This is a genomic window from Brevundimonas pishanensis (assembly GCF_022750635.1).
Lineage (GTDB): Bacteria > Pseudomonadota > Alphaproteobacteria > Caulobacterales > Caulobacteraceae > Brevundimonas > Brevundimonas pishanensis.
Window position 1 is genome coordinate 56,650 of sequence record NZ_JAJKBG010000005.1, and the last position, 110,767, is coordinate 167,416.

At 62.2% G+C, this 110,767-nt stretch carries 112 protein-coding genes (2 of these 112 running past the window's edge); 45 read left to right on the top strand and 67 right to left on the bottom strand.

Annotated features, from left to right (window positions below; all coding sequences use genetic code 11):
- From LOX95_RS10570 to LOX95_RS10620, 11 genes are all read right to left on the bottom strand, one after another.
- Positions 1-515, bottom strand: the start of a protein-coding gene (locus LOX95_RS10570) for a TonB-dependent receptor (protein WP_242914448.1). It extends 1,531 nt beyond the left edge of the window; 515 of the gene's 2,046 nt are visible here — the first part of the coding sequence; it begins with the start codon at positions 513-515; its stop codon lies beyond the left edge, outside the window.
- Positions 516-653: 138 nt separating this feature from the next.
- Positions 654-941, bottom strand: coding sequence for a hypothetical protein (locus LOX95_RS10575; RefSeq protein WP_242914449.1), 288 nt, complete (start codon positions 939-941; stop codon positions 654-656).
- A gap of 169 nt (positions 942-1,110) precedes the next feature.
- Positions 1,111-1,995: a peptidase gene (locus LOX95_RS10580; RefSeq protein WP_242914450.1), complete on the bottom strand. Its 885-nt coding sequence runs from the start codon at positions 1,993-1,995 to the stop codon at positions 1,111-1,113.
- A gap of 118 nt (positions 1,996-2,113) precedes the next feature.
- Positions 2,114-2,740, bottom strand: coding sequence for a bifunctional phosphoribosyl-AMP cyclohydrolase/phosphoribosyl-ATP diphosphatase HisIE (gene hisIE, locus LOX95_RS10585; protein ID WP_242914451.1), 627 nt, complete (start codon positions 2,738-2,740; stop codon positions 2,114-2,116).
- Positions 2,737-3,504, bottom strand: a complete 768-nt coding sequence (gene hisF, locus LOX95_RS10590; protein ID WP_242914452.1) for an imidazole glycerol phosphate synthase subunit HisF — start codon at positions 3,502-3,504, stop codon at positions 2,737-2,739. The genes hisIE and hisF overlap by 4 nt, the downstream gene beginning before the upstream one ends.
- On the bottom strand, positions 3,504-4,235 hold the full coding sequence (hisA, locus tag LOX95_RS10595) for a 1-(5-phosphoribosyl)-5-[(5-phosphoribosylamino)methylideneamino]imidazole-4-carboxamide isomerase (RefSeq protein ID WP_242914453.1): 732 nt from the start codon (positions 4,233-4,235) through the stop codon (positions 3,504-3,506). The genes hisF and hisA overlap by 1 nt, the downstream gene beginning before the upstream one ends.
- Entirely contained in the window at positions 4,232-4,834 is a 603-nt protein-coding gene (gene hisH, locus LOX95_RS10600) for an imidazole glycerol phosphate synthase subunit HisH (RefSeq protein ID WP_242914454.1), read from the bottom strand. The genes hisA and hisH overlap by 4 nt, the downstream gene beginning before the upstream one ends.
- Positions 4,831-6,255: an imidazoleglycerol-phosphate dehydratase HisB gene (hisB, locus tag LOX95_RS10605; RefSeq protein ID WP_242914455.1), complete on the bottom strand. Its 1,425-nt coding sequence runs from the start codon at positions 6,253-6,255 to the stop codon at positions 4,831-4,833. Before hisB ends, hisH begins: the two co-directional genes overlap by 4 nt.
- On the bottom strand, positions 6,252-7,559 hold the full coding sequence (gene hisD, locus LOX95_RS10610; RefSeq protein WP_242914456.1) for a histidinol dehydrogenase: 1,308 nt from the start codon (positions 7,557-7,559) through the stop codon (positions 6,252-6,254). Before hisD ends, hisB begins: the two co-directional genes overlap by 4 nt.
- Positions 7,559-8,437 (bottom strand): ATP phosphoribosyltransferase, encoded by an 879-nt coding sequence (gene hisG / locus LOX95_RS10615; protein ID WP_242914457.1) that lies wholly within the window; start codon positions 8,435-8,437, stop codon positions 7,559-7,561. The genes hisD and hisG overlap by 1 nt, the downstream gene beginning before the upstream one ends.
- 24 nt (positions 8,438-8,461) lie before the next feature.
- On the bottom strand, positions 8,462-8,773 hold the full coding sequence (locus tag LOX95_RS10620) for a YerC/YecD family TrpR-related protein (RefSeq protein ID WP_242914458.1): 312 nt from the start codon (positions 8,771-8,773) through the stop codon (positions 8,462-8,464).
- A gap of 168 nt (positions 8,774-8,941) precedes the next feature.
- Here LOX95_RS10620 and LOX95_RS10625 point away from each other — a divergent pair, with 168 nt between their 5' ends.
- A complete protein-coding gene (locus tag LOX95_RS10625; RefSeq protein WP_242914459.1) occupies positions 8,942-11,209 on the top strand; it encodes a TonB-dependent receptor in 2,268 nt (755 codons plus the stop codon).
- 78 nt (positions 11,210-11,287) lie between these two features.
- A complete protein-coding gene (locus LOX95_RS10630) occupies positions 11,288-11,965 on the top strand; it encodes a Fe2+-dependent dioxygenase (protein ID WP_242914460.1) in 678 nt (225 codons plus the stop codon).
- Here the strand turns inward: LOX95_RS10630 and LOX95_RS10635 are convergent.
- The 6 genes from LOX95_RS10635 to LOX95_RS10660 all read right to left on the bottom strand — a co-directional run bounded on the left by LOX95_RS10635 (position 11,962) and on the right by LOX95_RS10660 (position 17,898).
- Entirely contained in the window at positions 11,962-13,320 is a 1,359-nt protein-coding gene (locus tag LOX95_RS10635; protein ID WP_242914461.1) for a flavodoxin domain-containing protein, read from the bottom strand. The genes LOX95_RS10630 and LOX95_RS10635 overlap by 4 nt on opposite strands.
- A gap of 18 nt (positions 13,321-13,338) precedes the next feature.
- Positions 13,339-14,412, bottom strand: a complete 1,074-nt coding sequence (locus LOX95_RS10640; protein WP_242914462.1) for an FAD:protein FMN transferase — start codon at positions 14,410-14,412, stop codon at positions 13,339-13,341.
- A 2-nt stretch (positions 14,413-14,414) separates the two neighbouring features.
- Positions 14,415-15,215, bottom strand: coding sequence for a DUF4198 domain-containing protein (locus LOX95_RS10645; protein ID WP_242914463.1), 801 nt, complete (start codon positions 15,213-15,215; stop codon positions 14,415-14,417).
- A 10-nt stretch (positions 15,216-15,225) separates the two neighbouring features.
- Positions 15,226-15,738 (bottom strand): DUF2271 domain-containing protein, encoded by a 513-nt coding sequence (locus LOX95_RS10650; protein WP_242914464.1) that lies wholly within the window; start codon positions 15,736-15,738, stop codon positions 15,226-15,228.
- Positions 15,739-15,750: 12 nt separating this feature from the next.
- Positions 15,751-16,398, bottom strand: coding sequence for a PepSY-associated TM helix domain-containing protein (locus LOX95_RS10655; RefSeq protein WP_242914850.1), 648 nt, complete (start codon positions 16,396-16,398; stop codon positions 15,751-15,753).
- 102 nt (positions 16,399-16,500) lie between these two features.
- Positions 16,501-17,898, bottom strand: a complete 1,398-nt coding sequence (locus LOX95_RS10660; RefSeq protein ID WP_242914465.1) for a UDP-N-acetylmuramate--L-alanine ligase — start codon at positions 17,896-17,898, stop codon at positions 16,501-16,503.
- 81 nt (positions 17,899-17,979) lie between these two features.
- Here LOX95_RS10660 and LOX95_RS10665 point away from each other — a divergent pair, with 81 nt between their 5' ends.
- On the top strand, positions 17,980-18,816 hold the full coding sequence (locus tag LOX95_RS10665; protein WP_242914466.1) for an LD-carboxypeptidase: 837 nt from the start codon (positions 17,980-17,982) through the stop codon (positions 18,814-18,816).
- Here LOX95_RS10665 and LOX95_RS10670 read toward each other — a convergent pair whose 3' ends face one another.
- Together LOX95_RS10670 and LOX95_RS10675 are read right to left on the bottom strand one after the other, a co-directional pair.
- Positions 18,817-19,338, bottom strand: a complete 522-nt coding sequence (locus LOX95_RS10670; protein ID WP_242914467.1) for a retropepsin-like aspartic protease family protein — start codon at positions 19,336-19,338, stop codon at positions 18,817-18,819.
- Between the two features lie 79 nt (positions 19,339-19,417).
- Positions 19,418-19,639, bottom strand: coding sequence for a DUF1289 domain-containing protein (locus tag LOX95_RS10675; protein ID WP_242914468.1), 222 nt, complete (start codon positions 19,637-19,639; stop codon positions 19,418-19,420).
- A gap of 178 nt (positions 19,640-19,817) precedes the next feature.
- Here LOX95_RS10675 and LOX95_RS10680 point away from each other — a divergent pair, with 178 nt between their 5' ends.
- Positions 19,818-19,976: a hypothetical protein gene (locus tag LOX95_RS10680; protein WP_242914469.1), complete on the top strand. Its 159-nt coding sequence runs from the start codon at positions 19,818-19,820 to the stop codon at positions 19,974-19,976.
- Between the two features lie 138 nt (positions 19,977-20,114).
- Entirely contained in the window at positions 20,115-20,912 is a 798-nt protein-coding gene (locus tag LOX95_RS10685) for a crotonase/enoyl-CoA hydratase family protein (RefSeq protein ID WP_242914470.1), read from the top strand.
- Positions 20,913-20,966: 54 nt separating this feature from the next.
- Here LOX95_RS10685 and LOX95_RS10690 read toward each other — a convergent pair whose 3' ends face one another.
- From LOX95_RS10690 to LOX95_RS10700, 3 genes are read right to left on the bottom strand one after another with little or no spacing between them, the layout of a single operon-like run.
- Entirely contained in the window at positions 20,967-21,977 is a 1,011-nt protein-coding gene (locus tag LOX95_RS10690; RefSeq protein WP_242914471.1) for an HlyD family secretion protein, read from the bottom strand.
- A gap of 23 nt (positions 21,978-22,000) precedes the next feature.
- A complete protein-coding gene (locus LOX95_RS10695) occupies positions 22,001-22,750 on the bottom strand; it encodes an ABC transporter ATP-binding protein (protein ID WP_242914472.1) in 750 nt (249 codons plus the stop codon).
- Positions 22,747-23,919 (bottom strand): ABC transporter permease, encoded by a 1,173-nt coding sequence (locus LOX95_RS10700; RefSeq protein ID WP_242914473.1) that lies wholly within the window; start codon positions 23,917-23,919, stop codon positions 22,747-22,749. The genes LOX95_RS10695 and LOX95_RS10700 overlap by 4 nt, the downstream gene beginning before the upstream one ends.
- A gap of 210 nt (positions 23,920-24,129) precedes the next feature.
- Between LOX95_RS10700 and LOX95_RS10705 the strand changes: the two genes are divergently transcribed.
- The 3 genes from LOX95_RS10705 (at position 24,130) to LOX95_RS10715 (ending at position 28,939) form a co-directional block, all read left to right on the top strand.
- On the top strand, positions 24,130-26,226 hold the full coding sequence (locus LOX95_RS10705; protein ID WP_242914474.1) for a S46 family peptidase: 2,097 nt from the start codon (positions 24,130-24,132) through the stop codon (positions 26,224-26,226).
- 89 nt (positions 26,227-26,315) lie between these two features.
- Positions 26,316-28,406, top strand: a complete 2,091-nt coding sequence (locus LOX95_RS10710) for a S46 family peptidase (protein ID WP_242914475.1) — start codon at positions 26,316-26,318, stop codon at positions 28,404-28,406.
- A 2-nt stretch (positions 28,407-28,408) separates the two neighbouring features.
- Positions 28,409-28,939 (top strand): GNAT family N-acetyltransferase, encoded by a 531-nt coding sequence (locus LOX95_RS10715; RefSeq protein ID WP_242914476.1) that lies wholly within the window; start codon positions 28,409-28,411, stop codon positions 28,937-28,939.
- Between the two features lie 39 nt (positions 28,940-28,978).
- Here the strand turns inward: LOX95_RS10715 and pgsA are convergent, their stop codons facing one another.
- From pgsA to LOX95_RS10740, 5 genes are all read right to left on the bottom strand, one after another.
- Entirely contained in the window at positions 28,979-29,611 is a 633-nt protein-coding gene (pgsA, locus tag LOX95_RS10720) for a CDP-diacylglycerol--glycerol-3-phosphate 3-phosphatidyltransferase (RefSeq protein WP_242914477.1), read from the bottom strand.
- Positions 29,612-29,707: 96 nt separating this feature from the next.
- On the bottom strand, positions 29,708-30,322 hold the full coding sequence (locus LOX95_RS10725; RefSeq protein ID WP_242914478.1) for a carbonic anhydrase: 615 nt from the start codon (positions 30,320-30,322) through the stop codon (positions 29,708-29,710).
- A gap of 55 nt (positions 30,323-30,377) precedes the next feature.
- On the bottom strand, positions 30,378-32,243 hold the full coding sequence (gene uvrC, locus LOX95_RS10730) for an excinuclease ABC subunit UvrC (protein ID WP_242914479.1): 1,866 nt from the start codon (positions 32,241-32,243) through the stop codon (positions 30,378-30,380).
- 16 nt (positions 32,244-32,259) lie between these two features.
- Positions 32,260-32,706, bottom strand: a complete 447-nt coding sequence (locus LOX95_RS10735) for a DMT family transporter (protein WP_242914480.1) — start codon at positions 32,704-32,706, stop codon at positions 32,260-32,262.
- 9 nt (positions 32,707-32,715) lie between these two features.
- The gene (locus LOX95_RS10740) at positions 32,716-33,189 is read right to left on the bottom strand and encodes an NUDIX domain-containing protein (RefSeq protein WP_242914481.1); all 474 of its coding nucleotides are present in this window, start codon (positions 33,187-33,189) and stop codon (positions 32,716-32,718) included.
- A 36-nt stretch (positions 33,190-33,225) separates the two neighbouring features.
- Here LOX95_RS10740 and LOX95_RS14225 point away from each other — a divergent pair, with 36 nt between their 5' ends.
- The 7 genes from LOX95_RS14225 to LOX95_RS10770 all read left to right on the top strand — a co-directional run bounded on the left by LOX95_RS14225 (position 33,226) and on the right by LOX95_RS10770 (position 36,318).
- The gene (locus tag LOX95_RS14225) at positions 33,226-33,351 is read left to right on the top strand and encodes a hypothetical protein (protein WP_282452743.1); all 126 of its coding nucleotides are present in this window, start codon (positions 33,226-33,228) and stop codon (positions 33,349-33,351) included.
- On the top strand, positions 33,344-33,748 hold the full coding sequence (locus tag LOX95_RS10745; RefSeq protein WP_242914482.1) for a dihydroneopterin aldolase: 405 nt from the start codon (positions 33,344-33,346) through the stop codon (positions 33,746-33,748). Before LOX95_RS14225 ends, LOX95_RS10745 begins: the two co-directional genes overlap by 8 nt.
- Entirely contained in the window at positions 33,745-34,515 is a 771-nt protein-coding gene (locus tag LOX95_RS10750) for an SDR family oxidoreductase (protein WP_242914483.1), read from the top strand. The genes LOX95_RS10745 and LOX95_RS10750 overlap by 4 nt, the downstream gene beginning before the upstream one ends.
- A 96-nt stretch (positions 34,516-34,611) precedes the next feature.
- On the top strand, positions 34,612-35,148 hold the full coding sequence (locus LOX95_RS10755; RefSeq protein WP_242914484.1) for a 6-pyruvoyl trahydropterin synthase family protein: 537 nt from the start codon (positions 34,612-34,614) through the stop codon (positions 35,146-35,148).
- Entirely contained in the window at positions 35,145-35,534 is a 390-nt protein-coding gene (gene folB, locus LOX95_RS10760; protein WP_242914485.1) for a dihydroneopterin aldolase, read from the top strand. Before LOX95_RS10755 ends, folB begins: the two co-directional genes overlap by 4 nt.
- Before the next feature lie 57 nt (positions 35,535-35,591).
- Positions 35,592-35,963 (top strand): serine/threonine protein kinase, encoded by a 372-nt coding sequence (locus LOX95_RS10765; protein ID WP_242914486.1) that lies wholly within the window; start codon positions 35,592-35,594, stop codon positions 35,961-35,963.
- Between the two features lie 67 nt (positions 35,964-36,030).
- Positions 36,031-36,318 carry a GNAT family N-acetyltransferase gene (locus LOX95_RS10770; protein WP_242914487.1) on the top strand — a complete coding sequence of 96 codons (288 nt, stop codon included), beginning with the start codon at positions 36,031-36,033 and terminating at the stop codon, positions 36,316-36,318.
- A gap of 15 nt (positions 36,319-36,333) precedes the next feature.
- On the opposite strand, the gene LOX95_RS10775 is transcribed toward LOX95_RS10770, so the two are convergent.
- The 5 genes from LOX95_RS10775 to uvrB all read right to left on the bottom strand — a co-directional run bounded on the left by LOX95_RS10775 (position 36,334) and on the right by uvrB (position 42,139).
- Complete coding sequence (locus LOX95_RS10775; protein ID WP_242914488.1) at positions 36,334-36,657, bottom strand: hypothetical protein; 324 nt, start codon at positions 36,655-36,657, stop codon at positions 36,334-36,336.
- A gap of 155 nt (positions 36,658-36,812) precedes the next feature.
- On the bottom strand, positions 36,813-36,989 hold the full coding sequence (locus LOX95_RS10780; protein ID WP_242914489.1) for a hypothetical protein: 177 nt from the start codon (positions 36,987-36,989) through the stop codon (positions 36,813-36,815).
- A gap of 793 nt (positions 36,990-37,782) precedes the next feature.
- Complete coding sequence (locus LOX95_RS10785; protein ID WP_242914490.1) at positions 37,783-38,352, bottom strand: DUF4276 family protein; 570 nt, start codon at positions 38,350-38,352, stop codon at positions 37,783-37,785.
- Positions 38,339-39,676: an AAA family ATPase gene (locus LOX95_RS10790; RefSeq protein ID WP_345791448.1), complete on the bottom strand. Its 1,338-nt coding sequence runs from the start codon at positions 39,674-39,676 to the stop codon at positions 38,339-38,341. Before LOX95_RS10790 ends, LOX95_RS10785 begins: the two co-directional genes overlap by 14 nt.
- Before the next feature lie 57 nt (positions 39,677-39,733).
- Complete coding sequence (uvrB, locus tag LOX95_RS10795; protein WP_427846586.1) at positions 39,734-42,139, bottom strand: excinuclease ABC subunit UvrB; 2,406 nt, start codon at positions 42,137-42,139, stop codon at positions 39,734-39,736.
- 385 nt (positions 42,140-42,524) lie between these two features.
- Between uvrB and LOX95_RS10800 the strand changes: the two genes are divergently transcribed.
- From LOX95_RS10800 to LOX95_RS10810, 3 genes are all read left to right on the top strand, one after another.
- The gene (locus LOX95_RS10800) at positions 42,525-45,473 is read left to right on the top strand and encodes a TonB-dependent receptor plug domain-containing protein (RefSeq protein ID WP_242914493.1); all 2,949 of its coding nucleotides are present in this window, start codon (positions 42,525-42,527) and stop codon (positions 45,471-45,473) included.
- A gap of 144 nt (positions 45,474-45,617) precedes the next feature.
- Entirely contained in the window at positions 45,618-46,190 is a 573-nt protein-coding gene (locus LOX95_RS10805) for a hypothetical protein (RefSeq protein ID WP_242914494.1), read from the top strand.
- Complete coding sequence (locus LOX95_RS10810; RefSeq protein WP_242914495.1) at positions 46,187-47,476, top strand: dicarboxylate/amino acid:cation symporter; 1,290 nt, start codon at positions 46,187-46,189, stop codon at positions 47,474-47,476. The genes LOX95_RS10805 and LOX95_RS10810 overlap by 4 nt, the downstream gene beginning before the upstream one ends.
- Positions 47,477-47,542: 66 nt before the next feature.
- On the opposite strand, the gene LOX95_RS10815 is transcribed toward LOX95_RS10810, so the two are convergent.
- On the bottom strand, positions 47,543-47,737 hold the full coding sequence (locus tag LOX95_RS10815; RefSeq protein ID WP_242914496.1) for a hypothetical protein: 195 nt from the start codon (positions 47,735-47,737) through the stop codon (positions 47,543-47,545).
- A gap of 165 nt (positions 47,738-47,902) precedes the next feature.
- Here LOX95_RS10815 and LOX95_RS10820 point away from each other — a divergent pair, with 165 nt between their 5' ends.
- Together LOX95_RS10820 and LOX95_RS10825 are read left to right on the top strand one after the other, a co-directional pair.
- Positions 47,903-48,226, top strand: coding sequence for a PadR family transcriptional regulator (locus tag LOX95_RS10820; protein ID WP_242914497.1), 324 nt, complete (start codon positions 47,903-47,905; stop codon positions 48,224-48,226).
- Positions 48,187-49,359, top strand: coding sequence for a hypothetical protein (locus tag LOX95_RS10825; RefSeq protein WP_242914498.1), 1,173 nt, complete (start codon positions 48,187-48,189; stop codon positions 49,357-49,359). The genes LOX95_RS10820 and LOX95_RS10825 overlap by 40 nt, the downstream gene beginning before the upstream one ends.
- A 69-nt stretch (positions 49,360-49,428) precedes the next feature.
- Here LOX95_RS10825 and LOX95_RS10830 read toward each other — a convergent pair whose 3' ends face one another.
- Positions 49,429-49,668 carry a DUF2798 domain-containing protein gene (locus tag LOX95_RS10830; protein ID WP_242914499.1) on the bottom strand — a complete coding sequence of 80 codons (240 nt, stop codon included), beginning with the start codon at positions 49,666-49,668 and terminating at the stop codon, positions 49,429-49,431.
- Between the two features lie 293 nt (positions 49,669-49,961).
- Between LOX95_RS10830 and LOX95_RS10835 the strand changes: the two genes are divergently transcribed.
- Positions 49,962-50,363, top strand: coding sequence for a host attachment family protein (locus LOX95_RS10835; RefSeq protein WP_242914500.1), 402 nt, complete (start codon positions 49,962-49,964; stop codon positions 50,361-50,363).
- Between the two features lie 299 nt (positions 50,364-50,662).
- Here LOX95_RS10835 and ilvA read toward each other — a convergent pair whose 3' ends face one another.
- Both ilvA and LOX95_RS10845 read right to left on the bottom strand, forming a co-directional pair.
- Positions 50,663-52,168, bottom strand: a complete 1,506-nt coding sequence (gene ilvA, locus LOX95_RS10840) for a threonine ammonia-lyase, biosynthetic (protein ID WP_242914501.1) — start codon at positions 52,166-52,168, stop codon at positions 50,663-50,665.
- 103 nt (positions 52,169-52,271) lie between these two features.
- On the bottom strand, positions 52,272-52,949 hold the full coding sequence (locus LOX95_RS10845) for a hypothetical protein (protein ID WP_242914502.1): 678 nt from the start codon (positions 52,947-52,949) through the stop codon (positions 52,272-52,274).
- 145 nt (positions 52,950-53,094) lie between these two features.
- Here LOX95_RS10845 and nadA point away from each other — a divergent pair, with 145 nt between their 5' ends.
- From nadA to nadC, 4 genes are read left to right on the top strand one after another with little or no spacing between them, the layout of a single operon-like run.
- Entirely contained in the window at positions 53,095-54,171 is a 1,077-nt protein-coding gene (gene nadA, locus LOX95_RS10850) for a quinolinate synthase NadA (protein WP_242914503.1), read from the top strand.
- A complete protein-coding gene (locus LOX95_RS10855) occupies positions 54,172-55,026 on the top strand; it encodes a metalloprotease (RefSeq protein WP_242914504.1) in 855 nt (284 codons plus the stop codon).
- Positions 55,026-56,546, top strand: coding sequence for an L-aspartate oxidase (locus LOX95_RS10860; protein WP_242914505.1), 1,521 nt, complete (start codon positions 55,026-55,028; stop codon positions 56,544-56,546). Before LOX95_RS10855 ends, LOX95_RS10860 begins: the two co-directional genes overlap by 1 nt.
- Before the next feature lie 20 nt (positions 56,547-56,566).
- A complete protein-coding gene (gene nadC, locus LOX95_RS10865; protein ID WP_242914852.1) occupies positions 56,567-57,421 on the top strand; it encodes a carboxylating nicotinate-nucleotide diphosphorylase in 855 nt (284 codons plus the stop codon).
- A gap of 84 nt (positions 57,422-57,505) precedes the next feature.
- On the opposite strand, the gene LOX95_RS10870 is transcribed toward nadC, so the two are convergent.
- On the bottom strand, positions 57,506-58,528 hold the full coding sequence (locus tag LOX95_RS10870; RefSeq protein ID WP_242914506.1) for a cell wall hydrolase: 1,023 nt from the start codon (positions 58,526-58,528) through the stop codon (positions 57,506-57,508).
- Between the two features lie 430 nt (positions 58,529-58,958).
- On the opposite strand from LOX95_RS10870, the gene LOX95_RS10875 reads away from it, so the two are divergent.
- Positions 58,959-59,159 (top strand): hypothetical protein, encoded by a 201-nt coding sequence (locus tag LOX95_RS10875; protein ID WP_242914507.1) that lies wholly within the window; start codon positions 58,959-58,961, stop codon positions 59,157-59,159.
- Positions 59,160-59,268: 109 nt separating this feature from the next.
- Here LOX95_RS10875 and LOX95_RS10880 read toward each other — a convergent pair whose 3' ends face one another.
- A complete protein-coding gene (locus LOX95_RS10880; protein WP_242914508.1) occupies positions 59,269-62,133 on the bottom strand; it encodes a PAS domain S-box protein in 2,865 nt (954 codons plus the stop codon).
- A gap of 214 nt (positions 62,134-62,347) precedes the next feature.
- Between LOX95_RS10880 and LOX95_RS10885 the strand changes: the two genes are divergently transcribed.
- Both LOX95_RS10885 and LOX95_RS10890 read left to right on the top strand, forming a co-directional pair.
- Positions 62,348-62,824 (top strand): Dps family protein, encoded by a 477-nt coding sequence (locus LOX95_RS10885; RefSeq protein WP_242914509.1) that lies wholly within the window; start codon positions 62,348-62,350, stop codon positions 62,822-62,824.
- A 127-nt stretch (positions 62,825-62,951) separates the two neighbouring features.
- On the top strand, positions 62,952-64,124 hold the full coding sequence (locus tag LOX95_RS10890; protein WP_242914510.1) for a cell wall hydrolase: 1,173 nt from the start codon (positions 62,952-62,954) through the stop codon (positions 64,122-64,124).
- Here the strand turns inward: LOX95_RS10890 and LOX95_RS10895 are convergent.
- From LOX95_RS10895 to LOX95_RS10945, 11 genes are all read right to left on the bottom strand, one after another.
- Positions 64,121-64,417, bottom strand: coding sequence for a hypothetical protein (locus tag LOX95_RS10895; protein WP_242914511.1), 297 nt, complete (start codon positions 64,415-64,417; stop codon positions 64,121-64,123). The two genes, LOX95_RS10890 and LOX95_RS10895, sit on opposite strands and share 4 nt — an antisense overlap.
- 51 nt (positions 64,418-64,468) lie before the next feature.
- Positions 64,469-65,443 carry a thioredoxin-disulfide reductase gene (gene trxB / locus LOX95_RS10900; protein ID WP_242914512.1) on the bottom strand — a complete coding sequence of 325 codons (975 nt, stop codon included), beginning with the start codon at positions 65,441-65,443 and terminating at the stop codon, positions 64,469-64,471.
- 48 nt (positions 65,444-65,491) lie between these two features.
- Positions 65,492-66,736: a DUF2254 domain-containing protein gene (locus LOX95_RS10905; protein ID WP_242914513.1), complete on the bottom strand. Its 1,245-nt coding sequence runs from the start codon at positions 66,734-66,736 to the stop codon at positions 65,492-65,494.
- Between the two features lie 78 nt (positions 66,737-66,814).
- Positions 66,815-67,864 carry a hypothetical protein gene (locus LOX95_RS10910; RefSeq protein WP_242914514.1) on the bottom strand — a complete coding sequence of 350 codons (1,050 nt, stop codon included), beginning with the start codon at positions 67,862-67,864 and terminating at the stop codon, positions 66,815-66,817.
- A 106-nt stretch (positions 67,865-67,970) separates the two neighbouring features.
- Positions 67,971-68,987, bottom strand: coding sequence for a mitochondrial fission ELM1 family protein (locus tag LOX95_RS10915; RefSeq protein WP_242914515.1), 1,017 nt, complete (start codon positions 68,985-68,987; stop codon positions 67,971-67,973).
- A complete protein-coding gene (gene greA, locus LOX95_RS10920) occupies positions 68,978-69,451 on the bottom strand; it encodes a transcription elongation factor GreA (protein WP_242914516.1) in 474 nt (157 codons plus the stop codon). The genes LOX95_RS10915 and greA overlap by 10 nt, the downstream gene beginning before the upstream one ends.
- 156 nt (positions 69,452-69,607) lie before the next feature.
- Complete coding sequence (locus LOX95_RS10925; RefSeq protein WP_242914518.1) at positions 69,608-69,853, bottom strand: hypothetical protein; 246 nt, start codon at positions 69,851-69,853, stop codon at positions 69,608-69,610.
- A 118-nt stretch (positions 69,854-69,971) separates the two neighbouring features.
- On the bottom strand, positions 69,972-70,640 hold the full coding sequence (locus LOX95_RS10930; protein WP_242914520.1) for a glutathione S-transferase: 669 nt from the start codon (positions 70,638-70,640) through the stop codon (positions 69,972-69,974).
- A gap of 17 nt (positions 70,641-70,657) precedes the next feature.
- The gene (locus tag LOX95_RS10935) at positions 70,658-70,873 is read right to left on the bottom strand and encodes a cysteine protease (protein WP_242914522.1); all 216 of its coding nucleotides are present in this window, start codon (positions 70,871-70,873) and stop codon (positions 70,658-70,660) included.
- A gap of 83 nt (positions 70,874-70,956) precedes the next feature.
- Positions 70,957-72,297 (bottom strand): M20 metallopeptidase family protein, encoded by a 1,341-nt coding sequence (locus LOX95_RS10940; protein WP_242914524.1) that lies wholly within the window; start codon positions 72,295-72,297, stop codon positions 70,957-70,959.
- Between the two features lie 69 nt (positions 72,298-72,366).
- A complete protein-coding gene (locus tag LOX95_RS10945; RefSeq protein ID WP_242914526.1) occupies positions 72,367-72,639 on the bottom strand; it encodes a DUF1294 domain-containing protein in 273 nt (90 codons plus the stop codon).
- Between the two features lie 136 nt (positions 72,640-72,775).
- Here LOX95_RS10945 and LOX95_RS10950 point away from each other — a divergent pair, with 136 nt between their 5' ends.
- The 4 genes from LOX95_RS10950 (at position 72,776) to LOX95_RS10965 (ending at position 74,589) form a co-directional block, all read left to right on the top strand.
- The gene (locus LOX95_RS10950; RefSeq protein ID WP_242914528.1) at positions 72,776-73,018 is read left to right on the top strand and encodes a hypothetical protein; all 243 of its coding nucleotides are present in this window, start codon (positions 72,776-72,778) and stop codon (positions 73,016-73,018) included.
- A 141-nt stretch (positions 73,019-73,159) separates the two neighbouring features.
- Positions 73,160-73,591, top strand: a complete 432-nt coding sequence (locus LOX95_RS10955) for a hypothetical protein (protein WP_242914530.1) — start codon at positions 73,160-73,162, stop codon at positions 73,589-73,591.
- 98 nt (positions 73,592-73,689) lie between these two features.
- Positions 73,690-74,130, top strand: coding sequence for a MarR family winged helix-turn-helix transcriptional regulator (locus LOX95_RS10960; protein WP_242914531.1), 441 nt, complete (start codon positions 73,690-73,692; stop codon positions 74,128-74,130).
- A gap of 9 nt (positions 74,131-74,139) precedes the next feature.
- Complete coding sequence (locus LOX95_RS10965; RefSeq protein ID WP_242914533.1) at positions 74,140-74,589, top strand: hypothetical protein; 450 nt, start codon at positions 74,140-74,142, stop codon at positions 74,587-74,589.
- A gap of 209 nt (positions 74,590-74,798) precedes the next feature.
- On the opposite strand, the gene carB is transcribed toward LOX95_RS10965, so the two are convergent.
- From carB to LOX95_RS10985, 4 genes are all read right to left on the bottom strand, one after another.
- Entirely contained in the window at positions 74,799-78,098 is a 3,300-nt protein-coding gene (gene carB, locus LOX95_RS10970) for a carbamoyl-phosphate synthase large subunit (protein ID WP_242914535.1), read from the bottom strand.
- 11 nt (positions 78,099-78,109) lie between these two features.
- Entirely contained in the window at positions 78,110-78,454 is a 345-nt protein-coding gene (locus LOX95_RS10975) for a hypothetical protein (protein ID WP_242914537.1), read from the bottom strand.
- Between the two features lie 224 nt (positions 78,455-78,678).
- Positions 78,679-81,975, bottom strand: a complete 3,297-nt coding sequence (locus LOX95_RS10980; protein WP_242914539.1) for a TonB-dependent receptor domain-containing protein — start codon at positions 81,973-81,975, stop codon at positions 78,679-78,681.
- Between the two features lie 249 nt (positions 81,976-82,224).
- Positions 82,225-82,920, bottom strand: coding sequence for an HAD family hydrolase (locus LOX95_RS10985; protein ID WP_242914541.1), 696 nt, complete (start codon positions 82,918-82,920; stop codon positions 82,225-82,227).
- Between the two features lie 77 nt (positions 82,921-82,997).
- Between LOX95_RS10985 and LOX95_RS10990 the strand changes: the two genes are divergently transcribed.
- The 3 genes from LOX95_RS10990 (at position 82,998) to LOX95_RS11000 (ending at position 86,536) form a co-directional block, all read left to right on the top strand.
- Positions 82,998-84,317, top strand: coding sequence for an amino acid permease (locus tag LOX95_RS10990; protein WP_242914543.1), 1,320 nt, complete (start codon positions 82,998-83,000; stop codon positions 84,315-84,317).
- A gap of 86 nt (positions 84,318-84,403) precedes the next feature.
- Positions 84,404-85,564 carry a glutamine-hydrolyzing carbamoyl-phosphate synthase small subunit gene (gene carA, locus LOX95_RS10995; protein WP_242914545.1) on the top strand — a complete coding sequence of 387 codons (1,161 nt, stop codon included), beginning with the start codon at positions 84,404-84,406 and terminating at the stop codon, positions 85,562-85,564.
- Entirely contained in the window at positions 85,565-86,536 is a 972-nt protein-coding gene (locus LOX95_RS11000) for a hypothetical protein (RefSeq protein ID WP_242914547.1), read from the top strand. It abuts the gene before it with no gap.
- A 63-nt stretch (positions 86,537-86,599) separates the two neighbouring features.
- On the opposite strand, the gene LOX95_RS11005 is transcribed toward LOX95_RS11000, so the two are convergent.
- Positions 86,600-86,860: a hypothetical protein gene (locus tag LOX95_RS11005; protein WP_242914549.1), complete on the bottom strand. Its 261-nt coding sequence runs from the start codon at positions 86,858-86,860 to the stop codon at positions 86,600-86,602.
- Between the two features lie 205 nt (positions 86,861-87,065).
- On the opposite strand from LOX95_RS11005, the gene dnaG reads away from it, so the two are divergent.
- From dnaG to LOX95_RS11020, 3 genes are all read left to right on the top strand, one after another.
- Positions 87,066-88,943, top strand: coding sequence for a DNA primase (dnaG, locus tag LOX95_RS11010; protein WP_242914550.1), 1,878 nt, complete (start codon positions 87,066-87,068; stop codon positions 88,941-88,943).
- Positions 88,944-89,020: 77 nt separating this feature from the next.
- The gene (rpoD, locus tag LOX95_RS11015) at positions 89,021-90,943 is read left to right on the top strand and encodes an RNA polymerase sigma factor RpoD (RefSeq protein ID WP_242914552.1); all 1,923 of its coding nucleotides are present in this window, start codon (positions 89,021-89,023) and stop codon (positions 90,941-90,943) included.
- 67 nt (positions 90,944-91,010) lie between these two features.
- Positions 91,011-91,643, top strand: a complete 633-nt coding sequence (locus tag LOX95_RS11020; RefSeq protein ID WP_242914554.1) for an HAD-IA family hydrolase — start codon at positions 91,011-91,013, stop codon at positions 91,641-91,643.
- 36 nt (positions 91,644-91,679) lie between these two features.
- On the opposite strand, the gene LOX95_RS11025 is transcribed toward LOX95_RS11020, so the two are convergent.
- From LOX95_RS11025 to LOX95_RS11045, 5 genes are all read right to left on the bottom strand, one after another.
- Entirely contained in the window at positions 91,680-92,042 is a 363-nt protein-coding gene (locus LOX95_RS11025; RefSeq protein ID WP_242914556.1) for a DUF1428 domain-containing protein, read from the bottom strand.
- Positions 92,039-92,527: a VOC family protein gene (locus LOX95_RS11030; protein ID WP_242914558.1), complete on the bottom strand. Its 489-nt coding sequence runs from the start codon at positions 92,525-92,527 to the stop codon at positions 92,039-92,041. Before LOX95_RS11030 ends, LOX95_RS11025 begins: the two co-directional genes overlap by 4 nt.
- Positions 92,528-92,532: 5 nt before the next feature.
- A complete protein-coding gene (locus tag LOX95_RS11035) occupies positions 92,533-92,994 on the bottom strand; it encodes an SRPBCC domain-containing protein (RefSeq protein ID WP_242914559.1) in 462 nt (153 codons plus the stop codon).
- A 9-nt stretch (positions 92,995-93,003) separates the two neighbouring features.
- Positions 93,004-93,417, bottom strand: coding sequence for a VOC family protein (locus LOX95_RS11040; protein ID WP_242914854.1), 414 nt, complete (start codon positions 93,415-93,417; stop codon positions 93,004-93,006).
- A gap of 124 nt (positions 93,418-93,541) precedes the next feature.
- Positions 93,542-93,754 carry a flagellar hook protein FlgE gene (locus tag LOX95_RS11045; protein WP_242914561.1) on the bottom strand — a complete coding sequence of 71 codons (213 nt, stop codon included), beginning with the start codon at positions 93,752-93,754 and terminating at the stop codon, positions 93,542-93,544.
- Between the two features lie 218 nt (positions 93,755-93,972).
- On the opposite strand from LOX95_RS11045, the gene LOX95_RS11050 reads away from it, so the two are divergent.
- On the top strand, positions 93,973-95,913 hold the full coding sequence (locus LOX95_RS11050; RefSeq protein WP_242914563.1) for a DEAD/DEAH box helicase: 1,941 nt from the start codon (positions 93,973-93,975) through the stop codon (positions 95,911-95,913).
- A gap of 61 nt (positions 95,914-95,974) precedes the next feature.
- Positions 95,975-96,295: an Mpo1-like protein gene (locus LOX95_RS11055; RefSeq protein WP_242914565.1), complete on the top strand. Its 321-nt coding sequence runs from the start codon at positions 95,975-95,977 to the stop codon at positions 96,293-96,295.
- Here LOX95_RS11055 and LOX95_RS11060 read toward each other — a convergent pair.
- A complete protein-coding gene (locus LOX95_RS11060) occupies positions 96,292-97,395 on the bottom strand; it encodes a GNAT family N-acetyltransferase (protein ID WP_242914567.1) in 1,104 nt (367 codons plus the stop codon). The two genes, LOX95_RS11055 and LOX95_RS11060, sit on opposite strands and share 4 nt — an antisense overlap.
- 252 nt (positions 97,396-97,647) lie before the next feature.
- Between LOX95_RS11060 and LOX95_RS11065 the strand changes: the two genes are divergently transcribed.
- The gene (locus tag LOX95_RS11065; protein ID WP_242914569.1) at positions 97,648-99,417 is read left to right on the top strand and encodes a peptide MFS transporter; all 1,770 of its coding nucleotides are present in this window, start codon (positions 97,648-97,650) and stop codon (positions 99,415-99,417) included.
- Positions 99,418-99,511: 94 nt separating this feature from the next.
- Here LOX95_RS11065 and LOX95_RS11070 read toward each other — a convergent pair whose 3' ends face one another.
- Positions 99,512-101,563 (bottom strand): TonB-dependent receptor plug domain-containing protein, encoded by a 2,052-nt coding sequence (locus tag LOX95_RS11070; protein WP_242914571.1) that lies wholly within the window; start codon positions 101,561-101,563, stop codon positions 99,512-99,514.
- A gap of 266 nt (positions 101,564-101,829) precedes the next feature.
- Here LOX95_RS11070 and LOX95_RS11075 point away from each other — a divergent pair, with 266 nt between their 5' ends.
- Complete coding sequence (locus tag LOX95_RS11075) at positions 101,830-102,690, top strand: TraB/GumN family protein (protein WP_242914573.1); 861 nt, start codon at positions 101,830-101,832, stop codon at positions 102,688-102,690.
- A gap of 18 nt (positions 102,691-102,708) precedes the next feature.
- Positions 102,709-103,017, top strand: a complete 309-nt coding sequence (locus tag LOX95_RS11080; RefSeq protein ID WP_242914575.1) for a YdeI/OmpD-associated family protein — start codon at positions 102,709-102,711, stop codon at positions 103,015-103,017.
- On the opposite strand, the gene LOX95_RS11085 is transcribed toward LOX95_RS11080, so the two are convergent.
- From LOX95_RS11085 to LOX95_RS11110, 6 genes are all read right to left on the bottom strand, one after another.
- Positions 103,014-103,388: a hypothetical protein gene (locus LOX95_RS11085; protein ID WP_242914576.1), complete on the bottom strand. Its 375-nt coding sequence runs from the start codon at positions 103,386-103,388 to the stop codon at positions 103,014-103,016. The genes LOX95_RS11080 and LOX95_RS11085 overlap by 4 nt on opposite strands.
- 1,035 nt (positions 103,389-104,423) lie before the next feature.
- Positions 104,424-105,122, bottom strand: coding sequence for an acyl carrier protein (locus LOX95_RS11090; protein WP_242914578.1), 699 nt, complete (start codon positions 105,120-105,122; stop codon positions 104,424-104,426).
- A 74-nt stretch (positions 105,123-105,196) separates the two neighbouring features.
- Positions 105,197-106,636, bottom strand: a complete 1,440-nt coding sequence (gene tldD / locus LOX95_RS11095) for a metalloprotease TldD (RefSeq protein WP_242914580.1) — start codon at positions 106,634-106,636, stop codon at positions 105,197-105,199.
- 123 nt (positions 106,637-106,759) lie between these two features.
- Positions 106,760-107,539 carry a GIN domain-containing protein gene (locus LOX95_RS11100; RefSeq protein ID WP_242914582.1) on the bottom strand — a complete coding sequence of 260 codons (780 nt, stop codon included), beginning with the start codon at positions 107,537-107,539 and terminating at the stop codon, positions 106,760-106,762.
- 31 nt (positions 107,540-107,570) lie between these two features.
- Positions 107,571-108,140, bottom strand: a complete 570-nt coding sequence (locus tag LOX95_RS11105) for a DUF1700 domain-containing protein (protein ID WP_242914584.1) — start codon at positions 108,138-108,140, stop codon at positions 107,571-107,573.
- Entirely contained in the window at positions 108,140-108,544 is a 405-nt protein-coding gene (locus tag LOX95_RS11110; RefSeq protein WP_242914586.1) for a PadR family transcriptional regulator, read from the bottom strand. Before LOX95_RS11110 ends, LOX95_RS11105 begins: the two co-directional genes overlap by 1 nt.
- Positions 108,545-108,778: 234 nt before the next feature.
- Between LOX95_RS11110 and coxB the strand changes: the two genes are divergently transcribed.
- Positions 108,779-109,741, top strand: coding sequence for a cytochrome c oxidase subunit II (gene coxB, locus LOX95_RS11115; protein ID WP_242914588.1), 963 nt, complete (start codon positions 108,779-108,781; stop codon positions 109,739-109,741).
- 23 nt (positions 109,742-109,764) lie between these two features.
- On the top strand, positions 109,765-110,767 hold the 5' portion of the coding sequence (gene ctaD / locus LOX95_RS11120) for a cytochrome c oxidase subunit I (protein ID WP_242914590.1). Its footprint extends 641 nt past the window's final position; only the first 1,003 of its 1,644 coding nucleotides appear in the window; its start codon is at positions 109,765-109,767; the stop codon falls past the right edge of the window.

Here is a 110,767-nt window from a genome sequence, read left to right on the forward strand (position 1 = left end):
CCCAGCGCGGCGGCCCTCAAAGCGCCACGGCTTCCCGCAGAAAAATCGAGCAGCCCGCCTTCCTGATCACTCTCTTCAAGGCGGACCGTTCCGGTCAGCGCCCCTGCGCCATAGGGGCCGGAGCCCGCGCCTCGCACAAGGTCCAGTCGCCCTATGCCCTCGGGAATGATCTGGCCCCAGATGACCCAGCCGCCAAACGGATCATTGATCGGCACGCCATCCAGCGTCACCAGTGCGCGTCCCGCCCCTGTGGGAGCAATAGCGCGCAGCGACAGCCCCTGCGTGGTCGGATTTGCAGCCAGGCTGTCGGCGCGACGGAACAGAGTGGCGGCGGGTACGCTGCCCAAGGCCTGATCAATGCGCTGGCTGCGTCGGACCTTCTCCGCGTCGATCTGCACTTCGGCAAAGGCGGCTTCAGCCGACAAGGGCGGTATGCGTGCGGCCCTGACTATGATTTCCGCCACGCGTGTCGGCTCTTGAGGTTGAAGGGCCGGTTCGAGCGGTAGATCGATCATGAAACAAATCTCTGTCGTGTTACGCGAAGCCACCTTGGCAGTATGTGCACGCCTACACAAACCAAGGGCTGGTCAGGGCAAAGAAAAACCCCGCCGACAATGCCGACGGGGCTCTCTATTTCTAAGGTCGCTGACCGATTAGTTGGTCGCAGCCGGAGCAGCCGGAGCGGCAGCAGCGCCGTCACGGATGGCGTCCGCCTTCTGGTCGGCATTATCTTCGACAGCGTCAGCCTGGGCGTTCAGAGCGTCCTTGGCAGCGTCGGTCGCAGCAGCGTCAGCTTGATTTTCAAGCTGGGTCACGGCGACGTCGGCGTTGGCTTCAACAGCATCAGCCTTGGCATCTGCTTCTTTTTCAGCGGCGTTCTGGCAGGCAGCCAGGCCAGTCATAGCAGCGACGGTCAGGGCGGCGAGTACGATCTTGCGCATGGGTGCTCCTTGCGGATGGAAGTGCAAAAAACATAAACGCCGTTATGTGCCGAAGGGTTCACAGCCGCGTGATAAGTTTTTTACCACGCGACCCAAACTTGGCGCCAACGGGCCCAAATACTGCCACGTAGCCTAACTGCGGTACGCGACAAAACGGCGTTTATGTTGGTTATTGGACTTCGCTGATCGACAGCTTGCCGGGGATGGGGTCATCGCCGAAGGTGCCGACCCAGATGTCATAGACACCGTCCATAGCATCGCGGAACACAACACGCGGGTTGTTGCCGCCGCCACTGTCATCATCGCAGTACCACGAACCATCCGGCGCATTGATGACCAGAGTGGTGTCGCCCTTCGCACGGAAGGTGAAGGTCAGCGGGAAGTTGCCGCCGTCGCGATAGGTGACCTCATAGTCGGGGGCGGAGGCGATTACGCCAGCGCACGAGGAATCGAGGTTGGAAGCGCGGATGGTGCCGCCTGCGGTAATGTCCACGACAGCCGGATCGGGGGTGAAGCCCGAACGCAGGATGACTTCGCCGAACGTCGCCTCGGCGCTGGTATCGACGCCATCGCTAGAGCCCGCGCTCTCGCCGCTGATCTCGGAAATCTCGAGCCTTGCCGAGACAGTGTTCTCGCCAACGGCACCAACCCAGATGGCGTAGCTGCCAGAGCGCGGCGAGCCGTAGGACACTTCCGGGTCAAAGCTATTGGTATCGTCGTTGCACTGCCAGTTGCCGCGCGGATCACGCACCACCAGAGATACATCGGAATCCGACGAGGCGCGGATATACAGCGGCATGTCGTCAGCGGAGTAGTTCACGACATAGTCGGGGTTGCCACCGATATTGCCGACACAGTCGCTGGCATTGACGCGCGAAGCGTCAATCGGGCCGCCCGCCGTCAAATCGACGGTGTGGGGATCAGGCGTGAAGCCTGCGGACAGACGGGCAGTGCCGTAGACGGGCGTCCCGCGCCAATCCTGAGCCTGAGCCGAAGTTGCCAGTGCTGCCATAACCAGACAGGCACCCAGCACAGGACGGATCATTCGCGACATATTCAATCTCCGAGACGAACACTGTGTTCGATTTTGGACAGCTGTAATCTTATAGAGCCCAACCCACAAAACACTCCCATGTTATCGGGGTTCATTTCGGAAAGGTGACTTCGTCACTTTACTTTTCGCGGGCGTGCAACACGTCCAGTACGTCCTGCAGCTTCATGCCGCGTGCGTAGAGCAGGACCAGCAGGTGGTAGATGAGATCGGCCGCCTCGTTAGCGACTTCCTCATCAGGACCTGCGGTGGCGGCAAGCGCGGTCTCGACGCCTTCTTCGCCGACTTTTTGTGAAATGCGTTTGACGCCCTTTTCGACCAGTCGCGCGGTCCAACTCTCGGAGGGATCAGCCTTGGCTCGAACGGCAATGGTGCGTTCCAGCTTGGCCAACTGGCCTACGCCCGGTGCTGCCTCGTCACCAAAGCAGGACGGGCGGCCAAGATGGCAGGCGTTTGCGTTGACCGGACGTACCTTCACCACAACAGCATCGGCATCACAGTCCGGCGTCACCGAGACGACATTCAGGAAGTCGCCCGAGGTCTCGCCCTTGCGCCAGCGCCCGCCACGCGAGCGCGAGAAGAAAGTGGCCTGCCCACTTTCCAAAGTTTCCTTCAGGGCTGCCTCGTCCATATAGGCGAGGGTCAGCACCTGAAGGGTATCCGCATCCTGCACCACGGCGGGGATCAGACCGTTACCCTTGGCGAAGTCGATGGCGGACACGTCCACGGAATTTTTCAGATCGCTCATATGCGTACCTCCACCCCGTTCTGGTCGAGGTAGGTTTTGAGATCGGGGATGGCGATAGCGCCGGAGTGGAAGACGCTGGCCGCCAGTGCGCCGGAGACATCGGCGTCTTTGAAAGCCGACAGGAAATGCTCCATCGCGCCAGCGCCGCCAGAGGCGACCAGCGGGATAGTTAGGCGCTCGCGCACCGCTGAGAGTTGGGCAATATCATAGCCTTTGCGCACGCCGTCCTGATCGATGCAGTTCAGCACGATTTCGCCTGCACCAAGCTTCTGGGCTTCGAGAATCCAGTCGAGCGTCAGCTTGCCAGCGCCTTGGCGGGCGTTGGGATCGCCGGTGTATTTGTGGACCTTCCACTCACCATCCTGAAACGCGCTGTCGACACCGACCACGACACACTGGCGACCCAGAACCTGCGCCATCTCGGCAATGAGTTCGGGGCGCTCCAGAGCGGGCGAGTTGATGGACACCTTGTCCGCGCCGTGGTCGAGGCAGCGTGCGGCCTGTTCGACCGTGCGGATACCGCCCGCGACGCAGAACGGAATGTCCAGCAACCGCGCGATGTCCTGTACCCACGAATAGTCGAGGGTGCGGCCTTCGGGGCTGGCGGTGATGTCATAAAAGACCAGCTCGTCCGCCCCTTCGTCGCGATAGCGGGCGGCCAGTTCGGCGGCATCGCCCATATCGACGTGGCCTTCGAAGCGCACGCCTTTGACGACGCGACCGTCCTTCACGTCAAGACAGGGGATAATGCGGCGAGCCGTCATTATGAAACAGCCTTGATCGCTTCGGCGACGGTGAACTTACCCTCGTAGATGGCGCGACCGGTGATGGCACCGTCACAACCGATATCGCGGGCGGCCTTCAGGTCCTTGACGGTCGCAACGCCACCAGAAGCTTGCAGCTTCAGATCGGGGCGACGGCGCAGGGCCTCGCTGAGCAGGTCAAGGTTCACGCCCGTCAGGGCACCATCGCGGCTGACGTCGGTCATCAGGACGTGACGCAGCAGCTCCGGCGGATAGCGGTCCAGCACGGTCCAAAGGTCCACACCTGCAGACTGGGTCCAACCCTTCAGTGCAGGCACAGGAAGGCCGTCTTCGTATTTCACGTCCAGGGCCAAGGTGATGGCTTCGGGGCCGAACTGGTCGAGCCAAGCCAGAACCTGATCGGACTGGGTCACGGCCAGCGAGCCGACCACGACGCGGGCGACGCCGTTGCCGAGCAGGCGTTTGATATCGTCCTCGGAGCGAACACCGCCGCCGCACTGGATTTTGACGTCCACGGCTTTTGCCATGTCCCCGACCAGTTCGTACTGACGGGCACCGCCGGCCTTGGCACCGTCGAGGTCAACGATGTGCACCCATTCGGCTCCTTCGGCGGCAAAGGCGGCGAGGCGGCTGGCGGGGTTGTCGTCGTAACGGGTGACCTTGTCGAAGTCGCCGTGCATCAGACGCACCGCAACACCGTCTTTCAGGTCAATGGCGGGATAGATGATCATGCGGGCAACTCGAGGAAGTTTTTAAGGATACGCGCGCCGGTCTTGGCCGAGCGCTCGGGGTGGAACTGGCAGCCCCAGCGGTTCTTGTGATTCACCACTGCGGGCACGGGCAGGCCGTAGTCGGCTGCGGCAATGGTCGCCTCGCCATCGGGGCAGACAAAGCCGTGGACGAAATAGGCCCACTCGCCATCGTTGACGCCTTCCAGCAACGGATCGTCACGACGCTTGGTCAGGCGGCTCCAGCCCATGTGGGGGGACGGCATGGAGGGTTTGGGCTCGATAGCAGTAACGCGACCGGGGATGAGGCCCAGCATCGGCACATCGCCGTCCTCGTCAGACGCTTCGAACAAAAGCTGCTGCCCCAGACATACGCCCATCAGCGGGCGTTCGAAGGCCCGCAAGGCCTCGACCAATCCGAGGGCCTCCAGACGCTTCATGGCGTAGCCCGCCGCGCCGACGCCTGGCAGGATGACACGCTCGGCATCCAGTACATCGACCGGATCTGCCGTCACGCGAACGCGTGCGCCCAAGCGCTCCAGAGCAAATCGCACAGAGGCGATATTACCGGAGCCGTAACCGATCAGGGTGACGTTGCTCATAGAACACCCTTGGTAGAAGGGATGGCGTCGCCCTCGACCTTGATGGCCTGACGCAGCGCACGGCCAAAGCCCTTGTAGCAGGCCTCAGTCTTGTGGTGATCGTCGGTTCCGGTGACCTTGATATGCACCGCCGCACCCAGGTGCTCGGCCAGCGAGCGGAAGACGTGGGCGGTCATGTCGGTGCGATAGTCGCCGAGGAAGGGCGTATCGAACGTGCCTTCGAACACAGGGAAGGGACGGCCTGACAGGTCGATAGAAACAACCGCATTGGCCTCGTCCATCGGCAGGACAAAGCCGTAGCGCTGGATACCCTTACGCTCGCCTAGAGCCTGTTTCAGCGCTTGGCCCAGAGCGATGGCGCTGTCTTCGATGGTGTGGTGCGGATCGGTGTGCAGGTCACCCTCGCACTTCAGGCGCAGTGAAAAGCCGCCGTGTGCCGCGATCTGTTCCAGCATGTGGTCAAAGAAGCCGACGCCGGTTTCGATTTTGACCGGACAGGTTTCATCAAGGTTCACCGCGCAGACGATGCGCGTCTCCTTGGTGTCGCGGACGGACTGGCCGATGCGCGGAGCGCGGGCCTTGGCGATGTTCAGACCAAAGGCCGCCAGCAGGCGGTCGTTGACCTCGGCCTTTAGCGAAATCGGCAGGCGCAGACGGTCGCCGTCAATGTCGGCCGCAATACCAAAAGCTTTAAGCTGACCCAGCGAACCGTTCAGGTCCTCGGGGCGGGCGATCAGCACCGGACCCACACCCTTATCGACGGGGACAACGCGTGCCAGTTCGCGCTCTACGCGCTCGCGTTCGCGACGGACGGTGGCAATCCGCTCCTTGCTTTCCAGCAGGCGCGACGGGTCAAGAACCTGCATAGCCAGCTTCACCAGGGGGGCGGGCAGGGCATAGGGCTCCAGCACCGAAGCCAGACGCGCCAGCGTGTCGGCCTGACCGATGGCAGCGCCCACGCGTGCTCCGGCCAGACCATAGGCCAGCGACAGGCTGCGCAGGACGACAAGGTTTGGATTGTCGCCAATGACCGTGGTGGCCGAGGTGGCATCCGAAAACTCGATCACGCCTTCGTCCACGACCAGCAGGCCGGGGGCGACGCGGGCAGCCATTTCGGCAATGGCCTCGACCGATCCAATGGCGCGGGCGATGACTGCCAGCGGCTCGCCACGGTCCGGATAGATAGCCGACAGAGTGGTGTAGGGCTCGGCCTTGGGGGCTTCGACTGATCCACCGTCACGAGCGGCCAGACGGTAGACCAGTTCCAGCGCGTGGGTCAGGCCGCGAACGGGCAGGACCTGCTCGGCCTCCACGCCATAGATTTCGGCCATGCGCGCGGCCAGTGCCGACGGGTTGGACGGATAGCTGTCCAGACCTTCGGCACCGGAGACCAGTGGGGCATACGGGGCGGGAAGGCTCATGCCTCGCTCCTGTAGTCTGCGGCGCGGGCATGGCCTTCGAGGCCTTCCAGTCGCGCAAGGCGGGCGGCAATCGGGCCAAGGGCGCGGGCACCCTCTTCGTTGACGTATTGCACCGACATCGAGGTCATGAAGCTGGCGGTGGTCAGGCCACCCAGCGTGCGCGCTCCGCCATCGGTCGGCAGGACGTGGCTGGGGCCAGCGGCATAGTCGCCCAGCGTCTCGGCGGCCCAGCCCCCGACGAAGATGGCACCGGCGGCTTCGATGCGGTCGACCAGATCACCGGCGTCCTCGGTCTGCAGCGCGAGGTGTTCGGGGCCATACATATTGATGACCTCGATCACGTCATTCGGATCGCGGGCGAGGATGGCGCGGGCCTCGGAAAGCGAGGCGCGGGCGATCTCTTCGCGCGGCAGGGTGGAGACCTGTTCCTCGACCTCTTCCAGAATGGCGGTGAGCGCCGTTTTGGTCGTGGCGACGAGGATGACCTGTGCGTCCTTGTCGTGCTCGGCTTGGCTCAGCAGGTCGGCAGCGGCGATGACGGGATCGGCGGCGCTGTCGGCCACGACCATCACTTCGGACGGACCGGCAGGCATGTCGACGGCAGGACCGGCGGGCAGGGCGTTGGCCTGTTTCTTGGCCTCGGCCACATAGGCATTGCCCGGACCAAACAGCTTGTCACAGCGCGGAATGATGCCGTCTTCCAACTCGACGCCAAAGGTCAGGGCGGCGATGGCTTGAGCACCGCCGATGGCCCAGATGGCATCAAGGCCAGCCTCGGCGGCGGCGATAATCATCGCAGGGTGGACTGAGCCATCCTTGGACGGCGGGGTGACGACGACGCGGGTTTTAACGCCTGCGACCTGCGCCGGAATAGCCTGCATCAATAGCGACGAAAACAGAGGTGCCGTGCCGCCGGGCACATAGATGCCCGCAGCGCCAATGGCGCGCCATGCCAGCTTGGAGCGCACACCTGCCGTTGTCTCGATCAGGGCGCTGTCCTCGGGCTTGGTGGCCTGATGGAAGACGCGGATATTTTCGGCGGCCATGCGTATGGCGCGGGTGTCGGCAGGGGCCAGTTGATCGCGAGCCGCGTTCAGCGTCTCGTTATTGATCGCGAAACGGCGCGGCGGGGCACCGTCCAGCTTGATGCACCAGTCATTGACCGCAGCACCGCCACGCAGCGCCACGTCCTGCATGATCTCGCGCACCACGCCGGTGACGTCTGCCGCCGCGCGGTGGGCGGGACGGGCCAGAGCCTCGCGCTTTTGGGCTTCGTCCAGTTGGGACCAGTCGAACGTCTTCATCACATCATCTTCTCGATGGGCAGGACGAGGATGGCCGAGGCACCAACGGCCTTCAGCTTCTCGAGCGTCTCCCAGAATACAGCTTCCTGACACACGGCGTGCACAGCAACCGCATCATCACGACCGGCCAGCGGCATGATGGTCGGCGAACCGGCACCCGGCAGGATGGCGATGATCTCGTCCAGCGCCGCGCGCGGGGCGTTCATCATCACATATTTCGCACCTGACGAGGCGATCACGCCCGACATGCGCTCCATCACGCTGTCCAACAGGTCGGCCAGTTCCGGCTCCGGAGCCTTGGGCGATTTGATCAGGACGGCCTGGGATTCAAACACCGTGTCGCGGGCGACAAGGCCGTTGGCCTCCAGTGTTGCGCCGGTGGAAACCAGATCGCAGATGGCGGCGGCCAGCTTCATGCGCGGGGCCACTTCCACTGCGCCGCGCATCAGCACGACCTCGGCCTTGACGCCTTCGGCTTCCAGATAACGTTTCAGGATGTTGGGATAGGAGGTGGCGACGCGCTGACCTTCCAGATCCTTGGCGCCATTCCAGTCACCCGGCAGGGTGGCCAGCTTCAGCGTGCAACGGCCAAAGCCCAGCGGCATGACGATCTCGGCGTTCGGGCCACCGTTGCGGCCTTCCTCCAGAACGTTCTCGCCGACGATGCCGAGATCGCAAACGCCATCGGCCACGAAGGTGGGGATGTCGTCGTCGCGCACGCGGATCAGATCGATGGGATAGTTTTCGACGCGATACAGCAGTTCGTTATGACCCTTCACCCATTTCAGGCCGGCGTCGCGGATCAGGTCCAGCGAGCGGTCGGCCAGACGGCCGGATTTCTGAATGGCGATACGGAGCCGACCTTGTGCGGTGCTCATGGGATTACTTTCTCGGGTCAGAATTCAGTCAGCGGAGGCGATGCGGTCCAGGGCGATGCGATAGCCCTGATGCGGCATGTCCTTCAGATAGCGGGCGACGCGGACCACGGTGGTGGGGCTGGCCCCCGCCTCTGCAGCGATCTCGCGATATGACTTGCCCCCCGCATCCAACAGACGCGCGACCTGCAGGCGCTCGGTAAAGGCGCGAAGTTCCGCAGGGGTGCAAAGGTCGGCCAGCAAGGCGGCCATCTCCTCGCGCGACTGCATGGACAAAAGCGCGTCCAGCAGCGCCTCGCGGGCGGCGTCTTTCGGAGGATTGGCAAGGGTGTCTGTCATGTCGCGCGCTTCACTATGCTGTAACAGTGGAACAGTCAACCCCGCCTTTGTCGGGCGGTACTAAAGAAAAAATGGATGCGCTAATGAGAACTGTTATCAATTTACTTGCGGCAGAATGTCGCTGTGCTATTGCGAGCGCCTCTCATTGTTACTCAAAGGCGACCCCCGATGACCGACTCCCGCGCTCTCGCAATCAAGGCTTTGTTTATGGCCGGAGGCGCAGCCGGTATTCTGGGTTCGACCCCCGTACTGGCCGAAGCCAACGAGGGCGTTGTCGTTGCCGAGGTCAGTCAGGATGCTACCAATCTCGGCACCATCGACGTGCATGGTCGTAAGGTCCGCCGCGAGCCCACCGGTCCGGAGTTTGTCGCGCCGCTGGTGGATACCCCGCGCGCTGTGACCGTGATCCCGCAGCAGGTCATCGAGCAGACCGGAGCCATGTCGCTTCAGGATGTCCTTGCCAACTCGCCGGGCATTACGCTGGGCGCAGGCGAGGGCGGCCAGCCTCTGGCCGATCGCCCGATCATCCGCGGTCAGGCGTCGGGCAACAATATCTTCGTCGACGGCCTGCGCGACAGTGGGGGTCAGCAGCGCGAAGTCTTCAATCTGGAACAGGTCGAAGTCGTTAAGGGGCCGGACGCTGTTTACTCGGGTCGTGGCTCTGGCGGTGGCAGCATCAATCTGGCCACCAAACAGCCCCGTCTAAACAACTTCACCCACGTTTCGCTGGGAGCCGGAACCGACGCCTATCTGCGCGGCACCATCGACACCAACTATAGGATCAGCGACAACGCCGCCCTTCGCCTGAACATTATGGGCGCACAGGGCGATGTCGCCGGACGTGACAGCGTCGATTACGACAAGTGGGGCCTCTCGGCCGCTTTTGCTGCGGGTTTGGGGACCGACACCACCTTCACCGTCGGCTATTATCATCTGACCTCGAACCAGATGCCGGATTACGGCCTGCCGCTGTTCACCAAGACGGGCGTGCGCGATGACGAGAGCGGCGTGCTGAATGTCCCGCGCGATGCCTTCTACGGGGTCAAGGACCGCGACTATCTGGAAAACAAGGTCGATACCTTCACCGCCATCTTCCAGCATGATTTCAGTGACAACCTGCGCATCCGCAATGTCACCCGCTATTCGGAAACGCTGAACGACTACGTCGTCACCAATCCGGGCGATGGCGGCAATGTCACCAATGGCGGCGTGGCCAATGTCGGTGGCGTGTGGTGGATGAAGCGCGGTAACAAGTCGCGCTGGAACCCGACCCGCACCGTCGCCAACGTCACCGACCTGACGGGCTCGTACGAGCACGGCAATATCACGCACAACTTCAATGCAGGGGTGGAGCTGTCGCGAGAGAAGAACCGCAACGCCTCCTACGCGATCACCACCACCGGCGGCTCGGCCTGCCCGGCACCGTTGACGGGTTACGACTGCACGCCGCTCTATGCACCGAACACGTCGGATAGCTGGCAAGGCACGATCCAGCGCAGCCTCGTCTCGCGCAATTCGACCGATACGCTGGCGGTCTATGCGTTCGACTCCATCAACATCGGCGAAAAGCTGATCCTGAACCTTGGCGTCCGCTATGACGATTATTCGGTCGACGGGGTGGACGCGTCGGGCACCCTGACAGCTCCGGTTTATACCGTGAACGGTGGCGACTGGTCCTTCACTAACTATCAGGTCGGCGTCGTCTATAAGCCGACGCAGAACTCCAGCGTCTATGCGTCGTGGGCCACGTCTTCGACCCCGCCGACCATCTCTGCCGGTGACCAGAACACCACGGGCGTCGGCTCGGGCAATCTGGCCGGCACGCTGTTGGAGCCGGAAGATACTGAGAGCTTCGAGATCGGTGCCAAAGCCACCCTGTTCGACGACCGGCTTGCGCTCGGTGTCGCGGCCTTCCAACTGACGCGCGAGAACGCGCAAATCCTCGTCGCTCCGAACATCTACGAGCAAGCCGGCGAGGTCGAGGTCAAGGGCGTCGAGCTATCGGCGTCGGGCAACATCACCGACAAGTGGCAGGTCTTCGGCGGCTACACCTGGCAGGATTCCGAACTGGTGAAGGGGGCCTACAACAGCACTGTCATCGGCGAGCAACTGGCCAACACGCCGGAACATTCGGTCAGCCTGTTCACCACCTACCGCCTGCTGCCCAAGCTGACGGTTGGCGGCGGCGTCTACTATGTGTCGAAGTCGTGGGGCGGTAACCAGAACGGTGCGGGCGGCGGGACCAATCGCGTCTATGCGCCGGAATATACCCGCGTCGATCTGATGGGCACTTACGACATCAACGACACGGCCTCGCTGACCCTGAATGTGAAGAATGTCGGCGACGAGCGCTACATCATGCGCACGAACGGTGTGCACCATGCCGACGTGGCACCGGGCCGCTCGGCCATGCTGACGCTGAACCTGCGCTACTGATATCCACCAATGACCTGAACAGTGGCCCTGTCATCCAATGGATGGCAGGGTCATTGCCTTGAGGAAGTGAGTTTCGCCATGCTGCTGCATATCCCTGCCGTCTTTTCCAAAGACGAGGTGAAGGCCCTTCGCGCTGTGCTGGATCGCGGTCCGTGGGCGGACGGCAATATGACCTCGGGTCACCAGTCTGCCACAGCCAAGCAGAACCATCAGCTTCCCGAAGACAGCGCCGAGGCGCGCGAGGTACAGGGCATTATCACCCAAGCCCTCTATGCCAACCCGATGTTTATGTCGGCGGCGCTTCCGCACACGGTCTTTCCGCCCCTGTTCAACCGCTATGAGGGCGGCGGAAACTTTGGCACCCACGTCGACAACGCCATCCGCCAGCGCGGCAATGTGCGCATCCGCAGCGACCTTTCGGCGACCCTCTTCCTGTCCGAGCCTGAAGACTATGACGGTGGCGAACTAATTATCGAGGAGATGTACGGCGAACAGAGCGTCAAACTGCCGGCGGGCGATATGGTGCTCTATCCGTCCAAGAGCCTGCACCGAGTTACGCCTGTGACGCGCGGGGCACGGGTCTCCAGCTTTTTCTGGCTACAGAGCCTGATCCGCGACGATGCAGACCGCGAAAGCCTGTTCCGGATGGACGTGGCCATTCAGCGCTTGAACATTGAACGCGGGCCGAAAGATCAGGCCGTCATCGAACTGACCGGCGTCTATCACAACCTGTTGCGGCGCTGGTCCGAGGTTTAATAGACGTCGCGGCGATAGCGTCCGGCGTCGGTTAGGCCCTGCAGTCGCTCCTCGCCCAGCACGGTTTCCAGCGCGGCGTGAACGCCCTTGGACATGCCCTCCAGGCTGCCGCAGACAAAGATATAGGCCCCGCGATCAATCCAGCGCTCGATGTCGCGGGCGTTCTCTGAGATCAGGTGCTGGACATAGCGGCCATCGCCTTCGTCGCGTGACCATGCCTGATCCATGCGGGCCAGTATGCCTGCGGCCTGCATGGCCTTCAGTTCCTCGCCGAAGAAGTCGTCATGGGCACGGGTGCGCTCGCCGAACAGCAACCAAGCCTGACCTTTGCGTTCGACTTTCAGGTGGGCGCGCAGGCCCGCGATGCCGGTGCCGTTACCAATCAGGATAATCGGGGCTGCGGACGGAGCAGGCCGGAAGCTGCGGTTCGGGCGAATGCGCATGTCGACGACATCGCCTTGAGCAAGGTCGCGGATCAGCCAGCCTGACCCCAGACCATAGCTTCCATCCGGCGCGGTCATCAGGCGCACACAGAACTCGGCCCCGTTATCGGCAGGGACCGAGGCGAGGGAATATTCGCGCGTCACGCGCTCGCCTACAGCATCTGAAGGCAGGGCGAACTCGGCGATGTCACCGGCTTCCCATTTGGGCGAGTGGCCGACGGGCTGGAAAACCAGATGCCACGCCTCGCCGCCGGGACTGCCGGGGTTCAGGTGCACCTTGCGAACCAACTGCCACCGATCATAGGCGGCGGGTACCCATGCGTAGAGGTTCTCGGTCCCTGCCATTTCCGCCAGTTGCTGCTGCCAAAGGGTCAGTGCGGCAGGGTCGTTGTTATCAACCTCGATGCGGGGGAAGAGGGGTTTGGCACCGCTATCGCTCGCCCATGCGTCGATCTGGCGGCCAAAGGCACAATAGCGATCATAGGATTTGTCGCCCAGCGCCAGCACAGCAAAGCGCAGGTTTGGCAGGGCGGCGCTGTGCGTCATCTGGCGACGCAGGAAGCCTGAGCCATTGTCAGGGGCATCACCTTCACCGGTCGTGGATGCGATGAACAAGACCTTCCGGGCGGACTTTAGTGCAACGTCATCCAGTTCTGACAGGGGAACCGGCCGTGCCGCGGTGCCGGCATCGGAGAGGGCCTGCGCGCTCTGCCATGCCAGTTCCTCGGCCGTGCCGGTCTGGCTGGCGTAGGCGATCAGAACGGTGTCGGTTGCCGTTTGACCCAAGGCTGCCGCACGAGCCGTTACAGCGGCCAGTTCGCGCCTGACCTTCACAATGGTCCAGCCAACGAGAGCCAGCCAGAGGCCGACACAGATAGCGGCACAGATCCAGTGCAGGGGGCTATGGGTCACGGACGATATCGAAGGGCTTTAAGCCTCTTCCTCCATCATGGCGGCATAGGCGGGCGTGTAGTGCTCGACCAGTCCGCGCTCGGTACGCTCTACAAGGTGGGCCGCCAGACCCATTGCTTGGGCAAAGCCCAATCCATCGACCGGACCCAGGACAGTCAGTGCCGTGGCAAAGGCGTCAGCACGCATGGCCAGCGCGTCAAAGACCGTCACCTGCGCAAGCTGATTGGAAACGGGGCGGCCCGTCGAGCCGTCGACGGTATGGCTATAGGCCGTTCCGTTGTGACTGAAGGTGCGGCGCCAGTCGCCCGAGGTCGCAACAGCCAGATTATAGAGGGCCGCCACGGTGCGCGGTGCTGGAGAGCCTTCGACCGCTTCAATCTCGACCCACCAAGGCTGGGCATCGGGTTTTACGCCCACGCCTTTCAACTCGCCGCCGATCTCGACCAGATGCGAGGTTGCACCCAGCGCAGTCAGACGATCCGATACGCGGTCTACGGCATGGCCTTTGGCGATGCCGGAGAAGTCGAGTTTCATTCCGCCGATTTGCAGCGCCGCCTGTTGTTCGCGGTTGAGACGCAGCCTGTTCCAGCCGCAGACCGAGCGTGCTGCCTCGATGTCGTTTTGCGACGGGATTGGCAGTAGGGCTGGGCGCGGGCCGGGCGGGCCAAAGCCCCACAAATCCACCAGCGCCCCGAGCGTCGGATCAACAGCGCCGTTCACGTCGTCCGCCAACTCCAGAGACGCGATCAGCAGTTCCCAGAAGTCGTCGGAAAGCGGCACAAAGCCTTCTGCGGCGCGGTTGAAGCGGGAGATTTCGCTGTCGGCGACCCACGGACTGAACAGGGCAATGATCTGCGCCAATTCGTCCTCGATGGCCGTGCGGAAGGTCTGCAGGTCACCACCCGGCGGCGGTACAAACCGCACCTGCCAGGTGGTTCCCATGCTGGTGCCGTCCAGCGACCAGACCAGATCACTGGGCGGGCGCTCCGGTCCCCCTGCCACGGCCGGGATCAGCACGCGGTTTTCACCAAAGTCGTTGGCGACCGGATCGCCGATGACAATCGGGGCAGGGGAGGAACTGGAGCGCTTCATGCTTACGGTAGGACTTCGATCGTGCCGTTGTACGAGGCGTTGGTGCCCGGTTGGCCGTTTGCACCGTCCGTGCGGACCGAGGCACCAATCCAGTGCAGACCCGAAGCGGCCCACGTCACCGAGAAGGTGCCGTCAGCGGCGGTCTTGGTGGCGACTTCTTCGGTTGCCGTGCGGTAACGCTGACCTTCACGGGCGATGGTTACGTCGACATTGGCAGCAGGCTGACCGTTCAGCAGCAGTTTGAAGGTCGAGGCTTCGCCTTCGGCCGCGTCGTTCGGGTGCGATACGGGGACCAGTTCCAGACCTTGGCCGGTCGGGGCCAGAGCGGTCTCGTTCGGGTTGCCCAGCGTCACGAAGGTTTCGGTGCGGGTAAAGGTGCGCGAAGCCTGAACATTGGTGGCATCGGCCGGAATGGCGGTTGCGAAGTCCGCTTCGCTGCCGCGGAAGCGCTTACGCTCGCCGCCTTGCTCGTACATGGCCATGAAGCCCTGCGCGACGTTGGCGACGCGATAAGTGCCTTCCTGCTTCAGCTCGATGTCGAACATCGAACGGTAGCGGCCCGTCGCAGAGTTCTTGGCTTCCAGCTTGGAGCCATCCGGCGCGATGATCTGCAGGTCCGAGAAACGCATGGCTGCGTGGTCCGGCTGGAACACGACGTTGGACATGCCGGCGTCGAAGCCGACCCATGCGTCATTGCCCGACAGAACCGTCGAAGTCGGGGCGATCCATGCGCGGTGCGCCTGAGCCGCCATCGGGGCGGCGAGTGCGGCGGTCAGGGCCAGCAGTGCGAGGGTCTTTTTCATCATCAGATCCTTAGCGGGTCACGGCGACGCGAACGGCGCCCAGTTCGGAAGAGCCGGAAGCATTGGCCGTGGTCGGGCCGCCCCAGCGGAAAGGAACGCGTACAACTTCGCGGCCACCCAGTTCGCGGGCGGCTTCGACGACGATGGTGTAGTTGCCGGCAGGCAGATTACGCAGACGCGAGGCCGAAACACTGACAGTGTGACGGCCCGGAGCCTTGGTCGGGCCCGATACGCCGTCCGCGGGCAGGCTGATGGCGCGGCCACCCTTGCGCCACCAGGTGCGCATGTCCTTCAGCCAGTCCTTACCGTCACCCTCGGCGTTGCGGGTCTGCTGGTACCAGACGGCGAGCGAGCGGTTCATCGTCTGGTCGGGATTCTCGATCCAAACCGCGACGTAAGGGCGGTGATAGGAGGCGCTGGCGATGCGCGGCAGTTCGACCGAGACAGTCAGATTATTGGCCATGGCCGGTGCCGCGGCGGCAGTCATTGCAGCGGTGGTCAGGACGAGGGGAAGCTTGCGCATGGGGAATACTCGTCAGTGAATGAACAACAGGGCGATGATGACGGGGATCAGCAGGCCAAGGCCCACCAATGGCCACGAGGACGGTCGGCTTCGGGCATGCAGCCAGACCAACGCCAGACCGGTGAGCGTAAAGATCACGCAGGCCACGGCGAAAATGTCGATGAACCAGTACCAGACGACGCCGCTGTTACGGCCTTTGTGGAGATCGTTCAGATAGGCGACAGCACCGCGCGTCGTCTTTTCATAGACGGCTTCGCCGGTGGTCCGGTCCAGCGTCATCCATGCGTCGCCACCCGGCATGGGCAGGGCCACATAGATTTCCTCGGCGGTGGTTTCTGTCGGCTTGCCCGCGATGTTGACGTCAAAGGCGTCCTTGGCCCAGCGGACCATCACATCGGGAGCAGGGTCAGTGGTTTCGTCGGGAAAGGCGGCGAGGCGTTCGACCAGCGGGGCCGGCATCTCTGCCGTCGTCTCCTTGACCACGGGCTTCGCAGGGATTTGCGCCGCGTGGTTGAGCGTGATGCCGGTGATCGCGAACAGCAGCATACCGACCATGCTGACCGCAGCCGAAATCCAGTGCCAGCTGTGCAGTTGCTTGAGCCAGAAGGCACGACGCGCATTGGGAGCCGCCGTCGGGCGGGCCTTTGCGGGCTCTACGATATCAGCATTCTCGTTCACCCCTTGGCCTTGCCACAAGCTGCGAACGATTTGCAATAGTAAATTCTCCAGCGTGGGAAATGCTCCACGAAGGAATCGCCGAAACTACAGGCGGGACAGGATTTCCGCGGCGTAGTGCGACAAGGTGTCGTCACGGGCACCCATCACTAAAATACGGTCACCAGCCTTGGCCTCGCGTACGATTAAATCTGCGCACTGGTCCCGGTCGGGCAGGGCTTCGGCACGGCGACCCGCGCTGCGGATACCCTCGGCGATGTGCTGGGAGCTCACCGAGCGGTCGGTCGTGCCGCCGTAATAGACCGGCTCGGGCATAATCAGGATATCGTCGGGCTTCAGAAGCGTCGCGAAGGTGTCGATGAACTCCTGCTTCATCAGCTTCAGCGGGCCAAAGCCGTGCGGCTGGAACATCACCAACAGGCGGCCGTCAAAGGCGTGCAGGGTTTTGAGGGTGGCGGAAATCTTGTCGGGGTTGTGGGCGAAATCGTCGATGACTGTAATGCCCGAAGCCGATGTGCCGACCGTTTCCAAACGGCGGCGAATACCTTCAAAGCTTTCCAGCGCGGTGGCCGCATCCGCCACCGAAACGCCCAGAGCCGTAACCGCGCCGATGGCTGCGATAGCGTTGGCCACATTGTGCGCGCCGGGAACCTTCAGGCGCACGGTGCGGGTATTTTCCGGCGTGATCAGTTCAAACTGGATACCGTCCGCCAGGGGCAGGATGGCGCGCGCGGCGATGTCGGCGTCTCCCTCGCCCAGTGCAAAGGTGATGACGCGCGAGGTGCCGTTGGCCTGAAGTTGTTGGGCCAGCGCCGCAGTCTCGGTGTTGTCGAGGTTCAACACGGCGGTCTGCGCACGGCCTACGAAGCCACCGAACAGTTCGCGTAACTCTTCCATGGATTTGTGGTCCAGCGAGATGTTGGACACCACCGCCACCGTCGGGTTGTAGCGGGCGATCGATCCGTCGGACTCGTCCACTTCTGCGACAAAGTTGTCCGCACCGCCAACCAGTGCCGAAGCGAAGGGCTGGTCGTCGGTGACAAAGTTCTTCATCACCGCGCCGTTGACCACAGTGGGCTTGCGGCCTGCCTGATGCAGTATCCATGCGACCATGCCGGTAATCGTCGATTTGCCGCTGGTGCCCGCAACGCCGATCGAAACGGGGCTGGCGTTGAACAGCTGGCTGAGGAACTGGGGGCGGGTCAGGATGCTCGCGCCTACGCGTTTGGCGGCTGCGATATCGGGTACAGTGTCCTCGATAGCACCGGATGCAATCACGGTCTGGTCCGGCGAAGTAACGCCCGAGCCGTCCTGCGCAAACAGGCCCACGCCGTGCGCCCGCAGCCAGTCGAACTTCTCGGGCGTACGACCCTGATCGAGTGCGCGGTCAGAGCCGCTGATGCGGTTGTCCTGAGACTGAATGATGAGAGCCAGCGGCATCATGCCCGAGCCGCCGATGCCACAGAAATAATAGTCTTTGTTCATCGGCTTGATTTTGATGCACGAATACGAGGAATGTCTTCCTGCCTGACTAGCACTTCAGTCGCCTGAGACCAGCCCTGACCTATGCATAGCGAAACTTTCCGTATCGGGGTGGTCAACACCAGCTCCCGTCTCGCGCCCGAGCGGGGGCAGGCGATCACCGAATGGGCACAGCGTATGTGGCCGGATGGCGAGGTCGAACTGGTGATGCATCCGTCATTGTATGAGATGCACGGGCATTTCGGTGGCGATGACGCGACGCGGGCGCAGGCGCTGATAGAATATGCCAATGACCCGGCGCTGGATGCGATCTGGTTTGCGCGCGGCGGCTATGGCTCGTGCCGTATCGCAGAGGCGGTGATCCCGCATCTGAACGAGCACGCCCGCAAGAAACGTTACCTTGGCTATTCCGACGTCGGCACCTTGCTGGCTGCGCTCTACAAGGCAGGCATAGGCACGGTTGCGCATGGTCCGATGGCGGCGGACGGCTCGCGCAATGACCTCACCGGTCTGCGTGCGGTGAACTGGCTGCGTAACGGCGACGCGGCCTCGCTGGAGCCCAGTTTGCTCGAAGACCGCCGTCCCGCTGTGGCTTTTAATCTGACCATTCTGGATCAGCTGGTGGGCACGGATGTCGAGCCGGATTTGAGCGGCCATGTCATCATGCTGGAAGAAGTTTCCGAGGCCATGTACCGCGTCGACCGCATGATGTTCCACCTGACGGGGCAGGCCTCGATCCGCAAATGTGCCGGTATCCGCATGGGCCGCGTTTCGGACGTGACCGAGAATGATCCTGACTTCGGTATGACCGCCGAAGAGATTGCCCGCCACTGGTGCGCACGGGCAGGGATCGAGTATCTGGGAAGCGCCGACATCGGTCACGACCGCGAAAACAAGGTCGTCCCGTTCGGTCCTCGCTGATCAGCCTTTCAGGACAATCCCGTCGGGCCGCGCCTCGAAGGCGGACAGGCGGCCAAGGAAGCTCATGCCCAGCAGCGGGGCAGGGAGATCGCGGTCGATAACCACTGCATCGACGTCCTTCATCTGCACGCCCGCAATCGAGATACGGCGCAGCACGATGGGGGCGGCCCGCACCGGACCTGCGGCAGTCGTCAGGGTTTGCGAGAACTCGCTTTCGTGCGGAATGACGCCGAGACGTCGGGCATCGCGACGGCTGAGGGTCACGAGACTGGCACCGGTATCCACCAACATGCGCATCTGACGCCCCTCGATCGAGGCGTCGGCCCAGTAGTGACCGTCCTCGGCCCGCAGGATCGCCGGCGCAGCCATAGGCGTAGCCGAACTCTGCGACAGCGGAACGATGAGGACAGGGCTGTTTTCCTGCTCGGCACTATAGGCCATGCGCAGGGCACCGACACACCCCAGCGAGGTGATGGCGGCGGCCAGAAATACAACCAGTGAACGCGAGTCGAAGCGGATCATGTTGGTGATCCTGACAGTTGGGGGTTCCCATGTTGTGAACCGACGTGGCGAACAAAAGGTTGATGCCGGACCGCCGTTCTCAGCGCAACGCCGGATCGATCCTTTCGGCCCGGGAAGGCAGTTCGGCCATCAGTCGCACCCGCTCCTCTTCCGGCAGGCGGCTCCATTCGGCGATTTCCTTGAGGGTTCGGTAACACCCCAGGCAAAGGCCGGAAGCGCCGTCAACAGCGCACACCATCACACAAGGCGTCGAGACGGCGCGTGGGGGAGCCGAGCGCGATGGTGTCGAATCCTCGGTCATTTTGAACCGCTTTTGTGACAGTGTGGCGACATATGTTCCGAGTCCAGACTAATTTGTGTTGACTTTCACAACCGTGGGTATATATAGGCTGCATTGACACGAACTGACTTCACAGGGTGAGAGTCCCAAAAAGCAAGCGTGTCTTTCTTTCTCGTTCAACGAAAGGAAGGCGCTCAAAATGAACGATAAAAACCGTAAACTCCAACACGCCATGATGTCTTTTGCATTGTTTGGCGGCATGTTTGTAAACACCAAGCACGTCAACGGTGCCGGTGATCGCGTGATCAGCCACCCGTCGAATTTTGTGCCCATCAGGATCAATAAGGCGCGCGCGTAGTCGCGAGACCGTTGATCCAACGTTTGAACCCCGGTCGTCAGGCCGGGGTTTTGTCATTTCAGAGCTGTGTCGCACTTGCTCTGGGCCGCGTCCTGACACAAACCCGCGTTTCGGATGTTTTTGCAGGAGAGTTGTGGCGTGGCCCTTATCGAGGAAAAGCGTGAAGGCGGGATCGTTATCTGGACCTTCGTCCGCCCCGAGCGACTGAACGCCCTTCCGGACCTGACTGATGGAGACGAAGTCGCCAACCTGTGTGAGAGGGTTAATGCGGACCCTTCTGTGCGCTGTGTCGTGCTTACCGGCGAAGGGCGCGCGTTCTCGGCGGGCGGCGATCTCAAGGCTATGAAGGAGCGCCGCGACCTGTTTGCAGGAAGCGGTGCCGAAATCCGCGAGCGCTATCGCCGCGTGGTCCACCGCATTGTCCGCTCGTTGTATGGGCTGGAAGTGCCGTTGATCACGGCTGTGAACGGTCCGGCCATGGGGCTGGGCTGCGACATCGCCGGTCTGGGCGATATCCGTATCGCTTCGGACAGGGCCAGTTTCGGCATTCCATTCATGAAGTTGGGCATCATCCCGGGCGATGGCGGCTCGTGGCTGTTGCCGCGCAATGTCGGCTACAACCGCGCCGCCGAACTGTTGTTCACTGCGCGCAGCATCGACGCGGCCACGGCTGATCAATGGGGGCTGGTCAACCGCGTGGTGACGCACGACACCCTGATGGATGAGGCGATGACCACAGCCCGCCAGATTGCGGCCCAACCGCCGCAGGCTCTGCGCATGGGCAAGACCCTGCTGCGTCAGGGGCGCGATGCCAATTTCGATCAGGTACTGGAAATGAGCGCCGCCATGCAGGCGCTGGCCCATCTGACCGATGACCACATCGAGGGCGTCACGGCCGTTCTGGAGAAACGACCTGGCGAGTTTTCGGGTCAGTGAGACCATAAAAAAGGCCCGCCGGACTGGCGGGCCTTTTGCTTTTCACACCGTAGCCTAGCGGCGGGTTGCGGGCTGCATCGACCGGGTGGCCGGTACGCCTGTTGCCGCTTCGCGCTTGGCACCGGCGGTTTCGCCGGGCTTCATGAATTTGACCAGTACGCGCTGGCCGATCAGCAGCGGTGCGTCGCCGACATCGACGACCACCTCGACCACGCGCTCGTCGGTACGTTGCGACGGGTCATCGGACGCCAATTTGCGGGCACCGAATACAGCCGCACGACGAAGCACCTTGCCGACATAGACCTTGGACGGGTCGGTTTCCGGGGTCACTTCGACCTGTTGATCTGTGGTGACGTTCGGAATGTCCGCCTCGACGATTTCGGCGCGGGCGATGCGCGGGGCTTCGGGTTCCAGATCGAACATGTTCGATACGTTCAGGGTCGAGGCACCGGCACCCGGGTTGGCATAGCGGCGCACGATGCGGCCATTGGCAGGCGAACGGATGACCGTCAGCTCGACGTTATAGGCGGCTTGATCGCGGCGGGCGCGGGTGGTTTCCACCACCGCCTGTTGGGAGGCGTAGCGGGCACGGGCGGTGGCAACCGTATCGCGCGCCTGATCCAGACGCTGGGCGGCCACAAAGTTGGTTGCAGCCAGTTGTTCCATGCGGGCGAACTCGCGCTCGGCTGCATTGATGTCGACCTGAAGCTGGCGAAGCTGGCTCTGGGCGCTGACCAGATCGGCGTTGGCGGTTTGCAGCGACAGACGCGGCTCGTCGTCTTCCTGACGGGCCAGAATCTGGCCGGTCGTGACCATGTCGCCTTCCTGCACATAGACTTCGCGAACCACGCCGCCACGACGGGCAGCGATCTGGATGATGCCGCCTTCCACGTCGATCTTGCCGTTGGCGATTGCGGCGTAGGGGCTTTCGACCTTCACGGCGGCCTGTTTGGCCTGTTCAGCCTTCTTGGCCTTCTGGCCGCTGACGACCACGAAGCCGAGCACGACGATGACAAGAAGGATCAGGCCGATCCAGAGCCATTTATTCTTCAAAAAAGCGGGCATTATGGTTCGTTCCAGAAAGAAGGTCAGTGCGAAGCCAGGGCGGCGTCGGGATTGGGTGTGCGACGCTGGTCGTCGATGATGACCCCGTCTTCGATGTGAATGACGCGGTCAGCCCACGCTTCCAGACGCGGGTCGTGCGTCACGCAGATAACGGCGGCCCCGTGCTCGGTCGCGGCGCGGCGCAGCAGGCGGATAACGATCTGGCCGTTCTCGCCGTCCAGCGCCGAGGTTGGCTCGTCCGCGAACAGGATTTGCGGGTCTTTGGCGAGGGCGCGGGCAATTGCCACGCGCTGTTTCTCGCCGCCCGACAGGGCTGCGGGACGCAGGTTCAGGCGATGGCCCAGACCCACTTCTTCCAGCGCGAGCTTGGCGCGGGCCTTGGCGGCATCGGGCGACAGGCCTTGGTACTTCAGAACCGTCGTCACCTGCTGCAGCGCCGTCAGCGACGGGAACAGGTTGAAGCCCTGGAAGATGAAGCCGCAGTGGTCGAGGCGGAATTTGTCGATCTGGCCGCCCGACAGCTTCCACAGGTTCGGGCGATCCAGCGCCGCGACCGAACCTTCGTCGGGACGCAACAGACCCGAAAGAGCCGCGATCAGCGTCGACTTGCCCGAGCCGGACGGGCCCATGATCATGGTCAGGTCGCCATGCTTGGCGTCGATGTCGACGTGCTTGAGCACTTCGATCATCCCGCGACCGGACTTGTAGCGCTTGACGATGCCCTTGGCTTCGATGGCGGCGTCGCCGTGTTTTCCGTGAGAGTTCGTAATCATCGCAACAGGTCCGCCGGTTGGCTCTTCTTGAGAATGCCCATCGACAGAATGCCGGAGAGCATGGCGATACCGATCAGGAAGGCACCGACGATAATCAGCAAAACGGGGTGCAGAACGATCAGGACCGCTCCCATACGCGCCAGAACCGAGAGCCCCCACGTCAGGAAGATGGCCGCGCCCACGCCGACAATGCCGACCCAGAAGCTCAGCTCGATCACGATCCGGCGCAGACTGCCCATGCCGACGCCAAGGGCGCGCAGCGAGGCGAACTCCTTGATGTTGGCCATGATGGCCCCGCGCAGGGTCTGCCAAGTGATGGCAACACCGATGATGAGTCCCAGCACCGCGCAGCCGGCCACGATGATGACGAGGATGCCTTCCTCGAACAGGGCGGTGGCATTGGCGTCAGCCAGTTGCTGGCGCGTCCACACCTTCCACTGGCCCTTGCCCATTTCATTCAGTTGGGCGGCGACGATGGATGCGCGGGTGGGGTCTTTCAGCTTGACCATGAGTGGACCGACGTTGGGGCCGGTATCGGCCTGACCCATCATGCGCAGGGTGTCGCGGCTCATGACGATGGTCGGCTGCATCATGCTGGGATAGCCGCGCAGTACGCCGACAACCGTCACGGTCTTGCCGTTATAAAGCGCCTTGTCCCCCAGTTTCACGCCCAGCTTGGGCATGGTGGTCTCGTCCATCGCCACCGTAAAGGGCTGACGCAGGGCGTCGATCAGTTCTTGCGAATAGTCGATCGGAATGGTGACCGCATCGGGGGTGGTGTCGATGATCTGGGTCGAGACCCAGTTCATTTTCGGAGCCCCCTGACGCGCGCGATCGGCCTGCGACATGGTTGGGTCCACGTCCTTGACCGACTGGAAGCTGCCGCCCGCCATATCGAAGGGTTGGACCTCCTCGATCTCCGGATGGTTGTACACTTGCGGGATGAAGCGGCGCGGAACGCCCGACGGGCCGCCGAAAAGGCTCTTGGCCCCCGGTTGCATGACAATCAGATCGGCGCTCGAGCGTTCGATCTGCGCGGTAAAGCCCTTGCCGATGCCCAGAAAGACGCCGGTCATGGCCAAAACCAGCAGCCCTGAAAGGGCCAGTGCCATGACGGCAGCCATGTATCTGCGCCACTCGAATAGCAGCGTCGACAGAGCAAGGGACATACGGTGACAGACCTCGGTAATATGAATTCTGTCTGACCGCATGAGGGGTTTAGGCCAAGTTAAATCGAGGTAAGGGGGCGCTTTCGTGTGACATTCCTCGGGATTAGGGGCTTGGAGCCGCCTACAAGGTGTGGTTGATCACCACCCTAGAGTGAAATCGACACGCGACCCGACGTTGGGTCCGGCCGCTGTCGCCAGAGGGAGCCCCCTATGTCTCTTCGCCGTAATGTTACGTTCTCGGCCTCGCTGGCCGTTATCGGCATGGCTATGGCCATGGCCAGTGTTCCGGCCGGTACCGCGCGCGCCGAAGAAGGTATGTGGACCTTCGACAACTTCCCGACCCAGACCGTAAACCAGACCTACGGCACCCGTATCGACCAGGCATGGCTGGATCGCGTACGTGAGTCGGCTGTGCGCCTGCAGGGCTGCTCGGCCTCGTTCGTCTCGGGCGAAGGCCTGATCCTGACCAACCACCACTGCGTGGTGTCGTGCGTACAGGATCTGTCGACCGCCCAGAACGACTACGTCAAAAACGGCTGGATGACCGCCACACGCGAAGAAGAGCGCAAATGCCCGGGCCAGACCGCAGAGGTTCTGACCGAGATCGTTGACGTCACCGATCGTGTGCTGGGTGCCGGTGAAGGCCTGACCGGCGGCGAGTTCGTCCGCGCCCGCTCGGCTGAAATCGAAAAGATCCAGAAGGAGGCCTGCGGCGACGACACCAAACGCACCTGTCAGGTGATCAGCTTCTATCGCGGCGGCCAGTACAAGCTCTACAAGTTCAAGAAGTACGACGACGTGCGTCTGGTGTTCGCACCGGAGTTCCAGGCCGCCTTCTTCGGCGGTGATCCGGACAACTTCAACTTCCCGCGCTATGCCCTCGATGCCGCCTTCCTGCGCGCCTACGAGGACGGCAAGCCGGTCGCCTCGCCGGTTCACCTGAAGTGGAATGCCGACGCTCCGAAGGAAGGCGAGGCCGTCTTCGTTGCGGGCAATCCGGGCACGACCCAGCGTCTGCTGACCGTTTCCCAGCTGTCGCAACTGCGCGATCAACAACTGCCGATCACCCTGATCCAGTCCTCGGAACTGCGCGGTCGTCTGACCGAGTATTCGACCACGTCCGAAGAAGCCCGCCGCGTCACCGTGGACCCGATCTTCGGCCTCGAGAACAGTTTCAAGGTGTTCTACGGCCAGGTCGGCGCTCTGACCGATCCGTCGTTCTTCGGTAAGAAGGTCGCCGAGGAAACCGAACTGCGTGAACGCGTCGCCGCCGATCCGGCACTGGCCGAGCGCATCGGTAACCCGTGGGCCGATATGGACGCCGTCGTCGCCACCCAGCGCCGCCTGTACCTGCCGTACCGCCAACTGGAAGCCGCAGCGGGCCAACGCTCGTCGCTGTATTCCTATGCCCGCTCGATCGTTCGTGCCTCGAAGGAACGTGCCAAGGCTGCTGACCAGCGCCGCGCCGGTTATTCGGATGCCGACATCGCTGCCATGGGCCGTCGTCTGTCGACCGAGGTGCCGATCTCGAACGACGTCGAACGTATCGCCCTCAGCTTCTGGCTGACCAAGACCCGCGAATATCTGACGGCAGACAACGCTCAGGTGAAGGCTCTGATCGGTGCCGAGAACCCTGAGGCGCTGGCGACCCGTCTGGTCGAAGGCACCCGTCTGGCCGATCCGGCCTTCCGCGCCGAAGCCCTGAACATGACGCCGGAGCAGATTGCCGCTTCGGACGATGCCCTGCTGAAGTTCGTTCTGGACAACGATGACGCTGCCCAAGCCATCCGCGCCCAGTACGAAGCTGAAGTCTCGGCCCCGTCGGCCCGTGCGGCCGAAAAGATCGCACAGGCCCGCTTCGCCGTTTACGGAACCAACCTGTATCCGGACGCGACCTTCTCGCTTCGTCTGTCGTACGGTTCGGTGAAGGGCTGGACTGAAGGTGACAAGACCATCACCCCGTTCACCCACATCGGCGGCCTGTATGAACGCCAGACCGGCGCAGAGCCTTACAACGCCTCGGAACGCTTCATGGCGGCCCGCGACCGTGTGAACAAGAATGTCGTCTATGACTTCGTGTCGACCAACGACATCATCGGCGGCAACTCCGGTTCTCCGGTCATCAATGCCAAGGGTGAAGTGATCGGTGCGGCCTTCGACGGCAACATCCACTCGCTGGGTGGCTCGTTCGGTTACGACGGTGAACTGAACCGCACGGTCACGGTTTCGACCGCTGCGATCACCGAGTCCCTCCGTAATGTCTACAACCAGCCGCACCTGCTGCGCGAACTGGGCGTACGCCGTTAATCACGGGACTTAGCGTCACGATTGCGGGAGGGGGTTGCCATTGGCAGCCCCCTTCTGTCTTTTCAGCGCAATTCACGAGGGACCCTCTTATGCGCCATCTCGCATTTTTTGCTTCTGCTGCTGTTCTCGCATTCGCCGCTTCTGCCGCTCCGGCTGCGGCTGAAGAGGGCATGTGGACCTATGACAACTTCCCCATCGCCAAGGCGAACCAGCAACTGGGCACCAACATCGATCAGGGCTTTATCGACACCCTGCGTCTGTCGTCGGTGAAGTTCGGGGGCTGCTCGGCCGGTCTGATCTCGGGCGAAGGCCTGATCATGACCAACAACCACTGCGTCGCGACCTGCGTGGCCAACCTGTCGACCCCGCAGAAACAATATGCCGAAACCGGCTTCCTGCCGCAAAGCCGCGAAGAAGAGCTGAAATGCCCGGGGGCCACCGCTGAAATCCTGACGGACATCTCGGACGTCACCGAGCGCGTGAACAAGGCTGCTCAAGGTCTGGATGGCCAAGCCTTCACCCGCGCCAAGGAAGCCGAAGCGGCCCGCATCGAAAGCGAAGCCTGCGGCGATGACGCCAAAATCCGTTGTCAGGTCGTCAGCCTGTATCGCGGCGGCCAGTTCAAACTCTACAAGTTCCGCAAATACGACGACGTGCGTCTGGCCTGGGCTCCAGAAGACCGCGCGGCGACCTTTGGCGGTGATCTCGACAACTTCTCCTTCCCGCGCTTCGCTATCGATGCAGCCTTCATCCGCGCCTATGAAGACGGCAAGCCTGCGGCCACGCCTACCCACTTCAAGTGGAATGCCGACAAGCCGGTCGAAGGCGAGCCGATCTTCCTGTCGGGCAATCCGGGCTCGACCCAGCGCCTGCTGACGCAAGCGCAACTGATGACCATCCGCGACGTGGTTCTGCCGATGGACCAGCTGATCGCGTCCGAACTGCGCGGTCGTCTAATCCGCTATTCGGAAGAGGGCGACGAGCAGGCCTTCATCGCCATGGACCCGATCGTCGGTGTCGAGAACACCTATAAGCGCGGTCGTGGCCGTATGGCGGCTCTGATCGACCCGTCCTTCATGGCGGTCAAAGCTGATGCCGAGGCTGACTTCCGTCGCCGTTGGCAATCGAACCGCAGCCTGTCGCGCGGTCAGGCCAATCCGTGGGAAGCCATGGAAGCCATCCAACCGGTCGCCCGCGAGCTCTATGCCCCGATGGCGCTGCTGGAAGGCGGCACCGGCATGGGCACCACCTCGGTGGCCGGTGGCTCCAACCTGTTCAGCTATGCCCGCACCCTCGTGCGCGCGGCTCAGGAACGCGCCAAGCCGTCGGGCGAGCGTCTGGCCGAATACTCGGACAGCCGTCTGTCGGGCGTGCAGTCGCGCCTGTTCGCAGAGCGTCCGACCTATCCGGAACTGGAGCAGATCCGTCTGGAGTGGTGGCTGTCCAAGACGCGCGAATGGCTGACGGTCGATAGCCCCTACATGGCCGCCCTGTTGGGCAAGGAAAGCCCCGAAGTTCTGTCGGCCCGCTTGGTCGAAGGCTCGAAACTGGCCGATCCGGCGGTGCGCCGCGCCCTGTGGGAAGGTGGTCTTGCGGCCATCGAAGCTTCGGATGATCCGATGATCCAGTACGCCCTGCGTGTGGACGCCGACGCCCGCGCCATCCGCAGCGACTGGGAAAACCGCGTGCAGGCCCCGACGGACAAGGCGTCGGAGCAACTGGCTGCGGCACGCTTCGCTGTCTATGGCGATGCCGTCTATCCGGACGCCACGGGCACGCTTCGCCTGACCTACGGCAAGATCGAAGGCTCGGACGTTCCGGGCCAGCGTTTCGGTGCCTTCACTACTTTTCAGGGTCTGTGGGACCGCGCCACGGGTGCAGAGCCGTTCGTCCTGACGCCGGGCCTGCAAGCCGCCAAGGATCGTATCGACCCGAACGCGGTCATGAACATGACCGTCTCGACCGACACCATCGGTGGTTCGTCGGGCTCGCCGGTACTTAACGCCAAGGGCGAGATCATCGGCGCTAACTTCGACTCCACCGTCCTCAGCCAGCGCAACGCCTATGGCTATGACCGCAACACCAACCGCAGCGTGATCGTAACGACCCAAGCGGTCACGGTTGCCCTGAGGGACGTGTACGGTCTGAACCATCTGCTGGCAGAACTGGGCGTTCAATAAACATGTCGCAGTTGCGTTTCCGTCCGGCCACCAAGGCCGACATCGCAACCCTTCACGGTCTGGTCGAGAGTGCCTATCGCGGCACCTCGGCCAAGGCCGGCTGGACCCACGAGGCCGACCTGCTGGACGGTCAGCGCACCGACGCTGAAGAGCTAACCGACATTGTCGCCGACCCGCGCCGCCAGATTCTGCTGGGGCTGGATGGTGATGATCTGGCTGGATGTGTCTGTGTAGAGAGCAAGGACGGCGGGCGGGCCTATCTGGGAATGCTGACCGTCGACCCGCAGCGGCAGGCGGGCGGCCTTGGTCGTCAGCTTATCGCCGCCGCCGAAAATCTGGCCCGCTCGCAGTTCGGGGCAGAGGTGATGGAGATGACCGTCATCGCCCAGCGTGCCGAACTGATCGCCTACTACGAGCGACGGGGCTACGCGCTGACGAGCGAGGCACGGCCGTTCCCGCTGCACGATCCTCGCTTTGGCGAGGCCAAGCGGGACGATCTCTACTTTGTAGTCATGGAAAAGGCGCTGGTTTGAAACCAGCGCCTTAATCATTTCAGCGATGAGGTTCGAGCCTTAGAGGTCCTGCATCTGCTTCTTGGCTGCCGCGAAATACTGGTAGCCGGTCCAGATGGTGGCGATTGCGGCCAACCAGATCAGCACGTCCGAGAACAGCTGGAAGTGCGGCAGATAGTCGAATGGCAGGCCAAAGCCGTCCCAGTTGCGCGCGAACAGTTGGCAACCCAGAGCGACCATTTGCAGGGTCGTCTTCCATTTGGCCGCCAGCGTCACCGGCAGGGTAATGCGGCCCGCCATCGTCTCGCGCAGGGCCGAGACAGCGAACTCGCGGAACAGGATCAGACCGCAAGGGATGATGATCTGCTGCACCGAACCCGAGGTCAGCACGCCCAGAATAGCGCCCGTGACCAGAATCTTGTCGGCGATCGGGTCGAGGATGGCACCCCAGCGGGTTTCAGCGTGCCATTTGCGGGCCAGATAACCGTCGATCCAGTCGGTCGATGCCGCGATCACGAAAATCCAGAAGCCGATGCGATACATGGCGAACTGGTCGTCGGGGCTGAGCATGGTCGAGATGAACGGCCAACCGCTGGTCGCACCAGCCAGCAGCAGGAACATCACCACGCCAGCAGCCAGACGGATGCCGGTCAGGATGTTGGGGATCGGGTTGGGCTTGTGGGCAGTCGCCATGGAATATTCCGTCTATGAGCCGCTTGGTGTGCCACGCTTTGCGGGCAGAAGCGAGGCCGGGCCGTTTTCACAGCCCGGCTCTGCGACTACGCGTCCTTAGGCCAGCGGCTCGAAACGCTCGCCGTCGCCCGCCTGGGTCAGTACACCGTCTGCAATACCGAAATGCAGACCGACCAGTTTCAGTTCGCCCGCAGCCTCGCGTTCGGCGATCCACGGGAAGGTGCGCAGGTTGTCCAGCGACAGCTTGACCACAGCCTCTTCGGCCACGCGCTCGACCTGATCGGCAGGATAGGACTCGCACACGCGCTTGACGGTCGGTGCACCTTGCTCGACCCACGGCAGGACGAAGTCACGGCAGCTGTCGGGCGTGCCGTGGATCATGGCGTTCACGCCACCGCAGCCTGCGTGGCCCATGACCACGATCTGTTTGACGCCCAGAACCTTGACGCCGAACTCGAGCGCGGCCGAGACGCCGTGCATCTTACCGTCTGGCTCGTATGGCGGGACGAGGTTCGCCACGTTGCGCACGACGAACAGTTCGCCGGGGGCGGTGTCGAAGATCAGGGCAGGATCGGCGCGGCTGTCGGAACAGGCAACGATCAGGGTGTGCGGCTTCTGGCCTTTCTCGGCCAGAGCTTCGTACTCAGCTTTCTTCGAGGGCCAACGGTCCTCACGGAAGCGACGGTAACCTTGGGTGAGCTTGGTAATCATGGACGGTTCCTTGCAGCAGCTAAGCCATCACATCAACCCGCCAATAGTCGTTTTGTTACCGGTGAAAGAATCCGTGAATACGCTCGGCCAAGGCCTGGTTGACGCCATCCACTTTGATGAGATCGGTAACGGAGGCTCGCGAGACACCCTTGGCCGAACCAAAGGCATGCAGCAGCGCCTTCTTGCGACCCGGCCCCACGCCCTCGATCTCATCGAGCGGGTTCTTCTTGATGTCCATGCTGCGGCGCTTGGCGTGGGCCCCGTTGGCAAAGCGGTGGGCCTCGTCGCGCAAACGCTGGATGTAATAGAGGGCAGGGGATTTCAGCGGCAGCATGAAGGGCGGCTTGCCCCGCATGAAGAAATGCTCCTTGCCCGCGTCGCGTTCCGGCCCCTTGGCCACACCGACGGCGGTGATGTCGGACAGGCCATATTCGTCGAGCATAGCCAAAACCTCGGCCAGTTGGCCCGCGCCACCGTCGATCAGCAGCAGGTCGGGACGTTCGGTCTCTTCGCCGGCTTCCTCTTCCTTCACCAGACGGCCAAAGCGGCGGCGCATGACCTCGCGCATCATGCCGTAGTCATCGCCGGGGGTGAGGTCTTCGCCGCGGATGTTGAACTTGCGGTACTGGTTTTTGCGGAAGCCGTCCGGCCCCGCCACCACCATGCCGCCGACAGCATTGGTGCCCTGAATGTGGGCGTTGTCGTAGATTTCAATCCGCTCGGGGCGGCTTTCCAGACCGAAGGCCTCGCACACCTCGTCGAGGATTTTTGACTGGGCCGAGTTTTCGGCCAGCTTGCGACCCAGCGCCTCGCGGGCATTGGTCAGGGCATGATCAATCAGGCTCTTTTTATTGCCTCGACGGGGCTGGCTAATCTCCACCTTATGCCCGGCCTTCATGGCGAAGGCTTCTTCCAGCAGTTCCAGCTCTAGCGGGCGGATATTGGACAGGATCACGCGCGGAACCGGCTTGTCCTCGTAGAACTGGGCAAGGAAGGCCGACAGGACGGTGCCCTCATCATCGCTGCGGTCCACGCGCGGGAAATAGGCGCGCCCGCCCCAGTTCTGGCTGGCGCGATAGAAGAAGACCTGCACACAGGCCTGTCCGCCATCCAGATGGACGGCAAAGACGTCGGCCTCGGCCACGCCGTCGGCGTTGACCGAGGTTTCCATGGCGATGGTGGAAAGTGCGCGAATGCGGTCGCGCACGCGGGCGGCCTGCTCGAACTCCATAGCATCGGAGGCGGCCTGCATCTCCTGCGACAGGCGGCTGATCACGGCCCGCGACTTGCCGCGCAGGAAGGCTTCGGCCTCGTCGACCAGAGAGCCATAGTCCTCCAGGCTGATCTCGCCCGTGCATGGGGCCGAGCAACGCTTGATCTGATAGAGCATGCAGGGGCGGGTACGGCTCTCGTACACACTGTCCGTGCAGTTTCTCAGCAGGAAGGCTTTTTGCAGCGTGTTGAGCGTGTTGTTCACCGCCCAGGTCGAGGCGAACGGCCCGAAATAGTCGCCCGGAATCGTGTGGGCTCCGCGGTGTTTGCGCACTTGCGGCGCGCGGTGGTCGCGGCGGATCATCAACTCGGCAAACGATTTGTCATCGCGCAGCAGCACGTTGAAGCGCGGCTTCAGCTTTTTGATATAGCTGGCTTCCAGCAGCAGGGCCTCGGTCTCGGAAGCCGTGACCACCAACTGCATCGATCGGGTCAGGCTGACCATCAGACCAATACGCTGGGTGTGGAAGCGGCCCTGCGCATACTGGACGACGCGCTTCTTCAGCGACTTGGCCTTGCCGACATACAGGCACGATCCGTCCTCGCCATACATGCGATAGACGCCCGGCTTATCGGGCGCACGGCTCGCCTCATCGGCGATCAGGGCGGCGGCCTGCAGGGGGATGGGGGTGTCGGTCGGCTCGGTCATCCCTTCCGATATAGGCTCAGCCGCGGCGTACCAAAAGCACACCGCCAACAATCAGCAAGATTCCGCCGATGCGGGCCAAACTGGTGGGCTGGGGTGTGGTGCCGAATGCGCCGTAATGATCCAGAACCACGCTGATGGCCATCTGGGCGGCGACGACGAGGGTCATTGTGGTGGCGACGCCGAGTCTGGGGACTGCCCAGGCAATGCTGGTGACAAACAGGCATCCATAAAGGCCACCCAGCCATCCCCACCACGGGATGGAGCGAACCTCCTGACCCTCGGGTTTCACCTGCAGCGCAGCAGCGAGTATGCCCAGTGCCAGAGCGCCGATGACGAAAGAAACGAAGGCTCCGTTTACGACCGATCCCAGTCCGTTCGAGAGCCTCGCATTGCTGGGTCCCTGAATAGCGGTTAGGGCACCGGCAACAACCAGTAAGGCAATCGCAAAGAAGGGACCATTCATCGGGCGTCCTTACCAGTCGGGGGATACAGGAGCACGACCGGTGAACTCGGCCAATCGCGCGCGGGTAGCCTTTGTCGTGTCGTCCGGCAGATCATCCGGTGAAAACCAGCCGATCTCGGCAATTTCGCCATGGCTGGTCCGCTCGCCAATTTCAAACCGGTCTATGTGAAAGACCGCCACATGGTCACCGGGGAAGAATCGCTCGTTAGAATGGAGCGACAAGAGACGTGGCTCGCCTTTGGCCGTCACACCGGCCTCTTCCCGCAATTCGCGCACGACCGCTGCGTGGGTTGTTTCGCCCTTGTCCACACCGCCGCCGGGCAGCCACCAACCGTGCAAATAGGTGTGTTTCACCAGCAGGATGCGCCCCTGATCATCGGTCGCTATCGCCCGCACGCCCAGCGTCATGCCACGGCTCAAGCGTGACCAGATGAAGAACAGGGGACGGGTAAACGGCTCGATGCGGGTGCGCCAAGTGGTCATACAATGACGATAGGCACGTCAGGGGTGGCTTGAACAGTGGTCTATGTGCCTCTATTCGGGGAAGAAACAGGGAGAACTCCAATGGTCGCCATCGCCACCATCTTTGCCTTCATCGCCGTCATCGCCGCTGTGAACTACTACGAGTTCGGCAGCATTGACTGATATCGGCTCGGGGGCAGGCGTCGCTGACTGGCGCACTGCCCCGGATCAGGTGCGGGTATTCCTCAAGGATGTGGTTGTTGACCTGAGTGTCGGCCTGCATCCGTGGGAGCGTCATCCGGAGCGCCCGACGCGCCTTGTGATCAATGTAGAGATGTTTGCCGACTGGCCTTTGCCGGACGGTGGCTTCATCAACTATGACCACGTGCGCACCCGCATCCTCGGCTGGGCCGGACGGCCCCATGTCGAGCTTCTGGAAACTCTGGCCGAGGAAGTGATCTCGGCCTGTTTCGAACTGCCGCAGGTTCAGGCCTGTCGCGTTCAAGTCGCCAAGCCGCAGGTCTTTAACGAGGCTTCGGGCGCGGGCGTCGAACTCTTCTGCCGCAGGCCGCAAGTATGACTGGCAAGGTCGTCCTGATCACCGGGGCGGCCCGCCGCGTGGGCGCTGCGCTGGCGCGCGGTCTGGCGGCCGAGGGCTGGACGGCTGCGATCCACCATCGCAGCGGTGCTGATGAAGCCCGCGCGGTCGTAGATGACATCGCGGCTGCGGGGGGACGCGCTGACAGCTTCTTTGCCGATCTCTCGGACGAGAGGAGCCGCGGCGGCCTCATCATGGCGGTGGTGGAGCGGTTCGGGCGCATCGATGCCCTGATCAACAATGCATCCATGTTTGCCTATGACACACTGGATGACTTGGAGCCGTCCTTGTGGGACGCGCATCTGGCGGCCAACCTGACAGCCCCCGTGTTCCTGATCCGCGATTTTGCGCGCGCTGTCGCCAAACAGGGGGGCGAGGGGGCGGTGGTCAATGTGCTGGACCACAAGCTTGTCGCGGCCAATCCCGACTTCCTGTCCTATACGGCGGGTAAGGCCGGTCTGGGCGCGCTGACAGCCTCGCTGGCGCTGGGGCTGGCACCGGCCATCCGATTGAATGCGGTGTCGCCCGGACTGATCCTGCGCAGTGGCGACCAGTCCGACGAGGAGTATCAGAAGGCGTGGTCCGATACTCCACTCGGGCGCGGCACCAGTCTTGAGGACATGCTGTCGACGGTTCGCTTCCTTCTGGGGACACGCGGCATCACCGGCCAGGTCATTACCGTGGACGGCGGCGAGTATCTGAAGCCTCGCGGTCGCGACGTGGCCTTTGACCCCAAGCTGAAGGCCTGAAAGTCGGGCTTTACTTACGTTTTCGCACAGTGTTGATGCGCAACCCCGCGCAAGCGCCTATATGGCGGCTGTTGTATCTCCTGATTGAAGTCTTCCATGCCTGCTGTCCGTTTCACCCGCCGCTTTTCGATGGCGCACCGGCTGATCGCCGATGCGGCGTCCAAGTGCGCCGTGCCGCACGGGCATAACGAGTTCGTCTCGGTGGTTTTAGAGCCGCTCAAGGAAATCGATTTCGGCGGTTCCAACTATGGGGCCAGCTTTGAGCGTTTGAAGACGCGCTGGCACGGCTTTGTGGACCGCAGTCTGGACCACGCCTTTCAGCTCAACAGCACCGATCCTCTACTGACCTATTTCAAGGAACACGAGCCGCAGCGCCTGAAACAGGTGCTGGTGGTGGATGGTGATCCGACGACCGAGGCTCTGGTCATTGCCCTTTGGCGCAAGCTGGAAGCGATCATTGCGGCCGAAGCGCTGCCGTTCCGTCTGTCGGAACTGGCGATTGAAGAGACCCCGACCAATACGGTGCTGGCGCGCGGTCTGACCGATGCCGAGCGCGCGTGGCCGCTGGCTGGCTGGTGCGACCGGGCGGACTACAGCATCAACGACATTCTGCCGCCGGAGACGTGGGCATGACGGTTACGCCTCTGCCGGTAGCGGCGACACATCCGCGCCGCTTGGGCATGACTGTCCATGTGCGCGGCCTAGAGGTTCAAGCCGGTATTGGCGTTTATGATCACGAGAAGGGGCGGTTGCAGACGCTTGTGATCGACGTTGAGCTGGATTTGGGGCCTGCACCGGTGCGCGAACTGGCCGATACGCTGGATTATGACGGGGTTGCCCGTATCGTCCGAACCTTGGCCGGTGGCGAGCACATCGAACTGGTGGAAACCTTTGCGGAGCGGGTCGCGCTGGAGTGTCTTGAGGACACGCGCGTGCAGGCTGTGCGTGTGAAGGTCGATAAGCCCGATGCGATTGCGGGTACGGCGATTGCCGGCTGCGAGGTTTCGTACGCACGGTGATTGCCTGCGGGCACTGTGACGGGCATGCTTGCGGGAAGCGGGCCAAGGAGTTTGTGCATGTCGATCCGACGCGAGATTAACGAGTTCAGCCGTCGTGGTCCCATCGTGGACCGGATTGGTCTGTCGGCGACGTATGCGCTGATCCTGCTGGCGGTGCCGACCTTTGGTATCGGGGCCGTGGTGGGTCTGGCGAGCGTTCTTTGGGGCGAGGCTCCGCAGGACGATTTGGCGAGGAGCCACCGCGAGTATCAAAAGCGAACCTTGCTGGTGGCCCTGGCGGCTATCGCAGGTGGGGCGCTGTTGATCATCGTCAATGTCGGCGTGTTTGTGCTGTTTGCCGGCCTGATTTGGACGCTGGTTCGCGGGATGCGGGGGCTAAGGGCGCTGCAGCATGGTCGCATGATCGAGAATCCCCGCGGCTGGTTGTGAATAGTCGGGAACGCCGGATGGTTTCGGGAGCTTAACTACTTCTCAGGGAAGTGGAATCGAGAGGCCGATGGATCTGCGCGACGTTGCCGAAAACCAGAGATACGAGCAGGGCTTTTATGACCCCGAGGGTCAACTGCGCGTCGTGTTTGCCGACTATGCTGTGAAGGGCAAGACGCGGGTCTTGCTGCACGTAGAGGCCGATCCGGCGCTGCGGGGCACGGGGGCGGCGGGGCAGTTCATGCAGGCGCTGGCCGAGCTGGCTCGAAACGAGGGGCTGAAGCTGTCGCCCCATTGCGGATATGCGCGGGCGTGGCTGTCACGTCATCCGCAGTATCGGGATGTTGTCGAATATTGAGCGGCTAGCCGCTCCTCAGGTGGAGGAGCGGTGCACGATGTGTTTGATGGTCTCGGCCTTGGCGGGCAGGTCATCGACCAGACGACTGGCGATTTCGCGCGCGCCGACGGGGTAGGCGTCGCCGCCCTCTGCGATTTCGCGGGCCATTTCGGCAGCCTTGAGCAGCGCGATTTCGAGTGCTTCAACCTGTTCGAGCGCCAGTGCGCGGGCTTCGGCCTGCAGGCGTTTGACGCGCTCTGCGGTGGATTCCGGCTTGCGCATGAGGTCATACACCTCGGACTCGGGCGAGGAGACGAGGCGCAGCTTGGCCCGGTCGGTCTCTTTGCTCGGCTCTGACATAACAGGTTCCCTTCCAACTCCGGTCGCACGCACTGTGGGGGAGCTAAGGCGTTAACTGCTGTTAAGAGGCGTAGTTCCTCACGGTTACGCTTTGATACTGCTCTGCCGCAAATTTGGCGAGACGGTGTTGTATTCTGGCCTCTGTCAGGTACCGGTCAGACGTTTTGCCCGTCTTTGGGGCCGTAGCCTTTGAGGTCAGCGATCTCGAAGAGGCGCTCGACGCGGCGCATGAGCTCGCGGCGCAGGCGGCGTTCTTCTCGCGGGCTGATGTAGTCGGGCGAGGCGGGGTCTGCGTGGGGCGGTGTGATGCGCTTGGGTTTAGGCCGCGTCATGAAGCTCGCTTTCGGAAATTGGGTTTAGCCACATCGCCGTGGGCGTGTGGTTGGAGGGCAGGCGGGGCGCGCGGGCTTTGCCCGGCGTAGGTTTGGTTTCCGTTTCGGCAAAGGCACGCGCCCCGCGCAGACGGTTATTCACCAGCCTCTGGCCGCGTCGGGTCGAAAAGGCGGAGCCTTTTGACCGCGGCCAAACCAAACTGAGGCAGGCACCGCTGTTGGCGGTTACTCCCAGTGCCGGTGGCGGGCAGCGGACACCTGCGGCGTCCTGCTGGTACGGTCCGAGTTTCCACCTCGACCCTTGCCGGAGTTCTATTCCCCAACCTTGATGCCATCCCCCACCGTTGAAGGTGAGTGATTTGCCGCCGTCAGGCGGCTCAGCCCGCGTCGGGTCGAAAAGGCGGAGCCTTTTGACCGCGGGCCACTAAGAATGTTGTCGGGATACACACGCGATAGCGCGGCTACATCCAACACACCCCATTGGCCGTTTGGTCGAAGGCCCTTTGTTCTCTCGCCGTGCGGATCAAGACTAAGGCTTTATCGCAAACTCCATCGGCTCCGTTCCTTCCGGCGGGGGTTGGTCCCCTTGTGGGGCCAAGCCTCGGCCGGAGGGGCGGACCCCGCTCCATCCACTCCCGTCACCGCAGGTCCGCAGGCCTTACGAGCCCTCCATGCGACGGAACGCAGGAAGGATGGCACGGGTGGAAGGTAGGGCGAGTTCAATGATGTGGAATGGCGGGTAAGGCCCACGCGGTCGCGATTTCAGTGCGAGCCTTTTTATTGTAGAAATATTTTAGGTAGCTAGCCATCCACAGTCGGGGAACGATTTCTCAATGTTAGATATCCTTGCTGATGGAGAGTTGCTGCAGATTTTGGACCATCTAACTTTTGAAAACAAAGTAACTCCATCTGTAGTTTTGTCGTAATCAGCTTTGGGCATGTATTCTTTTAGAGATTTGCAGCCATTTCGACCTTCAAATTTAGCTTTTTTAGACATCTTCTGACCAAAATATTTCTCAGTTATCTCTGTGTCAGAAAAAAGCCAAGATTCAATATCGAAATCTGGGATGGCAACGTTAACAGTTAAATTTGGAAACTCTTTAATTAATTTAGCCTCAAGTTCATGTTTCAATTCTTTCGAAGTTTCGGTACGGGACTCTCTATCAAACATCACGAATACATGAGTGTACTCGTTTAGCTGGATGGCAGCCTTTAGCTTTTTGAAGATATGATCAACAGTACTGGTGTGGCCATAAATACCGATTTTCCTTGCCTTGATTCCAAATGCCTTTTTGAGTCCGAGGACTTCAGTTTCGCCCTCAACAAAGAAGGCATACTTCTTTTTCGATTCACAGTTGGTCATTGGAATAAAGGTGTCCTAGCCCAAAACCTGTTGAATTGATGCTTTCTTTGACTCGATCCGGATTCCGAATTTCGAATATGTTGGTTCCGTCCTCGGTAAACTCACAAATCCGAAGTTCCGAAGGATCTGCTTCATTGACAATAGTTTCGCTATGGGTGCTCACAACATAAAAGCTATTATCATTCTTTGACGTCTCAGATCTTAGAATCTTGATAATCAATCGTTGTGCTGCAGGGTGCATAAAATTCTCAGGCTCCTCTAGGCAGAAGCTTGGGAAAGATGAGGATCGGATAATTGCTAGAGTAGCGAGCCACTTTGCGGTCCCGTCACTGGCGTATTCAAAAGGAACTTTGGTTCCGTTTGTGTATAAAATGGTAGTATTTATCTTGCCTGTTCGTAAGTCAGGAACGATAATAATATCCTTTACTTGGTCATTTATCTGGGTGAAATTTGTTACAATTCTGTTGTATTTAGAATTTGGCTTAGCTTTTTTTGTGCGTTTTCCGGAGTTTTGCGGTTGTATGCGATTCAAATAGGAGACGGTCCCGCCTCCGTCGCTAGATATTTCCTTGTCTAGGTAAAGTTCTTCTGGCTCCCTGACTTTGTCAGGAATGATGTTAAATGATCTTTCAAAGGAAAGTGCGATCTTAATATCGTCTGCGCGATCCATCAATGAAAGACTTGGATGTATAAGTATGGATGCACCATTTCTGGTCGAGAGCTGCAGCGTTTTTAAGCTGTCGATCTGATTATCTTTGCTGGTTATTCGTTCTAACATGTGTGATGAAAGAACGCTTCTAACACTAGCGTATATATCGAGCTCTATATTTGATTGGCATTCAGCGTGGTGTCCGGATTTGATGTTTACGTCTAGATCTGGCCGACCTTCTACGCTTATAGAAATTTCCTCATTGTCAATAAAGACATCAAAGCTTGGTCTAGAAACTGATATTTCTAAAATATACTTAAAATCAGCATATAGCTCGGCGTGTTCTTTTCCGGATCTATTCTTAAGGATGTTTCCGTTATCGCTTGTTTTTATTCGGCCCTCAATTTCAAATGAAATTTTTGGCCTCGACCTTCTGCTGTTCAATTGGTCTATACTGAATACGCGCGATATACCGCCTAGTTCAGATATAGCTGATCGAACTCCTTTTTTTATATAAGTGGAAAGAAATACTAGAGAGGTTATTATATTTGTCTTGCCGCTTCCGTTTGGCCCGACGAAAACGTTTACTCCTTTATCAAGAGTGAACTTAGAATTGTTCAATGAGCGAAAGCCGCTCACCGTATAACTTAAGTAGCTATGTTTTGATTGCATCATATGAGTCTGAGAACATTGATATGGTTCATTGTGAGCTTCTAGTCTGCATAGTCAAGCTTAACGCCCCCGCCTAAACGCCTCCGCCTTCTCAGCCGCAGCCTCCTTCCGCCACCGCTTCGGCGCTGACTTGTCCACCTCTTCGCCAGCACCCGTCAGCGCCTCATTGGCGAACTCGAGATCGAGCAGCTTCATGCGCTTGATCTCGTCGCGGAGGCGCGCCGCTTCCTCGAACTCGAGGTTGGCGGCGGCGTCGCGCATGCGGGTTTCCAGATCCTTGAGGGCGGTCTGGAAGTTGGAGCCGGTGAAGGGCTTGGTTTCTTCCTTCATGCCCGGATTGGTGAAGCGGTCGATCTCGCGGGACTCGTAAGGAGACTCCATGATCTCCTTGATGTCGCGCTTGACCGTGGCGGGGGTGATGCCGTGGGCCTCGTTATAGGCCTGTTGCTTTTCGCGGCGGCGGTTGGTCTCGGTGATGGCGCGTTCCATCGAGCCGGTCATGCGGTCGGCATAGAGGATGACGCGGCCATCGACGTTACGCGCGGCGCGGCCGATGGTCTGGATGAGGGAGGTTTCCGAGCGCAGGAAGCCTTCCTTGTCGGCATCGAGGATGGCGACGAGGCCGCACTCGGGGATGTCCAGACCTTCGCGCAGCAGGTTGATGCCGATGAGGCAGTCGAAGCTGCCCAGACGCAGGTCGCGAAGGATTTCGATGCGCTCCAAGGTATCAATGTCGGAGTGCATGTAGCGGACGCGGACGCCCTGTTCGTGCATGTACTCGGTCAGGTCCTCGGCCATTTTCTTTGTGAGGGTGGTGACGAGGGAGCGGTAGCCGTTGGCGGCGGTGGCCTTTACCTCGTCGATGACGTCGTCGATCTGGTTGCGGGTGGTGCCGGAGACGGGGCGGATCTCTACCGGCGGGTCGATCAGGCCGGTGGGGCGGATGACTTGCTCGGTGAAGACGCCGCCGGTCTTTTCCATCTCCCAGCTGCCCGGGGTGGCGGAGACGAAGACGGTCTGGGGGCGCATGGCGTCCCATTCCTCGAACTTGAGCGGGCGGTTGTCGATGGCGGAGGGGAGGCGGAAGCCGTACTCGGCCAGAGTGGACTTGCGGCGGTAGTCGCCTCGGAACATGGCGCCGATCTGGCCGACGGTGACGTGGCTTTCGTCCACGAACAGCAGGGCGTTGTCGGGGATGTATTCGAAGAAGGTGGGCGGGGGCTCGCCCGGTGCGCGGCCGGTGAGCCAGCGGCTGTAGTTCTCGATGCCCGCGCAGGAGCCGGTGGCCTCCATCATTTCCAGATCGAAGCGGGTGCGTTGTTCAAGGCGCTGGGCTTCCAGCAGCTTGCCGTTCTCGACCATCCAGTCGAGGGTTTCCTTCAGCTCGGCCTTGATGCCGGTGATGGCCTGGTTGAGCGTCGGGCGGGGCGTGACGTAGTGGCTGGCGGCATAGACGGTGACTTGGTCCAGGCTGGCGGTCTTCTTGCCGGTGAGGGGGTCGAACTCGTCGATGGCCTCGATCTCGTCGCCGAAGAGGGAGATGCGCCACGCGCGGTCTTCCAAGTGGACGGGGAAGATTTCGATCGTGTCGCCGCGCTTGCGGAACATGCCGCGCTCGAAGTGGAGGTCGTTGCGCTTGTATTGCAGGGCGATGAGGTCGGCGCGGAGTTTGGCTTCGTCGATGGTGTCGCCGACCTGTAGGCCGAAGGTCATGGCGGTGTAGGTCTCGACCGAGCCGATACCGTAGATGCAGCTGACCGAGGCCACGACGATGACGTCGTCGCGCTCGAGGATCGCGCGGGTGGCGGCGTGGCGCATCCGGTCGATCTGCTCGTTAATGGAGCTGTCCTTCTCGATGTAGGTGTCGGTGCGCGGGACGTAGGCCTCGGGCTGGTAGTAGTCGTAGTAGGAGACGAAATACTCGACCGCGTTGTCGGGGAAGAAGGCCTTGAACTCGGAATAGAGCTGGGCGGCGAGGGTCTTGTTGTGGGCGAGGATCAGGGCGGGGCGCTGGGTTTCCTCGATGACCTTGGCCATGGTGAAGGTCTTGCCCGAACCGGTGACGCCGAGGAGGACCTGTTCGCGCTCTCCGGCTTCGGCCTGCTGGACCAGTTCGGCGATGGCGGTGGGTTGGTCGCCTGCGGGCTTGTACTTGGTTTCCAGACGGAAGGGCTTGCTGAGCTTGCTACCGCCGCGGGTGGGGCGGTGGGGCTGCCAGCCTTCGGGCGTGCCGGGGGCTTCTTCGGGTGTGATGCGCGGGCCGACGCCGAACATGGGCAGGTTGCGCGGGGGCGTGGCGCTGTCGTGGATGAAGGGGGTGGGGGCCTCGGCGACGCCCTTTTTTATAGCCTTGGCCTGTTCCAGAGCTTGCTGGTTCTCGGCCGCGCGGGCGGGGTCCGAGACGTGGACCGGTTTGGACGTCGCGCTTGCGGGCTTTTTCGGAGGTGTCGAGGGGGAACGGGCCATGAACATACAGGTAATGCACAGGGGCGCGGGGCGCTAGGGGGCGAGCAGAAGTGTGTGATTTTGGCCGACTGCGACAGTATAGCGACGCTATGCGGGTTTGGGTGGGGGCGCGCAACCTTGGGATATTATTGTGCAGATCGGGTTGATTTCCGAGGTGGCAGTTCAATCTGCGGTTATTAGATGCAATATTTCGCCATAACAACGTGACGTATCGATTATTGTTATGCGTATAACACCGATTTGGTGAAATAATATTGTTGCGAATGTGTTGGTAGCTGAATAGCCGGTGTCAGCAGGAGCGTGCAGTAGTTGGGCGCGCCGCGTCGCACGACGTTCGTTGATCGCCGTGCAGTTGTTTGTAAGTTGAATAGGTTACAGAGTGTCTATGCGTACTCGTAAAGACTATCTGCTTGGCTCGACGATGGCAGTTGGTGCTGCTGCAATGTCGATGGCCATGCTGGTCCCGGCAGCTGCGGTTGCCCAAGATGCTGGTGAAGACGCCACGCAGGTCGAAGAAATCGTTGTCGTTGGCTCGCGTATTCGTCGCGACAACTATAACGCCCCGTCGCCGACGCAGGTCGTGACCCGCGAAGAAGCCACGCTGCAAGGTTTTGCTTCGACCACTGAAGCCCTGCAATCGAACGCCATCACCGGCGGTACGTCGCAAATCACCAACGCCTTCGGTGGCTATGTCACCAACGGAGGTCCGGGTGCCAACACCATCGGTCTGCGCGGCATGGGTCCGAGCCGTACGCTGGTCCTGCTGAACGGCCGTCGCGTTTCGCCAGCCGGCTCGCGCGGTTCGGTCGGTGCGGCCGACCTGAACGTTCTGCCGACCGCCATGATCGACCGCGTTGAAGTTCTGCGCGACGGTGCATCCTCGGTTTACGGTTCGGACGCTGTGGCCGGTGTGGTCAACATCCAGACCCGCAAGAATGTCGACCACCTGACGGTCGAAGCCCAGTTCAACGCCCCGATGGACGCCGACGGCAACGGTGGCTCGCAGCGTTATTCGGTTACCGGCGGCATGCGCGGCGACCGCTGGCGTATGGCCGGTTCGGCCGAACGCTACACCCGTGACGGTCTGAGCCTGCGCGACCGCAGCTTCACCCAGTGCAACACCGACGGCTTCCGTGACGGTTCGGACTTCATCGATCCGGCCACCGGCAAGTCGAAATGCTATCCGATCACCGACACCGGCTCGAACGGCGTCACCATCAACACCATCGGCACCAATATGATGCCGGGTGTTGCCGCCGCCGGTACCACGGCCACCAGCTTCAACCGCTGGCGTCCGAATGCCGCCGTGACCGAAGGTCTGGTCGGCTATGAAGGCGTGGGTGGCACCGGTTCGGACATCAACGTCCGCGACACCTTCGAAGACCGCATGCTGAACGAGTCGCTGATCTCGCCGGTTGAAATCACCACCCTGTACGGTGAAGTCGGCTATCAGCTGAACGCTCTGGGCAATGCCGAGCTGTACGGCGAAATGCTGTACAACAACCGTCGCTCGCAACAGACCGGCTACCGCCAGCTGGTGCTGGACTACGCCACGGGCTCGCCGCTGATCCCGTCGGCTCTTTCGATGTCGACCGCGATGGCTGCGGACCAGGGCCTGAGCAAGGGTCTGCCGGTTGGCGTGCGCGCCTTCATCGGTTTCGGCAACGATGTGTCGAAGCAGGAAGTCGACTTCAACCGCTATGTCGCCGGTATCAAGGGTGACTTCCTGATCCCTGACTGGCGCTATGACGCTTACGTCAGCTTCTCGAAGTCCAAGTCGACCTACAAAGCCAACCAGTTCCTGACGGACCTGATGGCCGAGTCGCTGGACGTTGTCGAAACGGCTCCGGGTCAGTTTGCCTGCGCCGAGCTGGCTGCTCTTCCGGGTTGCGTGGCCGCTCCGGCTCTGACCGCTGAAGTGGTCGGCGGTGTGCTGCCGCAAGACTGGCTGGACTTTGTCTATCGTCCGGTGATCGGTACGACCGAGTACAAGGAAACCGTGGCCGCTATCGGTCTGGACGGTCCGCTGTTCTCGCTGCCGGCCGGTCAGGTCATGGGCTTCTTCGGTGCCGAAATCCGTAAGTCGGAAATCGACGACACCCCGGGCCTGGATTCGCAAACGGGCAACACCTACAACATGTCGTCCTCGGGCATCACCCGCGGTTCGGACCAAGTGTGGGAAGTCTTCGGCGAAGTCGAAGTGCCGGTCCTGATGGACAAGCCGTTCGCCCGCGAACTGACCTTCAACGGTTCGTTCCGCTACACCGACTATGACTCGTATGGCGATGACACCACCTACAAGGTGGGTCTGGTTTACAAGCCGGTTGACGGTGTGACCCTGCGCGGCACCTACGGTACCTCGTACCGTGCTCCGGCCCTGTTCGAGCAGTACGTCGGCGCGACCACGGGCTTCCTGAGCAGCACCGGTGACCGTTGCAACGAGTACGGCATCAAGGACGTCAACCCGAACCGCGTCGCAAACTGCGCCGCTGAAGGTCTGGCTGCCGACTTCGAGAACAAGTCGTCGATCCAGGTTGTGACCTCGGGTGGTGCGGACGCCGGTCTGGCCGCCGAGACCTCGACCAACATGACCATCGGTCTGGTTCTGCAGCCGACCCTGCCGAATGGCTGGGGCGATCTGGCATTCGCTGTCGATTACTACGAGATCGAGGTTTCGAACGGTGTCTCGCGCACCGGCGCAAGCCAGATCCTGACCCGCTGCTATGACTCCAATCCGGAAGACTTCGCAGCCAACGTCGGCTTCTGCCGTCTGGTCGAACGTGACGCGGCAGACAACAGCCTGACCGTCTATGACAGCTACATCAACCTGGCGACCGACAACGTTAAGGGTCTGGATTACACCGTCCGTTACCGTAACGACTTCGGTCCGGGCTCGCTGCTGGTGAACCTGGGTCTGACCCAGTACACCGAAGTGTCCTCGAAGCTGTTCGCTGACGATCCGCTGGAAGATTACGTCGGCATGGTCGAGAATCCGGAGTTCACCGGTTCGTTCGACGTGTCGTACGCCTGGGATCAATGGCGCGTGCGCTATGGCATCGAATACGTCGATGCGATGGACAGCTACGACTACTACGAAGAAGACCGTGCTACCTCGGCCTACGATCTGGCGACCGGTTCGTACCAGAACCACAACGTCTCGGTTCAGTATCACAACGATAGCTGGACGGTGACGGCGGGTATCCGCAACCTGTGGAACGAAGATCCGCAGACCGTTTCTGCCGGCTTCACCAGCCGCGTGGGTAACGCTCCGCTGTACTCGGCTTACGACTACGTCGGCCGTACGGCATTCCTGAACCTGACCAAGACCTTCTGATCAGGCGCGTGATCCCGAAAGGGTGATCGTAAAAAGGCTTAAGGGCGGTGGATCGAGAGGTCCGCCGCCCTTTTCCTTTGTCCGCAAGGGTGGCAGGGTCGCGGGCTGGCTAATGGCTGTCGCGATGAATTTTCGGGGACTGGGATGCATTTGAACTCGGGCTGGATGTGGGCTGGACGTGTGGCCAAGGTATTGGCGCTGCTGTTCTTCTTTCTGCCGTGGCTGGTGGTGAGCTGTAACGGCCAGAACCTGATCGAAGCTTCGGGCTATCAACTGGCGACCGGCACGATTGAACTGCCCGACGTGGCACTGGCCCCCGAGGGGCAGAACGGGGCCTGGTGGGCGATTGGTGCCATGGTGGTGATCGTGCTGGGCCTGATCGGCAGCTTTGTGATCGCGAAGATCAAGATGGCCGGACGCGTGGTGGCGGCAACAAGCGCGGTGGCACTGGTGCTGCTGGCGGGTGGTATGGCCCAGACGGTCGGCAAGATGCAGTCCGAGATGAGCGAGCAGGTCAACAAGAGCGGCAAGGGCGACAGCGACATGGACAAGCTGGAGCGCCAGTTTGCCCAGATGATGGGGCAGGCCATCCAGGTGGATATCCAGTCCGGCTATTGGCTGACGCTGTTGGCGCTGGCGGGCGGGATCGCGGGGGGCGTGATGGCCCAGTGGCCGCGCCGCGGCGTGGTGCAGTCTGATAACGCTGCGGGCGTATGACGGGTATGGGCAAGGCGCGACGATTTCTGGCTTCGCTGAGCGTTCAGGTGCTTCTGGCGCTGACGCTGGGGCTGGCTGTGGGTATGGCCGCACAGAAGTGGGGTTTGCCGGGTGGAAGTGCGACGGCGGACCTGATCCAGTCGCTTGGCCAGCTTTGGCTGAATGCGCTCCGGATGACGATTATACCGCTGGTGTTCAGTCTGTTGGTGACCGGCGTGGCGTCGATTGCCGATGCGGCGCGGGCGGGACGGATGGCACTGAAGGCCGTCGGGTGGTTTGCGGCGATGATCCTGGTCGCGGTCGTTTATTCGGTGCTCGTGTCCTATGGCCTGCTGTCGATCTGGCCGGTGGATACCGAGGGGGCGAAGCTGTTGCTGGCGGCGGCACCCACTGCGGGTGATGTCGGCGGGGCGGCACCGTTTGGCGAGTTCATCAAAACCATTGCGCCGTCGAACCCGATCCGTGCGGCGGCCGAGGATGCCATTCTGGGCATTGTTGTATTTGCCGTCTTCTTTGGCTTTGCCGCATCGCGCTTGCCAGACCGGTTGAGGTTGCCGCTGACGACCTTCTTCGAGGCGGTGGGCGAGACGATGATTATCATCGTGCGCTGGGTGCTGGTGGCGGCGCCGCTGGGTGTGTTTGCGCTGTCGCTGGGCGTGGGCCTGACGGCGGGGGCGAGCGCGGCGGGTGTGCTGTTGCACTATGTGGTGGTGATCTCGCTGGCCTGTATCGGGATCGGTTTGTTGTTCTATCCGCTGGCGATGGTGTTCGGGCGGGTGAGTCTGAGCCGCTTTGCGCGGGCAGTGGCTCCGGCGCAGGTGGTGGCGTTCTCGACGCAATCGTCGCTGGCCAGTCTTCCGGTCATGGTCGAGCGGGCGGTCGACGTGCTGGGCGTTCGCAAGTCGACGGCGGGTCTGGTGTTGCCGCTGGCGGTGGCGGTGTTCCGCATTACCTCGCCGGTGGCGAACCTCGGGGTGGCGCTTTATTGTGCGCACCTGTTCGGCATCCATCCGAGCATGGGGCAGTTGATTGCCGCCATGCTGACAGCGGCGCTGATCTCGGTGGGGACAGTGGGGCTGCCTGGTCAGGTCAGCTTCTTTGCATCCATCGCGCCGATCTGTATCGCCATGGGCGTGCCGCTGGAGATGCTGCCGCTGTTGCTGGCGGTGGAGGTTATTCCCGACATCTTCCGTACCGTGGGCAATGTGACGGCGGACCTTGCGGTCACCCGTATTGTTCAAGGCGGTGATGTGGAGCCGGACGGCGATATGGCTGCCGGGATCTAGGTCCTGTTGCAGCAGACATGAAAACGGCGCGGTTCCGAAAGGGGCCGCGCCGGTTTTGTATGGACGCTAGTCTTCGAGCATCTCGAACATTTTTTCGGCTTCGTCGAAGTCCTCGAAATCCAGTCGTGATGGATCGTGGATGATAACGAAGCGGGTCGTGCCCGTGCGGCCCTGCAAGGGGCGGTCCCATTGCCAAAGGGCGCGGTCGGACCGCTCTTGTAGCAGCGTCCACAGGCCTGGATCGGTCGGCGGCGTTGGCAAATATGACCTCAACATCATCGAAATAGTCCCCCCGGCGCAAAAGAAACCACGCAAGTTCGGGTTGAGTCAAAAAACCATGTGATGCGAGGCGTTGACATTCTCGTGTGGGAGGTGGCATACACTGTGTGCCACACACTATGTGGCGCAATAGTAAGAATGGACGCGATGGCGGACGATCTGTTTGAGAGTTTGCGGCTGGAGCTGCGGCGCGGGTCGCTGATCCTCGCCGTTCTGGCCCAGCTTCGTAGCGAGCAATACGGCTATTCGCTGCGGATGGCGCTGTCGGGGGCGGGTGTGGAGATGGAGGAAAGCACCCTCTATCCGCTGCTGCGCCGGCTGGAGAGCCAGGGGCTGCTGGTCAGCGAGTGGCGCGAGGAAGAGAAGCGCAAGAAGCGGTTTTACCGGCTGTCGCCGGAGGGTGAGGCCATGCTGGAGCGACTGGCCGTGGAATGGCGGGCGCTGTCGGCGTCGGTGGAGGCAATGCTGTGAGCAAGGGTGAGGGAATGGAAAAGATGCTGGAGGCCTATCTGGCCGCTGTGGCGGCGCAACTGCCCAAGGACCGGCGCGAGGACATCGTGACCGAGCTGAAGGATGAAATCCTGTCGCGTGCAGAGGTACGCGAAGAGGCTTTGGGACGTGGGCTGTCGGACGACGAGTTCGAGCAGCTGTTGCGCGAGGTGGGGCATCCGCTGGTGGTCGCGGGACGCTATGCCGAAGGGCCGCAAGGGATTGTCGGGCCGGAGCTGTATCCGTGGTGGTGGTTCGGTGTGCGTATGGCGATTGCAGCGGTCGTTCTGGTTTCCGTCATGGGCGTGGCGGTGCAGGTGCTGGCCGGGACAATCGATCCGGCGCAGGCAATCGGACGCGCGATCCAGCAGGCCATTACCAGCGGTCTGATGGCGATTGGCTGCGTGACGCTGGCGGGGTGGTTGATCGAGCGTCAGCCCGCGCGCCCCAAATTCCTCTGCGACTGGAAGGTCAAAGACCTTGGCATGTTCGAATGGTCGGGCTCGTTGAACCGCGAAGCCGTTTCGAAGATGTTTGCGACGGGTTCGACCGGCGCGGCGGGTACGACTGGCGGGATCAAGGCCAAGGGATCGGGCAAATGTTCGCACGGGTTTTCGCCGGTCGCGGGTGCGGCAGCCAGTGCCGTCTTCACCGCGGTTGTGCTGGCGTGGTGGCTGGGTCTGCTGTCGCAGATGCAGTTGGGGAGCGTAACGGGGGCCGATGGCCTCGATTACGGGCCGCTGCTGCGTCAGGTGCATCAGCTTCTGTACTGGCCGGTGGCGGGGATTTTCGCGGGGCGCATCCTGTTTGACGTGATGCGGGTGCTAACGGGCAGTCCCGTCCGTCTGACCGCCGCCGGAGACATGGTGTTCAGCGTGGCCAATATTGCCGTGCTGGTCTGGTTCTGGGTGGCGTCGCCACTGGCGTCGATCATTCAGGTGCCGGACATGGGGGGCTTGGTCGAAAGGCTGGCGCGCGATAGCTGGCACACCCAGCCAATCGCGGCCTTGCTGACGGCCATTGTGGTCTTCGGGCTGGTGACGGAGGTCTTCCGCTTTATCGGGGCGGCGCTGCGGTTGGCCACGGGCAAGGACCGTCGGCAGTCGGAGGACTGATTGGGTCGAATAACGAGTCAGAAACAGAGACCGGGACAGCGCAGGCTGGCCCGGTCTCTTTGCTTTGGATCAGACCTCCTGCGGTCGGCGCAGGGTGAAGGCCAGTTTGAAGCCGAGGCGGCTGAAGACCTGCGTCAGCACGAAGGCGATGGGCCATGCGACGATAAACTCGCGCGGCCAAACGCGCAGCCATTCGGCACCCACACCCATGTGGATCGCACTCATGATGCCGGACATGGACAGGGCCATGAAAAAGGTGATGAAGACCTGAGCGAGCAGGAGGGTCTTGGGATCGGGCTTGCCGTGCATGGACGTCTTTCGATGACGGACGGCGGGCCGAAAGAGAACCTTCGGCGACGCCATCCTTGAAGAGGAAATGGCGTCGCGGGTTCCGGGCCGTTGCGGGCCTAGACTGGATCTTGCGGGGCTGCCGCAAGGGCCGGAATAACCACACCGGCCTCACAATCTTTTCGACTGGCGTGGGGTAGGCGCAGTCGGCAACACGGTCAAGGTCGTGGCGATGAGCAGAAACCGACGTCGGGGCAACGAATAGGGCGCGGGGTCGTTAGGTTCGGGTCGGGGGTGTTTCCGAGGAGAGTTTTATGATCCTGCCCAGCAATGCTCTGGTTGCCGTGGTTGACGGCGAGAAACTGGCCCTGTTCCGCAATGGCGGCAGTGCTACCGAGATCCAGCTCAAGGCGATTGAATCCCCGCAGCTGGAAGATCGGGTTGTCGGTTCGGCGGGGCGTAATTCCAGCGATGCCAATCCGGACAACGACACCCAAGCCGAGGACGGCTTTGCCATGAGCGTGGCGCAGGCGCTGAACAACTGGGCGCTGAAGAACAAGTTCGACAAGCTGGTGGTGATCGCCGCGCCCAAGACCATGGGCGAACTGCGCAAGCACTGGCACAAGGAAGTGCAGGGCGCGATTGTCGGCGAGATTACCAAGACGCTGACCAATGCCTCGACGGACGACATCATCAGGTCGATCGAAGCGGCGTAAATCCAACGCCTTCAGCTTCTGTGATTAAGGGTCCGGTGCAGAAATGCGCCGGACCTTTTTCAACGTGGATAGGGATGGTGGGCGCTCGGGGATCACCTTTGGGGATCGAACCGTCGATACGGGGCGTTGATTGGACATTATGGTACGAGCCTGTCTGCGATCATCTTGTTCCCGCTCATCCAGATCGGGAGAGGGATAATGAGCCTTAAGCCCGCCAAGCTCGGGCCGTTGCAGACGGCTTTGATGGCTCTGGGGGCGGCCTTGTATCTGATGATCCGAACGCTTGTGGCGTTCCTGATCTAGGCCAAGAACAGGCGTGCGGCGGGGTTCATCGTCTCTTCGATGTAGGGGTAGCCGAGGGTGTCCAGCGCGGTGGTGACGGCGGTCTGGTCGGCTTGCGGAGCGTGGATGCCGGCCAGCACGCGGCCGACGTCGTCGCCGTGGTTGCGGTAGTGGAACAGGGTGAGGTTCCACGCGGGCTGGAGGCTGTTCATGAAGCGCAGGAAGGCTCCCGGGCGTTCGGGGAATTCGAAGCGGAATAGGCGCTCGCCTTTCAGTTCGGGGGCGCGGCCGCCGACCATGTAGCGGACGTGGAGTTTGGCGATTTCGTTGTCGCTCATGTCTTCGACGGCGTATCCGGCCTCGCGCAAGCTGGCGCAGAGGGCATGGCGTTCGTCTTGGCCGTCTTTGAGGGCGATGCCGACGAAGATCTGGGCCGTGTCGCCGCTCCAGCGATAGTTGAACTCGGTGATCGAGCGGCCTTGCAGGCTGTTGAGGAAGCGGTGGTAGGCCTCGCGGTCGTCGGGCATGGAGACGGCCAGAAGCGCCTCGGTGCCGAGGCCGATCTGGGCGCGTTCGGCCACGTGGCGCAGGCGGTCGAAATTGACGTTGGCACCCGAGTTGATGGCGGCCAATGCGCCTGAGCCCGGATTGCGGGCAGCCCAGACTTTCAGGCCTGCGAGGGCGACGGCGCCCGAGGGTTCGGCGATCGCGCGGACGTCGTCGAAGATGTCTTTGACGGCGGCGCAGATGGCATCGGTGTCGACCAGCACAATGTCGTCTAGCAGGTCTTTGCAGAGGCGGAAGGTCTCGTCGCCGACCCGGCGCACGGCCACGCCGTCAGCGAACAGGCCGACTTGGTCGAGCGTATAGACTTCACCCTCGGTGATGGCGGCCTTCATGGAGCAGGCCTCGACCGGCTCGACGCCGATGATCTTCGTCTCGGGACGCAAGAAGCGGATGATGGCGGCGACGCCAGCGGCCAAGCCGCCGCCGCCGATGGGGATGAAGACGGCGTCCAGCGGGCCGGAGTGCTGGCGCAGGATTTCCAAGCCGATGGTGCCTTGGCCCGCGATGACGAAGGGGTCGTCGAAGGGGTGGACGAAGGTGGCTCCGGTTTCCGCCTCTAGCTGGCGGGCGTGGGCGCTGGCGTCGTCGAAGCTATCGCCGTGCAGGACGACGTGGCCGCCGAGGGCGCGGACGGCGCTGATTTTGATGGCGGGGGTGGTCGTCGGCATGACGATGGTGGCCTTGGCCCCGCGCTTGGCGGCGGAGAGGGCGACGCCTTGGGCGTGATTGCCCGCGGAGGCGCAGATGACACCCTTGGAGAGCTCCTCATCGCTGAGTTGGGCGATGCGGTTATAGGCCCCGCGCAGTTTGAAACTGAACACCGGCTGCAGGTCCTCGCGCTTGAGCAGGACCGGACGCTCCACGCGGGCCGACAGGCGCGGCATGGGGTCGAGCGGGGTTTCCTCGGCCACGTCATAAACGCGGGCGGTCAGGATGCGGCGGACAGTTTCTTGCACGATTTATTCTTTAGGTCGGCAGTTCGGGGAAGGGTCTATCGATTACGAACTCCCAATGTCTAAGTCGAGGGATAAAACTTCCTCGCCCGCGCATTTGAGCGTGTCAGGGCTGGGCGAATTTGAGGTTTACGAAGATGTCGGCGGCTTGTGCGGGGGGCAGGGTGCCGAGGGTTTCGTATAGGTGGACGCCGTATTGGCATTGCTCGTCGGCGGTGAGGGGGCGAGCGGCATCGGGGTCCATCAGGCGGGACGGGACGCCTTGGTCGCGCATGGCAAACTGGAGACGGTCGATGGCGGCGGGCTGGTTGACGGTGCGGGGCTTGGGGGCGTCGATCCCCTGACGGGCCCCGATGACGGTTTGAGCGGCGGCGCGATCCAGCAGGACTTGCGCCGGCTGGCTGTAGCGGTGGGTGTCTGTGGGGCCGGCGAGAATATAGTTGGCGCAGGCAGCCGGATCGTCGTGCTGGAGCTGTTTGGCCAATGCGGTCTCGGCGGCGATGATGGCGAGGATAGCGCTGTCGGGGGCACGGGCTACATCTGCGACTTTGTCGTTCATGAAGGCGGCACCAATGGCGGCATCGTTGCCGCTGGCCTGTTGGCGCTGTTGCTGCATGGCCTTCCAGTCGTCGGGGAAATGGGTCTGGAGGGCGGCGACCATTTCCGAGGGGGCGTCGGTGCTGTTGCGGGCGTTGCCGTTCGAGAGCAGCAGGCGACCGATCACGGCAAGGCCGAGGCATGCCACGGCGATCAGGCCGATAGTGATGAGTTTGCGGTTGGACACAGTGCGCTCCCCTTCAGGTGACCGAGGGGCAACGAGGGTGCGGGGGGAATGTTCCGCTTGCGATTGACCTTGCGTCAGCGAACGGAGTGCTTATTGTATGCCTAGCTTATGCTAAAAGTGAGCATAAGGGTGTAGGGAGGCCGTCATGGGCGCTGCGTTCGGACTGACGAAGGAACTGGAAGCGGAAACCGCCGCGGTTTGGGAGAAGGTCAAGGACCACACCACGCCGATGGAATGGCCGCGCCAGGCGGAGTTGATAGCCGAGATCAACCGTCTGAAGAAAGAGCGCAATGCCGTCATTCTGGCGCACAACTATATGACGCCGGATATCTTCCACGGGGTTGGCGATTTCGTGGGCGACAGTCTGGCGTTGGCCAAGGAAGCGGCCAAGGTCGATGCGCAGGTGATTGTGCAGGCCGGTGTGCATTTCATGGCCGAGACGTCGAAGATCTTGAGCCCTGACAAGACGGTTCTGATCCCTGATTTGCGGGCGGGTTGTTCGCTGGCGTCGTCGATTACCGGCGCGGATGTGCGGCTGATCAAGCAGCGCTATCCGGGGCTTCCGGTGGTCACCTATGTGAACACGACCGCCGATGTGAAGGCCGAGACGGACATCTGCTGCACCAGCGCCAATGCTGTGCAGGTGGTGGAGTGGGCGGCCAAGGAATGGGGCGTCGACAAGGTCATCCTGATCCCTGACGAATATTTAGCGCGCAATGTCGCGGCGCAGACGAGCGTCGGGATCATTGCCTGGGCTGGTCATTGCGAGGTGCACAAGCGGTTCACGGCGCAGGACATTGCCGACATGCGCGAGGCGTGGCCGGGTGCCGAGGTTCTGGCCCACCCCGAATGCCCTGAAGAGATTTTGCACGCGGCGGACTTTGCAGGATCGACGGCGGCGATGATTTCGTACGTCGAGAACAAGCGTCCGGCGAAGGTGGTGCTGATCACCGAGTGCTCGATGGCGTCGAACATTAAGGGCGATGTGCCGGAGGTAGACTTCGTCGGGCCGTGCAACATGTGCCCGCATATGAAGCGCATCACTCTGGAGAATATCCGCGACTGTCTGTTGCACATGCAGTTCGAGGTAACGGTGCCTGAAGAGATTCAGGAACGGGCGCGGGCGGCTGTGCAGAAGATGGTGGACCTGCCGCCGCCGTCAAAACCTGCGCGCTATGATCTGGTGCGGGCCAAGCATGCTGTGGCTGTGGAGTTGATCTGAGTGACCGATCAGGGACCATGGGGCCGCCGTGACGGAGTCGAGCCGGATAATGTCGTAAGGTACGAGCCACGACCGGAAGGCAAGGGTGCGCCTAAGCCGCCGAGCCAGCCGAAGAAGGCGGGCAACGGGCGGGTGACGCTGATTGTCTCCACCCTGCTGATGATCGGGTTTCTGTGGTTCCTGACTGGTAGCTGGATCATTGCCGGATCGCTGATGTTTGCGCTGTTCGTGCACGAGTACGGACATGTGCTGGCGATGAACCGTCTGGGCATGGGCCCGGCGACCATTCACGTCATTCCCTTCCTTGGCGGTCTGGCCAAGGGCAAGCGCGAGCCGGCGAGCGAGTGGATCGGTGTGCTGGTGTCGTTGGCGGGTCCGGCGTTCGGGTTGTTGGCCATGTTACCGCTGGTCGGTGTGTGGCTGGTGACGGGCAATGTGCAATGGATCGCTGCGGCGTTCTTCGTGGCCATGTTGAACCTGATCAATCTGGTGCCTGCGCCGCCGCTGGACGGGTCCAAGGCGCTGGGTCCGGTGCTGGCGCGGGTGCACCCGATGCTGGAGCGCGGGGTGCTGTTGGCGATCGGAGTGGTCGTGGTGGCGTGGGGCGTGATGACGGGTCGCTGGATCTTGGCTGTGTTTCTGGGTCTGGCCGTGCTGGGCCATCTGCGCAGCGGGCCTTTGCGGGGATATGGCCAGCCGTTGAGCTGGGGCGAGGCGGGCAAGTCGCTGGGGCTGACGCTGTTGACGGCCGCGGCCTGTGGCGGCGCGGCGGTGGCGGCTCTGTTCGGCATCACCGGTGGGGACGTGCCCGGCGCGGTTGATCTGGTCGGGCGATATCTGGGGGTACGGTTCTGATGCGCCGCGTCGTCGTCCATGAGGGGCCGTTGATCGTCGGAGGCGGTCTGGCCGGACTGTCGGCGGCGCTGGAGGCGGTGCCTGTCGCGGGCGTGTCTAAAGGGGCGCTGGTGGTGACGCCTGCGCCGTTGTTGGATGCCTGTTCGTCGGCGTGGGCGCAGGGCGGGATGGCGGCGGCTCTCGGTAAGGATGACAGTGCTGAACTGCATGCCAAGGATACAGAGGTGGCAGGTGCGGGGCTGGTGGTGCCGGAAGTGGCCGAGGCTCTGACCGAGCATGGGCGCGAGACGGTGGAGTGGCTGGCGTCGCTCGGCGCGCCGTTTGATCGCGATGCGGACGGCGGGTTTGCCGTCTCGCTGGAGGCGGCGCATTCGATGCCGCGTGTGGCGCGTGTGGGCGGGGATGGTGCGGGACGCGCTATTCTATCGGCCGTGGTCGAGGCGGCGCGGGCGGCGAGTCATATCGAGATTTGGGAAGACGGGCGGCTGCGCGGTCTGTTGCAGGATGCGTCGGGCCGTGTGCGCGGGGCGGTGATCGAGCGCGCGGGCGTGCTGGTAGATGTGCATGCTCATGCGGTGGTGCTGGCGACGGGCGGGATTGGCGGTCTGTTTGAAGTGACGACCAATCCGGCGGCCTTGCGTGGGGAAGGGATGGCGCTGGCCTATCTGGCGGGGGCGGAGATTCTGGACCCCGAATTTGTGCAGTTTCATCCGACGGCGATTGATGTGGGGCTGGACCCTGCGCCGCTGGCGACCGAGGCGCTTAGGGGCGAGGGCGCGCGGTTGGTGGATCGGGACGGGAAGTTCTTGATCGGGCCGGAGCCGGATGCGGATTTGGCGGCGCGCGATATCGTGGCGCGGGCCGTGCATGAGGCGCGGGCCTCGGCGCGCGGGGCGTTTCTGGATGCGCGGGCGGCGGTGGGTGACCACTTCCCGCACGAGTTTCCGGCGGTGTTTGCGGCCTGTCAGGGCGCGGGGATTGATCCGCGCGTGCAGCCCATTCCGGTCGCGGCGGCGGTTCACTATCACATGGGCGGGATTGCTGCGGGCGAGGACGGGCGCACGAGCGTCGCGGGGCTTTATGCCATTGGCGAATGTGCGGCGACGGGCGTGCATGGTGCCAATCGGTTGGCGTCGAATAGTTTGTTAGAGGCGGCGACATTCGGGCGTCAGGCCGGACGGGCGGCGGCGCGTGAGGGCGCGGTGGCTGTGGGGGAAGTGTCGGCGGTGATGGTGGGGGGTGACCTGCCGGAGCCGGAGATGATGGCGCTGAGGGCAGCTATGACGCGATACTGCGGTGTGGTGCGTGGCGGTGAGGGGCTGGAGGCTCTGTGCCGGATGCTGGACGAGATGGCGGTGAGCCATCCTGTGGCGCTGTCGGTTGTGGCGGCGCAGTTGGTGGCTGAAGGGGCGCTGGAGCGGCGCGAGAGCCGTGGCGGGCATTTCCGCAGTGATTATCCGCAGACGGACAAGGTGGCCCTGCACACGCGCATGACGGCACGGGTGGCGGTGGCTGTGTGATGGATTTGAAGGACGTGAAGATGGTGCGCGAACTGCCTGATCTGGTGATCGAGCCTGTTGTGCGGATGGCGCTGGCCGAGGATCTGGGGCGCTGTGGTGATGTGACGGCGCAGGCCTGTATTCCGGCGGATGCGAGGATGAAGGCCCAGTTCCGTGCGCGTCAGGATGGCGTGATGGCGGGCGGCGCGGCTGTGCGGATCGCCTGTCTGATGATGGACCCCAAGGCGCGGGTGGAGATCCTCGTGGCCGATGGCAGCGCGATTGCCAAGGGCGATGTGCTGGTCGGGGTCGAGGGATCGGCGCGGGGGCTGTTGGCGGCAGAGCGGACGGCGCTGAACATCCTTGGCCGTATGTGCGGGATCGCGACGCAGACGCGGACCTATGTGCAGGCGGTGGCGGGGACAAAGGCGAGGATTGCCGATACCCGCAAGACGACGCCGGGGCTGAGGGCGCTGGAGAAGCACGCGGTGGCGTGCGGGGGCGGGATCAATCACCGCTTTGGCTTGGATGACGCCATCCTGATCAAGGACAATCACGTCGCGGTCTGTGGCGGCGTGGGCAAGGCTGTACGGGCAGCCAAAGCCTTTGCGCCGCACCTGATGAAGGTGGAGGTCGAGGTGGACGGTCTGGATCAGCTGGACGAGGCGCTGGCTGAAGGCCCCGACGTCGTCATGCTGGACAACTTTACGCTGACCGACATGAGCGAGGCTGTGCGGCGCGTGAAGACCAGCGGCGTTCAGGTTGTTTTGGAAGCGTCGGGTGGGGTGAATCTCGACACGGTGGCGGGGATTGCCGCGACGGGGGTCGATGTCATCTCCGTGGGGGCGCTGACCCACTCGGTGATCCAGCTGGATATCGGGCTGGATGCGGTCTGACGACCGGTAGATTTTACGGTTATTTGAGGAACGGGACGCCGGAGCAGGGGTTAATTACCCACGCTCTGGCGTCCTGTTTTCCTGTCAGGTCGCTGCTGCCAGCGGCGCGGTCTGGACAGAGGCCGCGTTCGTGCTCACCGGAACCACCTGAACGGTGGCGGCAGGTTGAGCCACAGGCTTGGTTTCTGCGGGAGCGGTTTCGGCCTTCGGAGCCGAGTACGGGCGAGGGCCCTGAGGCTCGGCCGTGATCGAGGCCTGCATCACGCGCGGAACAGCGGCAGAGGCCTGAATCTCGCTCGAGAGATTGGATGCCGAGCCGTTGCGACCGCCGAAGCGATAGAACATGTGGCTGCCGACCTGATTGACCCGCACCAGTTGGTTGCGCCACGAGGGCGAAACGGCCGTGGTGTGGAAGTGGGTCGCCGCGCCAACGGCATTGTAGGTCTCGCCAGCCAGAGCCGCCGACGCGATATCACGCGCGCGGTTCCATGCGGCGCGGTTCACCGCAGCACGCATCGCACCATTACAGGTGAAGCTGAACTGGCAGCCGGTCGAGCGGTTGGAGCCCTGGAAGACGACGCCGCAAACGGTCTTGGGGAAGGCCGGATGGCGGGCGCGGTTCAGAACCACCTGCGCCACGGCCTTCATGCCGTTGTGGCCTTCGCCGCGGGCTTCGTAATAGACGGCCTGGGTCAGGCATTCGAGATCGCGCGATTGGTCGCGGGCACCCGAAACACGGAAGCTGCCGACTTTCTCGGGAGTGGCGAGTGACTGAAGGCGGGCAGTAAGAACTTCGGACTGATGGTCGCGCAGGGCAGCGCCGTCGATCGCATAGGGGTCATGGCGATTGGCAATCGCCAGTGCGCTGGCATCGAGGCCGCCAGCTGCGAGGGCCATGGCTTCCTGGCTGTACCCGTTCATACCGGCGGTCGAAATCCGCTCGGCCTGGGTACGCACCGTCGAAGCCTGGGCGGATACACCGCCCATATAGGCTCCTCCGACCGCGAGCGTGATCAGGCCGCCAACAGCAGCGGTCACCGCGACAGGGCGCGGGTCCAGCTTGCGCATGGCGTGTTTGATCTCACGCAGGGGCGAAGAGAGTGACAAATGATCATTCCTGTGTGGCAGGGCGAGAAACGCCGCCCCTTAACTCCGGTAGTCACAGTCGGACGATGGGTCCGTACGCAATCACCAGAACCGCGATCACCGGACAGAGCGATCAGCGGAAGCCGGGCCTTAAGCCATCTACTTGTGGCGGAAATGTGATTGATTCGATGTTTGTTGTGAAGATGTGGACAAAAGTCTCGGGTATTTGAGTAGGGGTTGAGTGCCCCGTTTGGTGCCCTGTGTCGAGCTATAAGCTTATCTTGCGAATACTGTATTGGTAAGTTGATGCAATTGTGCAGTGAAGAGCTTGACCGTACCGGAAACCGTTTTCGTTAATGCACGAATACTTGAAAATGCATTAGCTTGACCGTGGGGAACCTTGGCCGGATCACCGCGTTTTAATTACAATCGATTCAAGGAGTTCGGTCCGATGAAGAACTATCGTTCACAAATCATTACTACCCTGGCCCTCGCGGGCCTGTCGGCGGCCATGCTGGCGGGCTGTGGACACACCATCGAGCAGAAGGCGGCGACCGGTGCGGTGGCCGGCGCTGTGGTTGGTGGTCCGGTCGGTGCGGCTGTAGGTGGTGCAGCAGGTGCGGCTGTCGGTCATGCCGAAAAGCCGAAATAGGACGCTTCTCTCGGCGTAAAGCTTCTCGCGAAGGCACCCCGTATCGGGGCTGGCGGAGCGAAGAAGACGGCACCTTGAGCCAGACCTTCTATCGGGGTCTGGCTCTTTTTTATGCGCGTCGGGGTTTAAGCACGGCGCGAAGCTGGCTGGGAGTATAGGGCTTGGGCAGGAAGGCCCAGGAGGTATTGCGCAGGGCTTCGGCCTCGCCCGGGAAACCGGAGGACAGGACCACGCGCATGTTGGGCCAGACTTCCGAGACACGGTTGGCCAGTTCGATGCCGCTCATCCCGCCGGGCATCAAAATGTCGCTGAGCAGAATGTCGAAGGTCTCGTTATCCAGCCGCTTCAGTGCCTCGGCGGCATTGGGGACACGTTCGACCTGGAGGCCCTCGCCGCTCAGCACGGCAGCGGCCAGTGCGGCGACGTCATGGTCGTCCTCGACGAGCAGGAGACGCTCGTTTTTCGGGGGCTCCGCGGAGGCGTCCTGATCCGGTTGGGGGTGGACGATGACTTCGTCGGACAGGTCTGCGTCGGGCGTAGGGGCTAGGCGCGGGTCGAGCCAAGGTAGGAACAGATTGATGCGCGTGCCCTTGTCCGGCTCGGACTGGATGGAGATGGAGCCACCGCTTTGGCGGGTGAAACCATAGACCTGTGACAAGCCCAGACCCGTGCCGTGTCCGACGCCCTTGGTGGTGAAGAAGGGCTCGAACACGCGGCGCTGGACGTCCTCGGTCATGCCCGAGCCTTTGTCGGCGACGGTGACGCGGATATAGCGACCGGGCAGGAGGTCCGACGGGTGGATGGCAGGCTTGGTCGACTTGGGCGCAGGCGCAGGCGTGCCGAGCGGCAGTTCGGGATCGGCCAGCGCAGGTACGCTATAGTCTGCCGTCTCCACGCTGATGCGGCCATCGGCTGGCGAGGCGTCGCGGGCGTTGACCAGAAGATTGATTAGCGCGGCCTCGAACTTCGCTGAGTCAACGAGAACGGGTGCTGGGCCGCTCTTGAGCTTGAAGGTCAGGGTCATGCCGTCGCCGACCGCCTGATGCAGCAGGGGCTCGCCTTCTTTGATGAGGGCGTTGATATCGGTCGAGGACGGGCGAAGCGTCTGGCGACGCGAGAAGGCCAGCAACTGGCCCGTGAGACGCTCGCCACGGCGTGCGGCGGCGAGGGCCGCTTCGACCATCTTCTGGCGGCGGGCGGGATCTTCGGTTTTGCGGATGATCTCCAGACCCCCCATGATGACGGTCAGCAGATTGTTGAAATCGTGGGCGACCCCGCCGGTCAGACGACCGACCGCTTCGAGGCGATGGGAGCGGACGAGATCGGCCTCGGCCTTGGCCTTTTCAGCCAGAGCGGCGCTGACGCGTTCTTCGAGCAGTTCGTTGATGCGTTTCAGGTCACGCTCGGCGCGCTGGCTCTCGGTGGCATCGACGCTGACGCCGGTGAAGCCGACCAGAGTGCCGCTGATATCGTAACGTGGGGCGGCCTCGGTGCGGATCCAGCGCTCGCCATAGGTCGGGTGGCAGATGCGGCCGAGGAAGGAGAAGCGGCGCTCTTCGCGGGTGGCATCGGCGAGGGTCTGGTCGAAGCTCGGCAAATCCTCGGGGTGCGTCATCGAGCGCAGCGTCGAGAGCAGGCGATGGGGCGGCATGCCGCCGAAGACGCGGCGGAAGCGGTGGTTGCCAAACTCGGTATTGCCCTGTGCATCGACCATCCAGATGACGGCAGGGGCGCTGTCGGCAATGGTGCGGAAGCGGGCTTCGGACTCTTGGATGCGGGCGGCGGCTTCGTGGGTCTCGGTGATGTCGAAGGCGGTGCCGATCAGGCCGATGCGGTTGCCATCGCGGTCATAGCGAGGCTGGTGCATCGAACGCAGCCAGCGCCACTGGCCGTCGTGGCGACGATAGCGGGCCAGCATGGTGAAGGGCTCGCCGCTGGCCATTCCGGCCATAAAGATACTGCGGGTCCGGTCGAAGTCCTCCGGATGGAGGTAGGATTGCCAGTCATCAGGTGTGACTTCGTCCAGTGAGGTGCCGGTGAACTCCAGATAGGCCCGGTTCACAAACCGTCCGTTGTGGGAGCTGTCGGTCAGCCACAGCATGACGGGCACGGAATCGGCGATGGTGCGGAAGCTGTGGCGGGTCTCGGACAGGGCGTCTTCGGCCTCGCGGGTGGCGGTGATGTCGAGGATGATCGCCAAGACAGCGTAGGACTGGCCGTCGTTGTCCTGAAGGGCGCGAACATCGACAAGGGCGCGGACGATGCCACCGTCGGGGCGGATGTAGCGCTGTTCAAGCTGCCAGCTGGTGCGCTCCATCCGTGCAGCAGTGTTGATGTCGTAGCGCAGGCCGTCGAGGTCGCCCGGATGGGTGAACTCGATGACGTTGTGGCCGACGATCTGGTCGAGGGGACGGCCGACCATTTCGGCGAAGCGGGCGTTGGCTTCGAGAACCACGCCGGCCAGATCGGCGCGGACAATGCCGGCGGAGGCCTGGTCGATGATGGCGCGCAGTTCGCGTGCGACCGTGCGGTGCTCGGTCATCACTGCATAGAGCTGGCCGTGGGCCAGATGCAGGCGTCTTAGCGAATGACGCAGCGAGGCACCGACCGCGCCGCAGACTGTGCCGATGAGGGCGAAGCTGAGGGCTGAGGGCGGGAAGGGATTGTTCGGAATGCCCAGTGCAGCGCCGTGTCCCATCAGGAAGGACATGCCGAAAATACAGAGTGCAATGGTCAAAAGACTGGCTGCGAAGCCGCCTGCGAGGCCGCTCAGCAGAACCGCGGGGATAAGGAGAGAGAAGCCGACGACATGACCGAGGAAGGGACCAAAGGCGATCCGAAGACCAAAGAAGGCGAGGGTCAGCGCAATGGCAATCGCGATGCGATAAGGCCACGACGGCAAGGGGCCGCCTGCGAGCTGTCCGATGTTGCGGTCTAAAAAGGAGGTGCCTTGATCAAGGCGGGCTTCGGGCATGCGGTACGGTCAGACGTCGACGGGAGGATTTTGGCGGGCGCGGTCGTGTTGAATAATGGCTGACTGTGCAACGCCAAAGGTTGGAGGACGTTCCGTTTGCGGTAGCCGAGTGATGGATGCTGCGATGGCGAATTTGCCGATGCATGTTCCATTTTCAACGTGCGAACCTACATACAGAGCCTAGCTTTCACCGAAGTCATCATAGAGGGGTCAAATGAGCGAACACATCGATACCGGATTTAGCGACAGCCAGCGCGAGGCCATTGCGCAGGAACTGTCGAAGATGCTGGCCGACAGCTATGCCGTTTATCAAAAGACGCATGGTTATCACTGGAATGTGCGCGGGCCGGAGTTCTTCAGCCTGCATGGACTGTTCCAGCAGCAGTACACCGAGATTTGGACCGCGCTGGATGATATCGCCGAGCGTATCCGGGCTCTGGGCGTTCTGGCTCCGCAATCGGGTTCGGCCTTTGGCAATCTGACGTCGATTTCGGAAGGCAATCCGGACAAGTCGGCGCAGGATATGTTGAGCGAGCTGGTGCGTGACCATGGCACCGTTATCAAAACGGCCCGCGCGGCGCTGAAGGTGGCCGAAGAGGCCGGCGACGAGGCGACGGTGGACCTGATGACCCAGCGTCTGGCCGCGCACGAGAAGGCGGCGTGGATGTTGCGCTCCAGCATCGGGCGCTGAGACGCCTCATCAAACCTTAATGTAGACGTCCGAAAACTGCCGGATTGGGCCTGTTTAACAGGCTGTCCGGCAGGGTTCGGGCGTTTTGTCTTTGTTGAAGGTCCCCCGCCTTTTGCTGATGTCGTTGTTGCCACAACCCAAGGAGCGTGACGCGGAAGGTTCGCGTCTGCGTCGGGTGCTGCCTGTCGCGCTGGCGGCGGGTGCGGCGCTGGTGGTGGCCATGGCCAGCGGCATGTCGGCGTGGTCGGAGCCCAAGCTGGACATGGTGCGTACCGCAGAGGCCGTGGCCGAGGCTGCGGGCGGTAGCTATGGCGTCGATGGTCTGGCGGGCGTGATGTCGCGGCTGGACGGGGCGCAACTGGCGCTGGCGCTGCGGCATGATCCGGCGATGGGTATTGCGGCTATTCCCGGCCTGACACCGGGGTGGGAGAGCCTGAGATTGGCGGGTAAGCCGGATCCGTTTGCGACCATCAGCGGTTTGGAGGCTTTGCGGCTCAATGCGGCGACGCAGGGCGATGCGGTGGTCGCCGCTGCGCCGCCCTTTGCTTTCAGGCCGCAGAGCAACGCGGATCGGCAGCGGGCGCTGCGGTGCCTTACACAGGCGGTCTATTACGAGGCGGCGCTGGAGCCCGACGAGGGGCAGGCCGGTGTGGCGCAGGTGATCCTGAACCGCGTGCGCGACCCTAACTATCCCAGCAGTATCTGCGGCGTGGTCTATCAAGGGGCCGAGCGCAATACGGGCTGTCAGTTCACCTTTACCTGCGACGGCAATCTGGCGCGGACGCCTGTGCCGTGGGCCTGGGAGCGCGCCAAGCGGGTGGCCGAGCGGGCGCTTGCCGGAGCGGTCGCTGCCAAGGTTGGATCGGCCACACACTATCATGCCGACTATGTACGTCCGTGGTGGGCCCCCAGCTTGACCAAGGTCTCGCAGACGGGGGCGCATATCTTCTATCGCTGGCCGGGTGCGGCAGGAGCGGTGGCTTCGCTGAGCCAGAGCTATAGTGGACGTGAGCCTGTTATCGACGAGGCGCGCTTTGCCCGTCCGCGCGATGTGGTGACGGCGGCGCTGGCTGATGACGGCATGGCCGAGAAGAATGCCGAACTGGTGCGCGATCTGTTGGGTACCGGCAACCGCACTGTGGAGTTCGAGGGCACGACCAAGATTGTGGGGGCACCCAGCCTTGGCGGGCGGCGTCAGCCGACGGCCAAGGAAATCTCCGACATTAACGATCGTCTGAAGGCGTTCGAGGAAGGGCGCTCGGCGACAGCTGCGGCTCCTGAGACGACGCCTGAGGGTTAAGGCCTATTCAATTGCGCGGCGTGGGCGGGCTGCAGTTGTCGATTTGATAGATAGGCGGTTTGGGCGGCCCGTTCGTCTTCGCTGAAAGGAATGTCGGTGACGCCTTCGATGGGGTGGTAGTCGCCCCAGCCGTAGTGGTCGTTATAGGTCTGGCCCATCTCGTTATAAGTCGAGGCGTGGAAGGCTTTGACGAAGCGGGCGTCCGGTTCTCGCATGACGTCGGCTTGAGCGCTGACGAGGCTGCATTCCATGCTGTCGTCGGTTTCCCAGATTTCGAACAGAAGCGCGGCCATCGTTCACCTTTGCCGTAAAGAAAAAGGCCGCTCCGAAGAGCGGCCTTTGCGTTAGGCAGCTTGAGCCTTTTTGTGGTCTTCCTCGGCGAGGAAGCGGCCCGCATCGAGGGCGGCCATACAGCCCATGCCCGCGGCGGTGACAGCCTGACGGTAGACATCGTCGGTCACGTCGCCCGCGGCATAGACGCCTTCGATGGCGGTCTTCGGCGTGCCCGGCTGGACGACAATGTAGCCGCCTTCTTTCATTTCCAGCTGGCCCGCGAACAGTTCCGACGACGGAGCGTGGCCGATGGCGATGAAGACGCCGTCAGCGTCGATGTGCGAGGTCTCGCCCGTGACGGTGTCTTTCAGGCGCACGCCGGTAACGTTCTTGGCGAAGCCGTCCACGGCACCGACGATTTCCTCGACGGCGCTGTTCCAGACGATGTTGACCTTCGGGTGGGCGAACAGGCGCTCCTGAAGGATTTTTTCCGAGCGCAGGGTGTCGCGGCGGTGAACCAGCGTGACGCTCTCGGCGAAGTTGGTGAGGAAGAGGGCTTCTTCGACGGCGGTGTTGCCGCCGCCGACGACGACGACCTTCTTGCCGCGATAGAAGAAGCCGTCGCAGGTAGCGCAGGCCGAGACGCCGAAACCTTGGTAGGCAGCCTCAGACTCCAGACCGAGCCATTTGGCTTGAGCGCCGGTCGAGATGATGATGGTCTCGGCGAGGATTTCGGTGCCGCTATCCAGCGTCAGGAGGAACGGGCGCTGTGATAGGTCGGCCTTGGTGACGATGTCGTGGATGACCTCGGTGCCGACGTGTTCGGCCTGTTCCTGCATCTGCTGCATCAGCCACGGACCCTGAATGGTCTCGGCGAAGCCCGGATAGTTTTCCACGTCGGTGGTGATGGTCAGTTGGCCGCCCGGTTGCAGGCCTGCGATCACAACAGGATTCAGCGAGGCGCGGGCGGCATAGATGGCGGCGGTCCAACCGGCAGGGCCGGAGCCGATGATGGCGACGCGAACAGTGCGGATGTCTTGGGTCATGGCCCGTATTTAGAGGGTGATTCTTCGCTTCGCCATCTCTGGCTTCGCTTATTTGTGGTCCTCGGCGAACTCGCTCTCCAGACGCTGGAGGTCGCACGGGGCGGTGAGGGCGATTTTGGCGCGCTGATAGGCCATCTCGCCCTGCTGTCGAGCTGCGGCGCGGAAGGCGGGGCTGCCCGACTGTTGAAGCGCGAAGAGCGACTTTTGCAGGCGCAGCTGGATCTCGATCAGGTGGGCACCGTCGCGGGCGGGGAGCATGAAGGCATCCTCGAAAAGGTCGGCGTCGGACAGAGGCGAGACATAGAGGTTGGGGTATTCGACCTCGGCGTCCTCGCGGCCCTTGCCCCATTGGGCCAGCAGGCGGGTCTGGCGGCCGATGACGTCCAGCGCCGTGCCGGGATCGTTGGTGGCGGGCGACAGGGCACGCGAGGCGACCTCGGCCATGACGGCCAGACCGAAACGCGGGTCCTGATCGAAGGTGCGGTTGGCGGCGATGACGAACTGGTCCAGCAGGCGGCTGCGGGTTTCGTTATCGATGGGGCCGACAGCGTACATCAGTACGGTGTTCTCGTAGCAGAAGCTGCCCGCGTTCACTGGGAGGTAGGCGGTGAGGCCGTGCGTCTCGCACAGGCGCGACAGGGCGCTGATGTCGACGAACTGGAGATAGCCGATCTGGCCGGAAAGGATCGGGGTTGCGCCAGCCGGGAGGGTATCGTCGCGCCAAGGATTGGCCCCGAGATAGGGAACAGACAGGCGAAGTTCGATGGCCTCCCACGTGGCGGCCTCTACGCGGTCAATGGTGGTGCCGACACGGCCCAGCGAGATCAGGTGGTTGATCCAGCGCAGGAGCTGCACAACGATCAGGGCGATGACGAGGATGGTGATGACGAACAGGACGGCGCGGCCCTCGTCGCCGTAGGAGCCCGTCCTCAGCACGATGATGCCGACGATGCTGAAGATGAAGGAGCCGATGAAGGTCGACAGCACATTGTGCGTGACCTTGTCTTCCATCAGCAGCTTGGTCGCGCGCGGCGTGACATTGGATGTGGCGGCGCCAAAGGCCGAGGTGACCGCGCCCAGAGAGAAGGTTGTGACGGCCAGCATGCTGGAGGCAATGATGTTCAGCAGGCTGTCGACAGCCTCACGCGAGACCTCGATGGGCAAGGACCACGGGAAGAAGCGGTCTGATACGGTCGCGATTAAGGCTGTGGCGATGCCCAGAACAACGGACAGGATGGCCTGCCACCAAAGCTGGCGGCGGATGCGGCTGAGCAGCCATGTTCCGTATTGCATGGGCAAGCTCCGGACCTGACGGGAAGGCAGGTAAAACCCCGACAGGGCCGGAGGGTTCCGGTGGGGGCGTGTGCCCGCCTAGCCGTTGTCGCGCGCGAAGGTGTAGGCGTTCAGGGCGTACTGCAGGCCTTCGCGCTCGTCATCGCCGCCCCATGCGCGATAGTCGATCGCGCGCAGTCCCTTGTTGAAGGCTGCCAGAACCTGATGTTCTGCATTGGCCCAGGACATGGCGTTGGCGTGCTCGTTCTGGAGCCGCACGCAGGGGAAGCGGTCGATCAGATCGAGGTAGCCCGCGTTCAGCAGATCGACGTTGATGAGGGTGTCGCCGACATCCAGTTCGCCGATATTGGCCAGATTACCGTAGATGTAGGCATAGGCACCACGGGCGTAGATGTCCTTCGTCTGGTCAACGGCCCAGCGGGCGAACTCGTCGAGGGTGGATGCATCCTCGCCACGCCAGCGGGGAAGCAGTTCCTGACCATGTTCGCGAAGGAGCTGCAGGTTGGTCTTGTCCAGCACGAACACCTGTTGGAAAGCAGCGTTCAGGTCGTCCAAGGTGCGGGTCAGGCGGGTCGCCGAAATATAGTACTGGGCGTACCACGGATAATGCTGGGGATCGCAGTCCTTGCCCTCTTCGACGCGGACGGCATCGGACTGGGCCATGAGGGCCTCGCAGCCACGCACGTTCCAGCTGTGGGCAAGGTCCATAGAGGCTTCACCCGTCGCGTCGGACCAGTTTTCGCCGCGCACGCTGTCGGCCACGTTGAAGCAGGCTTCGGCCAGCATCACGGCGGTATAGGGCTCTGGACGGCGGCGGTAGGCTTCTTCGAACGGGGCGACATAGGCCCGTGCCGCGCTGGTGCCGATCAGTTCACCGCAATCACCGAGCCAGTAATGCGAGACGGCGGCCACGCGGGTGCCCCACGGCACGGTGGCGCCACGTGCAATCGCCTCTTTGACCTGATCGGCGTAGGCGAGAAGTGTATCGGCACTTTTAGGGGCGCTGGCCGCCGCCGCGACCAGGGGGGCGCAAGATCCCCACAGTTCCTTCTGGGTCGCGATCCGGAAGCCGTCCGGGGCCTTGATCCTGTTTTTGCGGGGATCTGTTTGCGGAAACAGAAAACTCAAAAACGACACTGAACGACCCTCGGAAAACTCTACTACAAATAGGAACTTAGCCCTTTTCGGATGAACGCGGCCTGACGGGCATGCGTTCCGTCGGCGTGGAAGTATTTCAACGAAGAAGGGCGATTACAGCCTTGGCCGCACGACGGGTTTCGTTAAGCGCGACATAGGTCCAATCCGGCAAGGTACCGTCGAAGGGACGGGTCGCGCCGTGTGTCTCAAGGGCAGCGTGCAGACGTTTGAACTTGGTCTGCGGCCTGATCGGAACCATGGGCAGGACGTGGACCGGCTTGCCGGTGGAGGCAGCCTCGGTGGCCATATTGGCGCTGTCCTCGGTGACGAGGATGTGGTCCGCGTAATGCAGCATGGCAAAGAGCGGGTTCTCGCCTGCGCCGTCCCAAATCATGCCAGGGAGGGCCTTGAGCCGCTGAGTCATGACCGTTTGCGCCAAGAGCGGGGTTCGGCGCGAGAAGGTGACGAGGAGGGAGCCGCCCTTTTCCTCGACCGTCTCTGCGATGAGGTCGGCGAGGACGGCAGCGTGGTCGAGCGTGAGGTCGAATGCCTTGGAGGTGCCGCCGATCATCACCGCGACGCGCGGGTGGGGCAGGGCCTCGATCTGTGTGGCGAAGGCAGGGGCGGCGTCGACCAGCTTTTGCGGGGTGATGCGGTGGGGGCTGCCTAGAATCGACAGGACATTGGGACCGGTGACGTTGTCGTGCTCGGGCGCGACGATCAGGTCATAGGCGCTGTTTTTCCAGCGCGGGTCCTGTGTCTGGACGACGAGGGTCTTACCCTTGGAGGCGGCCTTGATACGCACCGACAGCGGCAGGGTGGCGCGGCCGGTGGCGATCCAGATGTCGGGATGCGGGGTTTTCTTGAGCAGGCCGTCGCCGTGATCCAGCATCCACGGCTGTTTCAGCGCGGACGGCAGGCGGTCGAACATCGGCTTCCAGCGGATGTGGAAGCGGGTGATCTCGGCAGGTGTCTCGGCGTCGATGGCTTCGGCAAGGCCCAGGGACTGGTTCTCGATGCCGGCGCGGCCGTCCGAGACGACCCAAATGGACAGAGGGCGCGTGACATGGTCACGCGCCCCTGAATCCGTTGGTGGTGTGGAGTTTACTTCCACTCGACCTTGAGAATTTCGTAGCCCTTCACACCGCCGGGGGTGTTCACCTCGACCACGTCACCGACCTCTTTCGAGATCAGGGCGCGTGCGATCGGGGAAGAGATCGAAATCTTGCGAGCCTTCACGTCAGCCTCGTCGTCGCCGACGATCTTGTAGAAGGACTCTTCTTCGGTGTCCTCGTCCACGAGGTGGACGGTGGCACCGAACTTCACGGTGTTACCCGAAAGCTTGGCAACGTCGATGACCTGTGCGCGCGAAAGCTTATCTTCGATTTCTGCAATCGAGCCTTCGACCCAGCCCTGACGCTCTTTAGCGGCATGGTACTCGGCATTTTCCGACAGGTCGCCGTGCTCGCGCGCCTCGGCAATGGCGGCGATCACTGCAGGTCGTTCGACCTGCTTGAGTTGCTTCAGTTGATCGTCGAGAGCACGATAGCCCTCGGCCGTCATCGGCACTTTTTCCATTGTGTCGTGAGTTTCTTGCTACGCCCGAAGACAGATGAAAGACAGTAGTCCGGTACGCCTGCGGCCACGGGGCGTTGCATGACCGGGGGTAAGAAGCTGGGCCAAAGCCCCCGAAAAGTCAAGATGGGCGTCTGTCGACAGTGCGTTACGGCCGGATCAGGCCCGGCGCTCGGTGTGCCTGATAACTTTGTTCTGAACCGGCGGCAGCCGGCGCGCGCGCGAGTGGGCGCGGCCCAGACGCACAAGTGCGCTGAACGAGACAATGGCCAGCCAGACCAGTGCCGCAACCCCGATAAGGTTGAAGAAGGTCGGCAGGAAAATCACGCCGCTGGCCATGAATGCGAACATGAAAGCCAGCGCCGCGATCAACAGAATGATCGATGGGAGGACAGAGAGGCGCATACCTCGTTAACGGGTCAAAACCCCTAGAGGTTTCAAGGAGATCACCGGTTGCCCAACCATGTCCGGATCGGGTCGTGATCGTGGCGAACCGGCGTTATTTCAAGACCTGAATGTGGCCTCAGGCGTAGGCATAGTCTCCGCCGCGTTCCAGCGCCCGTTGATAGGCGGGGCGGGCGTGGATCGCCTGAATAAAGTGGGCGATATGCGGATAGGTGGCGGGATCCAGACCGCGGGTTGCGGCCGCTTCGAGGGCAAAGCTCATCATGATGTCGGCCGCCGAGAAGGTCTCGCCTACGAACCATCCGCCTCGGGTCAGGGCTTTTTCTATAAAGTCGAAATGGGTCTTGAGCTGGGGATCGACAAAACCGCGCAGGGCCTTGTCCGAGATACCCTTCACCAGAGGCTTGGCAAGGGCCGGAGCGCGCTTGGGAAGCTGACTAAATACCAGTTTCAGAAGAAGCGGGGGCATGGCCGAGCCCTCGGCGTAATGCAGCCAGTAGGTGAAGTCACGGCGGGCGGGGAAACCCGGAGGCGGGCGCAGGTGGCCGCCCGTGTCGTAGGTGTCCAGCACATATTCGAAGATCGCGCCTGTCTCGGCGAGGATAATGCCGCTGTCATCCAGCAAAGGGGCCTTGCCCAGCGGGTGCAGGGCCTTGAGCGCCGGAGGGGCCAGCATGGTGGCCGGATCGCGCTCGTAACGTTTGATCTCGTAGGGAAGCCCAAGCTCCTCGAGCAGCCACAGCAGACGTTGCGAGCGGCTGTCGGCGAGGTGGTGCACTAGGAGCATGGGCGATCCCTTTGAGTTTACAGGCCGCCTCTGCGGCCACGGCGCGGTGGGTAGGCTCCATACGAGCCGTTAGACGGATTGGATGCGGTTGGGGCCTTGGAGCGCTTGTAGTTTCTCCAAAGCTCCCATGCCCCCAGCGCGAGGGCGAGCTTTCCGGCATTCTTGCCTGCAACGCGGCGGGTGCCGCGGGACAGGAGCAGGGTGCCGATGACAGGCAGCAGACGCGACAACATGGAGCTTCCTTTCGACATACGGTTCGAAAGAGGTAACGGCGCGGGGCGAGGTAAGGTTCACCCGCGCGCCGGAACCGCCTTGTCTATTGGGCCGGGGCCTGGGCCCCTGTCTTGAACAGGTCCTCTGCAGCAGCGACCGTAGCCTCGACGCCCGCAATCACCGATGCGCGCGGATCAATGCGGAACAGCGGAGAGTGGTGCGGGGGCGGGGTGTCCTTGAGGTCTTCGGGCAGGCCGCCGACGGCGAAGATCACCGCCTTGATGCCGTGCTCGGGCGCTGCATAGAAGGCGAAGTCTTCTGCACCCATGCCCTGACGGGAGATGTCGAGCACACGCTCCTGACCCAGTTGGCCGGCGATGACCGATTGCAGGCGCAGGGCCGTTTCGGTGTGGTTGACGGCAGGCGGGGTGGATTCGGTGGGCGAGCGGACCACGACGGGCAGCTTGTCCTCGGGGACGTTGAGGGCCAGCGCCGTGTTACGCGCGATCCGGTCAATGCCGTCCAGCAGGGTGTCGCGGACCTCGTAGCTGTCCGAGCGGACGGTGAGCTGCAGGTTCACTTCCTCGGGGATGATGTTGTGCTTGGTGCCGCCGTGGATGGAGCCAACGGTCACCACCGCTCCTTGAAGCGGGTCAACCTCGCGGCTGCGCAGGGTCTGGAGATTGGTGATGATGTAGGACGCCACCGTCACCGGATCGACCGTGGTGTGGGGGCTGGCACCGTGGCCGCCGACGCCCCGTACCTTGATGTCCACGCTGTCGGCGCTGGAATAGGCGACGCTGGGCGGGACCCAGATTGTGCCAGCCGGCAGGGACGAGGCGACATGGTAGCCGATGACATATTCAGGCTTGGGGAAGCGGGTGAACAGGCCGTCCGCGATCATGGCGCGGGCCCCTTCGACGCGCTCCTCGGCGGGCTGGGCGATCAGGACCAGAGTGCCGGACCAGTTGGCTTTGCGCGCCATCATCTGGCGGGCGGTGCCGATCAGGCCGGTGATGTGGGTGTCGTGGCCGCAAGCGTGCATGACGAACTGTTCGACACCGTCACGATCGACCTGACGGGCACGCGAGGGGTTGGGTGCGCCGGAGCGCTCCTCAAGGGGCAGGCCGTCCATGTCGGCGCGGACCATGACTGTGGTGCCGGGGCCGTTCTCGAACACGGCGACGACGCCTGTGCCGCCGACGTTCTCGGTGACGCGGTAGCCAAGGTCACGCAGTTCCTTGGCCATGCGCGCGGCGGTCTTGACCTCCTGACCGGAGAGTTCGGGGTTGCGGTGGAAGTGGTCGAACAGCGCGCCCAGATTGGCGTCATAGTCGGCACGGACCGCAGCGCTGAGCGCCGGATCGGTGGCGGCGGATGGCGTGGCGGCAAAAATCAGACCAGCGGCGGCAACGCCTGCCAGCAAGGCGGTGTGGATCCGCATAAAAAACCCCTCCCGTGGGAAATACTGAGGGATGGCAGACTATAGCGGCAACGCTGTTCGGCAAGGGCTTTAGACGAGCAAGGTCACCACGAAGGCAATTAGTGCGACGTGAAAACCAGCCAGTATTTCGGCATTGCGGCGGAAGGGTTGTTTGCCTGTCTTGTGTTTGAACAGGCTGCTTGCGGTCATCGAGCCGATGCCGCCGATCAGGGTGAGGCCAAGAAGGTTGGCTTCGCTGAGGCGGCGCTGGTCCCGGACGGCGGCGACCTTGTCGAAGCCGAAGGCGACGAAGGCCCACAGATTGGTAGCGACGCAAATCAGCAGAAAGACGGGCAGGAACATGGGTTCTTGTAACGCTATGAGGTGGCGATGGGACAAGAGCCGACAACAAGCGTGGCTGTGATCCTGACGTAACGCCGGTTTCGATTGTGCGCAACGCAGAACGCCATTGCTGCGTTGAGGGGAAAAAGGAGGCCTTATGTCGTTCACCCAACTGGACCCCACTATTCCGGTATTCGTCATCGGCAAGGGTGACGGCTTTGCGCTGGGCGTCATTGATTACGGTCAGGAACACAACCTGATCTGGGTCACCGCGATTAACGAGACGGGCGAGATCTGGTGCGCGCCCAATCCCAAGGTGCGCATGACCAGCAACTGGACGATGGGACGTCCGAAATCGGCGGCGGCGGCAGCGGCGGGCAAGCTGACGGAGGCTTCATAGGTGCCCGGTGAGGCCGAGTTGAGGAGTTCCTGCGAAAGGGGTATCCAATAGCGAGACGACAGCTTGGGCTGTACCGTTCAATACCCGATAAGCAGAAGTTGCGTGCAGCGCGGGGCGGCGACGGGGCGAGGAGACACTGAAATGGCCAAGCTTTGGATCAAGGGCGTGATGGCAGCAGCAGCGACATTGACGCTGGCGGCCTGTGGCACGGTGGACGGCGAAACCGTGCACGAGCGTGCGGCATCGCCCGACGGCAAGATGGAAGCCGTGCTGATGACCTGCTTTATGGATGGCGATGCCAAGGTGCGACTGGTCACCGGTGCGGTGTTCGAAGGCAAGGGCGGTAACTGTGACGGGCTGAACAGCAAGGCGCTTGCGAGTGTGCGGGTGTCGATGCCGGAAGGCGATGATGACGGCCCCAAGGCTTCGGTGAAATGGGACAACGGTCACGCCGTCTTTAGCTTCGAGGGCGACCGCACTGTCATCAGCCGCGAGGCCAAGGGCAGCGGGCGGCTGGACCTGATTGCGGTGCGCGGCGAGTTCGAGGAAGCCGATATTGTCGAAGCGCCCTGAACGGATTTGATTGAAGTTTTTGAAGCCCCCGATGTTTGACGTCGGGGGCTTTTTCGTGCGCGTGTTGCGATTAAATCGTGCGCGATTTATATTGGGGCATGGCTGAAAATCCCACGCTTACGCTCGACGACTTTGTTTGCTTCACCCTGTATGGGGCGGGGCTGGCGATGAACCGTTTGTATAAGCCGCTGTTGGACCCGTTCGGGCTGACCTATCCGCAGTACCTCGTGCTGACGGCGCTGGCCGAAAAGGACGGGGTGAAGGTCGGCGAACTGGGCGAGCGGTTGCAGCTTGAATCCAATACGCTGACGCCTTTGGTCAAGCGTCTGGAAGCCGCGGGGATGGTGTCGCGGCAGCGCGATGCGGCCGATGAGCGGGTGGTGCGTGTGAGCCTGTCCGAGGCGGGGCGCTATGTGATCGCGCAGGCGCACGCCTGTATCCCGCAGCAGGTGCTGGAGGCCAGCGGCCTGACGATGGAAGAAGTGTCGGACATGAATGCGAAGCTGAAGAAGCTTCAGGCGGCATTGGCTGACAGCTAGGGGACGGGCATGCGTAAGAGGCTGATCGCGGCATTGGGTGTGGGGCTGCTGGCGTCGGGGTGTTCAGGGGCTTCGGAAAGCGTGGTCGAGCGGGTGGCATCGCCGGACGGGCGCTATGAAGCTGTGCTGATGGTGTGTCAGACGCCTTCCGATTTCACGTCGTCGGATCTGTTGGTCATGGTCTATGACGAGAAGGGGCGTGGATGCGAGAAGGCGTTTGTCGATGCCGTCGCGGGCGTCACGCTGACCCATCCGGACAAGGAAGGCGTGAACGCTTCGATCCGCTGGGATGAGGATGTGTTGGTTTTGACGACCAAAACGGAGCGTCAGCTCATGTCAGGGCTTTCGCGCACTGACGGGCCGAGAATGATCCGGCTGGATGGTCCGGTCACAGGCGCTGAAGGTTGGACGGTGGACGCACCAAAGGCTGAACGTACACCGCAACCCGACGTGGGCTAAGAGAACCCAATTTAGCCCTCAAGAAGTGAGCCGCCGCGCGGCGAACGTAGGGCACAAAAGCCCTCAAGAAGTGAGCCGCCGCGCGGCGAACGTAGGGCGACTTAATAAGCCCTCAAGCGGTGAGCCTCCGCGAGGCGAACGTAGGGCCACTTAACAAAGCTCAACTAAGAAAAACCCCCGATGGCGAAGCCGTCGGGGGTTCTTTTGTCTTAGTTATAAGACTGGATGGGTCGGACATCCATTTCGCCGTTGCGGATGGCCTTGATGGCCTTGGCGGCGGCGATGGCTCCGTAGGCCGTCGTGTAATAGGGCAGTTTCATCATCAGCGCGGTGCGGCGGATGGCGAAGCTGTCGGCCAGAGCCTGCTTGCCTTCGGTGGTGTTGAAGACCAGCTGGATTTCGCCATTCTTCATCGCGTCGACGATGTTCGGACGGCCTTCCAGAACCTTCTTCACCAGACCGACTTCCAGACCCTGCTCGGTCAGGTAGGCGTGGGTGCCTGCGGTGGCGACGACCTTCATGCCTTGGTCCAGCAGGGTCTTTACAGCCTCGAGAATGAAAGCCTTGTCGGCGTCCTTGACCGAGACGAAGGCGGTGCCTTCGGTCGGCAGGATGGTGCCGCCGCCGGTCTGGGCCTTGGCGAAGGCGCGGGCGAAGGCCGGAGCGAGGTCGGCTTCGCCGTCACGCTTCCAGTCCAGACCCATGACTTCACCCGTCGAGCGCATTTCCGGGCCGAGGATGGTGTCGACGCCAGCGAAGCGGGCGAACGGGAAGACGGCTTCCTTGACGGCGATGTGCTCCAGTTCCTTGTCGACCAGACCGAAGGAGGCGAGCTTTTCACCGGCCATGACCTTGGCGGCGATGGCGGCAATCGGCTGACCAATGGTCTTGGCGACGAACGGGGCGGTACGCGAGGCGCGCGGGTTCACTTCGAGAACGAAGATGCGCGGGTTGTCGCTGTGCGGCTCTTCGATGGCGAACTGGACGTTCATCAGGCCGCGCACCTTGAGGGCCTTGGCCATCTCCGTGGTCTGGCGCTTCAGCTCGGCCACGATGGCGGGCGACAGCGAGTGCGGCGGCATCGAGCAGGCGGAATCCCCTGAGTGGACGCCGGCTTCTTCGATGTGTTCCAGAACGCCGGCCACGAAGACGGTTTCATCGTCGCACAGGGCGTCGACGTCCACTTCGGTGGCGCGGTTCAGATAGTGGTCGATCAGGACGGGATCATTGCCCGAGACGCGCATGGCCTCGCCGACGTAGCGGTCCAGACCTTCGCGGTCGTGCACGATCATCATGCCGCGACCACCCAGAACGTAGGACGGGCGCAGGACGACCGGATAGCCGACTTCCTCGGCCTTGGCAGCGGCTTCTTCAGCCGAGCGGGCCAGAGCGTTAGGCGGCTGTTGCAGGCCGATAGCTTGCAGCATCTGCTGGAAGCGTTCGCGGTCTTCGGCCAGGTCGATGCTGTCGACCGAGGTGCCGAGAACCGGAATGTCGTCTTCCTGCAGGGCGTGGGCCAGCTTCAGCGGGGTTTGGCCGCCGAACTGGACGACGCAGCCGATCAGGTCGCCCTTGGAGCGTTCGACTTCGATCAGCTCCAGCACGTCTTCGGTGGTCAGCGGTTCGAAATACAGGCGGTCCGAGGTGTCATAGTCGGTCGACACGGTCTCGGGGTTGCAGTTGACCATGATGCTTTCGACGTTGATGTCGGCGAAAGCGAAGGCCGCGTGGCAGCAGCAGTAGTCGAACTCGATGCCCTGACCGATACGGTTCGGGCCACCGCCGAGGATGATGGCCTTCTTCTTGTCCGAGACGTCGGCTTCGCAAGCAGGGACCTGGCCGAGGATGCCGGTCTCGTAGGTCGAGTACATGTAGGCGGTCGCCGAGGAGAACTCGGCGGCGCAGGTGTCGATGCGCTTGAAGACCGGACGCACGTTCAGGGCACGGCGGGCGTGACGCACTTCCTTCTCGGTCTTGCCGGTCAGCGCGGCCAGACGCGCGTCGCCGAAGCCCTTGGACTTCAGGCGGCGGAAGTCGGTGGCCTCGGTCGGCAGGCCTTGAACGCGGATGTGGCCTTCGGTGCGGACGATGTCTGCAATCTGGCGCAGGAACCACGGCTCGTAGAAGCAGGCCGAGTGGACTTCTTCAACGGTCAGGCCGTGGCGGAAAGCCTGGGCAATGACGCGGATACGGTCCGGCGTCGGCTGACCCAGAGCGCGGATGACGGCGGCCTTGATGGCAGCGTCGTCGGCATCGCCCGAGACGCCTTCGATTTCGACTTCGTCAAAACCGTTCAGGCCGGTTTCCAGACCGCGCAGGGCTTTCTGCATCGACTCCTGGAAGGTACGGCCAATGGCCATGACTTCACCGACCGACTTCATGGCGGTGGTCAGGTGCGGCTCAGAGCCCGGATACTTCTCGAAGGCGAAGCGCGGGATCTTGGTGACGACATAGTCGATCGACGGCTCGAACGAAGCCGGAGTGACCTTGGTGATGTCGTTTTGCAGTTCGTCGAGGGTGTAACCCACGGCCAGCTTGGCGGCGATCTTGGCAATCGGGAAGCCGGTGGCCTTGGACGCCAGAGCCGAGGAGCGCGACACGCGCGGGTTCATCTCGATGACGACCATGCGGCCGTCGGCAGGGTTGATCGCCCACTGGACGTTCGAGCCGCCGGTTTCGACGCCGATTTCGCGCAGCACGTTGATCGAGCCGGTACGCATCAGCTGGTATTCTTTGTCGGTCAGCGTCAGAGCCGGAGCGACGGTGATCGAGTCGCCCGTGTGGACGCCCATCGGGTCGATGTTTTCGATCGAGCAGATGATGATGCAGTTGTCCGCCTTGTCGCGGACGACTTCCATTTCATACTCTTTCCAGCCCAGTACCGACTCTTCGATCAGCACTTCGGTGGTCGGCGACAGGTCGAGGCCGCGTTCAACGATCTCGTGGAATTCTTCGACGTTGTAGGCGATGCCGCCGCCGGTGCCGGCGAGGGTGAAGGACGGGCGGATGATCGCCGGAAGACCCACGAAGGCCAGAGCGTCGTCGGCTTCTTCGATGTGGTGGATGGCGCGCGAACGCGGGCTCTCGAGGCCCAGCTTGTCCATGGCGTCACGGAATTTCTGGCGGTCTTCGGCCTTGTCGATGACTTCGGCCTTGGCACCGATCATCTCGACGCCGTACTTGGCCAGTGCGCCCGAGGATTCCAGAGCCAGCGCGGTGTTCAGCGCGGTCTGGCCACCCATGGTCGGGAGGAGCGCGTCGGGGCGTTCCTTGGCGATGATCTTTTCGACCATTTCCGGCGTGATCGGCTCGATGTAGGTGGCGTCGGCCACCTCCGGGTCGGTCATGATGGTGGCGGGGTTCGAGTTCACCAGAATGACGCGATAGCCTTCGGCCTTCAGCGCCTTACAGGCCTGAACGCCCGAATAGTCGAACTCGCATGCCTGACCGATAACGATCGGGCCAGCGCCGATGATGAGGATGGACTGGATGTCTGTACGCTTGGGCATCGGCGTCTACTTCACTTCGCGACCACGCACTCCCAGCCCTCGTAGTCGAGCTGGAAGGCCGTGGCCCAGGATTGCATCATGGCCGACACAGGCGCGAACGACGCCTCATCGACCGGCATGGTTGTTTCCAGGACGGTCATATCGCCCTGGCCCCGCGTCAGGAAGCCTGCGCGGCGTGCGACTTCGCAGAGGTCGCCATGAAAATCTTCCTCGCCCGAGAAATAGAACAACGTGTGGCGCGGCGTGATCCCGCTGTCGCCTTGTTCGGCGAGAGCAGCACGCATGCGGGCGTCGTTTTCCTCATGGTTCAGGTCGAAGTTCAGCGAAGGTCTCCACGCACGCAAAAAGACGGACACGAGCTTCGCTCGCGGCCGATCCGTTCAGGTTGTCGGTTAAGCGGCCCGTTTAGAGAGGGTAGTCCCCTACTGCAAGGGGCAATGGGCACCTGAACGGGGAAAAGCCGACCAATCGCTGAACTGTGTGCTCTGCGCACCCGAAAATGCGACGCGGTGGAGGCAAAAAGAAAGGGCGGCCCCCGTGAGGGGACCGCCCGTAGATCACAGCCGGATGGCTGCGGAGATTAGAACGGCTTGAAGTTCAGGCCGACGAAGAAGCGACGACCGTACGGGTCGAAGTTCGCATTGATGGTGGTGCCCAGGATGTCGCGTTGTTCGGCATCGAAGACGTTCACCACACCGGCGCGCAGGGTCAGGTCATCACGGACCTTGTAGCGGACGGTCAGGTCGTGACGGGTGAAGTTGCCGGTATCCAGTTGGTCACCCAGACGGGCATCGGCGTTGTTCACGAAGTCACGCGGGCGGGTGATGTTCTGGGCGGTCTGCCAGTCAGCGGTCCAGTTGACGTTCCAGATGTCATTCGGACGCCAGGTCAGCGACGAGGTCAGACGAACGCGCGGGTAGAAGACCGAAGCGGCCAGTTCGGAGTAGTCCGACGGGTCGGCTTCGTTCAGGTACTGCTTCTGCTCGATGAGCCACGAACCGTTCAGACGGTAGTCGAACGAACCCCAGTTCTTGCCCCAGTCAGCGGTGTCCCACGAGTAGCTGCCGCCGAAGTCCAGACCGCGGGTTTCAAGAGCGGCGTAGTTGAACGAACGTTCGATGAAGCCACCGATCGGGTCGCCCGACGGGGCACCCATGCCGAACGGGATGTCCGGGTTGTTGCGGAAGATCGAACCGCAGGCATCCGGGTTCAGTTCTGCACCGCTGACGCAGTTGGCGGCGATGCCGTCAGCCGAGACCGATGCGATCACCTTGTCGATGCGGATTTCATAGTAATCCAGCGACAGGGTCAGGCCCGGGATGAAGCGCGGCTGCAGAACGGTCGAGAACGTGAAGGATTCCGACTCTTCCGGTTGCAGGTTCGGGTTACCGCCCGACACGCCGGCGATGCCCGAGGTGTAGTTCGGACGGAAGTCGTCGGTGTTGGTTGCGGTGGCACCGGCGAAGTCGAAGCTCAGGCCTTGTTCGGCGGCCAGAGCGGTACAGTTCTTGATGCGGTTGGCCTTGACGGCCTGATCATCGAGAGCGGCGATGTTCAGGGTAGCGCAGGGGTCTACGAAGCCGTTGGCGAAGGTCTGGCCGTAAGGCGAGAAGTTTTCACCCAGGTTCGGGACGCGCACCGACGAGTTGAACGAGGTTTTGAAGGTGATGTCGCGGATCGGACGATAGACCAGGTTCACGCCATAGACGTCGACGTCGCCCACGGTCGAGTAGTCGGCCCAGCGGTAGGAGCCGCTGAGTTCGGCAAACTCGCCCAGCTTGCTGTCGCGGAACAGCGGGACCGAGAGTTCTGCGAACAGTTCCTTCGATTCATAGCTGACTTCCGGGAAGTCTTCGCCGGTGTTCAGGAACAGCAGGCGGTCGCCGGCGCTGGCCGAACGGCCGAGAGCCGAGGTCGATTCCTTGCGCCATTCACCGCCGAGGGCGAGGCCGAGGTTACCGGCACCCCACAGGTCCCACAGTTCGGTCGACATCGAGGCGATAGCCTGATGCTGCTCGTTCATTTCCTCGACGCGGACGAAGGCGTCCACGTACTGGAGCGCTTCGGCGGTCTGGTTACCAGCACCGAAGACGTTCAGAGGCGTACATTGGGCCAGCGACTGACGACCGTACTCGGTGTCGTTCAGGTCACCACCGCGAACCTTGTCCTCGACTGGCAAACCTTGGGCATTGAGCAAGGAGGAGCGGCAGACGATGGCACCGGCGCGGCCCATAACACCTGCGGTATCGACAACGGCGTCGGCGGCGAGAGCCATGCGTTGGGTGTCGACGGCGCGTTCGATGTTTTCAATCTCGACCTTGCCGTAGGTGTAGCCGATGTCCCAGTCGAACGACTTCATGAAGCCGGCCTGGCCGTGGCTGCCGTTCAGGCTGACGACATAACGCTGCAGGTCACGGGTGTTGGTCTGCGAACGATCCGGACCGAACAGCGAGTGACGGGCGATCGGAAGAGCTTGCGTACCCGTCAGGGCACCCGGAGCGCCTGCCGTCGGCGGGGCGTAGATGTCGATGCGGTTGGCCGCGATGGCATCCTTGATGTTCTGCGGCAGGAAGGCGTTGTCGTCCCAGCGCAGATCGAAGGCCGAGGTGGCCCAGATCGAGTTGGTGTCGTCAGCCGCATAGGACGAGTTATCGAGGTCGATGTCGAAGAAGGTCGGCTGACCGCGCATGTAGGTATCCTCGGTCACGTACTTGGCCGAGGCATTGAGGTTGATCGAGTCGGTGATCTTGTAGTTCACGCCGACCTGGTAGCGCTGCGATTCCGATTCCGGGATGCGGCTGTAGCCAGCCACTTCGCCCAGCGGCATGCCGTCGCCGCCGATGTTGTACGGGCGGTTGATGCCGGTGTTGCCGACGCGCTGGCCGAAGTTGGCCGCACGGGCGACGTTGCCGTCATACACGAAGGTCTTGCCCGGCATGATGCCGTAGCAGTTCGCTGCATAGGTGAAGCCACCGCCCGAGAAGCAGTTCTGGTAGGCAACGTTCGGGTTGGTCAGATCGGACGGCTGCTGCAGGTTGGCCAGAGTGGTCTGACCCCAAGGGAGGATGTCCAGACGGTTCACGCCATAGAAGACGTCGGCGTCGAGACGGCCGTCATAAGGCGCGGTCGTCGGGTCGGCGTCGATGCTCAGACGGATCGGCGCACGGCGAATCCAGTCGATGTCCAGCGATTGGACTTCGTCGATCTTTTCGTATTCAGCGTGGCCGTAGATGTTCAGGCGGTCATCGAAGAAGTTCTTGCCGGCCAGAACCGAGATACGGCGGGTTGCTTCGCCGTTGTCGTTGATCTGACCGTAGTTGGCGTCGATCTCCAGACCTTCGAAGTCCTTCTTCAGGATGAAGTTCAGAACGCCCGAAACAGCGTCGGCACCGTACACCGACGATGCACCGCCGGTGATGATTTCGACGTTCTGGATCAGCAGACGCGGGATGGAGTCGATATCGACCGACAGGTCACCACCTTGCGAGCCGACATGGCGACGGCCGTCGACGAGGGTCAGGGTGCGGTTGGCACCCAGCGAGCGGAGGTTGGCCAGCGACAGGCCGCCGGTGTTCAGCGAGGAACCGGTGGTGTCCGACGGAACTTGCGAGTTCGACAGGGCCGGGATGGTCGCGAGGTAGTCGATGACGCTGGTTTGGCCGGTCGAAAGGATCTCTTCCTGGGTGACCTGAATCAGCGGGGTCGGAGCGTTCGCGGCGCTACGGCGGATACGCGAACCGGTGACGACGATTTCACCGAGGTCCGAGGCTTGGTCTTGAGCGGGGACAGGCTGGGCTTGCTGTGCCGAAACGCCGGTCGCGGCAAGGGCACCAACGAGAATAGTGCTGGCTAGCAAACGGGGGCGGGAAATTCGCATACGGAGGACATGCCTTTTCAAATACCGACAAACGTCGAATTTAGATATTCGAAAGGCTCTTCCGGCCGCTTTCACGTCAAGCTTTGCCGTTTCATAAATGTGTCGGAATTGGTCCTATGCTTTCGTAATGTTGCTATCATGTGACAGAAATTAAGGGTTCGTGGCCAAAATGAGGCGATTATTAACTGTGGGGGCCTCGGTGCTTAAGGGCCAAGCTTGACTGTAAGTATCAAGCTTGGCCGTAATTAATCAGACGATATGCTGGACCCAGTCCGGCAGTTCGCTGATGTGGCTAAGCGTCACATAGCGGGCGTGGCCTTCGGGCGCGTCGGCAAGCTCGTGCGCCCATGTAATATGGTAGGGGATATGAATGCCCCACGCCCCGGCCTCGATAGGCGGGATGACGTCGGACTTCATGGAATTGCCCGCCATTGCCGTCTGTTCGGGACGTAGGCCGTGACGCTGGAAGATGCGCGCATAGGTGCTGCGATCTTTCTCCGAGACAATCTCGACGGCAGAAAAGTGTTCGCCTAGGCCAGAAGCGGCCAATTTTCGTTCTTGGTCGATCAGGTCACCTTTAGTGATCAGAATGAGGCGGTAACGTGCCGCCAATTCGTTGATCGCTTCATCGACACCGGGCAGGGGCTCGACCGGATGGTTGAGCATTTCGCGGCCCGCGGCGAGGATTTCGCGGACGATGTGGGCAGGCGCTTCGCCATCGCACAGTTCCATAGCCGTCTCGATCATCGACAGGGTGAAACCCTTCACGCCATAGCCATACAGGCGCAGGTTGCGACGCTCGATCTGGGCCAGTCGGTCCATCATGACCGGCTCTTCGGCGTGGTCCGACAGGAGATCCACGAACCGCTTCTGGCTGAGACGGAAGATGGTCTCGTTGTGCCAGAGCGTGTCGTCGGCATCGAGGCAGACGGTGGTGATGGGCATGGGGCTCTCCGGCAAAGCAAACTATTCGATGCACGTCGGGCGCGACGGCAAAGTTTTTTCGGTTTATGGCGGAAGTTATGAGCCAGATCGATGCCATTTCAACCGATAGCAACCGCCGCCTGAGCTGGGGCGTGGCCGCCCTTGTGGTGGCGGGTAATATGATCGGGTCGGGGGTTTACCTCCTGCCTGTGACGCTGGCACCGACCGGCAGCTCCAGTCTGGTAGGCTGGGTGGTCTGCGGTGTGGGTGCGGTGCTGCTGGCGCTGATGTTCGGCGGTCTGGGGCGGCATTTGCCCAAGGCCGACGGTCTGGCCGACTTTGCCTCGCAGGGTGTGGGCCGGTTCCTCGGCTATCAGGCGGGCCTGTTCTATTGGGCGGCGTGCGTGGTCGGCAACGTGGCCGTGGCTGTGGCGGCGGTGGGTTACCTCGCCTTCTTCTTCCCTGTGCTGAAAGAGCCGTTGTGGGGGGCTGCCGCCAATCTGGTTATTATCTGGATCACCACGGCCATTTATGCGCGCGGCACCCAGTCGGCGGCGCGGTTTGGCGTGTTGAGTCTGATTATCGGTCTGGTGCCGATTGTGCTGGCGATCCTTGCCGGTGCGATTGCCTTCAAGCCTGAAATCTTTGCCGCAAGCTGGAGCCCGTCGGGCGAGCCGTTGATGAAGACGGTTCCGGCGTCGCTGGCCATCATCTTCTGGGCCTTCCTTGGCGTGGAGAGCGCGGCGGCGCTGACGTCGCGGGTCAAAAATCCGGGGCGCGATGTGGGTCTGGCCTCTGTGGCCGGTGTGCTGTTGGCCTTTGTGATCTATGTGCTGGCGTGTGTAGCTGTGTTCGGTGTGATCCCTGCCGGTGTGCTGGCAGAATCGACCAGCCCGTTTGCCGATCTTGTGGCGCGGGTGATGGGCGCATCGGTTGCCGGTCTGGTGGCGGCCTGTGCTGTGGTCAAAACAACGGGCACGATTGTCGGCTGGACCATGACAGGCGGCGAGACCGCGCGGGCAGCGGCGGAGAACGGCTGGTTGCCGCGTCTGTTCGGCGGCAAGGTGAAGGGCAAGACGCCGTGGACCAATCCGCTGATGATGGGTGCGCTGATGAGTGTGCTTGTGGTCATCAGCGTCCAGCCCAGCCTCGGCAAACAGTTCGAGATGCTGATCGGCGTGACCTCAGTTTTGACGCTGGTGCTTTATGCCGTGTGCTCGATGTCGCTGCTGACGATTTCCAATAGCTGGGGGTGGCGATTGGTCGGGGTTTGCGGCCTGATCTTCTCGTTCTTTGCCGTGGTGGCGGCAGCGGGAGATTATGTCCTGCCAAGCTTGGGCTTCTTTGCCCTAACTTCGGTCGCCTGGTGTTGGGTTGGCCGCAGCAATGACACGAAACAGGATATCATTGAGGGATAAGACAGATGGCGGGTTGACCGCGACCTGCATAGTTCTTAGTGACCCCGCCGTTTAACTACTGTTTTGCCGCTTTAGGAGCCCGCGCCATGACGTCCAAGATTTTGTCCGGTGCAACGGGTGTTCTCGTTCTGGCCGATGGCACGGTGCTTTCGGGCGTCGGTGCCGGTGCGACCGGTTCGGCCTTGGGTGAGGTCGTGTTCAACACGGCCATGACCGGCTATCAGGAAATCCTGACCGACCCGTCCTATATGAGCCAGATTCTGGCCTTCACCTTCCCGCACGTCGGCAACGTCGGTGTGAACGTGGAAGACGTGGAACAGGTGACCGAAGTGGCCGGTAAGGCTGCCGTCGGTGCAGTGTTCCGCGATGTTCCGACCGATCCGGCCAATTGGCGCTCGGGCGGTGATTTCGACAACTGGCTCAAGAGCCGCAATGTGGTCGCGCTGGCCGGTGTGGACACCCGCGCGCTGACCCAACTGATCCGTGACAAGGGCGCACCGCACGCGGTGATCGCCCACGATCCGGAAGGCAATTTCGATCTGGACGCTCTGGTCGCCAAGGCCAAGGCCTGGACCGGTCTGGTTGGTCTGGACCTCGCCAAGGAAGCCACCACCCTGCAAGCGTTCGAGTGGGACCAAGGCGTTTGGGAATGGCCGGCTGGCTATCCGCGCGTGGATGCCGCCGACAAGAACGTCGTGGTCATCGACTATGGCGTGAAGCGCAACATCCTGCGTGCACTGGCATCGACGGGCTGCAAGATCACTGTGGTTCCGGCCGATACCAAGGCTGAAGACATTCTGGCCCGCAATCCGGACGGTATCGTCCTGTCGAACGGTCCGGGCGATCCGGCAGCGACCGGCGAATACGCCGTGCCGGAAATCAAGAAGCTGATCGCTTCGAGCAAGCCGATCATGGGCATCTGCCTGGGTCACCAGATGCTGGCCATCGCTGTCGGTGCCAAGACCATCAAGATGGTTCAGGGCCACCACGGCGCGAACCACCCGGTGAAGGACCTGACGACCGGCAAGGTCGAGATCGTGTCCATGAACCACGGCTTCGCGGTTGACCAAGCCAGCCTGCCGGATGGCGTGGAAGAGACCCACGTCAGCCTGTTCGACGGTACCAACTGCGGTATTGCATTAACTGGCAAGCCGGTGTTCTCGGTTCAGCACCACCCGGAAGCATCGCCGGGACCGACGGACAGCCTGTACCTGTTCCAGCGTTTTGCGGATTCTATGCGAGGATAAATGGCGGCACATGCGGTGCGCTCGGCCTATCTAGGCTGGCTTGCAACCGCGATCGCGAAGGTGAGGGGGGCTACCTCAGCTATCGCGGGCGACGAGCAAGATCTCGTTTTGGGATATGCTACCGGCTACGATTCAGCCGACGTCGCCATCTTCGTCCGATCATTGCGTTCACACTACAGCGGAGCCATCGCGCTGGTTGTGGACCCCGATCCCGAGCTTCGGGATTTTCTGAAGAGCTATAATGTCGAAACCCTCGATGCGCCTGATCTGGCGCTCGAGGGTGGCGACTGGACACCGCATCCGGTGGTGTCCCGATTTGCGGGCTTTGATGCCCTGCTGCGGTCGCGGCCCTGGGTGCGAAACGCGCTGCTGACCGATGTGCGTGATGTGGTGTTTCAGGCATCGCCGCTGGAGCCTGCGCCCGAGGGGCTGGAGTTCTTTGCCGAATGCGAGACGCCGCTCAGCCTTCATGACTTCAACATGAAATACATCCGCGCTGTCGGCGGCGAGAAGTTGGCCGAGGCCGTGGCAGATCAGGCCTGCATCTGTGTGGGTACGGTGATCGGCCCGCGCGAGCAGTTGATGCGGTTCTGCCGTCTGATCCTGATGCTGGGGGCCATTCCGCGTTCGGAGATTGGCGGAGCGTTCGGGGCCGATCAGGCGACCTGTAATCTGGCGGTACATCTGGGGTTGCTGGAGGGGCAGGTGATGCCTAACCACAGCCGCGTGGCGACGCTGGGCATGGTGCCGACCTCCAAGCTGACGCTGAAGGAGGGCATGATCCATAATCCTGACGGATCGGTCAGCCCCATTGTCCATCAGTATGACCGGCATCCCCTGTTGATGACCGCCATGTGGTCGCGGTGGGCCGCCGATGTGGAGAAGCGCGAGCGGTGTCGGCCAAAGACGCTGGGCGACCGCATCGACAAGGTGGTCCAGTCGGTCAAGCGGCGCACGCTGGAACTGCGCTGACCTTGGGTCGGTCATAAAAAAGATCACCGCCAGCGGGGCTGTGCGGTGATCCGGGGCGTTCGGTTAGGGAAGGACGCTGGCGGTGCGGCGCGTCTCTGCGGCTTTGGTCACGGCAGCGAAGGCCGCGTTAATCCAATAGGCAGCGTCTTCGGTACGGCGTTCCTCGCGACGTTGCAGACCACGCTGGCGGCGGAGCGCCGCATTGGCCAGCAGACGCGCATGAAGCGCGCGCGGCGTCGGGTTGGCGACAGCGGGGGAACCGGGGACGGCAACGGCGTCGGGGCCGACCGGAACCACCGCGGGAGAGGCGATGGTGAAAGGCATATTCTGCACTCGATAACTTTCCACAACGGCTGTGGATAAGCCTGTGTACCGAAGAATCTCGTTCAGATTCCGGCAGTTGCTACCGCAAAGCTGCCGCAAGGCTTACTAAAATCTTAACAGATATGCACAGGCGATAGGCTGGATTTATGGTCGCAAATCGAGGGCTTTACGCCTAGTGTAGGGGCTTGAGTTTCCGGGGCCTGATGTGCGGTTTGACGAACGATTTATCGAAGAACTGAAGGCACGGCTGCGCCCGTCCGATGTGATCGGCCGCTCGGTGAAGCTTAAGCGGCAGGGGCGCGAGTTTGTGGGCCTCAGCCCGTTCGCCAAGGAAAAGTCGCCCAGCTTTTTCGTGAATGACGACAAGGGCTTCTTCCACGATTTCTCCTCGGGCAAGCACGGCGACATCATCAGCTTTCTTCAGGAAACCGAGCGTCTGAGCTTTGTCGAGGCGGTGTCGCGTCTGGCGGCAGAGGCGGGGATGCAGATGCCCGCCGAGGACCCGCAATCGGCCGAGCGCGAGCAAAAGCGTGCAGGTCTGTCCGACTGGATGGACTGGGCGCAGAAATGGTTCGCGGCCAATCTGCGTCGGCAGGTCGGGACCGCCACTCGCGAATATCTGGAAAAGCGTGGCCTGCCGGAAGACCAGTGGGAGCGGTTCGGTCTGGGCTATGCGCCCAATGACCGCGAGGGGCTGAAGAACGCGCTGGTACAGCGCGGGGCGAAGCCGGGTGAGTTGGTCGAAGCGGGGCTGCTGATTGCGCCCGAAGGCGGCGGTCAGCCCTATGACCGTTTCCGTGACCGCTTGATGTTCCCCATTCTGGACGCGCGCGGGCGGATCGTCTCCTTCGGCGGTCGGGCGATGAACCCCGATGACCGCGCCAAGTATCTGAATGGTCCGGAAAGCCCGCTCTTCCATAAGGGCGCGACGCTTTATGGCCTGCCGGAAGCGCGGCGCATCCTTGGTGCGGAGAAGCGCGGCGAGCAGGGGATCATCGTCGTTGAAGGCTATATGGATGTGATCGCCTGTCAGCGTGCGGGCCTTCCGGCTGTTGCACCGATGGGCACGGCGCTGACGGAAGAGCAGATGGAGCGGCTGTGGCGCGTGTCGTCTGAGCCTGTGCTTTGCTTCGATGGTGACAATGCGGGTCTGAGGGCGGCGTATCGGGCTATCGAGCGGGCATTGCCGCTGCTGAAGCCGGGGCGCTCGTTCCGGTTTGCCTTGCTCGAAGGCGGGCAGGACCCCGACGATGTGCTGCGCGACAAGGGGGCACCGGCGTTGCGTCAGATGGTGGCTCAGACCAAGACCTTCTCTGAAGTTTTGTTCCAGCGCGAGGTCGAGGCTGAGCCTCTGGATACGCCGGAGCGCAAGGCGGGCCTGAAGGGGCGACTGCGGGCGGCGGCCGGTGCGGTGCAGGACAAGGACCTTGCCGAACAATATCGCCGCGACCTGTTTGATCGCTTCGATGCCCTCTTCCCGCGCCAACAGAACCAACGGCCGCAAGGGCAGAGCGGGGGCTTTGGCGAGCGCAAGAAATGGGGGCGCGAGGTTCTTCAGGGCCAGACCGCTGAAGGACAGCGGGCCATGCATGCGCTGTCGCGCTCCATCGAGCCTGTGGCGGCGGCGCTGGTGCACGGTGTGATCGATGATCCCGAGCGTCTGGATGACCATATGGAGGCCATTGCCCGCTATGGATTTGGCGATCCTGCGCTGATGGATCTGGCAAAAGAGCTTGTGCGGCTACGTTTCTCGGGGCGGAGCCTTGACTCTGCGGCTTTGCGCCGCCATCTGGCATCATCGGGTCATGACGTCTTGATGCACGAGGTCGAGAAGGCGGCGGCAAAGTCCGGCGCGCCATTCCTGGCTGCAGACAAGCCCCTCGGCGAGATGAGGGCCCTTTGGTCGCAGGCGTTTGACGTCCTGATCCGCGCAGCGGCTCTGGACGAGGCGCTGGCGTCAGCAAAGTCGGAGGCTCACAAGGCTTTCGATGCCTCGGCTTTCGCACTGGTGAAGGCCGAGCGTGACGCACTGCGCCGAGCCATCAAGACTGGAACGATTTGGACCCCGTCGGCGTCTTCCTAGTGAAGAAAAGTCGATGAGTTGCATTTTCGCCGCAGGTGGGCCGCAGCAGCCCCTTGACGGTGGTGGAGAGAAATTGAATGAGCGCGCAGAACGAGACGCAGGACAACGAGGCCCAGTCGGATGGTCCGCTGCTTGACCTGACCGATGCCGGCGTCAAGAAGTTCATCAAGCAGGCCAAGGCGCGTGGCTATGTCACGATGGAGGAACTGAACAAGGTCCTCCCGTCCGAAGAAGTCAGTGGCGATGCCATTGAGGACACGCTGGCCATGCTGTCGGAAATGGGCGTCAACGTCGTTGAAGCCGAAGAAGACGCCGCCGAAGCGCAAGGCACCGAAGTGGCCAATGCTGCTGAAACTGCTGTCGCCGAGACACCTGCCAAGTCGCAGTACGACCGTACCGATGACCCGGTGCGTATGTATCTGCGCGAAATGGGCTCGGTCGAACTGCTGAGCCGCGAGGGCGAAATCGCCATCGCCAAGCGTATCGAAGCTGGCCGCGACGCCATGATCTCGGGTCTGTGCGAAAGCGCCCTGACCTTTGAAGCCATCATGGTGTGGCGCGAAGAGCTGGCGAACAACCGTATTCTGCTGCGCGATGTGATCGATCTGGATGCCACCTATGGCGTGCTGAACCCGTCGTCGCTGCCGCACAACCAGCCGGATCCGTCGCAAGAGCCCGAAGAGAAGCCGGAAGGCGAGGGCGACGAGGACGACGACGATTTCGACGACGGCGCAGGCATGTCGATCTCGGCTCTGGAAGCCGAACTGCGTGACGGTGTCATGGAAGTGCTGGACGCGATTGCGGCCGATTTCGGTGGCTTCCGCAAGCTGCAGGACAAGCTGGTTGAAGCCCGCCTGAAGGGCGAGGAACTGGCTGCCAAGGACCAGAAGGCTTACGAGACGCTGACCACGGCGATCTCTGACCGCCTGAAGACCATGAAGCTGAACAATGCGCGTATCGAGTCGCTGGTCGAGCAGCTCTATGCCATCAACAAGCGTCTGATCGGTCTGGAAGGTCGCCTGCTGCGTCTGGCCGACACCTATGGCATTTCGCGCCCCGAGTTCCTCAAGGCCTACTTCGGTTCGGAGCTTGATCCGAACTGGTCCGAGAAGATCAAGGAAATGGGCGTGCGCTGGACCAAGTTCAGCGAGAACGAAGCCAACCAGATTGCCAAAATCCGTGGCGACGTGGCGACCATCGCTTCGGAAGCCGGTCTGCCGATCGACGACTATCGCCGTATCGTCCAGATGGTCCAGAAGGGCGAGCGCGAAGCCCGTCAGGCCAAGAAGGAAATGGTCGAGGCCAACCTGCGTCTGGTTATCTCGATCGCCAAGAAATACACCAACCGTGGCCTGCAGTTCCTGGACCTGATCCAGGAAGGCAACATCGGTCTGATGAAGGCCGTCGACAAGTTCGAATACCGTCGCGGTTACAAGTTCTCGACCTATGCGACGTGGTGGATCCGTCAGGCGATCACCCGCTCGATCGCCGACCAGGCGCGTACCATCCGTATTCCGGTGCACATGATCGAGACGATCAACAAGATCGTCCGTACCCAGCGCCAGATGCTGCATGAAATCGGTCGTGAAGCGACGCCGGAAGAGCTGGCCGAACGTCTGGCCATGCCGCTGGAGAAGGTCCGCAAGGTCCTGAAGATCGCCAAGGAGCCGATCTCGCTGGAAACGCCTATCGGTGACGAAGAAGACTCGCACCTCGGCGATTTCATCGAGGACAAGAACGCTGTCCTGCCGATCGATGCGGCCATCCAGTCGAACCTGCGTGAAACCACCACGCGCGTTCTGGCCTCGCTGACCCCGCGTGAAGAGCGTGTTCTGCGTATGCGTTTCGGCATCGGCATGAACACCGACCACACGCTGGAAGAAGTCGGCCAGCAGTTCTCGGTTACCCGTGAGCGTATCCGTCAGATCGAAGCGAAGGCTCTTCGCAAGCTGAAGCACCCGTCGCGGTCGCGTAAGCTGCGTTCCTTCCTCGACAGCTAAGCCGGATCACGGCAAGGGCGGTGTGGGGAACACCGCCCTTTGTATCTTCGCCTGATCAAGGACGCGCATGACGACGCCTAAACTGGTCATCTTTGATTTCGACGGAACGCTGGCAGACACCTATGGGTGGTTCCTGTCGATTCTGGACGACGCCATCGCGCGGTTCCGCCTGTACAAGCCGGGACCCGACGAAGTTGAAGCCATGCGCGGCCTGTCGGCCCGTCAGGTGATGACCAGGATGAAGGTCCGTCCGTGGAAGCTTCCGGCTATCGTGCGCCATACGCGCCGCGAAAAGCTGAAGGCGGCGGCGACGACCCAGTTGTTCGATGGCATTCCAGACCTGCTGCGTGATCTGCGCGCTGCCGGTATCAAGGTGGTCATCGTCAGTTCGGACACGACCGAGTCCGTGCGTCAGGTGCTCCAGCGCGAGGGTATCGAGGTCGATATGCTGAACTGCGGCGCGTCGATCCACGGCAAGACGGCCAAGTTCAAAAAAGTGCTCAAGGCCATGGGCGTAGATGCCAAGGACGCGGTCAGCGTCGGCGACGAAATCCGCGACATCGATGCGGCCAAGCCGATTGGCATGAGAGCCGGTGCCGTGTCGTGGGGCTATACGCTCCCCGAAGCGCTGGCCAAGCATAATCCGGCCTATTTGTTTAAGGATGTGGCGGACATGCGCCGCATTCTGCTGGGGCAATAGATTTTGAAGGGCGGCTCTTATGGGCCGCCTTTTTCTTTAGCCTTCGAGAATGGTCTCGAACCCGCCGAAGATCATGCGGCGACCATCGAACGGCATTTCCATCATGGCCATCTCGGGTTCCTTTTCGAGGTTCTGCCATGCCGCGTCGCATGTGGCTTTGTCCGGCCATACGATCCACGACACGACGATGGCCTCGTCTGCCTCGAGTTTCACCGACATGGGGAAGCTGGTCAGCTTGCCATCGGGAATGTCCACGCCCCAGTTCTCGCTCATGGCCGTGGCACCGTGGCGCTGGAATGCGGGCCACGTCGTGCGGGCGTGTTCGAGATAGGCGTCCTTGTCAGATGTTTTGACGGGCGCGGCCATGATGCTGAGGTAGGGCATTTCGGTTCCTTTCATACGGCGGATGCAGCGGTCTTCAGAGCCGCGATATCGATCCGGCCCATGGTGTTCATGGCTTCGACCACGGCCTTTGCGCGGGCTGCGTTGGTATCGGACAGGGCGTCCAGCAAGAAGCGCGGGGTGATCTGCCAGTTCACGCCCCAGCGATCCTTGCACCATCCGCAGGCGCTCTCGGTGCCGCCGTTTCCGACGATGGCATTCCACAGGCGGTCGGTCTCGGCCTGATCTTCGGTCACGGCCATGATGGAGACCGCCTCGGTCTGGGGGAAGGCGGGGCCGCCGTTCAATCCTGCGAAGGGGCGACCGCACAGGGTGAAGGTGACCAGCAGTTCCTCGCCCGCTTTGACGGACGGGTTGTCCGTGGGGCTGTTCAGAACTTGTTCGATCCGGCTGTCGGGCAAGCCGAGCGACATGTAGAATTCGGCGGCGGCCTTGGCCTGACCAATGTCGTACCAAATGCAGGTGATGAGCTTCTCCGGCATTGGCTCTATCCTTCTGTGGCGAGGCGCTCTGCAACCTCGGCCAGTTGATCGGCCACCGTGCCCCAGCCCTCGTGGAATCCCATCGCTTTATGCTGATCGGCGGCGGATTGCTCCCAATGGCGAGCGAAGGCGGTAAATCGGGTGCCTTGGTCTTCCGGCTCGAAGGTGTCGATGCGGATGAAATTCATCGATCCGGACTGCGGATGCCATCCCTCGGTTATAGCGCCGGTGGTCACCAGCTTGCGGGCCGGTTCGACCTCCAGAACGACGCCGTTATAGGCGTGCTGTTCGCCCTCAGGCGATTGCATCACGACATTGGCGCGGCCACCCGGATGAAGCTGGTAATCGACGATGGGGGTGATCCATGGACGCGGAGTGAACCATTCGGGCGCGTGGTTCACATAGGCATCCCAGACCTGTTCGGGGGTCGCCTTGATGAAACGGGTGACGGATAGATCGAGCGACATGATGTGACCTCAAGCTTGATCGGGCGCGGGCGGCGCGGCGGCAGGGTCCATCCACATAATCTCCCAGATGTGGCCATCGGGGTCCGCAAAGCTGCGGCTGTACATGAAGGGGTATTCGACCTTGGGGTTGGGGTCGGCGGTACCACCGGAGCGGCCTGCGGTATCGACCACACGGTCCACGCCTTCGCGGCTGTCTTCGGATAGGCAGATCAAAACCTGCGCGGAGGCATGGGCGTCAGGGATGGTGCGGTCAGTGAAGGTTCGCCACTTGTCGTGGGTGAGCAGCATGGCGTGGATGGTGTCGGAGAACACCATGCCGGAGGCTGTGTCGTCCGAGAACATCGGGTTTCTGGTCGCGCCTACAGCCTCGTAAAAGGTCGTCGAGCGCGCCAAATCCGTGACCGGCAGATTGACGAAAATCATCTTGGGCACGTCGTATCTCCCATTCGTCCGGCCTCGTTCGGCGGGCCGGATAGGAAAACGACGTTATCACTTGCCTGGTGCGGTGGCGACGCAAGACTTCGTTACGCGTCTGGCGCGAACAGGCTCAGGCCTTGGTGTCGAGCAGAGTGCCCATCATGGCGTCCGCCGTGCGGGTGACGGAGAGGCTGGCGGCAAGCTGGGTGCGGGCGGCGGCGGCTTCGACCGATCCGGTCTGGGCACTCTGCAGCGGGGCCACCACGGTCTTGCGGGCGATGGCTTCAAAGCGGTCGACGGCGGCCTGAGGCGCGACGGTGGTCGTGGGCAGAGATTGCAGCATCGAACTGTTCCCGACTGCGGCCATGGGGGTGGGCGACTGGGGCTAGATTGCCACGCTTTGGGCCAATGGGGAATGAAGGAAGATGGCGAACACCGATTTCGCCCCACCGTAGCCTTGTTTCGTGTATAGAGACGCCCGTTCGCCCGGCTTGAGGAACTCGTCCTTGGCCGGGCGCGGTCGTTCTAGGCCGCACCAAGTTCTATTTAGATCGTATATCCATGCCATTTCCAGCCGTTCATCCTGCGTTAGACCGCGCTCTCTCCAAGAAAGGGTACGCTGAACCGACTTCGGTTCAGGCTGCCGTGTTGGAAGTCGGGCATGGGGATGCAGATCTGCTGGTATCGGCTCAGACGGGTTCGGGTAAAACCGTAGCCTTTGGTCTGGCCGCTGCCTCTACTCTCTTCGACGGCGAAGAGAACCTCGGTCAAGCCGGCGCTCCGCTGATGCTTGCTATTGCTCCAACCCGCGAACTGGCCCTGCAGGTCGCCGCAGAGCTGACCTGGCTCTACGGTGAAGCCGGTGCCAAGATCACCACCTGCGTCGGTGGCATGGATTCCCGCAAGGAAGCCCGCGCCCTCAGCTTCGGCACGCACATCGTGGTCGGTACGCCGGGTCGTCTGAAGGACCACATCGACCGTGGTGCTCTGGACCTGTCGGCCGCTCGCGTCATCGTCCTCGACGAAGCCGATGAAATGCTCGACATGGGCTTCCGTGAAGACCTCGAGTACATCCTCGAGCAGGCTCCGGAAAACCGTCGTACCCTGCTGTTCTCGGCGACCATCGCCCGCGACATCGCTGTTCTGGCCAAGCGCTATCAGAAAGACGCTGTGCGTATCGACACCGTCGACCGCAGCCAGCCGCACAACGATATCGAATACCGCGCCATGCGCATTATCCCGCAGCAGATCGAAAGCGCTGTTGTTAACGTTCTGCGTTACTTCGAAGCGCCGAGCGTTCTGGTCTTCTGCTCGACCCGCGCTAGCGTGAATAACCTGCAAGCTGCCCTGCTTGAGCGTGGTTTCGCCTCGGTCGCCCTGTCGGGTGAAATGGGCCAGCGCGAGCGTAACGAAGCGCTGCAAGCGCTGCGTGACGGCCGTGCCCGCGTCTGCGTCGCCACCGACGTTGCTGCTCGCGGTCTGGACCTGCCGGATCTGGGTCTGGTCGTTCACGCCGAACTGCCGATCAACAAGGCCACTATGCTTCACCGTTCGGGCCGTACCGGCCGTGCGGGTAAGAAGGGTGTCTCGGTTCTGCTGGTTCCGCACTCGCGTCGTCGTAAGGCTGAAATGCTGCTGAACTCGGCCGGCGTTGAAGCTGTATGGTCGGGCGCTCCGACTGCAGAAGAAATCCTGGTCAAGGACGAACAGCGCCTGCTGGCTGCGCCGATCTTCACGCAAGAACCGGCTGCTAGCGATGCAGAACTGATTGCGCAAATGGTTTCCGAGCGTACGCCGGACCAACTGGCAGCGGCTGTCGTCAACATGCTGCGCAAGAACCTGCCGACCCCTGCGAACCTGAGCGATCCGGGTGAAGGCCCGCAACGCAAGCCGCGCCGTGAAGGTGAAGCTTTCGAGCCGTCTTTCGCATTTGACCGTCTGTCGTCGGACGAGTGCAGCTGGTTCCGCATGGACATCGGTCGCAACCGTAATGCCGATCCGAAATGGCTGATCCCGATGATCTGCCGCATCGGTGGCATCACCAAGCAGCAGATCGGTTCGATCAAGACCTTCCCGGAAGAGACCCGTTTCGAGATCGCCAACACGCACGTGGAAGCCTTCAAGAAGCTGGCCCAGATGAACACCGAAGAGGCGAACATCACGCCTTCGGATGCGCCGCATGCGGGCATGTTCAAGGGTAGCCGCGACCGTAACTTCGGTGATCGTGGCGGTGCCCGCGATGGTGGTCGTCCGCCGTTCAAGCGCAAGCCGTTCGGTGACAACGACCGTGGCGAGCGTTCGGACCGTGGTCCGCGTCAGGAACGTGGCGAGTTCAAGCCGCGCGAAGGCGGTGATCGTCCGGACCGCGGTGCTAAGCCGTTCCGTCCCAAGGCTCCGGGCGGTTTCGCCGGTAAGCCGGCTGGCGGTGGCTACAAGGGCGGTGCAGGCAAGCCTGCGTTCGCCGGCAAGGCCGCTCCACGCAAGGCCAAGCGTTTCGACTGATTGACGCTTAACCGTTGATATATGAAGGTGCCTCCGGATCGCTTCCGGAGGCATTTTCTTTATGACCCAACCTGCAAACGGCGAGCGTTACGCATCGTTCGAGGCCTTCTATCCCTATTACATCCACGAGCACTCCAATCGGGTCTGCCGCCGTATCCATGTGATCGGCACGGGATTGGTGATCGCGGCCTTTGTCGCGTTTCTGGTGACGCGCAATGCGTGGTGGCTGCTGGCCATGCCGCTGGTGGGGTATGGCTTTGCATGGGTAGGCCACTTCTTCTTCGAGAAGAACCGTCCGGCGACCTTCAAATATCCCCTCTGGAGCCTGATGGGGGATTTCCGCCTGTTCTTCGAAACCGTCAGCGGCAAGCGCAAGTTTTAGGCTTTACGTGACCTTCGCGGTGGCTGGCGCAGGGTAAAGCCGTCGCTGCCGTCAAAGGCGGTGGGGAGCCAGTCGTCGCAGTGATCCGACGCACCCGCGCTGACGAAGGCGTGGCCCCAGCCGCCCTCGGTGTGGGCGCTGCGCCGCTTTGCGCCCAGTGCCTCGAACAGCGGCGCGGAGACGACGGGGAGGCGTACCTTTACGGCCCCCATCTTGTACCCGGCCTGTTCGATGGCGCGGACCAGAGACGGAACCGCCGTTGCGGGAGCCCCGGACAGCCAGGCGATATCAAGGATTTCGAGCACCGGCACGTCGATGGATCGGGTCTTGGACAGCTGTGCGAAGGCATAGGCGACCAGTCCGCTCTCGTCGTGGTAGCCGAGCACAAGCGGCGGCATGTAGCGGTCGGGGCCCGCGCAATACCAGCGCAGGGTTGCCGGACTGCGGTCGCTGACGAGTTGGTCCTCGTCGCGCAGCTTTTCCCACAACTGGCCAAAGGCGGAGTGTTCGGACAGGTCCTCGATGACGTGGATGTTGCGTGGCCATTTGACGCGTCTGGGGTCGAACAGATTGGCCGCGCGCGGGGCAAAACACTCGCCCAGTTTGTCGTTCAGCCTTGGCCAGCGCTCTACGCAGGACCGTAGGCCGCGAGCGAGGGCGGCGAGGCTGGGTGCCAGTGCCCATGACAGCCGCACATCGTGCGCGGGGTGGGGCAGAGGCTCCATCCCCAGTTTGCGGTAAATCGGGCTGCCGACCTCGTTGGCGTTGAGAATGGTCGTGAACAACACGCCCTCCTGGGCCAGGAAGGTCTGGATCAGGGCCTGACTGCCGCCTTTTGCGCGCGGCGAGACGATGACCGAATAGGCCGAGGCGATGACGTGGCGTTTGCGCTGACGATAGGCGAAGCGCCGGTAGTTGCCGAGAAATCCGTCGATGCTGCCGTCATTGTCGATGACCCAGCCCAAGGGCGCAGAGGCGGAATGACAGGGGTTGCGGGCCAGCCAATGCCACTGGTCGAGACTTGGAACAGGCCAATGGATATCCGCGTGCAAGGCGTTGACGCCTTCTGCATCGGCAAGTGTGAAAGGTCTGATGGCCAAGGGGGTCTTCGAGGAGCGGGCGGATTTCCAATACCGATGGTGTCAGAAGCTTGGCCGTATGTCGAGCGCACGCCTCTATCCTTTTGCCGAGGAGAATGAACTGGGCGTCAAATGCATCAGCTATGTGAATATGTGGCAAGTTTGGGCCGGTCTCGAGACGAAAAACGTCGTTAACATCTTGTGACAACTGGCGTGTCGTGCTGTTTCTCAATGTTTCAGCGCCCGACGGGGGCGGCAGATATGGAGTTCCGCGTGTCAGCGACGGAAACTGGGGGCAGCCTTACGGCCGAGCCCCGCAAGACCTTCCTCGGACATCCCCGAGGGCTGGTCGTTCTCTTCTTCACCGAAATGTGGGAGCGCTTCTCGTACTACGGTATGCGGGCCCTGCTGGTCCTGTATCTGACCCAGCACTTCCTGTTCGGTCCTAAAGAGGCTCAGGGTATCTATGCGGCCTATGCCGCGCTGGTTTACCTGATGCCGGTCGTCGGCGGCATGATCGCTGATAAATATCTGGGATCGCGCAAGGCCGTTATCATCGGCGCTGTGCTTCTGGTGTTCGGCCACTTCATGATGGCTTTCGAAGGCACCGGCGGCAAAGAGCGCCTGACGGTTGCCGAGACCACCTATGAACTGCAGGTCGAAGGCCGCGACCAGGACCGCAAGATCTACGCTGTAAACGGCGAAGAGCGCACCCTGATCAAGGTCACGCCGGAAGGCATCGTCAACCTCGAGGCACCGGCTGCGGCTGCGACGGCCGAAGGTGTTGCCGCGGCTCCGGTAGCGGGTCTGCCTGCCCTGACCCCGGCCGACAGCTATAAGCTGGAGACGATCCGCGACACCGGTTTCGGTGAGCCGATCCTGTTCTTCGCCCTGTCGCTGATCATCGTCGGTGTGGGCTTCCTGAAGGCCAATATCTCGACGGTTGTCGGTCACCTGTACGAACAGAACGACCCGCGTCGCGATGGTGGCTTCACCATCTTCTACGTCGGTATCAACCTCGGTTCGCTGCTGGCCACTGCGGCCTGCTCGTATCTGGGTATCAAGTACGGCTGGGCCTATGGCTTCGGTCTGGCCGGTATCGGCATGCTGATCGGTCTGGTTACCTTCATCTTCGGCCAAAGCTGGCTCGAGGGTCGCGGTAGCCCGCCGAATCCGGAAATGCTCAAGACCCGCAAGGTTCTGGGCCTGCCGTTCGAAGCCATCTTCTGGATCGGTGGCCTGGTCGCTGTATTCCCGACCTGGCTGTTGATGATCCGCAGCGAAATCATCATCACCGCCCTGCCTTGGCTGGCCGGTGTGATCTTTGCTTCGGTGGTTGGGTATGTGCTGATCAAGCTGCGTGGCGCTGAGCGCACCCGCATGCTGGTGGCGCTGACCCTGATCTTCTTCTCGACGCTGTTCTGGGCGCTGTTCGAACAAGCCGGTTCTTCGCTGACCCTGTTTGCTGACCAGTCGACCGAGATGCCGTCGTGGTTCAATGCCCCGATGACCCAGATGTTCAACCCGGGCATCATCGTAGTCGGCGGTCCGATCATCGCCGCGCTTTGGGTCTGGCTGGGCAAGCGTAACCTCGAGCCTTCGACTCCGGTCAAGTTCTCGTGGGCGCTGGCTCTGGTGGGTGCAGGCTTCCTGCTGCTGACCTTTGCCTCGAACAACTTCGCGAACGTCGACTTCCGCGTTCCGCTGGTCTTCCTGTTCCTGACCTACCTGCTGCACACGCTCGGCGAGCTGTGCCTGTCGCCGGTGGGTCTGTCGATGATCACCAAGCTGTCGGTTGACCGCGTGGTGGGCATGATGATGGGCGTGTGGTTCCTGTCGTCGTCGGTTGCACACGTGGCTGCCGGCCTGATCGCTCAGGCGACTTCTTCGGACACGGTGGCCGGTGTGGTGACCAATCCGGAAGCCGCTCTGAAGACCTATGCCGACATCTTCGGCACCATCGGCTGGACCGGTGTGATCGTGGGTGTGGCACTGCTGGTGCTGTCGCCGCTGCTGAAGAAGGGCATGGCGGGTATCCGCTAAGTCTCCCTTCAGCGACACGCATAAGAAAGGCGGCACTTCCGGGAGGAGGTGCCGCCTTTTTACTGGCCGTCACGGATGACAGCGGGGGAGAACCTTAGAAGGTTTTGCGTACGCGCAGCTGGAAGAAGGAGCGCGGGGAGACGTCGCGAACGTCGGTGTAGGCAACGGCGCGGGAGGTGCGGTCGGCATAGGTCTCGCGCTCGAGGCGGAAGCTGTCCCAGACATTGAACTGGGCGCGGATCGAGAGGGACGACACCGGCTTGTACTCGGCCCAGATCTGACCGTAGTCGCGGCCCATCCAGCCGGAGACGTAGTCGGGCTGATAGGAGGTCTCGGTGATCTTGGGCAGATAGTCGACGCCCCACGAGAGCTTCCACGACGGGATGTTCTGCTCGAAGGAGATCTCGGCCTGGCTGGGGCGCAGGTTGGAGATCGGGCGGGTGCGACCCGTGGTGGGGTCTGTGACTTCGGTCTTGTTCCAGCTGTTCCCAAAATCGAACTTGCCGCCCGGAATGCCGATCTTGTCGGTGGGCAGGCTCAGCTTGACGCGCAGCTGGTCCAGCGTGCCGTCGCCGATATTGCCGACGGCGGCCAGACCGCCATCCAGCGGGATCACGTCGATTACGTCGCTGATGGCATCGTGGCGGTAGGCGATGCTGAAGATGCCTTCCTTGAGGAAGCGCTGCTCGAAGGAAATCTCGCTGATCCAGCGCTGTTCGGGGGACAGGTTGATGTTGCCGCCCATGACGTTCTCGTTGCTGAACTCGGCGGAGGCGGCGAAGTCGTTGAAGTCCAGCTGGCCCACTGTGCGCTCGAAGCGCATGCGCAGCTGGGTGTTCTCGCGCGGGTTCCACGTCAGCTGGACGCGGGGCTTGGCGAAGAAGAAGGTCTGTTCGTGATCGGCATCGCCCGACTGGCTGATGGTGGAGTTCTCGAGGCGCAGTCCCGCTTCCATCGTCCATTTGGGATTGATACGCCACGTGCCCTTGCCGAACAGTTCGCCGCGCAGTTCCTCGACCTTGATGGAGGCGGAGGGCAGGGGAACGTTGGTGCCGCCGACAGAATAGGCCTGCTCGACTTCGAGCATGTTGTAGGCCACTTCGCCGCCGGCTTCGAACTGGAGCTTGTCGGAGTGCTGGTAGCGCAGGAGGCTACGCAGGATGGTCTCTGAGCTTTCGCCCGAGGCGGTGAAGAGCTGCTCCGGCGAGACGACGCCGTCGACCGTGACGTTGCTGCGATCCAGCGCATCCACGTTTTCAAACTCGTGGATCATGCGGGTTTCGGAGGTCAGCTTGCCGGTGACGGGGCGAGTGTAGACGATGCCCAGTTCGCCCGACTTGCTGTCGTTGACGCCCACCGCCTCGCGGTTGGAAGTGGCGCTGGTGTAGTAGTTTTCGCCGTGCCAGTCGTTGACGCCATAGCGGGCCGTCACATCGACGGTGCCGCCCAGCAGCGGACCTTTGACGGTGCCGCGGATGCTGCGGCCGCCGCCATAGCCGTCGTTCCAGTAGTTCTCGTTGCGCAGGACCGTGCCGTCGGGGGTGGTGCGGGTGAACGGACCCTCGCCGTTGGAATCGCTGGTAGAGATGCTGTCGGACAGGAACAGGCCGTAGGTGTAGTCACCCTTGCGGTGGGTGATCTGATAGCTGCCGCCGTAAAGGTCCTGACCGCCGCCGTCGAAGATGAAGGTGTTGAAGCTGGCGATCTGCTCGGTGCTGGCCGAGGTCTTGAGGATGACGTTGACCACAATGGCATAGCCCTGCATCTCGATGCCGGGCGCGCCGCCGCGGATCAGCTCGATGCGCTCGACACGCGATGCGAGGGTGCGGCCAAGGATGGAAGAGCCGGTGTCGTTCTTCGAGGCCGGTCGGCTGCCGTTGATCAGCACATTGCCCACAGTGCCTTCGAAGCCGCGGGCGCCGTCGCCGTCATTGACGCTGAAGCCGGGGACGCGGTTGACCATGTCCAATGCGGTGTTCGGGCTGTAGGCTGCGAAGAAGTCGGGCTGGAAGATCAGGGAGCCCTGATCATTGGCTTGAGGAGCGTGCGCGGCCGGAGGCGACGCTTCCATGGCCTGGGCGGCAAGCGGGGCGGCCATGCCGAGGCAGAGAATCGTGCTGGTGAGTAAAATGCGCTTGGCAACCATGGGTGGCCCCTTCCTCAAAAATGTTGAGGACGTTTTGCGGCCAGTTTACGGTAGTAACCAGTTACAAGCTGTACAGGTGGATTAAACATCGTCCACGATTACCGAGATGTAATGTACGTTAAGAACGCGCAACGAATGATGGTGAAGAGATGAATAGAATAAAACATTTAGTATTTGTCTGTTCTTTCGTTGCTGCTTCTGCGGTTTCGTTGCCGTCTTGGGCACAAGGTTTAGATGTCGGTGCGCAAGTTTCCGGTTCGGACGCAGTGCAAGTCGACGAAGTTATTGTGACGGCGCGCCGTGCGGGCTTGCCGATGTGGACCGTGCGCAGGGGCGATGACGGGGTGCTGATCCTTGTCGGTATGATCCGCGAAGTGCCCAAAGGCTTTGAATGGCGGGCCGAGGCGCTGGAGGGTGCCGTGGGGCGGGTGGATCGTGTCCTGTTCGCGCAGGACATGCGGGCTTCGCCTGCGGATATCTTGCGGATACTTTGGCGGGCACGGACCATTGTGTTGTTGCCGGACCAACAGACGCTGAACGAGGTGATCCCTGCCGAGGATTTTCTGCGTCTGGTGCCGTTACAGGCCTATGAACGGAATCATGGCTGGGTCCGGACGCGACCGCTGATGGTGGCGATGGGTCTGGTGCGGGAGCGTGCCGGAGAGGATGGCTCGCGTGACCCGAGGGTCGAGCGGGTCGCCGAACGGGCCGCGCGTCGCGCCGATATCAAGACGCATAGCATCGGTGTTGTACGGGGCAGTGAACTGGTCGATTCGCTGATTTCTTCGCCGCCGGAGACGCAACTGTCGTGTTTGAGGGCGGCGATGGGTGCGGCAGAGTACGGGGCCGGTGCCATGGCGGACCGTGCCGAGGCTTGGCGCAAGCTGGATGTGAAGGCCGTATTGGCATCGCCGTTTGATGCGGTGATGGACGAATGCTGGCCGTGGGGTGATCCGTCGGTGCGGGGGCGGATGCGGGCTGAATGGGTCAATGCCATCTCGACTGCGATTGCCGATGACGGCGTGACGCTGGCGGTTGCGCCGATCCGGACGCTGGGGGAAGCTGACGGGGTGCTGGATCAGTTGGTGGCCGCCGGATACGAGATCGACGGGCCTGACTGGAAGTAGAGCGTCGGAGATGAAGCGATGAGTGCGACGTCCGAACCTATTGCCCAAGGTGTTGTGCACGAGGTGGCATCTGATCTGGAGGCGGCTATCCGTGCGGACGTGGCGGCGTTTGCGCTTTGGCAGGGGCTGACACCGCTGGGGCGCAACGAGTTCATCTGCTGGGTCGAGGATGCCAAACAGGCACCGACCCGCGAAAAGCGGATCAGGCGCACTCTTGAGGAAATGCACGAGGGCAAGCGCCGCCCCTGCTGCTGGCCCGGATGTGTTCACCGAACGGACAAGCCGCCGTCCAAATGGCAGCAGGCGATGGCTGCGCGTAAGGGCTAGTTTTCGCGAAGGGGCGAGTTTTCGGCGTAATAATAGGGAACCTTGGAAGGTAAAGCTGACGGTCTGTCGTCGACATTGCACCAGCTCGCCAAGGTTTCGCCTGTCTCGAAATCCGCGACCAGATTTACAACCCTGCAGCCGCCATGGAAGATTTGTGGAAAGTCTTCCATGGCTTCAATCCGTGTCGCGCCGGAGGGCGGCCAGGGGACGCTGGGTATGTTGGCGGCTAATCCCACATCCTCGGTAAATACGCTGACCCAAACTTTTCTAGGCGCGGCCAATGTGAAGGTGTGTGAGGTTGTGAAGGGCAGGTCTAGTTCGGACTTAAGTTCGATCAGGGCGTAGAAGCGAGCATAGTCGGACTTGGCCATTGCCCCTTCAGGGAGGACCGCAAGGTCATCTACGCGCAGGTGGGGCGGAGATTGGCAGGCGCAAAGCATCGCCACTAGTCCGACCGTAAGGATTGCGCGTTTTCTGCTCATGCCAGCATCTTGCCTTGGATTGATCGCGAGGGTCAGCGCGCTGCTACGACCTGCTCTATCGGGAGGCTGATGTGTGCTACGCGGCCTTCGTTCGCTTGGGCGTGTCTCGGGTGAACGGGTTTGCCGTTCCATTGACGGGCTTCTTGCTCAACGTCAGCAAGCCGGACGCCCTGAGGGGTTCGATGCGGGCGGCAGGCTTCCAATTGGCCGTTGGCGACGAGTCAGCTGATTTCTACGTCCCTATTGTTTTGGTGGTCGAGAGTAGGCTGTCGTCGCACGCCTTGGAGCCGCATGTTCGCGTCTACATCTGGCAGATGGTCACGATCAACCTCAAGCGCGTAACCACATGCCGTAAGGACCTTATCCAGATTGGCATGTCGGGAAGGCAGTTCGAGAGGGGAAGAGATGGCCGGACGTCGGCGAGTCGCGGGAGATGATAGAGGTAGGATTCCGCCATTGCGCAGTCCGCGTGCATCGCGTGCCGGTTCGGTGCTCAGCCACACCCCATTCTGTCTCCACACTTGAGTGACGGGCGTAGAGCCGACTTGCACGGTCGCCGTGTAGGGCGTTTGCCCGGTCGGGCAATCCCCAGAGGGAGACGACGAATCGATCAAAATAGCACTGGACTCGGAGTTCTTAGCCGGAGGCAAAAGTCACCGTCGCAATATAGGTTTTTTAGCGACGTCCTCGGCATAGTCCCAATCCTCATCCGCGACCTGATGCTGCGCGGAAGCCGGGTTGCCGATCAGCAAACCCGTTGCGCAGGCCGCAGTCAGGAGCAAGCGAAGTCGGAACATGTGCAGAGCCCAAATAAGAGACAAGAACGCCGTTCGACCTTAGAAGGGCTTACGAAAAAGGCCACCCGTAGTGGGTGGCCTTTGATGTTTTAGACGGCGGTGCCGCCGATGGTTAGGCAGCCCGTTACTATGCCAGTAGTCTCGTCGTCTTTTCGATCCGGTCGGGGTCAACAGCTTGGAAATCTGCCAGCAGTCGCTTGAATACGGTCCAAACTGTGGGTTCTCGTCGATCCGCTCCGAGATCGGCGAAGTGTCTGAAGTTATGAGAGGCGAGTTCAAGGGAGAGTTCGCCCACCGTGGTATCGCTGAAACCTGCCAAGCGCGCACGAGCAATGGCCGCTCCGGCATATACGGTGATGATCAACCCCAGTGCCAAGATTGTGGAGGGCGCAACTGAGAGTGCGGCGCAGGCGATCGCAACCAAGCCTATACCCAAGGTCAGTTCATCATAAGCGCCGGGCAATGGGCGCGTGCCTGTGTACTGGGCCATATTTGCCAGAAACTGCGAACGGGATTTGCGTGTGAGCTGAGACAGTTTCGTCGTGGGAGCAATATGATTTTTGGCCCCAAGATGTCTTAGGTATCGCCGGACCGCGTAGAACGCCATGGCTGTCGGGCATTTTCCAGACGCTGTTTCAACAGGGAATCTTTCGATTAGGCCATCGTATAGATCGCCGACAGTGTGCCAGTTTAAAGTCTCGTGATCATCAAAGCGGACGCCAAACGCCTCCTCAAGAGACGTTAGAAGTTCACAATCGTCACCGTCTCCGGCGAGCAGAAGCGACACAAGGGGGTGACCTGTTGAAGTCATATAGACAAAGTCCATCAAACCTCGAACGATGACAAGGTCGGTCTAGCCTCAACGAAAAAGGCCACCCGTGGCGGGTGGCCTTTGAAGTGTTAGACGGCGGTGCCGCCGACGGTGAGGCCGCCCATTTTGAGGCTGGGTTGGCCGATGCCGACGGGGACGCCTTGTCCGGCCTTGCCGCAGGTGCCGACGCCGGGGTCGAAGGCGAAGTCGTCGCCGATCATCTCGATCTTGGTAAGCGCCGTGGCACCGTCACCGATCAGGGTCGCGCCGCGAACCGGCGTGGTGATCTTGCCGTCCTCGATGAGGTAAGCCTCGGTGCACTGGAACACGAATTTGCCGTTTGTGATGTCGACCTGACCGCCGCCGAAGTTGGCGGCGTAGAGGCCGCGCTTGGTCGAGGCGATCATGTCCTCGAACTTGTCATTGCCGCCTTCCATGAAGGTGTTGGTCATGCGTGGCATCGGCTGGTGGGCGAAAGACTGGCGACGGCCATTGCCCGTGGCGCGGGCGTTCAGTTGGCGGGCCGACAGGCGGTCGTGCATCAGGCCGACCATGATGCCGTCCTCGATAAGAACGGTGCGCGAGGTCGGCGTGCCTTCGTCGTCGAACGACAGCGAGCCGCGACGGTCGGCAATCGAGCCGTCATCGACGACCGTGACGCCGGGGGCGGCGACGCGCTTGCCCATCATTCCGGTGAACACCGACGAACCCTTGCGGTGGAAGTCGCCCTCGAAGCCGTGACCGATGGCTTCGTGCAGCAGCACGCCCGGCCAGCCGGCGCCCAGAACGACGTCCATCTCGCCTGCGGGGCAGTCGATGGCTTCGAGGTTGATCATGGCCTGACGCAGAGCCTTGTCGACCTGACCCTGCCAGCTTTCCGGCTTGATCCATTCCTCGAAGGCGGCGCGGCCGCCGGCACCGGAGGATGCGGTTTCCCGCTTGCCGTTCTTCTCGACCGTCACCGAGACGTTCAGGCGTACCAGCGGGCGGATGTCGCTGAGGATCTGGCCGTCGCCGCGCAGGATGTCGATGGTGCGGCGCTCGCCGACGATGGAGGCCGACACCTGAACCACATGCGGGTCGCGGACGCGGGCAAAGGCGTCGATCTCGGCCAGCAGGGCGATCTTGTCCGAGAAGGACGGGGCTAGCAGCGGATCGACCGGCGCATAGAGGCGCTGATTGGTGGCCAGGGGGGCTTCGGCGGCGGTGCCGGAGTAGCCGCGCTTGGCAAGGGCTGCGCTGTCGCCTGCGCGCGCGATAGCGGCGGCGGAGATTTCATTGGCGTGGGCGAAGCCTGCGGTCTCGCCTGCGACCACACGCAGGCCGAAGCCTTCGGTGGCGTCGTAGTTGGCGCTCTTCAGGCGGCCATCGTCGAACAGGAGGGATTCGCTCTCGGTCTTTTCGAGGAACAGTTCGCCGTCGTCGGCACCCTCCAGCGCGGTTTGCAGGATGGACAGGGCATCGGACGCATCGACACCAGCGGCGTCGAGAATGGGCGAGGGCGAAGAGACAGAAGTGGAAGAGCTCATAGTCGCTAGATAGGCGCGGGCGCGGGCGGGCGCAAAGAAAAAGCCCCCGCCTGACGAGCGAGGGCTTTGCGAAGTGGACGCTGCGAGGCGGGGGAGAGAAGGTGCAGCGCCCTTTGGTTGAGCTTAGTCCTGATCGACCGTCGCTTCTTGCGACAGTTCCTGACGCAGTTCGGCCGGTCGGCGGCTGAAGCTGATCGAGCTGTTGCCGGTAGCGACCACGTCAACCTTGCCATTGGCCGAGGTTTCGACGTCGGCGTTGCCGCTGGTGCGAATGGTGGCGTTTTCCGTCAGCAGTTCGTCCAGTTCGGCCGAGGCATGTCCCGAGGCGTCGACCGTGATCGACTGGGTGCGTCCGATGACTTCGGCGTCCGCGCTGCCCGTCAGGGCCAGCTTCAGGTCAGGCTGGTTGTAGTCACGCACCAGAAGGTTGGTGTGACCAAACAGCTCGAACGACTTCACCGAAGGCGCGCGGATCGTGATGGTCAGGCGTTCGCGCTCATTCCAGCCGCGGATGCCCGAGGCGTCCCACGTCACATAGCTGCGATCGGAGCCGCGACGGTCCGGGGTGTCGAGGCGCAGGCGACCGTCGGACAGGGTGACCTTTTCGGCCAGTTCCTTTTGACCCTCGATGGTGATGCCCGAGGCGCTGGCGTCCTGAATGAAGACGACCTTGCCGGGGATGTCGATGGCGAGGCTATCGCCGCCCGCCCACTCTATGGTGCGGGTGATCGGGGCGGGCAGTTGCTCGCGGACGACGCGGACGCCGTCGTTTTCATTGTCGTCAAACACCCAGGTCCAGCTGTGCTTAGCCAGATCGGAGCCGCCGACGGCTGCTGCGCCGCCGATGCCGACAATAGCCAGGGCCAGACCCGAGGCCCCGATGATGAACAGATTGCGGATCATGTCAGTGTCCTATTCCTGTAAGGGGCGCAGATCAGGCGTTAGCCGGTTCGAGGGCGGGTTTGGCGACGCGGTAGTGCAGGCGGGCGTACCAGATGGTCGCGTCGATCAGCCATTTGATCAGGATGGCCATGGCGGCGATCATGAAGACGCCCAGACCCATCAGGCCGATACCCAGAAGGAAGGCGGCGAGGATGCCGCCCGGCAGTCCGGCGAACGGACCGACGACCATCACACCGCCACCGGCGATGAAGATGCCGACACCGGCGACGAGGAAGGCGAGAACCGTACCGAACACCGGCAGAACCAGCGGCAGCAGGATCAGGATGTCGATGGCACCCAGACCCAGAATACCCAGAACGGCACCCAGGGCGTTGGAGGCGGTCGGCTGCTGGGCCCAGGCCTGCGCACCGGCTTCGGCCTTCAGTTCGCGGGCCAGACGGTCCGGATCGCCAAGGGCGGCAGAGACATCGGCTTCGGAGCGGCCAGCAGCGACGGCGTCGTCGAAGTGGGCTTCATAGTCGGCCACGATGTCGTCGGCAGCGGACTTGGTCAGACCCACCAGACCGCGACGGAGACGGGCGAGGAACTCGTTGCGGTTCATTATTCAGCTCCCTTGTCGGATACAGCGGCCGTGAGGGCCGGTACGGGCTTTGGTGCGCCCGCGTTGATGGTGTCCGCCGAGGTGGCGGCGCTCAGAAGGTCGCCGACGGCGTTGGCGAAGGCCTTCCACTCGGTGCTCTGGGCGGCGAGGGCTTCGTGACCCTTGGCGGTCAGACGGTAATATTTGCGCGAGGGACCGCTGGACGATTCGACCAGATAGGTTTCGACCTGTCCGTCCGTCTGCATGCGGCGCATCAGCGGGTAGATCGTGCCTTCACCCATTCCGATTGCATCCGACAGGCGAGAAGCGATCTCATAGGCGTAGCTGTCGCTACGGGCGAGCAGGGCAAGGACGCACAGTCCAAGGACCCCTTTCTTCAGTTGGATATCGATTGTTTCGGGCATTTCGTTCCCTCGGTTGATGTCCAATGGTTATGACAAGGTATCTTGTGACGCAAGGTACCTTTCAAAACATGAACACCTTTTAATGAGCGGCTTTCTAACAACCTTGTGCTGCGGAATGTGTCAGACACCTTGCCCGACGCCATTTTGTCCGATAACGACCGCCCAAACGCTGCGGTTCGAACGGGCCTCAGCGCGTTTGCGATTGCTTCGCAGGCGTCTGCGGCAGAACGGTTTATGAGGACTTCTCGAATGGGGATGGGCACGCGAGCTATAGCGCGGTTGGGGGCGGGTATCGCCACGGCTGCGCTTGGCGCATTCGTTGCTGCGCCGACATGGGCGCAAGAACTTGTGGGGCAGCCGACCCCGGGTGCAATCGGTCTTCAGCCGGCGGCATCGCCGCTGAAGCACCAGGTGCACGACTTCCACCAGTATGTGTTGCTGCCGATGTGCATCGGCATCAGCGTTCTGGTGCTGGCACTGCTGCTGTGGATTTGCGTGCGCTATAACAAGCGCGCCAACCCCACTCCGGCAAAATGGGCACACAACACGGTCATCGAAGTGATCTGGACGGTTGTGCCGATCCTGATCCTGATGGTCATCGCGCTGTTCTCGTTCCGCCTGCTGTTCGCCTATGAGAACATGCCGGAGCCGGACGTCCGCGTGAAGGTCACCGGCAACCAGTGGAACTGGGCCTACGAGTATCCGGACCACAAGGTTCCGGAATACATCTCGAACATGCTGCCGGAAGACAAAGCCGGTAAGCAGCTTTACCGTCTGGCCGCTGACCAGCCGATGGTTGTGCCGGTTGGCGCAACGGTCGAACTGCTGATCACCGCTGCTGACGTGATCCACGCTGTGGCTGTTCCGGCCTTTGGCGTGAAGATCGACGCCATTCCGGGCAAGACCAACCACACCTGGTTCAAGGCCGAGAAGGTCGGCACCTATTACGGCCAATGCTCGGAACTGTGCGGTGTCGACCACGCCTTCATGCCGATCCAGGTCAATGTTGTGACCCAGGAAGAGTTCGAAGCTTGGGTCGCCTCGAAGGGCGGTTCCATGCCGGGTACCGAAGTTGCTGCTCCGGTTGCAGCTCCGGCCCCTGCTGCTCCGGCCGCTGATGCTGCTGCGGCAGCCCCGACCCCAGCCCAGACCGAAGCGGCTGCAGCACCTGCTGCTGCCGCACCGGCTGCCCAATAAAGATTTGCGAGAGCACACTCATCATGGCTAGCGCTAGCGCAACAGACAATCACATGCCGGGGTTCTTCACCCGCTGGTTCTTCTCGACGAACCACAAAGACATCGGCGTCCTCTATCTCATCTTCGCCATCTTCACCGGTCTGGTGGGTGGTGCCCTGTCGGGCCTGATCCGTTGGGAACTGGCCGAGCCGGGTATCCAGCTGTTCCGTGAAGGCGGCATCGTCCAGCAACTGGGCATCGTCGAAGCGTCCAAACACGGCTTTAACGTCACGGTCACGGCCCACGCCCTGATCATGGTGTTCTTCGTGGTCATGCCTGCGACCATGGGCGGTTTCGCCAACTACTTCACGCCGATCATGATCGGTGCGCCGGATATGGCCTTCCCGCGTCTGAATAACATCTCGTTCTGGATGCTGGTTGCCGCCTTCATCATGCTGTCGATGTCGCTGTTCGTGGACGGTGGTCCGGGCCGCGGCTTCGGTGGTGGCTGGACGGCTTATCCGCCGCTGTCGACCATGGGCCACACCGGTCCGTCGTTCGACATGGCCATCTTTGCCCTGCACATCGCCGGTATCTCGTCGATCCTCGGCTCGATCAACTTCATCACCACCATCTTCAACATGCGCGCACCGGGTATGACCCTGCACCGCATGCCGCTGTTTGCGTGGGGCGTTCTGATCACCGCTTTCCTGCTGCTGCTGTCGCTGCCGGTTCTGGCTGGTGCCATCACCATGCTGCTGACCGACCGTAACTTCGGCACGTCGTTCTTCGATCCGGCCGGCGGCGGTGACCCGGTCATGTACCAGCATCTGTTCTGGTTCTTCGGTCACCCGGAAGTGTACATCATGATCCTGCCGGGCTTCGGCATGATCTCGCACATCGTCTCGACCTTCTCGAAGAAGCCGATCTTCGGCTACCTCGCGATGGCTTACGCCATGGTCGCCATCGGCTTCATCGGCTTCATCGTGTGGGCTCACCACATGTACACGGTCGGTATGTCGATCGAGCTGCGCACCTACTTCGTAG

What these genes read in the sequence shown, in the direction of transcription:
- hisH (WP_242914454.1), bottom strand. Translation starts at nt 4,834, where the DNA reads ATGAGCAACGTCACCCTGATCGGTTACGGCTCCGGTAATATCGCCTCT.
- LOX95_RS10930 (WP_242914520.1), bottom strand. Translation starts at nt 70,640, where the DNA reads ATGCTCCTAGTGCACCACCTCGCCGACAGCCGCTCGCAACGTCTGCTG.
- LOX95_RS11085 (WP_242914576.1), bottom strand. Translation starts at nt 103,388, where the DNA reads ATGGCCAAGTCCGACTATGCTCGCTTCTACGCCCTGATCGAACTTAAG.
- LOX95_RS10945 (WP_242914526.1), bottom strand. Translation starts at nt 72,639, where the DNA reads ATGTTCCTGCCCGTCTTTCTGCTGATTTGCGTCGCTACCAATCTGTGG.
- pgsA (WP_242914477.1), bottom strand. Translation starts at nt 29,611, where the DNA reads ATGGCGACTGCCCACAAGCCCAACCCGATCCCCAACATCCTGACCGGC.
- carA (WP_242914545.1), top strand. Translation starts at nt 84,404, where the DNA reads ATGACGTCCAAGATTTTGTCCGGTGCAACGGGTGTTCTCGTTCTGGCC.
- LOX95_RS10740 (WP_242914481.1), bottom strand. Translation starts at nt 33,189, where the DNA reads ATGACCACTTGGCGCACCCGCATCGAGCCGTTTACCCGTCCCCTGTTC.
- LOX95_RS11090 (WP_242914578.1), bottom strand. Translation starts at nt 105,122, where the DNA reads ATGGACTTTGTCTATATGACTTCAACAGGTCACCCCCTTGTGTCGCTT.
- trxB (WP_242914512.1), bottom strand. Translation starts at nt 65,443, where the DNA reads ATGACCCAAGACATCCGCACTGTTCGCGTCGCCATCATCGGCTCCGGC.
- LOX95_RS10695 (WP_242914472.1), bottom strand. Translation starts at nt 22,750, where the DNA reads ATGATTACGAACTCTCACGGAAAACACGGCGACGCCGCCATCGAAGCC.
- LOX95_RS10985 (WP_242914541.1), bottom strand. Translation starts at nt 82,920, where the DNA reads ATGCCCATCACCACCGTCTGCCTCGATGCCGACGACACGCTCTGGCAC.
- LOX95_RS10770 (WP_242914487.1), top strand. Translation starts at nt 36,031, where the DNA reads ATGGATCTGCGCGACGTTGCCGAAAACCAGAGATACGAGCAGGGCTTT.
- LOX95_RS10620 (WP_242914458.1), bottom strand. Translation starts at nt 8,773, where the DNA reads ATGACAGACACCCTTGCCAATCCTCCGAAAGACGCCGCCCGCGAGGCG.
- LOX95_RS11005 (WP_242914549.1), bottom strand. Translation starts at nt 86,860, where the DNA reads ATGCCTTTCACCATCGCCTCTCCCGCGGTGGTTCCGGTCGGCCCCGAC.
- LOX95_RS11020 (WP_242914554.1), top strand. Translation starts at nt 91,011, where the DNA reads ATGACGACGCCTAAACTGGTCATCTTTGATTTCGACGGAACGCTGGCA.
- LOX95_RS10755 (WP_242914484.1), top strand. Translation starts at nt 34,612, where the DNA reads ATGCCTGCTGTCCGTTTCACCCGCCGCTTTTCGATGGCGCACCGGCTG.
- LOX95_RS10630 (WP_242914460.1), top strand. Translation starts at nt 11,288, where the DNA reads ATGCTGCTGCATATCCCTGCCGTCTTTTCCAAAGACGAGGTGAAGGCC.
- LOX95_RS11000 (WP_242914547.1), top strand. Translation starts at nt 85,565, where the DNA reads ATGGCGGCACATGCGGTGCGCTCGGCCTATCTAGGCTGGCTTGCAACC.
- hisD (WP_242914456.1), bottom strand. Translation starts at nt 7,559, where the DNA reads ATGAAGACGTTCGACTGGTCCCAACTGGACGAAGCCCAAAAGCGCGAG.
- LOX95_RS11040 (WP_242914854.1), bottom strand. Translation starts at nt 93,417, where the DNA reads ATGATTTTCGTCAATCTGCCGGTCACGGATTTGGCGCGCTCGACGACC.
- hisA (WP_242914453.1), bottom strand. Translation starts at nt 4,235, where the DNA reads ATGATCATCTATCCCGCCATTGACCTGAAAGACGGTGTTGCGGTGCGT.
- LOX95_RS10940 (WP_242914524.1), bottom strand. Translation starts at nt 72,297, where the DNA reads ATGCGGATCCACACCGCCTTGCTGGCAGGCGTTGCCGCCGCTGGTCTG.
- LOX95_RS10800 (WP_242914493.1), top strand. Translation starts at nt 42,525, where the DNA reads ATGCGTACTCGTAAAGACTATCTGCTTGGCTCGACGATGGCAGTTGGT.
- LOX95_RS10950 (WP_242914528.1), top strand. Translation starts at nt 72,776, where the DNA reads ATGTCGTTCACCCAACTGGACCCCACTATTCCGGTATTCGTCATCGGC.
- LOX95_RS10660 (WP_242914465.1), bottom strand. Translation starts at nt 17,898, where the DNA reads ATGAACAAAGACTATTATTTCTGTGGCATCGGCGGCTCGGGCATGATG.
- tldD (WP_242914580.1), bottom strand. Translation starts at nt 106,636, where the DNA reads ATGAGCTCTTCCACTTCTGTCTCTTCGCCCTCGCCCATTCTCGACGCC.
- LOX95_RS10750 (WP_242914483.1), top strand. Translation starts at nt 33,745, where the DNA reads ATGACTGGCAAGGTCGTCCTGATCACCGGGGCGGCCCGCCGCGTGGGC.
- nadC (WP_242914852.1), top strand. Translation starts at nt 56,567, where the DNA reads ATGGTGCGCGAACTGCCTGATCTGGTGATCGAGCCTGTTGTGCGGATG.
- LOX95_RS10775 (WP_242914488.1), bottom strand. Translation starts at nt 36,657, where the DNA reads ATGTCAGAGCCGAGCAAAGAGACCGACCGGGCCAAGCTGCGCCTCGTC.
- folB (WP_242914485.1), top strand. Translation starts at nt 35,145, where the DNA reads ATGACGGTTACGCCTCTGCCGGTAGCGGCGACACATCCGCGCCGCTTG.
- LOX95_RS10645 (WP_242914463.1), bottom strand. Translation starts at nt 15,215, where the DNA reads ATGAAAAAGACCCTCGCACTGCTGGCCCTGACCGCCGCACTCGCCGCC.
- carB (WP_242914535.1), bottom strand. Translation starts at nt 78,098, where the DNA reads ATGCCCAAGCGTACAGACATCCAGTCCATCCTCATCATCGGCGCTGGC.
- LOX95_RS10830 (WP_242914499.1), bottom strand. Translation starts at nt 49,668, where the DNA reads ATGCACGGCAAGCCCGATCCCAAGACCCTCCTGCTCGCTCAGGTCTTC.
- LOX95_RS10690 (WP_242914471.1), bottom strand. Translation starts at nt 21,977, where the DNA reads ATGCCCGCTTTTTTGAAGAATAAATGGCTCTGGATCGGCCTGATCCTT.
- LOX95_RS11050 (WP_242914563.1), top strand. Translation starts at nt 93,973, where the DNA reads ATGCCATTTCCAGCCGTTCATCCTGCGTTAGACCGCGCTCTCTCCAAG.
- LOX95_RS10820 (WP_242914497.1), top strand. Translation starts at nt 47,903, where the DNA reads ATGGCGGACGATCTGTTTGAGAGTTTGCGGCTGGAGCTGCGGCGCGGG.
- LOX95_RS10895 (WP_242914511.1), bottom strand. Translation starts at nt 64,417, where the DNA reads ATGGCCGCGCTTCTGTTCGAAATCTGGGAAACCGACGACAGCATGGAA.
- uvrB (WP_427846586.1), bottom strand. Translation starts at nt 42,139, where the DNA reads ATGGCCCGTTCCCCCTCGACACCTCCGAAAAAGCCCGCAAGCGCGACG.
- LOX95_RS10810 (WP_242914495.1), top strand. Translation starts at nt 46,187, where the DNA reads ATGACGGGTATGGGCAAGGCGCGACGATTTCTGGCTTCGCTGAGCGTT.
- LOX95_RS10925 (WP_242914518.1), bottom strand. Translation starts at nt 69,853, where the DNA reads ATGCGCCTCTCTGTCCTCCCATCGATCATTCTGTTGATCGCGGCGCTG.
- LOX95_RS10905 (WP_242914513.1), bottom strand. Translation starts at nt 66,736, where the DNA reads ATGCAATACGGAACATGGCTGCTCAGCCGCATCCGCCGCCAGCTTTGG.
- LOX95_RS10835 (WP_242914500.1), top strand. Translation starts at nt 49,962, where the DNA reads ATGATCCTGCCCAGCAATGCTCTGGTTGCCGTGGTTGACGGCGAGAAA.
- LOX95_RS11030 (WP_242914558.1), bottom strand. Translation starts at nt 92,527, where the DNA reads ATGCCGGAGAAGCTCATCACCTGCATTTGGTACGACATTGGTCAGGCC.
- LOX95_RS11045 (WP_242914561.1), bottom strand. Translation starts at nt 93,754, where the DNA reads ATGCTGCAATCTCTGCCCACGACCACCGTCGCGCCTCAGGCCGCCGTC.
- LOX95_RS10700 (WP_242914473.1), bottom strand. Translation starts at nt 23,919, where the DNA reads ATGTCCCTTGCTCTGTCGACGCTGCTATTCGAGTGGCGCAGATACATG.
- hisF (WP_242914452.1), bottom strand. Translation starts at nt 3,504, where the DNA reads ATGACGGCTCGCCGCATTATCCCCTGTCTTGACGTGAAGGACGGTCGC.
- LOX95_RS10675 (WP_242914468.1), bottom strand. Translation starts at nt 19,639, where the DNA reads ATGACCGAGGATTCGACACCATCGCGCTCGGCTCCCCCACGCGCCGTC.
- LOX95_RS10955 (WP_242914530.1), top strand. Translation starts at nt 73,160, where the DNA reads ATGGCCAAGCTTTGGATCAAGGGCGTGATGGCAGCAGCAGCGACATTG.
- rpoD (WP_242914552.1), top strand. Translation starts at nt 89,021, where the DNA reads ATGAGCGCGCAGAACGAGACGCAGGACAACGAGGCCCAGTCGGATGGT.
- LOX95_RS11070 (WP_242914571.1), bottom strand. Translation starts at nt 101,563, where the DNA reads ATGGTTGCCAAGCGCATTTTACTCACCAGCACGATTCTCTGCCTCGGC.
- coxB (WP_242914588.1), top strand. Translation starts at nt 108,779, where the DNA reads ATGAGGACTTCTCGAATGGGGATGGGCACGCGAGCTATAGCGCGGTTG.
- LOX95_RS10715 (WP_242914476.1), top strand. Translation starts at nt 28,409, where the DNA reads ATGTCGCAGTTGCGTTTCCGTCCGGCCACCAAGGCCGACATCGCAACC.
- LOX95_RS10965 (WP_242914533.1), top strand. Translation starts at nt 74,140, where the DNA reads ATGCGTAAGAGGCTGATCGCGGCATTGGGTGTGGGGCTGCTGGCGTCG.
- LOX95_RS10640 (WP_242914462.1), bottom strand. Translation starts at nt 14,412, where the DNA reads ATGAAGCGCTCCAGTTCCTCCCCTGCCCCGATTGTCATCGGCGATCCG.
- LOX95_RS10765 (WP_242914486.1), top strand. Translation starts at nt 35,592, where the DNA reads ATGTCGATCCGACGCGAGATTAACGAGTTCAGCCGTCGTGGTCCCATC.
- LOX95_RS11110 (WP_242914586.1), bottom strand. Translation starts at nt 108,544, where the DNA reads ATGCCCGAAACAATCGATATCCAACTGAAGAAAGGGGTCCTTGGACTG.
- LOX95_RS10680 (WP_242914469.1), top strand. Translation starts at nt 19,818, where the DNA reads ATGAACGATAAAAACCGTAAACTCCAACACGCCATGATGTCTTTTGCA.
- LOX95_RS10875 (WP_242914507.1), top strand. Translation starts at nt 58,959, where the DNA reads ATGAAGAACTATCGTTCACAAATCATTACTACCCTGGCCCTCGCGGGC.
- LOX95_RS11055 (WP_242914565.1), top strand. Translation starts at nt 95,975, where the DNA reads ATGACCCAACCTGCAAACGGCGAGCGTTACGCATCGTTCGAGGCCTTC.
- LOX95_RS11105 (WP_242914584.1), bottom strand. Translation starts at nt 108,140, where the DNA reads ATGAACCGCAACGAGTTCCTCGCCCGTCTCCGTCGCGGTCTGGTGGGT.
- LOX95_RS10580 (WP_242914450.1), bottom strand. Translation starts at nt 1,995, where the DNA reads ATGTCGCGAATGATCCGTCCTGTGCTGGGTGCCTGTCTGGTTATGGCA.
- LOX95_RS10960 (WP_242914531.1), top strand. Translation starts at nt 73,690, where the DNA reads ATGGCTGAAAATCCCACGCTTACGCTCGACGACTTTGTTTGCTTCACC.
- LOX95_RS10885 (WP_242914509.1), top strand. Translation starts at nt 62,348, where the DNA reads ATGAGCGAACACATCGATACCGGATTTAGCGACAGCCAGCGCGAGGCC.
- LOX95_RS10625 (WP_242914459.1), top strand. Translation starts at nt 8,942, where the DNA reads ATGACCGACTCCCGCGCTCTCGCAATCAAGGCTTTGTTTATGGCCGGA.
- LOX95_RS10650 (WP_242914464.1), bottom strand. Translation starts at nt 15,738, where the DNA reads ATGCGCAAGCTTCCCCTCGTCCTGACCACCGCTGCAATGACTGCCGCC.
- LOX95_RS10710 (WP_242914475.1), top strand. Translation starts at nt 26,316, where the DNA reads ATGCGCCATCTCGCATTTTTTGCTTCTGCTGCTGTTCTCGCATTCGCC.
- uvrC (WP_242914479.1), bottom strand. Translation starts at nt 32,243, where the DNA reads ATGACCGAGCCGACCGACACCCCCATCCCCCTGCAGGCCGCCGCCCTG.
- LOX95_RS10785 (WP_242914490.1), bottom strand. Translation starts at nt 38,352, where the DNA reads ATGACCAACTGTGAATCGAAAAAGAAGTATGCCTTCTTTGTTGAGGGC.
- LOX95_RS11035 (WP_242914559.1), bottom strand. Translation starts at nt 92,994, where the DNA reads ATGTCGCTCGATCTATCCGTCACCCGTTTCATCAAGGCGACCCCCGAA.
- LOX95_RS10670 (WP_242914467.1), bottom strand. Translation starts at nt 19,338, where the DNA reads ATGATCCGCTTCGACTCGCGTTCACTGGTTGTATTTCTGGCCGCCGCC.
- LOX95_RS10935 (WP_242914522.1), bottom strand. Translation starts at nt 70,873, where the DNA reads ATGTTGTCGCGTCTGCTGCCTGTCATCGGCACCCTGCTCCTGTCCCGC.
- LOX95_RS10860 (WP_242914505.1), top strand. Translation starts at nt 55,026, where the DNA reads ATGCGCCGCGTCGTCGTCCATGAGGGGCCGTTGATCGTCGGAGGCGGT.
- LOX95_RS10665 (WP_242914466.1), top strand. Translation starts at nt 17,980, where the DNA reads ATGCATAGCGAAACTTTCCGTATCGGGGTGGTCAACACCAGCTCCCGT.
- LOX95_RS10790 (WP_345791448.1), bottom strand. Translation starts at nt 39,676, where the DNA reads ATGATGCAATCAAAACATAGCTACTTAAGTTATACGGTGAGCGGCTTT.
- hisB (WP_242914455.1), bottom strand. Translation starts at nt 6,255, where the DNA reads ATGAGCCTTCCCGCCCCGTATGCCCCACTGGTCTCCGGTGCCGAAGGT.
- LOX95_RS10575 (WP_242914449.1), bottom strand. Translation starts at nt 941, where the DNA reads ATGCGCAAGATCGTACTCGCCGCCCTGACCGTCGCTGCTATGACTGGC.
- LOX95_RS10780 (WP_242914489.1), bottom strand. Translation starts at nt 36,989, where the DNA reads ATGACGCGGCCTAAACCCAAGCGCATCACACCGCCCCACGCAGACCCC.
- LOX95_RS11025 (WP_242914556.1), bottom strand. Translation starts at nt 92,042, where the DNA reads ATGAAAGGAACCGAAATGCCCTACCTCAGCATCATGGCCGCGCCCGTC.
- nadA (WP_242914503.1), top strand. Translation starts at nt 53,095, where the DNA reads ATGGGCGCTGCGTTCGGACTGACGAAGGAACTGGAAGCGGAAACCGCC.
- LOX95_RS10825 (WP_242914498.1), top strand. Translation starts at nt 48,187, where the DNA reads ATGGCGGGCGCTGTCGGCGTCGGTGGAGGCAATGCTGTGAGCAAGGGT.
- LOX95_RS10735 (WP_242914480.1), bottom strand. Translation starts at nt 32,706, where the DNA reads ATGAATGGTCCCTTCTTTGCGATTGCCTTACTGGTTGTTGCCGGTGCC.
- LOX95_RS10990 (WP_242914543.1), top strand. Translation starts at nt 82,998, where the DNA reads ATGAGCCAGATCGATGCCATTTCAACCGATAGCAACCGCCGCCTGAGC.
- hisG (WP_242914457.1), bottom strand. Translation starts at nt 8,437, where the DNA reads ATGAGCACCGCACAAGGTCGGCTCCGTATCGCCATTCAGAAATCCGGC.
- LOX95_RS11100 (WP_242914582.1), bottom strand. Translation starts at nt 107,539, where the DNA reads ATGATCCGCAATCTGTTCATCATCGGGGCCTCGGGTCTGGCCCTGGCT.
- greA (WP_242914516.1), bottom strand. Translation starts at nt 69,451, where the DNA reads ATGGAAAAAGTGCCGATGACGGCCGAGGGCTATCGTGCTCTCGACGAT.
- LOX95_RS11080 (WP_242914575.1), top strand. Translation starts at nt 102,709, where the DNA reads ATGAGTGCGACGTCCGAACCTATTGCCCAAGGTGTTGTGCACGAGGTG.
- LOX95_RS10805 (WP_242914494.1), top strand. Translation starts at nt 45,618, where the DNA reads ATGCATTTGAACTCGGGCTGGATGTGGGCTGGACGTGTGGCCAAGGTA.
- LOX95_RS10980 (WP_242914539.1), bottom strand. Translation starts at nt 81,975, where the DNA reads ATGCGAATTTCCCGCCCCCGTTTGCTAGCCAGCACTATTCTCGTTGGT.
- LOX95_RS10725 (WP_242914478.1), bottom strand. Translation starts at nt 30,322, where the DNA reads ATGATTACCAAGCTCACCCAAGGTTACCGTCGCTTCCGTGAGGACCGT.
- LOX95_RS10705 (WP_242914474.1), top strand. Translation starts at nt 24,130, where the DNA reads ATGTCTCTTCGCCGTAATGTTACGTTCTCGGCCTCGCTGGCCGTTATC.
- LOX95_RS10880 (WP_242914508.1), bottom strand. Translation starts at nt 62,133, where the DNA reads ATGCCCGAAGCCCGCCTTGATCAAGGCACCTCCTTTTTAGACCGCAAC.
- hisIE (WP_242914451.1), bottom strand. Translation starts at nt 2,740, where the DNA reads ATGAGCGATCTGAAAAATTCCGTGGACGTGTCCGCCATCGACTTCGCC.